This is a genomic window from Aromatoleum aromaticum EbN1, from assembly GCF_000025965.1.
Lineage (GTDB): Bacteria > Pseudomonadota > Gammaproteobacteria > Burkholderiales > Rhodocyclaceae > Aromatoleum > Aromatoleum aromaticum.
Window position 1 is genome coordinate 3,798,269 of sequence record NC_006513.1, and the last position, 113,007, is coordinate 3,911,275.

The following is a 113,007-nucleotide window of genomic DNA, read 5'->3' on the forward strand; positions in this document are numbered from 1 at the left end:
ATGCGCATTGTCGCCGTTTACGTCGATCTTTTCGCTGAGCGGGAAGCTGACGCCGTAGTTCTTCGCGCAGAACGCAGCGATTTCTTCAGCCCCGCCCGGCTCCTGCCCGCCGAACTGGTTGCACGGAAAACCGATCACCGAAAAACCGCGCGGTGCGAACCTGTCGTGCAGTTCCTGCAGTGCCTCGTACTGCGGCGTGAAGCCGCATTCGCTCGCGGTATTGACGAGCAGCAGCACTTTGCCGCGAAATTCCGCGAGCGGCATCGGCGCCCCGTTGAGCCGCCTGGTTTCGAAATCGAACACGTTTGCCGGGACGCTCATTTCAGGCAACCTCGTCTATCCAGGCCTGCTGGATCGCTTCGAGGACGCGCTCGCCACAATGCTTGGGGTCGTCGTCGAATTCCGGGAGCGCCATCGTCCACTTCATCAGGTCCACGAAATTCACTTTAGCCGGATCCGTTTCGGGATGGCGTTCGGAGAGCTGGATCGCGATCTCCTGCACTTCGGTCCACTTCATCAGTGTTTGCCCTCCCGGGCCATGTTGATCGTGTAGCGGGGAATCTCGATCACCAAGGGCGTCTCGCCAACGAGTGCCTGACAGGACAGGCGCGACTGTGGCTCGAGTCCCCATGCCATGTCCAGTAGGTCTTCCTCGGTTTCCTCGGCCTCGGGCAAGCTGTCGAAGCCTTCGCGGACGATGACGTGGCAGGTCGTACAGGCACAGGATTGTTCGCACGCGTGTTCGATCTCGATGCCGTGCTCCAGCAGGCTTGTGCAGATCGATTTGCCGGGCTCGGCCTCGATGACGCTGCCCTCGGGACAGAGTTCGACGTGGGGTAGCACGATGATCTGGGTCATACCTGGATCTCATCAACCTTGTGGCCCGCCAGCGCCGAACGGATGCTGTTGTCCATCCGTCGGGCGGCGAATTCATCGGTGGCACGGGCGAGTGCCTCGATGCCCTTCTTCACAATGCGGGGGTCGTCGCCCGCTGCGAGCTGCTTCAGTTCGGCGATCGCGACCTCGATGGACGCGCGCTCGTCGGCGTTGAGGAGCGCACCGTCCTGCTCCAGCGCGTGGGTGGTCGCCTCGATGACCCGTTCGGCCTCGACCTGCTGTTCGCGCAGGGCTCGAGCATGCATGTCGTCGCCGACGTGCTCGACGCCTTCTTTCAGCATGCTCGCGATCTCGTCGTCGGTCAGTCCGTACGAAGGTTTCACCAGGACGCTCGCCTCGACTCCGGACGACATTTCGCGCGCCGACACCGACAGCAGCCCGTCGGCGTCGACCTGGAACGCGACGCGGATGCGCGCGGCGCCTGCCACCATCGGCGGAATGCCCCGCAGTTCGAAACGTGCCAGCGAACGGCAATCCTTGACCATCTCGCGCTCGCCCTGCACGACATGGAAAGCCATCGCAGTCTGCCCATCCTTGAACGTCGTGAACTCCTGCGCACGGGCAATCGGGAGCGTCGAGTTGCGCGGCACGACTTTTTCGGTCAGCCCGCCCATCGTCTCCAGGCCCAGTGATAGCGGAATCACGTCGAGCAGCAGCCACTCGTCCTCGTCCTTGCGGTTGCCTGCAAGCACGTTCGCCTGGATTGCCGCGCCGAGCGCGACCACCTTGTCCGGATCGAGGTTCGTCAGCGGTTCCTGTCCGAAAAACTCCGCGACCGCGCGCTGCACGTGCGGCATCCGCGTCGCCCCGCCGACCATCACGACGCCCTTCACGTCCTCCGGCCCGAGGCCCGCGTCGCGCAAGACCTTGCGCATCGGCGCCATGGTCTTGGCGATCAGGTGCTGCGTCATCGTCGCGAACTCTTCGCGAGTGACGACCAGATTGACTTCCTCGTCCGACGACAGCCTGGCCCGGATCGGAGCTTCCTCGCTGGCGGTCAGGAGTTCCTTCGCTTCGCGCGCTTTCATCAGCAGACGGCGGGAGTCATCGCTCGTCGGCGGTTCGATCGCGGCCTTGTCGAGAATCCAGCAGAACAGGCGGTGATCGAAGTCGTCGCCGCCGAGCGCGGCGTCGCCGTTGGTCGCCAGCACTTCGAAAATGCCGCGCGACAGCTTCAGGATCGACAGGTCGAACGTGCCGCCGCCCAGGTCGTAAATCGCATAGACGCCCTCGGACGCATTGTCGAGCCCGTACGCGACCGCAGCTGCCGTCGGCTCGTTGAGGAGGCGCAGCACGTTCAGTCCGGCGAGCTTCGCCGCGTCCTTCGTCGCCTGTCGCTGGGCATCGTCGAAATATGCCGGGACGGTGATGACCGCGCCGGTCAGCGGACCGCCCAGGCTCGCTTCGGCGCGGGCGCCGAGCGTCTTCAGGATTTCGGCTGAAATCTCGACCGGCGTCTTCACGCCCTGCACGGTGCGCAACCGCACCATGCCGCCGGCGTCGATGAAGTCGTAGGGCGTCGATTCAACGTGTGAAACGTCTTTCAGGCCGCGCCCCATGAAGCGCTTCACCGACATGATCGTGTTCTTCGGGTCGGTGGTGTGGGCAGCGGCCGCTGTCTGGCCGACTTCGATCCGTCCATCGGCGTGGTAGCGCACGATCGACGGCAGCATCGAGCGGCCCGCCTCATCGGCGAGACACACGGCGATGCCGTTGCGGACAGTCGCAACGAGAGAATTGGTGGTACCCAGGTCTATCCCAACCGCGAGCCGGTGCTTGTGCGGCTCGGCGGACTGGCCGGGTTCAGCGATTTGCAGAAGGGCCATCAGGTCTCCAGCGCCTCGAGGGCGTCGTCGATCTCGTGTTGGATTTTTTCCATGAACATCAGCCGGCGGACGATTTCGGCAGCCGCCGCGAAGTCATGGCGCTCGTCGATGGTGCGTTCGAGTTCGTCGAACACTTCCCGCGCGTGATGCCGCAGCCGGTGATGCAACTGCGTGAGCTCGTGCCCTTCGCCGGCTGCGCGCGCCTCCTCCACCGCTTCGCGCCACTCCATCTGTTCCATCAGAAACGCGGAGGACATAGCGGTGTTGGTGTGCAGCCCGGCGTCTACGCCAGCGAGCTCGAGCATGTATTGCGCGCGTGGAAGCGGCTTGCGCAGTGTCCGAAAACCTTCATTCACCCGTGTCGCCCACTGCATCGACAGGCGTTTCTCCACGTCCGGCAGGTGCGCGAAACGGTCGGGATGGACCTGCCCCTGCAGATCGTGATAAGCCATCTCCAGCGCCGCTTCGTCAACGCGAAAACGCCGCGGCAGGCCGAAAAGGGCGAAGAAATCCTGTTGCAGGTCGATGCTCATGGGCTTTGCTCGGAGTTCAGACGTTGAAGCTTTCGCCGCAACCGCAAGCGTCCTTGACGTTCGGGTTGTTGAACTTGAAGCCCTCGTTCAGCCCTTCGCGGACGAAATCGAGTTCGGTGCCGTCCAGGTAGGCGAGGCTTTGCGGGTCGACGATGACCTTGACGCCATGACTTTCGAAGATCAGGTCCTCGTCATGCATGTCATCGACGAACTCGAGCCGGTAGGCCATGCCCGAACAGCCCGAGGTCTTGACCCCAAGGCGGATGCCGACACCCTTGCCGCGCTTGGCCATGAATTCCGACACGTGCTTGGCCGCGTTGGTGCTCAGTGTGACGCTCATCGTTCAGTCTCCCGAAATCAGCCTTGCTTCTTCTTGTAGTCCGCCACTGCCGCCTTGATCGCATCTTCCGCAAGGATCGAGCAATGGATCTTGACCGGCGGCAGCGCAAGTTCCTCGGCAATCTGGGTGTTCTTGATCTCCAGTGCCTGATCGACGGTCTTGCCCTTGACCCATTCGGTCACCAGCGAGCTCGAGGCGATCGCGGAACCGCAACCGTAAGTCTTGAATTTCGCGTCCTCGATGACCCCGTCCTTGCCGACCTTGATCTGCAGTTTCATGACGTCGCCGCACGCGGGTGCGCCGACCATGCCGGTGCCGACCCCTTCGTCTTCCTTGCCGAAAGCGCCGACGTTGCGAGGATTCTCGTAGTGATCCAACACTTTTTCGCTATATGCCATGTTGTCTTCTCCTGGGGGGATTTCGTTCAGTGTGCAGCCCATTGCACGCTGTCCAGATCGACGCCGTCCTGCACCATTTCCCACAGCGGTGACAGTTCGCGCAGCTTGCCGATCTTCTTGTGCAGCAGGTCGATCGTGTAGTCGACTTCTTCTTCGGTGGTGAAGCGCCCGATCGTAAACCGGATCGAGCTGTGTGCGAGCTCGTCGTTGCGGCCCAGCGCGCGCAGCACATAGGACGGTTCGAGACTCGCTGACGTACAGGCCGAACCGCTCGACACCGCAACGTCCTTGATCGCCATGATCAGCGATTCGCCTTCGACGTACGCGAAAGAGATATTCAGATTGTGCGGCACGCGGTGCTCGACGTCGCCGTTGATGTAGGTCGCGTCGATGTCCTGCAGGCCTTTCATCAGACGGTCGCGCAGCGCGCGGATGCGTTCGTTCTCGACCTTCATTTCCTCGCGCGCGATGCGGAAAGCTTCGCCCATGCCGACGATCTGGTGCGTCGCGAGCGTGCCGGAACGCAGCCCGCGCTCGTGGCCGCCGCCGTGCATCTGCGCTTCGAGACGTGCGCGCGGCTTGCGCCGGACGTACAGCGCGCCGATGCCTTTCGGGCCGTAGGTCTTGTGTGCCGAGAACGACATCAGGTCCACTTTCAGCTTCGACAGGTCGATATCGACCTTGCCCGTCGCTTGCGCCGCATCGACGTGGAAGACGATGCCTTTTTCGCGGCAGATCTCGCCGATTTCGGCAATCGGCTGGACCACGCCGATCTCGTTATTGACGAACATTATCGACACCAGCACGGTATCGGCCCGGATCGCATCTTTCAGAACCGACAGGTCGACGAGGCCGTTCTCCTGCACGTCGAGATAGGTCGCTTCGAAGCCCTGGCGCTCGAGTTCGCGGAACGTGTCGAGCACTGCCTTGTGCTCGGTCTTGAGCGTGATGATGTGCTTGCCCTTGCCCTTGTAGAACTGCGCCGCTCCCTTGATCGCGAGGTTGTTCGACTCGGTTGCGCCCGAAGTCCACACGATTTCCTTGGCATCGGCATTGACCAGCCGGGCCACCTGCTCGCGCGCGTCTTCGACGGCCTTCTCGGCTTCCCATCCATAAGCGTGGGAGCGACTGGCCGGGTTGCCGAAATGCTCGGTAAGCCACGGGATCATTGCCTGTGCCACGCGCGGATCGACCGGCGTCGTGGCGGAGTAGTCCAGGTAAATCGGAAACTTGAGCATCGGGTTCCTCCGTCGATCTGCGTTCAAGATTGGACCGCCATTGCGGTCAGGTTATTCAATTCGTTCGTCAGGCGTTCGAAGGTTGCGAGGAAGCCTTCGACGTCTGTCAGGGTCGTGTCGCGGCCGAGGCTGACGCGCACCGCACCCCGCGCGGCGTCGCGTTCGACGCCCATCGCGAGCAACGTATGCGACGGCTCGGGGTTGGCGCTCGAGCAGGCCGATCCGCTCGCGCACGCGAAACCCGCGCGGTCGAGCTTCGCGACAAGCGTTTCGCCATCGAAACCGTCGGCAGCGAAAAACGTCGTGTTCGGCAGGCGCGGCGCCCCGGCCGAGAAAATTCTCATGCCGTGCGCCACGAGGCCGGCTTCCAGCCGATCTCGCAATCCCGCCAGGCGCCCTGCTTCGCTTTCGAGCCGTGCCGTCGCATGTTCGCATGCGACGCCGAAACCGACGATCGCCGCCACGTTCTCGGTCCCGGAGCGCAGGCCGCGCTCCTGACCGCCTCCGGCGATCTGCGGCGCCAGCTCGAGTCGCTTGTCGATCACCAATGCACCGGCGCCGAGAGGACCCCCGATCTTGTGCGCGGAGAGCGTCATCGCGTGCACACCGAGCGCACGAAAATCGACGGGGATCTTCCCGAGCCCCTGCACCGCATCGCTATGAAACCACGTCCCGGCCGTTCTTGCATCGTGCGCCAAGGCAGCGACATCCTGCAGCACGCCGGTCTCGTTGTTCGCCAGCATCACCGAAACCAGCGACGGCTTCGCATCGAGCACCGCTTTCCAGTCGTCGCCATCGATTCGCCCCGCGGTATCGACGGCGATTTCGCGCAGCGTCCAGCCGCCGCGCCGCAGCTGCCTTGCCGGCTCCCGCACGCAGGGATGCTCGATCGCCCCGACGGCCACGAGTCCCGGCTTCATCAGTGCTGCCGCGCCCTTGATGAAGAGGTTGTTCGCTTCGGAGCCGCAACTCGTGAAAATCACTTCGGTCGGGTGCGCACCGACTGCCGCCGCGACCCGAGCGCGCGCCTCGTCGATCGCCGCCCTCGCCTGCCGCCCGTACTCGTGCCGGCTGGACGCATTGCCGAAACGGGCGTCGAGCCACGGCAGCATTGCCGCGCGCACGACAGGATCGAGCGGCGTGGTGGCGTTCCAGTCGAGGTAGACGGGGGCGAACATGGCTGATGCTTCCGCTTTCGGTTTACGCAGCCGCCACTTCGCGCACCGAGATCATCGCGCGCCGCCGCACGTCCTTCAGCACACTCGTCTCCGATTCGGCCTTGACTTCGCGCATCACCAGCGCAGCGAGCGTGACCGAATCGAGGTACTCGTACATCCGCTTGTTCAGGTTCGCCCACAGGTCGTGGGTCAGGCAACGTTGTTCGTCGTGGCAATTCTGCCTGCCGCCGCACTGGGTGGCGTCGAGCGGCTCATCGACCGCGACGATGACGTCCGCGACGGTGATCCGGCTCATGTCACGCGCAAGCCGGTAACCGCCGCCGGGGCCGCGCACGCTGGACACCAGCTTGTGGCGACGCAGTTTTCCGAACAGCTGTTCGAGGTAGGACAACGAAATCTTCTGACGCTCGGCGATGCCCGCCAGCGTCACCGGGCCTTCGGTCTGGCGCGATGCCAGATCGATCATGGCGGTTACCGCGAATCGTCCCTTGGTGGTGAGTCTCATGTTAGCTCCTCGCATGGCGGAGATTGCCGCCCGGGTAAATACCCGAACGTTTCACTCGACTATACGTAACCCGACAAAATCGGTCAACTACTCCGGGAGCGGATCGCGGCGCGTTCAATCAACCATTTTCGAGAGGCGCTGGGCATCGAATTCGTCGCTCTGCTCGATCGTCGAATCCAGCCTCACACCGGCCTTTTCGAGCTGTTCGACGAGTAGCTGAATACGACGATCGGTTTCGACCGCGTGATCCAGCAGGCCGTGCATCGCCTTCGCGATCGGGTCGTCCATCTGCTTGGTGACGCCATATGCCGAGAAGCCCATCTGCTCGGCCTTCTGCTCGCGCGCCTTGTCACGCGCATCGGTGCGTTCCGGATCGATGACGCGGGCAGGATTGCCGACCGCCGTCCTTCCGGCCGGCACCGGCTTGACGACGACGGCATTGGAGCCGATGCGTGCGCCATCACCGACGGTGAAGCCGCCGAGCACTTTCGCGCCGGCGCCGACGACGACGCCGTTGCCGAGCGTCGGGTGGCGCTTGGTGCCGCGATACAGCGAGGTCCCGCCGAGCGTGACCGCCTGATAGATCGTGCAATCGTCACCGACTTCGGCGGTCTCGCCGATAACCACGCCCATGCCGTGGTCGATGAACACGCGTCGGCCTATCGTCGCCCCGGGATGGATCTCGATGCCGGTCAGGAAGCGCGAGATGTGACTGACGAAACGGCCGATCCAGAACAGCTCGCGGGTCCACGCCGCGTGCGCGAGGCGGTGGAACATGAGCGCATGCACGCCGGGATAACAGGTCAGCACTTCCCAAGTGGAGCGGGCGGCGGGGTCGCGTTCGCGAACGCTGGCCAAGTCTTCGCGCAGGCGGCTGAACATGGGTGATTTACTCCAGGAAACTTCGTTGCAGTAGTGAATTCCCGACTAGTTTAGTCGGGTTTGCGTTCGAGTGCACCCACGATGCCGCGGAGGATATTCACTTCCTCTTTTTCGAGCCGTACGCGCCCGAACAGGCGCCTGAGGCGCTGCAGCAAGCGCTTGGGATTGGCCGGATCGTAGAAGCCGCTGGCGGTCATCGCACGCTCGAGATGACGGTGAAAGCCCTCGATTTCCTCGAAGGTCGCGAGATCGGGCAATGGCTCGGCAGGCGGGGTCGGCGACAGCGCTGCCATTCGCAGTTCGTAGCACAGCAGTTGCACCGCAGCGCCGAGATTCAGCGACGAAAACGCCGGATTCGCCGGGATCGACACCGGCATCGAGCAGCGTTCGACTTCATCATTCGTCAGGCCGCTCATCTCGGTGCCGAACACCAAGGCCACGTCGCCCTTTTCGGCAAACGCGACGAGTTCGGGCGCCGCTTCGCGCGCGCTGCGAACCGGCACCGACCGCTCGCGCCGCCGCGCGGTGATCGCCGCCGACAGGATCGTGCCGTGCAGCGCCTCGTCGAGCGAATCGACGACGCAGGCGCTCTCGAGCACGTCGGTCGCTCCGGAGGCGCGCGCATCGGCGACGGGATCCGGGAACGCAGACGGCGCGACCAGATACAGACGGGAGAGCCCCATCGTCTTCATCGCACGCGCGGCGGCGCCGATATTACCGGGATGGCTCGTGCGTGAAAGCACGATACGGATACGGTCAAGCGCGATGGCGCCGTTCATATTAAAATCTTGTGTTTTTTCGAATTTTCTTAAGCGGAGGCCCCTTCCGGGCAACCTTCGCAAGCGAGACCGACGCGCATGCATCCCACCCTGACCATTGCAGTGAAAGCCGCCCGCCGTGCGGGTACCGTCATCAACCGGGCCTCGATGCAGCTGGACATCCTGACCGTCCAGACCAAGTCGCCGAACGATTTCGTCACCGAAGTGGACCAGGCCGCCGAAGCGGCCATCATCGAAGTGCTGCGTGACGCCTACCCGGAGCACGGCATTCTAGCAGAGGAGTCCGGAGAGTCTGCCGAGTCCGCGAACAGCGAATACCAGTGGATCATCGATCCGCTCGACGGCACGACGAACTTCATCCACGGCTTTCCGCAGTACGCAATCTCGATCGCGCTGGCGAAGAACGGAGTGCTTGAGCAGGCGGTCGTCTATGACCCGACGCGCAACGAGCTTTTCACTGCGACGAAAGGTCGCGGCGCTTTCCTCAACGATCGCCGCATCCGCGTTTCCAAGCGCACGCGGCTGAACGACGCACTCATCGGCACCGGCTTCCCGTATCGCGAATTCGACAACATCGACGCGTACCTGGGAATGTTCAAGGACCTGACGCAGAAGACCGCCGGCATCCGCCGCCCCGGTGCCGCGGCGCTCGATCTCTCTTACGTCGCGTGCGGACGGCTCGACGGTTTCTGGGAAATGGGCCTGCAGCCCTGGGACATGGCGGCCGGCGTGTTGATGATCCAGGAAGCCGGCGGACTCGTCAGCGACCTCGCAGGCGAAGCGGCGTACATGGAAACCGGCAACGTCGTTGCCGGCACGCCCAAAGTGTTCGGCCAGCTGCTGCAGGTGATCCAGCCGCATCGCACGGCGTCTACCCGGGCCTGATCGTTCGCGGTGGACGACAGGCCGGACAGGATCGAACTGTTAATGGGCGCATTGACGAGATGAAGGTAATGAACCCGCTCGCCGATTCTTGAGCCGGTGTACGACGGCGACGCGCCAACCTTGATCCTGCCCCTCCGCTGTGCCAGATTGGGTTTCGGCAATCCGCGCAGCGGAAGGTGCGACATGAAACATCGGAGCAGCTCACGACAAGCCGTTCGCTGCTGGCGGGCGCATGCCAGAGTGGCTGATCGCGCTGGTTGCGGGTGACGTCGTGGTGGCCGATCCGCTTGCCCATGCGGAAGCGCGATTCCGGGCCCTCGAGAGCTACCGCGTCACGCTGTGCTCGTGGGCGGTTGACGGTCACCGCCAAGTGATTCGCTACGCGTGGCATAGACACGGGTGGGTACGGATGGATTTCCTCGAATTGCATCGCATCGCGGTGATGATCTACGACCCCCGGCACGGGCCGTGCGCGGCTGTCAGCCTGATCGAAACTGTTGACATGAACGACGCTGAGCTCGATATCCCGTTCCCCGAGCACTTTTTCACGCCATGAAGCGCAGAGCAGGCACAGCGCAGACATGGCGCCATCACCAAGAGAATGAACCATGGGTCTCGCCAGCGCACGTTTCTTCAGCCTTCTGTTCGCCGCTCTGGCACTGGCTCCGGCCCTTGCGCATTTGCTGGAACTCCCCAACAAGATCGGTCTCACCCGCGATGATTACCTGACGGTGCAGCAAATCTACAGAGGGTGGGCTTTGCTCGGATTCGTCGTCGCCGGAGCGCTGCTGTCGACGCTCATCCTCACAGTCATGGTTCGTAAACGTCGCAAGGAATTCATGCTGGCTCTCGTCGGCTTTGCCTGTATTTTGGCGACGCAAGTCGTGTTCTGGACCTTTACATTTCCGACCAACCAGGCAACAAGCAACTGGACGGTACTACCTGAAGACTGGATGGCGCTTCGAGCGCAGTGGGAATACTCCCATGCGGCAAGCGCCGCGCTCAACCTCGTCGCCCTGATCGCATTGATCGCTTCAGTCCTGGCCAGCGCCGAAGCGCACACAATCCCACCTTGTCGAGCCGGCCGGTAAAACAGCGCACCTGCGCCTCCAAGGCAGGTGCGAAGCGGGCGCAAGCCCTCAGGCTGAGTTGTGGCCCGGGCGTAGGCTTTGATGTCGAAGACGTGCAATTTCAGCAACGAGCAATCCGGCTATACAGCGAGCCATGAGCGCTCCCGTGCAGACCGAGCGTGAGTAAAGTAGAGTTTGCTGCAACAACAGAATGCAATTAACCGTCCGGCAAGACTAATTTCCTTTTGAGGAACCTCAAAGCGTTGCTGTCCTTTCTGGATGGTTAATTGCATTTTGATGATTGCATCAACATGCTTCCATTCGCATAACATCTCCCTGAGCTCCCTGCGAAGCCTTTGCACGACCTAGAATAGGACTTCGGCCCGAGTTGACCCGATTGCCCATGACTGCCCCGAGTGCCTCTCTCTTCGATTCTGACCAAGCGTGGCTGACCACCCCGCAGGAAGCGCTTGTCGCTTGGCTGATGGCCCCGGATTTCGTGATAACGAAGGCAGGGACGCAGCAGCCGCTGCGAGCGTCCTCGGTCGTCGTATATCGGGCGATGGGGAGCAAGTTCGTCCGCGAGGTCCTGCTCGGGGGAGACGGACGCCCGCTGAAAACCTGGCGGGACGTGGAGGCTGAAGACATTCACACTTTCCTCGCCAGGAACGAACTGAAGCGCGGCATCCGCAACCGGTACGTGCGTCTCCTCGAGCGCCTCTTCGACCACTTGATGGCGAAGGGCATTGTTCCCGGCAACCCGGCCAGGGGGTTGGCGATCAAGGAACCCTCGAAGTCCAACCAGTATAACGACAAGACACAATGGCTCACCGAGGCCCAGCAGGAAGCCGTGGTGGCCGCCCTGCCACAACCTGAAGGATGGAAAGGCGCGCGGAACCGGGCACTCGTCGCCACGGTTCTGGGCGGTGGCCTGAAGGTGAGCGAGGTCATCAAACTGACCAACGGCTGCGTCGGCCCCCGTCAGGAGGACGGCAGCCTCTACATTGATGTTTACCCGGCCGGGGCAGGACGCCGACACCGAACCCGGGTCGCGGTCTTTGCCGCGGCCATCCTGATGGAATGGATGACCACCAGGAAGCAGCTGACCATCCCAAGCGAACTGCTGTTCCCGGCCAAGCTGGCAGGTGGAGTACTGCACCCGGCGACAGTGTATCGGCAAGTCGCTGCAGTGCTGGCAGAGGCCAGGATCGACCCGACCCTCATCAAGCGTCGGGGAGCGAGGACCTTGCGGAACACATTCGCCATCAACGAGCTTGAGGAGGGCAAGCAGCCGGAGCTGGTGGGCGAATACCTCGGTCATCGGGCAGCTCGATCGACCAGGTACTACACGGCGCTGGTACGCAAGCCTTCTCCCTTTCGCGAAAAATAGACCTCGACCACAGAAATCGTCGGAAGTTGGACGAAAACTTAAGGGACTGGCGCAACGAACTCGCGATGCCGCAACGCAGCTTCGTCCACTGCTTGCTCGAGGGCCATCCCCTCCTCCATTCCGTCCATGATCATCCGTTGCAGGATGGCGCCGAGCATCTCAACGTTGGCAGCCATGAGCGGTTCGATCTCGCGTAGAAATTCACATGCAGGCGGGTCGTAAGCGTATGGCGCGAGAAACTCCTCAAGTATGCGACCGGTAGCGAGCGCATAGCACATATCGTAGATCAGGTTGAACGTGCGCTGAAACTGCAACCCGTCGCTGCTGCCCACGTTCATGCGGATTTCCTCGCCAAGGTCACGCCGAAAATCCGCCAGCATGTACCTCACCTTCGCCCTGACGACGTCTTCTGCGGTGAATTCCCATTCCATGACGACTCCTCCTCCGTGTCTGGGCTCAGCCAAAGATAGCGGTGAACGCGTCCTCGTCGTCGCGACAGATCGGACAGGTTTCCCGTGTGGTATGCGAAACGAAGTGCCGGTCGCAACGCGAACAGCGCTGCTTCGACCTGGCCAGCAGCACTCGGGCGGGCTGTTCCGGCCGAGCGTCGAAGTTCACATCGGCGTCGAGCACACGCGGCTGACAGACCTCCAGACAAACGGCGCACCCGACGCAGCGGTCGGTGTCGAACTTGAGTTGCCAGTCGGCAGGCGACTCCTCGATCTCGATTGCCCCCGTCGGACAAACCCGAAAACAGGCTTCGCAGGTGGTGCAACCGGGCTGCAGCGACAATGCCATCAGTGGCAGCGCTTCGTGAAGGGGGACCGAAAACGGCTGGTCATCCCGGCGCTCGCACACGATCTGCAACAGTTCGCGGCGCTCGGGCAGTGCGTACGCTCCCGGTCGTATCGCCTTGTCGGGTGTAGGCAGCGAAGATGAGGTGGGTTCAGTCGCCTGAGCCAGCTCGTCCGCCCCGCGACCGACCAGGCGGCGGAACCATTGTCGACGGCTCGCCGCGAAGCTGCTGCCTCTCTCGATGGTCGGCGGCGATGTATTTCCAGACTCCACCTCCGGGGCGACCCAGTCAGCGCGGGCATCCGCTGTTCCAGCCGCTTTTGTCAGAACCTCGCAGGCCTCCAGATTGAGCGCGAGCTGCGCAGCGCCCCGTGCACCGTGCGCGCACTCGCCGCAATGACTCGCGCCGCGCATCGTCACCGGAATTCGGCGTTTCGCCAGATACGCCAGGCTGCCCGCATCCACCGCACCAAGGCAGGGTACGACCGCGTCGGCGTCGGCGACGGCGACGGCGCCGGAAGGCGCGCAGGCGATCGTGAAACGATCCTGTCGAATCGCCTGCCGCAACATGTCCATCGGCTTGAAACCGCCACTTGCCAAAGCATCGGTGGGACAGGCCGTCACGCACAGCGCGCAGTTCTGGCAGCGAACAGAGTCGATGGTGACGCCCTCGTCGGAGAGGATAATCGCCTCGTGAGGACAGGCCGCCGTACAACGTCGGCATTCGCTGTACCGAAAGCGGTAGCGGGTGCAGCGGCTGGCGCGAAACTCAGGGTAGGCGATGCTCACTTGGGCGCCGTCCGTAGTTGCTGCAAGGCCGGCCCCTGCTCGCAGGTGTTCTTCGGTATGACGAACTGGACCGCCCTCCCCCCCGGCGGCTCTGCGCTGATGGCACTGACGACACTCTCCCAGGCATCGACACCCCCCTCGACCGCGAAAACGGTCTTGCCAGGGTGGGCAGCGGCAATTTTTTCGGCCACGCTCAGAGCCCTGGCATCATCATCGGCAACCACCACGACCGCGGCGACCGGATCGATTCGGATGCCTTCGCGATAGACCAACGCTTCCGCGATCGCGCGGGATTGTCGCTGCGCGTCACTGCGCGCATCGATCACGCAACACGGGGGACTGGCACGCAATGCCAGCTTGAGCTGGGTCTCGTTGCGCAGGCTTGCCGCCGCCTGAGCGGGCGCGGTAACGCCGATGAAAGTGGCGACGATCAGGGCATGAATGATGAATTTCGCCCGCATGGTCATGCGTCCTCGACAGCAGGTGAGACGGCGTCGGACGGCGACACGGCCGGCAGCAACTCGGCACGTCGCGCAAAGAGACTTGGCGACAGCGCAATCTGCGCCGCCTTGCCGTATGCCACCCAGTCGGCGAGCGCCGGTTCGGATTGCCGACGCGGCGCAATCCACAGACGTTCGCCCAGATCCTCTACCAGGCCTGCGCACAGGTTGAGATCGGTGTCATCGACGATGTCGACCTGCACGAGCGCGATCGAGACGCCGCGCTTCTTCATCTCGCCGAGCCACCAGTTCGCCCGGATATCCGTTGCACTGTCGTCGGCGCGCAGGATCTCCCAGCCCGCTTCGCACAGCGATGGCGTCACGACGCGAAAATCGGCATTCGATACCATGTCGAATGACCATGCGACCTCCATGCGACGCGCGGGAACGAAAACACCGATCCGCTCGGCGCCAAACCGCGCAACGAGCCTTGGAACAAGTTCCGCGTCGCGCAGCGCGGCCTCTCCGAGCAACACCCGCCGAGCGCCGGCGGCGAGCAGCTCACTTGCCCGCGCCTCGCCTTCAGCGGGCAGGATGATTGCGACGGCCGAGGCGAGCCGAGCGCCAACGGCATCTCCATCGATGACGAACACCTCTGCATCGACATCGGGCGGAGTCTCGGAGGCGCCGACAAGGCATGCGCATCGGATCATGACGGCAGCTCTCCATTGTGCTCGAACTTCGCGTAAACAAAGGGAAACATAGGGTTCTCGCCGGCCGCTGGCAGCGATGCGATCAGCGGGCGTAGTTCCTGGAGCGAGCCGATGATCGGATCGATCTGCACACCCAGAAAGTGCGGCCGGTACTTGCCGAGCACCACGAGCGCATTGTCCAGCAACAGCAGCGCGCCCTCCTGGTTGTGGTTCTGCGTGAAGAACAGCGCAAGCGTGGCAAACGCAAGCCCCTGCAGAAACTCGGCCTCGGGGTCACGCGTGCCCAGCACGCAGTTGCGGATCAATCTCGACCAGCGTTCATTGAGCAGGTCGTGCAGTGCGCAGAGTTCGTTGCCGTTCCACAGCGCAGCGACTTCCGTCCAGTCGATTTCCGACAGCACCTGGCGATCGGGCGCAAGAATGGGTCGGGTTTGAAGATCGAGCAGCATGGTCGGGTCCCTCGCCGTCAACGCAGGTCGTGAAGCGTATGCACGGGGGCCGCACGGCTCGGGCCCGTTGGTGCCCCTTCGCAACTGTTGCAGACGGGCTCGTCGGGGTTGAACTCCACCCGGATCTCGGCCTTCGGCACGACTGCCCGACCGTGGTCGAGATCGTCGATGCGCAACCCCATCGCCGCGATTTCCTCGTCCGCGAACCCACCCAGGAAACGCGCCATCTCGCGATAGAACGAGTGCTCGGCTGCCTGCTCGATCAAGCGCGCATAGCCGCGCACCCAGCGCCCCAGGTGCTGCGTCCAGAAGCGCTTCACCTCGCGTTCCAAACGCCGGTAATCGGCCTCATCGCCGCGCGCGAGGGCCAGGCTGCAGCGCTCCAGCAGCTCGGCAACGAACATGAGCTCGACTCCGAGCTGGTCCGGAAACACCTCGAAGCGGCCCTTGTGCAACGCGAAACCCCACTTCGCGTAGGTCTGCCCGACCTTGAAATGCGGGTCCTGCCTGTAGCGTCCGGTCAGCCGCACCGACTCGACCGGTGGAAAGCCACCGGTCGCCGCGAACAGCGTCGTGTATTCGCACGCCAGACGCTCGACCAGGGACTCGGTGTCCGGCAAGGTGAAATCCACATCGAATCGCACCCCCACGCCGGCAAGGCTTTGCAGCACCTCCGGCCGGCGCATCGCCTGCACGAACGACGGCCCCGGTTCCTCGACGAAAGCGCCCGCCAGCAACCGATACACATCCGCGCGGGCCGCACACTCGGCGCCCAGCTCAGCGGGCAAAAGGCGTGGTCCGGCGAAGTCGGCCGATACGCCGTCGTCTTCGATCGCAAGCAAGGTTTTCAGCATGGTGGCTCCTGTTCAGTGTCCGCCGGACGCCTTGGGCTTCACGCTTTCCGGCCCCGCCCAGGCCGCCATCTCGGGGTGCATCCTGCGATGCAGGTCCCCGGTGTACGCGTAGCGCATGGTTTCCTTGTAGGCCGCGTAATGCTTGTCCCAGTCGCCCTGGATGTCGCCGTACTTGTCGTCCGGTCCTGCCTTGCTGACCTTCACCACGGTGTCGTACCAGCCCTGTGAGCCGCCGATCGGATCCGCGACTACCGGGATGATCGCGTTCGGATGCACGCCGCGGTCGTCCCACCACACGTTGTCGAGGTCGGGATCATCGGTGCCACCGAAGGCCGGCTTGTCCTTCAGCTTCAGCGTCGCCAGCCTTCCATATTCCCAGTGGCCGAAACCGGTCGCGATCGAGATCACCTTCGGGTGGATGCCTTCAGTGACGTAGGCCTTGGTGACGAGATAGCCGACCGAGCTCTCGACCCGCACCAGGTCGCCGGTCCTCACGCCGAGCTTCTTCGCCGTCTCCGGGTTCATCCAGGCCGGGTTGCTGTGCGCGATCTCGGCCAGCCACTTCACCGCCGCCGTGCGGGATTGCTTGTGCACGTTGAGCTTGAAGGTCGACAGGATCATCTCGTCGTCCTTCATGGTTTCGTGCCACGGGATGCGCTTGAAGGTGGGCATCGGATTGAAACCGTACTCGGCCCACTCATCGACGCGCACGTTGATCAGCCGGTTGCCGGTGGGGAAGCCCACGTAGTCGCGGCCGTTCCGGCGGATGCCGATCGCCTTGCCGTTCTTCGTGATCAGTCCGTGCGCGTCCACCATCGCGCCTTCCATGTCGGTGGCCGACAGTTCCTTCTTGTACAGGCTGTACTCGGCCTGGATCTCACGCCCGGTCTTGTCGGTGACCTTGCCGGTCCTGGGGTCGAGCGTGCCGTAGATCGGCCACACGCCGTGCTTCTTCAGAAAGTCGAGCCCGCCCGCCTCCTTCAGCCCGGGCACGTTGTCGAAGTGGTGGCGCATGTAGTCTTCGCCATCCTTGAACTCCCAGAACTGTTTCATGCCGCGAGAGCCGTCCGGGTCGAGCTTCCAGATGATGTCGCGCAGCAGAACACGGTTCTCGCGCGATTCGCCGAGCGACTTGTGCACCGGCTGGCGGATGCCCAGCCACGGCCACAGCGAGTTCGGCATCGACTCGGGCTCCCAGCGCTCGAGGTAGGGGCAGTCGGGCAGGATGATGTCGGCCAGCGCCGTCTCCTCACCCATGTGCGAGCTCATCGAGATGAAGTACGGGATCAGCTTCTCGTCGCGGTACAGCTTGCCCCACACCGCCTGCGCGCCCGGGTTGGTGTAGACCGGGTTGTCCTGGTAGGTGAAGGCGACGTTGATCTTCTGCCGCCCCTCGGCAATCCAGAACGGCACCAGGTGGCTGACCTTGTGCGCGGCGAGCGGATACTCGGGAGGGTGCGCGAGCACTGAATCCTGCGTCGGTCCCGGCGGCTGCGGCATCGGCTGCGGCCAGCCCATGCCGCGCGGCAGACAGTAGCCGCCACGCTTCTCCACGTTGCCGGTGATGATCGGCAGCATCATGCAGGCCTTTTCGTTGTACGAGCCGTACAGGTGCTTGGCCGGGCCACGGTAGGTGAACAGCGTCGCCGGCTTGGTGGTGGCGAACTCGCGCGCGATGCGCTCGATCGTCTGCACCGGCACGCCGGAGATCTTCGATGCCCACTCCGGGGTGTATTGCGCGTAGTGCGCCTTCAGTTCATCGACCGTGACGTTGGTCCAGGTGTCGATGAACTCGCTGTCCTGCAGGTCCTCGCGCAGGATCACGTGGCCGATCGCCAGCGCCACCGCGCCGTCGGTGGCGGGGAACACCGGAATCCACTCGTCCGAGAAACCGGCGGTGTTCGACAGGCGCACATCGAAGGTGACGATCTTCATGTGGTTGTCCACCCGGCCTTCGGTCACGCGCTGGGACAACGGATTGTGGAAGTAGGCCGCCTCGAGGATGTTGGAGCCGAAGTTCAGCACGTACTTGGCGTTGGCGAAGTCGGGCGTTTCGATGTCCGGCCCCCAGGTCGGCTCCTGGCCAACTTTCTTTGACGATTCGCACACCGAGGTGTGATTGAGCACGGTCGCCGAGCCGAGCGTCTTCATGAAACGCTCGAGTGTGCCGCCGGTGCGGTTGCGCCCCCACTTCAGCATGATCGTGTTGGGGTCTTCCTTCAGCGCGGCATCGAGCTTCCCGGCGACCTCGGTGAGCGCTTCGTCCCAGGTGATGCGCTTCCACTTGCCCTCGCCGCGTGCCCCGATCCGCTTGAGCGGATACAGGATGCGATCGGGGTCGTAGCTGTACCACATACCGGAATTGCCCTTGGCGCACAGGCGGCCGCGCGTCGAGACGTGTTCCGGATTGCCTTCGAGTTTCACGACGCGATCGTTTTCGACGTAGGCGATGGCGCCGTCCTGGATGTTGCAGACATGGCAGTTCACCGGGATCGCCTTGCGCTCGGCGGCGTTGGCCGGGTTGAAATCCTTGCCCCCCAGTTCGTTTTCCATTGCGTGCAGCAATCGGGGTGCGGCGGCTGCCGCGGCCGTGGTGCCGGCACTGACCTGCAGGAAGGTGCGGCGGGTGATTTTCGGGAAGTCCATTTCGAGATCTCCTTGCCTGGCCGGTCAGTACAGGGTCTGCAACTGTTGGGGGCCCATCAGCAGCGCGTAACGCAGCGCCGCCCCGCCCGCGAGCACGAGCAGGCCGGCCAGCACCACACCGAACTGCTGGCGGCCGAAAGGCGCGAGCAGCAGCGCGATCGGCGCTGCGGTGCCGGCAACGATGCCGATCCCGACGAAGATCAGTCCCATCGTGCCAGTCGTGAGGATCAGGTAAGTCAGCTCCTGCGCCGAGCCGCCGTAGTGGGTCGTGCCGAGGATGGACACCAGCATCACGCCGACCGCGCCGGTCGACCACAGCAGGTACTGGCGCAGCGTGGCCTGGGTCGCAGCGTTGCTGCCAGCCAGCAGGGACGCCACTGCGGAGCCCGATGCTATTGCCATCGCAACGAACAGCACCGGCATGATCGGGGTGTTCCACACCGGCCGCGACTGATGCACCGTGAGGTCGAAGCCGGTGTAGATCGGCAGGCCGAGCGCCAGCAGCGCCGCGATTGCCGCCAGCCACCTGCCGCCCCCGCCCCGGCGCAGCACGAACAGATAGGCCACCAGCGCGATGCCGAAGGCGACGATGTTCAGCGCCCCCCAGGCCAGCGGCGAGCCGAAGTTGAGATAGAAGGGATTGAGGATGTTGAGAAAGCGCAGCGGCTGGGACAGATCCACGATCAGCAGCACGCCGCCGATCACGAGCAGGGCGAGCGCGCCCCAGGCCGCACTCGCGCGGATCGGCCTGAGCGCTTCGTCGTGCCACGACAGGAAGGACAGGAAAGCCAGGCCGGCGACGATGCCGATGACGAAGAAGTAGATCGCGTAGGTCGCGTGCCACGACACATCGTGGAACCAGACGTAGTCACCCATGGTTGTCTCCTCAGATGTCGAAGTGGCGCTTGAACGCGGTGCGCTCCTGCTCCATCACCTCGGGTTGGCGGTAGGCGTCGCGCGGGAACTCGGTCGCATTGCGATCGGCGCCGATGTAGAAGACGTGCGGCTTGGTTCCTTCCTCGGGGCGCAGCACCTGGGTGGCGTGGGTCGCCACCAGATACGAAACCTCGCTGTTGGGATCGTTGAGGTCGCCGAAGATGCGCGAGCGCCCGATGCAGGTCTGCACGCAGGCCGGCACCAGGTTCTGGGTGACGCGATGGAAGCAGAAGGTGCATTTGTCGACCACCTTGGTGATCGGCGTGTAGGTCCGGTGCGAGGGCAGCATGAAGCGCGCGTTGTAGGGGCAGGCCGCCATGCAGCTACGGCAGCCGATGCAGCGCTCGTAGCGTTGCAGCACGAAGCCGCCGTCGTCCACCTTGAAGGTGGCCTCCACCGGGCAGCTGCGGACGCAGGGCGGATCGTCGCAGTGGTTGCACAGCCGCGGCAGGAAGTGCTTCTTCACGTTGGGGTACTTGCCGACCACCTTGTACGGCACCCAGGTGCGATTGACCCCGAGCGGGGTGTCGTACTCAGCCTTGCACGCCACCTGGCAGGCCATGCAGCCGATGCAGCGACGCGTGTCGACCACCATCGCGAACCGGCGCTTGCCCGGCACCTCCCTGGTCTCGATCGGCGAGACCCTGAGTTCTTCACTCATGCTTTCACCTCCGTTGAATGCCGCCGCGTGCTCCGCGTTCGAGATGGCGATTCACGGCTCGCGATCGCTTGGCCGTGAACGCCTCCCTCCACGCTTGAACATGTGCAATAACCGGACCATGAACAGGGAAATAGGCGAAAGGCCATGGCGTGCAAGGGATTGCGAAAACCACCGCCCCGCCGCCCCGGCTGCCGGCGTTACAGCGCCGTAACATCGCTGTCGATTGCTGCGCTGCAAGCTGTTACCGCTGCGTAACGGCGCCCTCCGCACCTGCTGACAGGACGCAGGATCGGCGCCTATCATCGTCGCCATGGACCGAGACGTTGCCCTTCTCGAAGCCTGCGGCCGGCGCGCATTCCTGCGAGACGTCGGCGCTTTGGCAGCACTGACGGCGCTGCCCGCCCATGCTGCAGACTTCCCGGTGCGCATCGGCCTGACACCGGTCTTTCTCGACGACCAGATGAGTTTCCTGAGCCAGTGGAGACGCTGGCTGGAGGTGAAGCTGGGGCGCACCGTCGTGTTTGTCCAGCGCGGCAGCTATCGCGAAGTCATCGATCTGCTTCGCTCCGGCAAACTCGATTTCGCCTGGGTGTGCGGTTATCCCTATGTGCGCCACCGCCAGGAACTGAAGCTGGTGGCAGTGCCGCTGTGGCGGGGCGAGCCCTGCTACCAGTCCTACCTCATCGTGCCAGCCGACGACGCCCGAACGACGACGCTCGCCGAGCTGCGTGGCAAGGTATTCGCCTACTCCGACCCCGACTCGAATTCAGGCTATCTCTACCCGCGCTACCTGCTCACCACGCAAGGCGAAAATCCCGACAATTTCTTCTCGCGCAGTTTCTTCACGTGGGCGCATCGCAAGGTGGTCGAGGCAGTCGGCATCGCATTGGCCGACGGCGGGGCAGTCGACGGCTATGTCTGGGAGACGCTCGTCGAATTGCACCCGGACCTTACCCGGAGCACGCGCGTGATCGAGCGCTCGCCGCCGCTCGGTTACCCGCCTTTCGTCGCCCGGTCGGACATTCCGGCAGTCGAACTGGCACGCTTTCGCGGCGTCCTGCTGGACATGGCGGTCGATCCCGAAGGCATGGACCTGCTCCATCGCCTGCGCCTCGACGGCTTCATCCCGGGCAAACCGGAGCTGTTCGACGAGATTGCACGCATGGCCGCGCGCGTGAAAAATCCATGAAGACGCTCGGCGACCTGTCACTGCGCTGGAAGATTCCGCTGCGCGTCGTGGCGGCAGTCCTGGGCACGGCGCTCGCAGTCACGGTCGCGCTGGTCGCGCGCGACTATGACATCGTGCGCCAGAACCTCGAAGGCCACGCGCGCAGCATGGGACGGGTGCTGGCGCATACGCTCGTCATGCCGGTGCTGCACGACGACATCTGGCGTGCCTACGAGATCCTGCAGTCGGCTCATGAGCCCAACCCCGCCGCCCCGGAACTGCAGGCGCTGGTCGTACTGGTGACGGATGCGGATTATCGCGTCTTCGTGTCGACCCGGCCGCGCGCGTTTCCCATCGGCACCAGCGCTGCGGCGCCGGGTGGGGCCTACGGCTTGTTGCGCGCCGAAATCTCGCGCGGCAGTCCGGCCGATCAGCGCATCCTCGAGTCTGCCGACAGCCCGCTGTTCTTCATCATGACCCCACTGATCGCGGACGGCGTCGCGCTCGGCCACGTCATCCTCGCCTACGCCCAGCCGGCGCTGCTTCCCCGTTTCCTCGGCCAGGTCGGGCGGGCAGCGTGGGTCACCCTGGTGGTGCTTCTCATCCTCCTCCCGGTGTCCTGGATGTGGGCGCGACGCACCGCGCAGCCCCTGCTGCGCCTGGCGGGAGCGATGAAGCAGATCCCGCTCGAGCTCGAGGCGGCCCGGCTCGCGGACCTTCCGCGCAGCGGCGACGAGATCGGCCAGCTCGGTGAAGCCTTTCGCCGCATGGTGGCGGAGATGCAGGTCAAGCAGGAGATGGAACGGCAGATGCTCAGCTCGGAGCGGCTCGCAGCGATCGGTCGACTGACTGCCGGCATCGCACACGAGATCAACAATCCCCTCACCGGCATGCTCACGGCGATCAATACTTTTCAGCGCCACGGGGCGGATCCGCAGCGCGCCGAGCGCACGCTGTCGCTGCTGCAGCGCGGGCTGACGCAGATCCGCAACACCGTCAGCGCCCTGCTTGTGGAAGCGAAAGTCGAAGACCGCTTCTTCGCTCCCGAGGACATCGACGACCTGGTGATTCTGGTCGAAGCCGAAGCCCATGCGCAGGCCGTGCGCATGGTCGTCGACGGGCGCATTGCCGAACCTGTTCCGCTCCCGGCGACCCTGCTGCGGCAGATCGTGCTCAATCTGCTGCTCAACGCGGTCGCAGCGGCGGGCGAAGGCGGCACGGTGCGCCTCAATGCCTACAGCTCGCCACAGCAGCTGACGCTCGCCGTCTTCAACGACGGCGCGCATATCGAGCAGCGGGAAATGGCCTATCTGTTCGAGCCCTTCGCGACCGGGAGGGAGACCGGACACGGCCTGGGGCTGTGGATCGTGTATCAGATCACCCGACAGCTCAACGGCGAAATAGCGGTTGAAAGCGAACCCGGCGCCACGACGTTCACCATCGAGATTCCCTATGGCAAATCCTAACGAGACGCGGTCGAGGCTCTGTCTGATCGAGGACGACGAGATCATCGGCGAATCCCTCACCGACCGCTTTCGGCTCGAAGGCTTCGATGTCGATTGGTGCCGTACCGGCGTCGAAGCCAGGGCTGCGCTTGCCGCGCACCGCCACGCGGTGGTCATCAGCGATATCCGGCTGCCCGACTGCAACGGTGGCGAGCTGTTCCTCGATCTGCTCGCATCGGTGCCTATGCTGCCACCCTTCCTGTTCATGACCGCCTTCGGCAGCATCGATCGCGCTGTCGAACTGATCAAGGCCGGCGCCGCAGACTACATCACCAAGCCCTTCGACCCGGATGCGCTGATCGCCAAAGTGCATGCGCTGGCCGAGGGCTACGGGGCGAGACAACCCTTGGCGAGTGCAGAAGTCCTGGGCGTGTCACCCGCGATGCGACGGATCGCCGAATCGCTGCCCCGCCTCGCCCGCCACGCCGACAGCCTGCTCATCACCGGGGAGTCGGGCGTCGGCAAGGAACACGTGGCGCGCCTGTTCCACCGCTACGCTGCCGGTCCGCAGGCACCGTTCGTCGCCGTCAATTGCGCCGCCATACCGGACACCCTCCTCGAGGCGGAACTGTTCGGCTACGAGAAGGGTGCGTTCACCGGCGCGACCAAGGCGAGGCGGGGCTATTTCGAGCAGGCAGGCGGAGGCACCGTGTTCCTCGATGAAATCGGCGATATGCCCCTGTCGATGCAGGCCAAGCTGCTGCGCGTGCTGCAGGAACACAGGCTGCAGCGCCTGGGCGGCGAAGCCCCGCTCGCCGTCGAGTTCCACCTGGTCTGTGCGACGCATTGCGATCTCCGGGCAATGGTCGACGAAGGCCGCTTTCGCGACGATCTCTACTACCGCATCCACGTCATTCACCTGCGCATTCCGCCGTTGCGCGAACGCCGGGAAGACATTCCCTGGTTCGTGCATCACTTCGTTGACGCTTTCAATCGCGCCCACCCCGAGGAAAAGCGGCGCATCGACCCGCGCACCGAGGAAGCACTCACCCGCTATGCGTGGCCGGGAAACGTCCGCGAACTGAAGCATGCGGTCGAGCGCGCCTGCATCCTGTCCCCTGGCCCGCTCCTCGGGGCCGACGCGTTCTTCGGCGAAGGACTGGACGCAGGTCCTGACCAACCCCCGCCTTCACGTCCGCTGGCCGACTACCTGATGGATTGCGAACGCGATTACCTGCACATGGTCCTCGAGCAGCACGGCGGCCACATGACCCGCACTGCCGAGGCGCTCGGCATTACGCGCAAGACGCTGTGGGAAAAACTGCGTCGCCTCGGGCTTCAGGCGTGACGCGACCACCTCACTGAGTGAGCGCGGCGCATCATCCTGGGCAAGACCTTTCCTCAGGACTTACGCGGCAGCCCGGATCCACTCGGCAACGCTCGCGGGCGTCGGGATGCGCCCGGACGACACAAGCTTATCGTTGATCACCAGCCCCGGCGTCTTCAGCACGTCGTAGGCGATGATCTGCTGCATGTCGGTGACCTTGGCGATCTCCGCCTCCACACCGGTGGCGGCAACCGCCTCGCGTGCGACTTCCTCGAGCTTGCGGCAGTTGGCGCAGCCGGGGCCGAGAACCTTGATGCTGAGCATGATCAGACTCCTTTCAGTGGGGACGGGGTTGCGTGACGGCGGACCAGTGACAGCAGCACTGCCAGCACGGCGATGAAGCCCGCCAGATACAGGGCGAGCGAAAGCAGCGGCGCACCGTCGATCCAGGCGCCGTAGGTGAGCCCGGCTACCGCGCTGAACAGCGCCACCAGGCCGACGTAGGTGAAGGTTTTCCGGCGACCGATGATGGCCGAGATGATCAGGATGCTCTGCAGCGACAGTTCGGGGTCCGACATCAAGTAGGCGAGCAGCGGCCCGCGGTGCATGCCGAGGTCGAGGAACATTTTCGCAATCGGCACTTCCACCAGGGTGGGAAAGTACATGAACACGCCGAACGCGACGCCGGCGAAGTTGCCGGCGGCGGAGTTGGTGCCCGCCACCATCTCGATCCATTCCGGGCGAATCAGCATGCGGATCATGCCGACGATGAACACGCCAATCACCAGCAGCGGGAAGATCTGCTTCACGAAGCGCCACGACTCCCACAGCCAGTCGCCCAGTTGCTGTTCAGACAGGCGGTGTCGTGCGATCGCATACAGTGCTGCCAGACTGATGGCGACCGCAAAGAACTTGCCAGTCACCCCCACACGCAAGCCCTCGGGCACTGCCTGCACCGACAGCGCGGCCACCAGCAGCGTTACCGCAATCAACACGAGACTGACCCACGTCCAGGCATTGGGTCCGTCCTGGATGTTCTCCAGCCCACGCCAGGCGCTGAAGCCGATCGAGGCCAGCAGCGCGATCAGTACCACGCCCTGCACCGACACGCCCTCCTCGCCCTTCGCCGCGTCGTAGGGGACAAGTCGATCGAGCACGCCCTGCCAGGCCTGCGCATCACCGAGCGGCAGGTCGAGATGAACGTAGGTGCCGGTCAGCACGCCGAGCTTCAACGTGCCCGCGAGCAGCAGCGCAACCCAGACGAACAGGAACACCAGCGCCATGCGCCCCATGCCCTCGCCCTGGGCGGCGAACGGACTGTCCGTGGCCAGATCGTGCGCGGCATCATCGGCGCGAAAGATCAGCGCCATGATCAGCCCGATGCCAATGCCGAAGATCAGCGACAGCACGAAGCGCGCAATCGCCAGGTCCGGTCCGATGATGCCGCCGGTGTAGACCAGCGCCAGAATGTTGGCCGCCGGGGCGAAGAACAGGAAGGTGATCGCCGGCCCGAGGCCCGCACCCTTCTTGTAGATGCCCGCGAACAGCGGAACGATGGTGCAGGAGCACACCGCCAGTAGCGAGCCAGCCGCCGCTGCCGCCGGATAGGATACGGCTTTCGGCGAGTTGCGCCCGAGGAAGCGGGTGACGGTCTCTTTCGGGATCAGCGCCGCCATCGCCCCGGCAATGAAGAAGGCCGGCAGCAGGCACAGCAGCACGTGTGCTGCGAGATAGGCGGCCAGATTGCCCAGCCCGCCGTAGAAAACAGGAAGAACCCAGGAAAGCATGTTGTCCATGACACGAACTCCGGCGAAGGCTTGCCGCCCGGACTGCGATCAACTTCACTTTTGACTGAACGCTACCGAACTCGCCGGTCGACGACAAGGCGGCGAACACAGCGCGAGTTGGACGCCAATGCGCCTTCCAGAATGAAATTGAGGGCGGTTCGACAGACCTGCTTGACGTGGAGCATACCTGCGCCCTGGAGTCCCTTGAGCTTGCCCGTTCTGCTGACAGCTTCCCAAATGCCGTTATTGTACAGGACGGCTTTCTCCTCCGCGTTGGGGACGGCAGAACCTCTGCGGCGCCACCGCAAGAGCGGCGTTGAACTTGCTCGACATGTTCTGGAAGGCGATCAGCGCGGTAAGCTCGATGATCGCGTCGTCGCTGAAGTGCGACTTCAGGCGGATCATCATGGTGTCATCGACCGAGCTGTGCAATTCCTCGCCAGGGGCGGAACACCGGGAGACGGGCGTCGATCACGCGCTCCGTCGCGCACGCAAGAACGTCCTGGTCTGGCCTTCCATCGTGACCTGAAACGCCTTGTCGTATTCATTGCCGCATACATCACATCGCGCCATGTCTCTCTCCCGACGAACTGTCAGCGAATGCGGCGGCGGAACGACCCGCGCCGCAACGAACGGACCCACAGGGCCCGGATAACGAGGGTGCGGAAGAGTCCCGCTCCGCGCGTCCCCCTGCAATCGCCCTTCCCGGCTTCGACCCGACCCGGCGATCCGGCCTCCCGCGCCCGGCACTCACATTCCACTCGGATACGTCTCCATCTGTTCCGGGCTTTCGCTGTGCTTCCACATCGTCGACGGGTCGAGCGGCGTCAGCGCGCGCGTGCGGTCGAAGTGGATCACCGCGTCGAACTGCTTCGCGATGTCCGCGTAGAAATAGTGGCTGACGCGCTCGCTCCCCGGCAGATAGATGACGCCGATCGCGCGCTCGAGCCGACGCTCTCGCCGTAGCGCGGGCACGCGGTCGCTGGCGAGCAAGAAACGCTCGACCCCGATGTCGTGGAAAACGCGCTCGAAGCTCTCCGGGTGCGAATCGCGGACGCGCTTGAGCTCCGCCGGCGAATCCCAGTCGGAGGCCGCCGTGACCGTTCCGGCGTGGGTCGTGAAGCCGATCAGGCGGGCGTGCTCCGCGCCGAAGCGCTGGCGCACGAGCTGGCCGAGGTTGTGCTCCCCGGCCTCGCCCATTTCGGTGCGCCGCGCATCACCCAGATGCGAGTTGTGCGCCCATACCGCGATTTTCGCCGGCCGGCCGCGGCTGCTGTCGAGGTGCCCGAGCAGGTTCTCGAGCGTTTCGGCCATGTGCGAATCGCGCCGGTTCCACGATTCGTGGCGGCCGGCGAACATGCTGCGGTAATACGCCTCGGCGTTCGCCGCGACACGCGCATTCTGCTGCGCGTAGAAAAGCTCGTCGGCGGCCGCGATGCCGTCGTGATGCAGGTAGCGCTCGGGGTCGCCGGTCAGCTCCGCGAGCTGGCGCAGTACCTCGCGCTCGCAGTGCTCGACCAGGCCAAACGTCGTCGCGTAGCCGTAGCGCTGCGGGTCCTCGGCGATGTGGTCGAAGCACGCATAGCGCGCGCGGGCACGCTTCGCGGCCTCCGGGTCGACGGTTTCGAGGTAGCGCACGACCGCGTCCATCGACGCACGCAGGCTGTAAAGGTCGAGGCCGAAGAAGCCGACACGCTCGTCCGCGCCGCGGCTGCTATTCACCTGCCGCAGCCATTCGATGAATGCCGCCACCTCGGTATTGCGCCACATCCAGCGCGGAAACCGTTGGAATCCGCCGAGCGCTGCGTTCGCGTCGGCGTCGTCGCTACCGCCCTGCGCATACCGGCTCGCGCGCAGCGAATCCGGCCAGTCCGCCTCGACTGCGACGGCGTCGAAGCCCTTTTCGGTAATCAGCCGTTGGGTGATTCCGGCACGCGCAGCGTAGAACTCGTGCGTGCCGTGACTGGCCTCGCCGAGCAGCACGAGCCGTGCATCGCCGATCAGCGCGAGCAGTCGGTCCCAGCGACCGGTGCCGTCCTTCAACGGCTCGATCGCGCTCGCGACCGCCCTGGTGATGTCACGTTCCCCCATGGTTTTTTCCTCCTTCCAACCGATAGGACTTCGGCAGGACGAACGACGGGGAGTTCTGCGGCCGGGAATTGCGCAAGTACCCAGTCGGTCCGCAGCCACTCGGGCGCCGGCGCCAACCCGGACGTGGAAAGGTAGCTGCTCCGTCACCAGCTATCTGCCGCATCCGCGCATCGACGGGACTTTTGTAGCGATAGAGCCAGGTCCTTCGCCGGGCGGTGGTGTCCACCCGCAGGCCGGGGAATTCCGGACTGGTAAGATGCTGCCCCGCGGCTAGCAATTTGACCGCGCGCGCATCGAATACCATGGCGTAGGGGCGTAACTTTCCAGGCAAGTCCGAACTGAGCGTCAACCATTCGCGTGAGGACGGCGTAGCTTCCCTCCCACCCAGCGGAAAAGTTACGTCAAGCCAGCGAGTCCAGGGCGAGTTCATCGAGTGTAGATACAGAACGGAGAAGGCACCGAGGGCGGCAGAGTTCTATGGGAATGAGTGAAATAGCGAAAGCAGCACAGAAAGATAAAGCAATCGGCGGAGCCGATAGGGACAGTCACACTCCCATGATGCAGCAGTATCTCCGCATCAAGGCGCAGCATCCTGACACATTGCTGTTCTACCGCATGGGGGACTTCTACGAGCTGTTCTTCGATGACGCGGAGAAAGCCGCGCGGCTGCTCGACATCACGCTGACGACACGCGGGCAGTCGGCCGGCACGCCGATCCGCATGGCCGGAGTGCCTTTCCACGCGGTCGAACAATACTTGGCGCGGCTCGTCAAGCTCGGCGAATCGGTCGTGATCGCCGAGCAGGTCGGCGAGCCGGGAGCGACCAAGGGGCCGATGGAGCGCGCGGTGAGCCGCATCGTGACGCCGGGCACTTTGACCGACGCGGCGCTGCTGGACGATCGCATCGACTCGCTGCTGCTCGCGGCCACCCTGCACCGCGGCGTGCTCGGGCTCGCGTGGCTCAATCTCGCCAATGGCGACCTGCGGGTGATGGAATGCCCGGCCGAGCAGTTGCAGGCGCAGTTCGAACGGCTGCGCCCCGCCGAAGTGCTGGTGCCGGACGGGCTGGCGCTGCCGCTGGTCGAATCGCTGTCGCCGGTGCTGCGCCGGCTTGCCGACTGGCAGTTCGACGCGGGCAACGGTGAACGCCTGCTGACCGCTCATTTCGGCACTCGTGACCTGGCCGGCTTCGACGCCGAAGGCCTGCCGGTTGCACTCGCCGCCGCAGCCGCGCTGTTCGAGTACGCGCGCAGCACGCAGCGCCAGAGCCTCGAGCACGTCACCGGACTGCGCGTCGAGCGCGAAGCCGAATACCTGCGCCTCGATGCGGCGACACGGCGCAACCTGGAACTGACCGAGACTCTGCGCGGAGAAGCGTCGCCGACGCTGTTTTCGCTGCTCGATTCATGCATCACCAGCATGGGCTCGCGCTGGCTGCGGCATGCGCTGCATCACCCGCTGCGCGACCGCGGAGTCGCCGCGCAACGCCACGGGGCGGTCGGGGAACTCGCCGGATCGGACGCCGGCGCCCCCGCGGATATCGGGGACGCGCGAATGCTCGGCGCCGTCCGCGCTGCGCTGCGCGGAGTCGCCGACGTCGATCGCATCACTGCGCGGATTGCGCTGCGCAGTGCGAGGCCGCGCGATCTGGCGGCGCTGAGCGACAGTCTCGCGCGACTGCCGCAACTGCATGCCGCGTTGGGCACCCCGCAGGCTCCGCTGCTTTGCGACCTGCTCGCCGCGATCGCGGTGCCGGACAATGCGCTCGATCTCCTCGTGCGCGCCGTCGCCGCCGAGCCGGCCGCCGCAGTGCGCGACGGCGGCGTGATCGCTCCCGGGTTCGACGCGGAGCTCGACGAGCTGCGCGGCATCCAGTCGAACTGCGGCGAATTCCTGCTGGCCCTCGAAGTGCGCGAACGCGAACGCAGCGGCATCGCGACCCTCAAGGTCGAATTCAACAAGGTGCATGGTTTCTACATCGAGGTGAGCCACGCGAACACTGGCAAAGTGCCCGACGACTACCGCCGCCGCCAGACGCTGAAGAACGCCGAGCGCTACATCACGCCGGAACTGAAGGCGTTCGAGGACAAGGCGCTGTCGGCCCAGGAGCGCGCGCTTGCCCGTGAGAAGCTACTCTATGAAGCGCTGCTCGAAGCGCTCGCCGCGCATATCCCGGCGTTGCAGCGCATCGCCCGCGCGCTCGCGTGCCTCGACGGTCTGGGCGCGTTCGCCGAAGCTGCCGTGCGCCACAGCTACGTCTGCCCGCAGTTTTCCGCGCAGCCGGGCGTCGACATCATCGGCGGCCGCCATCCGGTCGTCGAGCGACAGGTCGAAGACTTCATTTCCAACAATTGCCGCCTCGCACCGACGCGCCGCATGCTGCTGATCACCGGACCGAACATGGGCGGCAAATCGACGTTCATGCGCCAGGTCGCGCTGATCGCCCTGCTCGCTCACGTCGGCGCGTTCGTGCCGGCGCGAAGCGCCCGCCTCGGCCCGCTCGACGCGATCTTCACCCGCATCGGCGCATCCGACGATCTCGCCTCAGGCCGCTCCACGTTCATGGTCGAGATGACTGAGGCGTCGGCGATCCTGCACGGCGCGACCGAACAGAGCCTCGTGCTGATGGACGAGATCGGCCGCGGCACTTCGACTTTCGACGGGCTCGCGCTGGCATTCGCAATCGCCCGTCACCTGCTCGAGAAAAACCGCTGCCTGACGCTGTTCGCGACGCATTACTTCGAGCTCACCCGCCTCAACGGCGACTACCCGGAATGCGCGAACGTGCACCTCGACGCCGTCGAACACGCGCACCGCATCGTGTTCCTGCACGCGGTCGAGGACGGGCCCGCAAGCCAGAGCTACGGCATTGAAGTCGCGGCGCTCGCCGGCATTCCGGGCTCGGTTGTGCGCGAGGCGAAACGGCGCCTGCGCGCACTCGAGAACCGCGAAGTCGGCAATGGGCCGCAGGCGGACCTCTTTGCCGCGCTGCCGGATCGTGAACCCGCGACGCCGTCGCACCCGGCGCTCACCGCGCTGGCCGAACTTGACCCCGACACACTGAGCCCGCGCGAGGCGCTCGAACGCCTGTATGCGCTGAAACGGATGACCGCATGAGCACCCCGATCGACATCAGCGAAGATCGCGGCGTCCGCTATCTTCATTTCGGCTCTGAATGGATCCAGGGCGCGATGCGCATCCGCCGGCCGCATGCGCTCGAACTCGCCTACACGCGCGAGATGATGGCCGGCCTGCTGCTGCGCGACGCCTTCGAATGGCCGCGCAACGCACTCGTGATCGGCCTGGGTGCCGCCTCACTGGTGCGTTTCCTGCATCGCCACTGTCCGCAAACGCGCATCCAGGTCGTCGAGATCGAACCTCAGGTCGTCGCGGCTGCCCGCCAGTTCTTCCGCTTGCCGCCCGAGGACGCACGTTTTTCGATCCACGTCGGCGACGGCGCCCGCTACGTGACGGAAACCGACAACCGCTTCGACCTGATCCTCGTCGATGGCTTCGACCGCCACGCGCGGGCCGGCGTACTCGACACTGCGCCGTTCTACGCCGCGGCGCGCGTGTGCCTGTCGGACGCGGGACTGATGTCGACGAACCTCTTCGGCCGCTCGCGCGGGTTTCGCGCCAGTGTCGAGCGGATCATCGACGCATTCGAGAATCGCGCGATCGCGTTTCCTTCGTGCGACAGCGGCAACGTCGTCGCATTCGGCGCGCAAGGCGAAGAGATCGCCGTGCCGGTAACGGAGTTGCGCGAACGCGCCCGGGCATTGAAAGACCGCGCCGGCCTCGACCTCGGCCCGACCGTCGCCCGGCTCGAACAGGCGGGCAGTCTGCCGGGTGGCCGGCTGATCCTGTAGCCGCGCCTGCGGTCGCTTCAGAGGCCCTCGTCCTGTCAGGCCGCGGCCGCTTCAGGTTCGGGCGCGATCCACAGGCAGGTGCCTTTCGTCCCTTTCGCGATGTCCTGCAGCACCCGCTCATGTTCGGCCAGCTCCTCGCCGCTCGCGCGGAGCACTTTCAGCGGAGGCCGATCGACGAGCACGCCTCCAGCTTCGGCGCTGCCCGGCACAGGCTCTTCGAGCACCATGATCAGGCTCTCCTGGCCGCGCGTCATCGCCAGGTAGACTTCGGCGAGCAGCTCCGCGTCGAGCAGTGCGCCGTGCAGCGTCCGGGACGCGTTGTCGATCTGGTGCCGGTCGCACAGCGCGTCGAGCGACGCCTTCTTGCCCGGGTTCTGCTCCTTCGCCATCTTCAGCGTATCGATGACACCCGCGCAAAGGCTGTCGAGCTTTCCGCGCCCGAGCCGCGACAGCTCGTGGTTCAGGAAGCCGACGTCGAAGCTCGCGTTATGGATGATCAGTTCGGCGTCGCGGATGAAATCCTCGAACTCGGCCGCGATGGCGCTGAACGTCGGCTTGTCGGCAAGGAAATCCTCGGTAATGCCGTGCACCGCGATCGCCTCGGCATCGATGCCGCGCTCCGGGTTGATATAGACGTGGTAATGCCGCCCGGTCAGGTTGCGGTTCAGCAACTCGACGCAGCCGATTTCGATGACGCGGTCGCCGTTGCGCCAGTCGAGTCCGGTGGTTTCCGTGTCGAGGACGATCTGTCTCATGCGTTTTTCCCCAATATTGTTCCAGGCGCCCTGGCTTCACCCTGCGACAGCCGCGCCCTGCCGGCGCACCGCGTCGACGCCGCGGCGCGCGAGTTCGTCCGCGCGCTCGTTCTCGACATGGCCGGCATGCCCCCGGACCCACACCCACTGCACCTGATGACGGCTCGCGGCTTCGTCGAGCGCGCGCCACAGATCCTCGTTTTTCACCGGCGCCTTTGCCGCGGTCTTCCAGCCACGCGCCTTCCAGCCGTGGATCCACTCGGAGATGCCTTTCTGCACGTACTGGCTGTCGGTATGCACGCGCGCGACGACCGGGCGCTTGAGCAGTTCGAGTGCCCGGATCACCGCAAGCAGCTCCATGCGGTTGTTCGTCGTGTGCGGTTCGCCACCCCAGATTTCCTTCTCGTGAGCCCCCGAGCGCAGGATCGCGCCCCAGCCGCCGGGCCCCGGATTGCCGCTGCAGGCGCCGTCGGTGAATATTTCGATTTGATCGGTCATTTAGTCTTCTGTACTCCGCCCGTCACCTGGCGCCCGCGCTGGGCCACCGGCGAGAGCCGTTTCGCTGCGGCGCGACGATCGCGCCAGTTGGGGGTGATCAGGCGCATCCCCTGCACTCGCTTGATTCCCTGAATGATGTAGGTGCCCCCGAATATCGGCCACCAGCGGTCCCCCGCCTTGTCGATGAATCGCCAGCGTTCGAGCCATTTCCCGCTCGTGACCGCGGGCGCGTAGCAGCCGAAACTGCCGGACTGGGTTTCGAATCCGAGCAGCGCGAGCCAATCCTTCGTCCGGCGCACGGACAGGTACTGTCCACGCCACGGGAATGCGCCGTCGTCGCGTGCCAGCAGGCGGCGCACGCCCCACAGGCTGAGCGGGTTGAAGCCGCTGATGATGGCGTGGCCCTCGGGCACCAGCACGCGTTCGACCTCGCGCAGCACCTGATGAGGGTTCGGCGAAAACTCGAGCACGTGCGGCAGCAGCACCAGATCGAGCGTGGCGGTGGCGAACGGCAGCGCTTCCGCGTTGGACATCACTTCGGCCTCGCCCAGCCGCGCGCAACGGAAGCGAAACGGCATGCGGTTGCCGCGCAGGAACTCGTGCTCGGGGAGCCCGATCTGAACTGCGTTGTAGCCGAAAATATCGGCCACCAGGACGTCGAACCTGGCCGATTCCCACTGCAGCAGGTATTGTCCCTGCGGGGTTTCAAGCCAGTCCGACAGACTGAGGATGGACATGAACGATCAGCACTCAAAAATCGGCAGCATCGAAATTATCCCTCTCCCGGCGTTCCGGGATAACTACCTGTGGCTGCTGCGTTGCGGCCAGCTTGCAGCGGTCGTCGACCCCGGTGACGCGGCAGTCGTCGAAGACGGTCTCGCGGCGCAGGGACTCGACCTTTGCGCGATCCTGCTGACCCATCACCACGCGGATCACGTCGGGGGCGTCACCGAACTGATCGCAAGCCGCGACATCCCGGTGTTCGGCCCGGCTGCGGCCGACATCCAAGGCGTGAACAATCCGGTTGCCGAAGGCGACGAAGTCAGTCTCGACCGACTCGGCATCCGCTTTCGCGTGCTCGAAGTGCCCGGCCATACCGCAAGCCACATCGCCTATCTCGCGCCGGGCCTCCTGTTTCCCGGCGACACCCTCTTCAGCGCCGGCTGCGGGCGGCTGCTCGGCGGGACTGCCGCCCAACTTCACGCTTCGCTGCGCCGCCTCGCAGATCTGCCCGGCGACACCGCCGTGTATTGCACCCATGAGTATACGCTCGCCAACCTCGCGTTTGCGCGTGTCGCCGACCCCGGGAATCCCGAGCGGGACGAGTGGCTCGTCGAATGCGAGGCGCGGCGCGATGCGGGGCGCCCGACCCTGCCGACCACGATTGCACGCGAGCGGCGCGTGAACCCCTTCCTGCGCACGGGTGAACCGGCAGTGATGGGCGTGATCGCCGATCGCACCGGCGTGCGTCCACGCGATTCGCTCGAATGCTTCGCGGCCCTGAGGGCCTGGAAGGACGTTTTCTGAGGGCCCCAGGAAACGGCTTTGCCGTTTCCGCCCCCCGAGGGGGACAAGAAAACTTGGGGCGGCCCGGCGTTTTCTGAGGCGAAAAACCGCTGTCCGCGCCCCGTCATCGACACCGGTTTGACGCCCCCTCGCCCCTGCCCTAGAGTCCACCCTCTTTTTCCTCTCCCGGGGCGCCGGCTCGATGGCGATTCGTTTCGCAAGCCTCCTGTTTCTCGTGTTCCTGGGCATCGCTTCGGGGTCTGTCGTGGCATCCACGGATTCGGCGACGCCGACTCTCTCGCCGGAGCCGGGCACAACTACCCTTATGGTCGGCGATGACACCGCTCCGGACGGTCTGAAGATGCCTCGCGGACCAGTCCTCGAACTGACGGACCCTCCGCAGCGCGTGCTCACGCTCGACCTCACCCGTGACGCCAACGACATATGGGACCGCATTCGCCGCGGTTTCGGCATGCCGGACCTCGACAGCGAGCTGGTCGCCGAACAGCAGCTTTTTTACATCAACCGTCCGGGTTTCCTGAAAAAGGTTTTCGAGCGCGGCGGGCGCTATCTCTACCACATCGTCGACGAACTCGAACGCCGCGGCATGCCGACCGAGCTCGCGCTGCTGCCGATGGTCGAAAGCAGTTACAACCCGATGGCTTATTCGCCCTCGCACGCGGCGGGGCTGTGGCAGTTCATCCCCTCGACGGGGCGGAACTACAACCTCACGCAGGACGCGTGGGTCGACGAGCGGCGCGACGTGATCGCTTCCACCGCCGCGGCGCTCGACTACCTGCAAACGATCTATGACATGCATGGCGACTGGCATCTCGCGCTCGCCTCATACAACTGGGGCGAAGGTGCGGTCGGCCGCGCGATCCAGCGTAACCTGGATGACGGGCTTCCAGCCGAATACAGCCATCTGCGCATGCCTGGGGAAACGCGTAACTATGTCCCCAAGCTGCAGGCGCTGAAGAACATCGTCGCCCAGCCCGAGTTGTACCGCTTCGAACTTCCCTACGTGCCGAACAGCCCCCACTTCGTCACTATCGACACTCCCACGACGATCGAACTTGCGACCGCGGCCCGCCTTGCCGGAATGCCGCTCGACGAGTTCCTCGCCCTGAACCCCAGCCACAACCGTCCGGCAGTGACCGAAGGCAGTGCGCTTGTCGTGCCCGTCGATCGCGCCGAACAGTTCCAGCTGCGGCTCGCCGAACATCAGCGCAACGGGACGCAGTGGCGCACGTATGAATTGCAGCGGGGCGAGACGCTCGCCTCCGTGGCGCAGGCTTTCGGCCTGTCGCTGAACCAGCTCTACCAGATCAACCGGCTCGACGCGCGCAGCCGTGTCAGCGCCGGCTACTCGCTACTCGTCCCCGACGGCGTCGAGCCGGGCCATCCGTCCGGCGATGTGCTCGAAGAGGCCGGCTCCCCGGCGCACTCGATCGTCCCGCGGCTGACTGGCGGCAAGACCGTCAGGATGGATGCGAAGGGCACGGACAAGTCGACCGCGACGAAAGGCACGAAACCCGCGGCAAAGAAGGGAGTCAAGCGCCGAGCCGACAAAGGCGCTGGAACTTCTGCGAAGAAAACTCCAAGCGTGCCGGCGGCGAAAAAGATGAGCGGCGGAGCTGCGAAACCGACTTCGGGCAAGAAGCAGCCGCAAAAAAACCAGCGCTGAGAAGAGAGCGCAGAGCGGATAAATCGTTCGCCCACAACAGGGCATCCCGGGCGGAAAAGGCAAATGCCGGGGCCTTGGAAGCCCGAAACCCTCTGCTGCGGTCGCATTCAGCGCGGCCAGTGGCAGCGGACGATCTGGCCCCCGCCGCGGGCGGTCTCACCCGGATACTGTCTCCGGCAGATGTCCGTCGCATGAGGGCAGCGCGGATGGAAATGACAGCCGGCGGGCGGATCGAGCGGCGACGGCAGGTCGTCGCCCGGCGGGGCCGACCGGACGCCAGGCACTTCGTCATCGACGCGCAGTACCGCCGCGAGCAAGGCCCGGGTATACGGATGTGCAGGCGCGGCGAGCACGCGTTCGACCGGGCCACGCTCGACGATTCGGCCGAGGTACATCACCGCCACGTCGTGCGCGAGCCAGCTCACGACTCCCAGGTTATGAGTGATGAAAAGATACGCGAGACCGAACTCGCCCTGCAGCTCGCGCATCAGGTTGAGGATCTGGGCCTGCACCGACACATCCAGCGCGCTCGTCGGCTCGTCGCAGACGAGCAGCCGCGGTGACACCGCGAGCGCACGGGCAATCGCGATGCGCTGGCGCTGGCCGCCGGAAAACTCGTGCGGATAGCGCAGCTTCATCGCTGGCGTGAGTCCGACCCGCTGCAGCAGGTCGTCGATGCGCTGCGCCCGCACCTGTCGGTCAGGCTCGACGCCGAGCGCGAGCATGCCTTCTTCTATGATCTGGCCGACACGCATGCGCGGGTTCAGCGACGCGAATGGATCCTGGAATACCATCTGGAACGAACGGCGCAATGGTCGCAGTGCCGTGCGCGACAGCCCGGTGATCGGCGAGCCGTCGAGAAAAACCTCGCCGGCGCTCGGCGCGACGAGCTGCAGGATCGCCTTGCCGGCCGTCGTCTTGCCGCAGCCGGACTCGCCGACCAGCGCCAGCGTTCGGCCCGCGGCCAGCGTCAGGCTGACCCCGTCGACCGCCTTGATGCTTCCCACTTGGCGTCGCAAAAGGCCTTTTCGCACCGGAAAATGCACTTTCAGATCGCGCACGTCGAGCAGCGGCGCCTGCGCGGTGCGCCGCGCGGTGTCGGAGAACGCCTCGGCTGCCGGCATCGCTGCGTCTGCCGCAAACCGGCCAGCCGAATAAAGATGACAGCGCACCGCCTGCCCGTCCCGCCTCTCCCAGACCGGCGCTTCGCGGCGGCACACGTCGAAAGCCTCGGGACAGCGGTCGGCAAAACGGCAGCCGACGAAGTCGCGGTCGAGCGTCGGGACGTTGCCGCCGAGCGCCGCGAGCGGACGCTGACGCTGCGCGTCGGTCGGCAGCGCCGCGAACAGCTTGCGCGAATACGGGTGCAACGGGCGGCGGAAAAAATCGCTGCGATTTCCCGTTTCGACCAGTTCGCCTGCATACATCACGCCGATTCGCTGCGCCATCCGCGCCACCACGCCCAGGTCATGCGTGATCAACAGCATTCCCATGCCGCGCTCGGCCTGCAGGCGGGCGAGGAGATCGAGCACCTGCGCCTGGATCGTGACGTCGAGCGCCGTGGTCGGCTCGTCGGCGACGAGGAGCTCCGGCTCGCCGGCGAGCGCGATCGCGATCATGACCCGCTGCTTCATACCGCCCGAGAACTGGAAAGGATAGTCGTCGAGGCGCCGTCCCGCGTCCGGGATCCCGACTGATTCAAGCAGCCGGCGCGCTTCGGCGCGCGCGGATGCACCATCGAGGCCGCGATGGTGCGCGAGCACCTCACCGATCTGGCTCATGACCGTCATCACGGGGTTGAGGCTCGTCGAAGGCTCCTGGAAGATCATTGCGATCTGCCCGCCGCGCACTTCGCGCATGCGCGCCTCGGTCAGGCGCAGCAGGTCGCGCCCGGCAAAGCGTACCTCGCCGCTCGCGATGCGCCCGCCGTCGGGTAGCAGGCGCAGCAGCGCCAGCGCCGTCATCGACTTGCCGCAGCCCGATTCACCCAGCAGCGCGAAGGTCTCGCCGCCCGTGATCGAGAACCCCACGCCGTCGACCGGCCGTACCGGATTTTCGTCCGGCCCGATCAGCACGCGCAGCCCGCTCACCTCCAGCAGCGGGCCCTGCAGCTCGCACGGGGGTTCGCCAGCAGGGCAGCCGGTTTTCTCGATCGTTTCGGTCATCGTCACAGGATAACGGAGCAGACAGGAAAAGGGCCGCTTGCGCGGCCCCCTTCGTGCAGGATCGGCCGATCCTCAGTGGTGGTGCCCGCCGGCCCCGTGAACGTGACCGTGAGAGAGTTCTTCGGCGGTTGCCGGGCGCACTCCCGCGACGGTGACATCGAACACGAGAGCCGTGCCGGCGAGCGGGTGATTGCCGTCGACGACGACCTTGCCTTCGGCGATGTCGGTGATGTCGGTGATGCGGTAGATCATCTCCTCTTCGCCGTCGTCGCTGACGCGTTCGAACGACATCCCGACCTCGATGTTGTCGGGGAACTGGCCCACTTCCTCGACCAGCACCAGTTCTTCGTCGTAGTCGCCAAAAGCGTCTTCGGGCTGCAGCTTGATCTTGAGCTGGTCGCCGACCTTCTTGCCGTGCAGCGCTTCTTCCAGCGCCGGGAAGATGCCGTCGTAGCCGCCGTGGAGGTAGACCAGCGGTTGCTGACCGTCGTCGATCATGTTGCCGTCGGGATCGACGACGGTGTAGTTAAGCGTTACCACGCTGTTCTTGACGATTTCCATGTGCATTCTCTGTTTGCAGTTTCCTGACCAGTTCGAAAACCCCCGCCACGTGGCCGCGGGGTGAAACGTCGTGGAGCATGTGGCGAATGACGCCTTCCTTGTCGATGACGAAAGTCGTCCGCACCACCCCCATCTTCTTCACACCGTCGACTTCCCTCGGCTGCCACACGTGGTAGAGCCGGCAGACCTCCCTCTCGACGTCCGAAAGCAGGCGTACCGACAACCCGTGCTGGTCGCGAAACTCGGCGTGGGTCAGGCAATCGTCGGGACTCACACCGACCACGATGCAGTCGTGACGGGCGAAATCTTCTTCGTGATCGCTGAAGTCAGCCGCCTGGCGCGTGCATCCCGGAGTGTTGTCGCGCGGATAAAAATAGAGGACCACATGATGTCTGCCGCGTTCCGCGGCGAGATCGAAAACCTCCATCTCCGCATCCGGCAATGAAAACGCTGGCGCCATCTCACCGATCTGCAGCATGTGATCCCCCTGACGTGCGAAAGATTCTAACGGAGAGCCGAAGCGAACTCTACCGGTAACCGGGGCAGATCGCAGCGTCACGAGAAAGCCTTTTCACCGGGCGCTGCGACGCCAGGTCGCGGGCGGCAGTCCGACCAGGCGCTTGAAGGCACGCGAAAACGCGGCTTCCGATTCGTAGCCGACATCGAGCGCGATCGAGGCAACGGTTCGGCTGGTCTCGCGCAACAGGCGCGAACCCACCTGGATGCGCCAGTTCGCGAGGTAGTGCATCGGCGGTTCGCCGAGGAACTGCACGAACCGCTCGTGCAGCGCCGAGCGGGACAGCCCGACTTGCTGGCCGAGTTCCTCGATCGTCCACGGGCGCTCGGGGTATTCATGCAGGAGAGCAAGCGCGCGGCCGACATAGCGGTCGCGCAGGCCCGCCAACCAGCCGGATCGGCGAACTGTTCCGCGTGATCGGCGCCCACGTACCGCCCCCGGCCGGCCTGCGCTCGCCGTTGCGGTGGGGCGATGAACCGTATCTCGTCGAGTTGTTCGGCCCCCACGCCGCCGACATCCGCTGCGCGCGCCGGTCGTTCAACTTCCGCTTCCGCTCCGCGGCCCACTGGATCGAGGTCTTCCGCACCTACTACGGACCGACGCACAAGGCCTTCGCGGCGCTGGACGGCGACGGGCAGGCGCAGCTTCACGCCGACCTGTTGCAACTGCTCGAATCCCGCAATACGGCGGGGCCGGATTCGCTGGTGATTCCCGGTGAATACCTCGAAGTGGTGGTCACGCGGCAGTAGCGCAGCGGCGTAAAACACACCCGTCCCGTGTTTTTTCCCGGTGCCCGGCGCGACACGCGCCGGCCCTCCGAGCCATGACAAGTGACGGGCCGAGGACCGGGCCGAAGCAGCGAGACGGCAACAAGCGGAAAACGAAACGGAACGGATTCAATGGCTCTTGTGATCGATCCTTTCCCGGCTGCGCAGGAAGTCCACAACCTGCTCGGGGGGCAGCGGGCGGCTGATCAGGTAGCCCTGCAGCTCGTTGCACTTGAACAGGCGCAGGAACTTCGCCTGCTCCTCCTCCTCGACACCTTCGGCGATCACCTTGAGATCCAGCGAATGGGCGAGCGAGATGATCGTTGCCACGATCGTCATGCTCTCGGGCGTCGTCGCCATCGTCTCGATGAACGACTTGTCGATCTTCAGGGCGCCGACCGGCAGCTTCGCCAGGTAGCCCAGCGACGAGTACCCGGTGCCGAAATCGTCGATCGCGATGTCTCCGCCCATGAGCCGGATCTCGCTCAGCTTGGCGATATTTTCCTGCATCTCCGTCATCACCATGCTCTCGGTGATCTCGAGATCGACATGCCGCGCGTCGCCATTGGCTTCCTCGATCGCGCAGCGCACGGATTCGACGAAGTTCTTCTGCTGCAACTGGATCGCGGACACGTTGACGGCAATGCGGGGCGGATCGATCCCCGTTGCCCGCCAATCATGCGCGTCGGCGAGCGCCCGTCGGATCGCCCATAGCCCCACCTGCAGGATCATCCCGGTCTCTTCGAGGATCGGAATGAACTTGTCCGGCTGCACCAGGCCGACCGTCGGGTCGTTCCACCGCATCAGGGCTTCGAGTCCGGTGACGAGGCCGGTTGCCCCGGACACTTTCGGCTGGTAATAGAGCACGAATTCGTCGCGCTCCAGGGCCTGGCGCAGGCGGTTTTCGAGCATCAGCGATTCGGCCACGCGGGCGTTCATTTCCGGCCCGTAGAACAGGTAATTCATCCCCGAGCCCTTGGCCTTGCGCAACGCCGCCTCGGCATTCCTGAGCACGGTATCGGCATCCTGGTCTTCGCCGGTCGAGACCGCGATCCCAGCCGAGGCCGCCACGCGCAATTCGTTCTCGCCGACGACGATCGATCTGTTGAACACATCGGCGGCGAGCTCTTCGATCAGGTGCGCGATTTCGGTGACCTGCCGGTTGTCGCTGAGGATGCCGGCGAAGTGGTCGACAGCGATGCGGGCGACGTCCATTGGATTGGACCAGGCTGCGCTCAGCCGCTGCCCGACCTCGCGCAACACCCCGTCGCCAACCTGTCGGCCAAAGGTTTCATTGATGTTGCGGAAGCGATGAATGTTCCATACCACGACGGCGACGCGCTCGCCCGGGTGCTGCCGAACGCTTTGCAGCGCCTGGGCCAGGTGTTCGAGCAGATGGGCGCGATTCGGCATGCCGGTGAGGAGATCGTGGTACGCGACGAACGCGAGACGATCCTTCTTCGCGATGAATTCGAGCGCGAACGACACGTCGCCGGCAAGCTCACCGAGGAGCTGCAGTTCGTCGCCGGCGAAAAAGCCGGGCTCCGGGGCATAAAGCACCAGCACCGCCGCGACCTTCCCTTCGGAAAAAAGCGGCAGCGCGATTTTCGAGTGGTATCCGTAGCGCTGCGCTTCGGACAATCCTGTCATGCTCGCACCTGATGCCGGTATGTCGTTGATGAACACCGGAACCCCGCTGCGCACCGCCTCTCCGACCGGATCGCGGATTTCTCCCGCAGTGGAGGCGGCGAGTTCCCGGGCCGCCACCGCGTCGTCACCTCCGGCCCACGCCACGAGAGTGACCTGCATCGTCGCCGGGTCGAGTTCGCCGATCCACGCGATGCCGAACTCCCCCGCGTCAACGGCGATGCGGCAAGCCTCGTCGAACAGCGCATCGCGACTGTGTATGCGCACGATCACGGAGTTGATGCCGCTCAGGACGGCATACACGCGCGTGAGGCGGCGAATGCGCTGTTGCTGCTCGCTGCGTTCGAGAAACTGCCCGATCTGGCCGCCCAGCGAAGCCAGCGTATCGGTCAGCCGCGAATCTTCATCCTGATATTCGCGACTGAAGACCTCGAGCACGCCCGCGACCTCCCCGCGCACGACGATTGGAAACGCGCCTCCAGAGTGCAGCCCTGCGTCGAGTGCCTCGAGGGTCCAGGAGCAACCGGGATTCGGTTCGATTCGCGAACGCCACAGTGGCTGGCGCGACGACCAGACGTTGCCGGGAGCCCCCCGGTCCGGTTCGAGCACCATCCGGCATGTCTTCGCCACCCATTCGCCGCACAGTTCCGTCGGCTGGCACCACGCTCCGAGGCAGCGCAGCACCCCTCCGGGCTCATCCACCTGCCACAACGCACCCGATGCGAAATCCAGCTTTGCGCAGATTGCCTGCAATACCTTCAGCGCGACTTCGTCAAAGCTCACCGCTTCCCCGAGGATGCGGGCCACCTCGTATTGCGTGCTCAAATGCCGCTGTGCCCGTTCGCGGGCGACGATCTCCACTTCGAGTTCCAGGGCGTGCCCGCTTACCTGCCGGTACAGGCTGCCGTTTTCATAGATGCGCCCGACCTGCGCCGCGAGGATGCGCAGCAATTTCTCGTCGTCCGCGGTGAAACCGCCCTCCCCCTGTTTGTTGCCGAGGCATAGCCAGCCGTAAACCTTGGTCAGCGACGTGAGCGGTGCGGCGAGGACGGAACGCAGGAGCGGATACCCTGGGGGCAGGCCGGTTTCGACACCCCGCTCGACGGGAAATTCGCAGCGCTCGGCCTGTTGCTCGCGATAGACCCTGCCGAGCAGGCCCTCCTCGAGTTGCACCGCTCCCATCGTCGCGACGACTTCCGGCGCAAGGCCGCAATGAACGGTGTACGCCACCTCTTCGCTGTCCGTACAGCGTGCAACGAGGCTGCCGTAGTCTGCGCCGATGAGCTGACGGGCCCGCCTGCAGACGTGATCGAGCAACTGGGCCAGGTCGCGCTGCGACGCGAGTTGCAGATTGAGCTCGATAAGCGCTTCGAGCTTGGCGCTGGCCGTCTGCAGCTCCGCGACTTTCTCGGCGAGCTTGCCGGTCATCAGCTGCAGGTGCTGACGGTCGAACTCGGGCTCCGGGAGGGTCGCGACCGGCGCACTCGCCGATTGCTCGAGCGCCTTCGTCACGACCCGGATGATCTCTTCGGGATCGGACGGCTTGATCAGGATATCAACGACGCCGCACGCGTTGGCGAGCCGTTGCGCGTCATCCTCGAGATAGTAGGCGGTGTAGAAGATCACCGGCGTCGCGCTGATCGCCGCATCGGCGCGCAGTTGCCGCACGAATTCGTAGCCATCGACCTGCGGCATCAGAATGTCGCAAATCACCAGCGCCGGCTTTTCCTTGCGCACCAGCCGAAGCGCCTCCTCACCGTCCGCTGCCTCGATGACATGATGATTCAGGGCCTTGAGAATCGTCGCCAGCAGCTCCCGGTTGTCAGGCATGTCATCGACGACGGCGATAGTAGCCATGTTCAGGTACCGTCCGCCAATCACCGGCCGCCGTGCTGCTGGCGCAGCGACGGCGGCAGATATTGTTCGATCAATGCGACGAACTCTTCCGGTTCGATCGGTTTCGACAGATAACCGTCGAACCCCGCGGCAAGCACCTGCTCGCGGTCTCCGATCATCGAAAATGCGGTGACTGCGACGACCGGGATCGCCGCCAGCGCGGGCTCGCGCTTGAGCTCCCGCACCACTTCATAGCCGTTCTTCTTCGGCATCTGGAGATCGCAGATGATCAGATCCGGCGGGTGGCGGCGCGCCAGCTCGAGCGCTGCCTCCCCGTCCTCGGCGGAAAGGATGTCGTAGCCGTTTGCCGAGAGAAGGTAGCGCAGCAGTTCCAGGCTGGCAGGATGATCTTCCGCGATCAGTATTCGTGCGGCCACTTTCAGGGCTCCGGCAAAATCAGAGTGAAGACGCTGCCTGTACCCAGCGTGCTCGTACAGCTCAGCTCGCCCCCTAGCAACACAGCGAGCTTGCGACTCAGATGCAGCCCGAGACCGGTGCCTTCCACTCCCTTCATCCGCGACGCATGTCCCTGGACGAAGGCTTCGAACAACGAGGAAAGCTCCTCCTCTCCGATTCCCGGTCCGGTGTCGCTGACCGACAGCGCGAGCCTGCGTTTTTTGCCCGCTTCTTCGAGCACCAGGTCGATCCGGACGCTGCCATGCAGGGTGAACTTTATGGCATTGCCGACGAGGTTGATGATGATCTGACTCAGGGCGCGTCGATCGGTTTCGAAAACGATCGGGTCCGACTGCGTCGCGAGGATCAGTTCGAGCCCCTTCGACAGCGCCTGCGGACGCAACGAGGCAGCGATTTCGCCGACCAATGCGCCGCAGTCGATCGGCTCGAAATTGAGTTCGATCTTGCCGGCCTCGATCTTCGCGAGATTCAACAGGTCGTTGATCAGGGCGAGCAGGTGACGGGCGTTGTTGCGGACGATCTCCAGCTGGCGTGTCTGTTCGGGATTGAGCTCGCCCGGCAGCTTCATCAGCAGCGTGCCGGTGAAGCCGATGACTGCATTGAGCGGCGTGCGCAGCTCATGGCTCATGCTCGCAAGGAAGTGATCTTTTGCGCGGTTGGCGGCGAGCAGTTCGAGATTCTTTTCCTGCAGCGCCTGCTCGAAACCCCGGCGCTCGCTGACGTCCCGGATCGCGCTCATGACGACCGGCGTTTCCTCGGTCTTCAGCGGACTCAGGCTGATCTCGACGGGAAACTCCGTTCCGTCCTTGCGCAAGCCGTACAGCTCCAGCCCGGCACCCATCGCCCGCGTACGGGGAGTCGAGAAATAATGCGAACGGTGACCTTTGTGCGCGCTGCGGAAACGCTGCGGCAGCAGGTCCTCGATCGGGCGCGCACGCAGTTCGTCGCGATCGTAGCCGAACAGCCACTCGGCCTGCCTGTTCGCGATCAGGATGTGACCGGTGGGATTGACGATGACGATGCCGTCGGGCATCGAGTCGAGCAGTTCCCGGAACTTCGATTCGAGCGACTTGCTGTCGCGCTGCACTTTCAGCTGCGTGACGTCCTTTTCCGAAAACAGCAGGTACAGTTCCCCCGCCCCCTGCCCGACCTTGCCTGAAATGACGACGTAAATCAGCGTGCCGTCGTTGCGCCGGCGCAAGGCCTCGAACGTGCCGCGTCCGCATTCAGTCGTTTCGGCGATGAAATGGTCCTGCTCCGCTTCGCTGCCCGGCACTGTCACGAGCTCGTGGATCCTCGCGCCCACGGCCTCGGAGCGCGAGTAACCGAACATCCGCTCGGCCCCGTCGTTCCACTCCAGCACCTTGCCGGCGTGATCGAGCATCATCAGCGCATCGGGGTCATCCGCGATCCATCTGTAATCGACCTGGTCGGGCATTGCTCCCTCCGGAAGGTGGCACGCCGGCCGCGGGGGAACCTCCCTCTGGAAAGCGAACCACGGCCGCGGTGCACAGCTTATTCAATAACCAGTAGAAACGGGATGTCGGACCGTAACAAATCGCCTTCCCGCCGACCGAGACGACGCGCGAAGGATCGTGTCAGCCTTCGAGCTCGCGAGCGCGGTCGATCGCCTCCTCGATGCGATCGACCGCTATCACCTGCATGTCGCCGAGCGCCTGGCGCGGAGCGTTGGCCTTGGGGATGATCGCGGTGGTGAAGCCGAGCTTCGCCGCTTCCCGGAGCCGCTCCTGGCCGCGCGGCGCCGGGCGGATTTCGCCCGCCAGCCCGACTTCGCCGAACACCACCAGCTCGCGTGGCAGCGGGCGGTTGCGCAGCGACGACACGATCGCCAGCAGCACTGCGAGATCCGCGGCAGGCTCGGCGATTTTCACCCCCCCGACGGCATTGACGAACACGTCCTGATCGAAGCACACGACCGCGGCGTGCCGGTGCAGCACGGCCAGGAGCATAGCCAGCCGGTTCTGTTCGAGTCCGACCGACAGCCGTCGCGGATTCGGGCTGTGCGTCCCATCGACGAGCGCCTGGATCTCGACGAGCAGCGGACGCGTGCCTTCCTGCGTGACCAGCACGCAGCTGCCCGACACCTGCTGGCTGTGCTGCGACAGGAAAAGCGCCGACGGATTGCTGACGCCGCGCAACCCGCGCTCGGTCATCGCGAACACGCCGAGTTCATTGACCGCGCCGAAGCGGTTCTTGAACGCGCGCACCAGCCGGAAGCTCGAATGGGTGTCGCCTTCGAAGTACAGCACGGTGTCCACCATGTGCTCGAGCACGCGCGGACCGGCCAGCGTGCCGTCCTTCGTCACATGGCCGACCATGATCATGCAGGTACCGCTCTGCTTCGCGTAGCGGGTCAGCTGCGCGGCACATTCGCGCACCTGCGCGACCGAGCCGGGCGCCGACTGGAGCACTTCGGAATACACTGTCTGGATCGAGTCGATCACCACGATGCGCGGGCGTTCGTCGCGGAGCATCGCCAGGATCCGTTCCAGGTTGATCTCCGCGAGCAGCTGCAGCCCGGCGGGATCGAGCTGCAGGCGCTGCGCCCGCAGCGCCACCTGTTCGCCCGACTCCTCGCCGCTCACGTAGATCGCCTTGTGCCGGCCGGCCAGCACCGACAGTGCCTGCAGCAGCAGCGTCGATTTGCCGATGCCCGGGTCGCCGCCGATCAGCACGACGCCGCCCGCGACCAGCCCGCCACCCAGCACCCGGTCGAACTCGTCGATCCCGGTGGGGGTGCGGGGCTCTTCGCGCGGCTCGAGTTCGGCCAGCGTCTGCAGCTGGGCAGTGCTGCCCGCCAGCGCCGCGAACCGGCTACCACCACCGGCTTCGGCCACCGCTTCGACGAGCGTGTTCCACGCCTTGCACTGCGGGCATTGCCCCTGCCAGCGCGGCGCCTGCGCGCCGCATTCGGTGCAGCTGAAAACCGTCTTCGCTTTCGCCATCACTCGCGTTCCGGCAAGGCTGCGGCCATCACGGAGAGCTCCGCGACGGCGTGTTCCGCAAACGTCGTGATGAGGCTCGAGCGGAACTTGTCCTTCGGGATGATCACTTCGAGCGGGGTGTACTGCTTCGGTTCGAGCGGCACGGAAACCAGCCGCTCTTCCCGGATGTCGCGCTGAATCGCGGCGAACGACGCGATCGCAAAGCCGATGCCTTCGCCAACCAGATATTTGACGGTCGCAAGGCTGCCGAGCTCGGCACAGACATTGACTTCGTCGATGCCGATTCCGGCCGCGGCGAAGAACTGCTCGGCCAGTTCGCGGATCGCGTTGCCCGGATCGCGCGTGATGAAAGCATGGTCGAGCAGATCGTGCGCGGTGAGCCGCGACTTCGACGCGAGCGGATGTCCCGGGCGGCAGATGACGAGCAATTCGTCGCGCGCGGCGGTAAAACGTTCGATCGCCGGCTGTTCCGACACGATCTCGATCAACCCGAGATCGAGCTCCCGCGCCGCGACCCGGTCCTCGGTGAGCTGCGAATTGCCCACCACGACCCGTGGGATCACGCGCGGATATTTATGCTTGAAGCGCTCGAGCAGCTTCGGCAGCCAGTAGGCGGCGATCGTCGTGCTGGTGCCGATGCTCAGCGTTCCGCCCAGTTCGTCAGTCAGCTCCGACACACGCGATTCCAGCTCCTCCGACAGGTCGAGGATCCGGTCGGCATAGGCGAGCACGACTTCGCCGGCCGGCGTAAGGGAGACCTTGCCGTGCCCGCGCTCCAGCAATCGGGTGTTGAAGTGTTCCTCGAGTTGCTTGATCTGGAACGTGACCGCCGGCTGGGTCATGAAAAGATGTTCGGCTGCGCGGGTAAAGGAACCGTGCTTGGCCACCGCGCTGAATACCTGCAGCCTGCGATCTGCCATCCCCGCCTCTCCATAAATCATGTTTATATGCTGTATTAAACCATATGCCGTGGCTACGGTGGCTACTGCCCGGTCTGGGCCGATCTCCGACCGGGGCAAGCCTTGTTTCGAATCAAAACAATTCAGCCCTGTCGTGATATAAACCGCCCTTTACTCACGTGACGGCGCCTCCCTCCGATGCCGCTCGGCTTCTACATCATCATGGCAGCGCAGTTTTTTTCCGCGCTGGCCGACAATGCCTTGCTGATCGTTGCAATCGCGCTTCTCCGTGAAATGGCAGCCCCGGAACAATTCGAGCCGCTGCTGAAACTGTTCTTCACGGTTTCCTATGTCGCCCTCGCCGCGTTCGTCGGCGCCTTCGCGGACTCGATGCCGAAGTGGCGCGTGATGCTGATCAGCAACACGATCAAGATCGGCGGCTGCCTGATGCTGTTCCTGGGTGCGCATCCGCTGCTCGCGTACGCGGTGATCGGTCTCGGCGCGGCGGCCTACTCACCGGCAAAGTACGGCATCCTCACCGAATATCTCCCGCACCGGCTGCTGGTCGTGGCCAACGGCTGGATCGAAGGCCTGACTGTCGGCGCGATCATCCTCGGTACCGTGCTCGGCGGCCTCCTCATTCGCCCCGATACATCAGTGTGGCTCGCGAGCCTGGATCTGCCGCTGGTCGACGGCACGATCGGCGGCACGATCGCCGTGATCAGCCTGTTCTACGTGGCAGGCGGAATCTTCAATTTCTACATTCCCGATACCGGCGTCGACCACAAGCCGCTCAAAAACAACCCGATCTACCTGATCCACGATTTCAACCATTGCCTGAAGCTCCTGTGGCGCGACAAGCTCGGCCAGATCTCGCTCGCGGTCACGACGCTGTTCTGGGGCGCCGGGGCGACGCTCCAGTTCATCGTCATCAAGTGGGCCGAACACAACCTGGGATTCAATCTCTCGCAGGCCTCGATGCTGCAGGGCGTGGTCGCGATCGGTGTGGCGCTGGGGGCGGTGATGGCGGCGAAGATGATCAGCCTGCGTCGTTCCGTCCACGTGATTCCGTTGGGAATCGCGATGGGACTCGTGGTGATGGTGATGGTCGGTGTCACTCACGCGACGCTCGCGATGCTGCTGATGGTGCTTGTCGGCGCCCTCGCCGGATTTTTCGTCGTGCCGATGAATGCGCTGCTGCAGCACCGCGGCCATATCCTGATGGGCGCCGGGCATTCGATCGCGGTGCAGAACTTCAACGAGAACCTGTCGATCCTGGTGATGACCGGCCTTTACGCGCTGCTGATCATGTCGGGCCTGTCGATCCACATCGTCATCGTGATGTTCGGGCTGTTCGTCGCGGGAATGATGCTGATGGTCAAGTGGCACCACGAACGGAACCAGCGCGAATTCGATTCGGTCGCGCTGCTCGACGAACACAAGCACTGAGCAAGGCTGTCGCGCCCGGCTTTCGTCACGCCGGCGTCGCTCTTTCCATCAGTTCCCGGGCAAAGCACAGGTCTTCCCAGACTTTCGCCTTGTCCCGCTGATTGCGCAGCAGGTAGGCCGGGTGGTAGGTCACGACCACCGGCATCCCGCGGCACCTGAAAACCTGTCCGCGCGCGGCCCCGATCGCCACGTCGACCCCGAGCAGCGCGCGCGCTGCCGGACGGCCCAGCGCAACCAGCAGACGCGGCTGCAGCAGTGCGATCTGCCGGGCGAGATAGGGTGCGCAGGCCTCGATCTCGTCATTTCCCGGTGTGCGGTTGTGCGGCGGCCGGCACTTGACTGCATTCGCGATATATACCCCTTCGCCCCGTTTCAGCCCGATCGCCGCCAGCATCGCGTCGAGGAGCTTGCCGGCAGCGCCGACGAACGGTTCGCCGCGCTGGTCTTCTTCCGCCCCGGGCCCCTCGCCGACGAACATCCACGAGGCCTGGCGATCGCCGACCCCCGGCACTGCCTGGCGACGCCGCTCGCACAGGCGGCAGGCCGTGCACGCCCGGATGTCGGCGTCGAGCGCTTCCCAGTCCAAGGTTTCGATCCGCCGGGCGCGCTCGTCCGGCGAGTCAACCGCAGGGGCGGCCGCAACGGGGTCCGGGTGCGGTCGATGCGAAGCCTGCGGTTCTCGTGCGGAGAAGACGACGCCGGATTCCCTCGCGGGCGGGCCCGCGGCAGCCGGTTCTTCCGCCACTGCCTCCGGCTCGTCCGCCTGCAGCGCCTGCGACCTTCCGCGCAACCGCCACAGCGGTGCAAGGCCCATTTCGCGCAGTACCGCATCCCGACGCTGGTTCATAGTTCGAGCCGCATCACGATCGCGTCCTCGCGACCGCCCTCGCGCAGCGCGTAGTAGCCCTTGCGCCGTCCGATCGGCTGAAAGCCGTGCGATCGATACAGCGCGAGCGCCGCGGAATTCGAGGGACGCACTTCGAGAAAGAACTGCGACGCACCACATCGCCGCGCTTCGGCAAAAAGATGTCGCAGGAGCGCTGTGCCGAGCCTCGCGCCCTGGAATTCGCGCGCCACGCTGATGTTGAGCAGATGCGCTTCGTCCAGCACCACCAACATGACAGCATACGCAACCGGAGATCCGCCGACGCGCATCACCCATGCGCCGTGGCCGGCCGCCAGCGAATCTGCGAAGTTTCCCCGGGACCACGGGAAAGCATGCAGTGCGGCTTCGTGGTCGACGACCCAGTCGAGGTCGCGATCGGTCATCGGGGAGAAATCGGATACTGCGGCGTTCAAGCGCGCCCTCCCCGTGCGAGACGTTCCGCCGTCGTCAGCGCTACCTTGTCGCGCACATACAGGGGGACGGCGTATTCGGGCGCCAGCAGCCGCCCTTCGCGGACCTCGCCAGCCGCCAGCCGGGCAATATCCGCAGCGCGGGGAACGGCCGTCGGATTGCGGCCCGACAAGCGGGCAGTGACAGACGCCGGGATGCCGGCTTCATGAACGCGGAACGCCGAGCCGACACCAAACCACCGTTCGCCGGCAGGCAAAGCCAGATGTTGCGGCGGCGAGCAGGCGGGAACCTGCACCTCGATTGCCTGTTCCCCGTCCACGCGGTATGCCGCCGAATACACTTCCCCCATGCGGGCATCGGTCGCGACGAAAACCGTGCTCCCTTCGCCCTGCAACGCCAGCGCCGCGAGGCTGCATATCGGCACCACCCCGATCCCGGCTCCCATCCCGAGACCCTGCGCAACCCCACACGCCAGCCTCAGCCCGGTGAAGGCACCGGGTCCCGCGCCGAATGCGATCGCATCGAGCGTGGCGATCGGTAATCCGGCGTTCCCGAGCAGCGCCCGAAGCGTCGGCAGCAGATACTCTGAATGATTGGCATGCCCTTCGAGGCGATGTTCGACGATGTCGTCGTCGACCAGCAGGGCGACGCTCGCGCGTTCACACGAGGTCTCGATGGCGAGGATTTTCATAGGCCGGCATTTTACCGGCAGCAGCGCCCGACAAGTGAAATGCGCGTGGAACGGAAACGGTGCTTCGATCAGCCGGCGCCGCGCACCCGCGGAAAAACAGCGCCGGGAAGTGTCTAGCGGGCAGCGGCTCTTCGGCTCTCATAGACGCCACGCATCGCCTCGCGCAACTCCCGGTTCAACGCCTCGCGTTCATCCTGGGACATGCGTGGCCGCTTGTGCTCGGTGACGGGAAGGTCTGCGCCGCTGATCAGTGCGCGCCTGAGTTCGGCGTGGCGCAGGTCCTCCGGGCTTTGCAGAGTCGCCAGCGGCTGCTGCGCGAGTACTCCCGGCACCGTTTGCGCGAACACCGGCTCCCCCACTCCGAATGTCATGGCCATGGCGAGGATCGACAGTGCCTGTCCACGCCCCGTTTGCATCCGGACCGAAGCACCCGCTTCGCCGCCCGACGTCGCGGGATCTGATGCCAACCTCGGATGTGTCATGATGATGATCTCCAGCCTCTTCACGGGGCGACTTTTGCATACCCGAAAAATACTAGGAATTACCCGTGCCGTGGGAGATGTCCGTGCGCGTTTCGGACCATGCTGTAACGGGGTGTTGCCTATTCCACACCGCCTTACGAAGCGTTACTCCGGTACCCGGCCTGGGCCGCCGAAGCGCTAGCATGCCAAATGTTCAAAGGATAGGATGCGACTTATGAACGCTAAAATCCGATATAGAGTGTTACTCGTCGACGACGACGCGCGGTTGCGGGATTTGTTGTCGAGATATCTGCAGGAGCAGGGTTTCACGGTCAAGGCGGTGGTCGACGCACCGTCGATGGACCGGGCGCTGCATCGCGAGCATTTCGACCTGATGGTGCTCGACCTGATGCTTCCCGGCGAGGACGGTCTGACGATCTGCCGGCGCCTGCGCGCCGATGAAAACGCCATGCCGATCATCATGCTCACGGCAAAGGGAGACGATGTCGATCGCATCATCGGGCTCGAAATGGGTGCCGACGACTACCTTGCCAAGCCGTTCAACCCGCGCGAACTGGTGGCCCGTATCCACGCGGTGATGCGCCGCCAGCCTCCGAGCCTGCCCGGTGCCCCGACGAGCGAGGATGAAATCGTCAGCTTCGGGCGCGTGCGCGTCAATCTCGGTGTGCGTTCGCTGACGCGTGACGAGGACGAGATTGCACTCACCACGGGCGAATTCTCGCTGCTGAAGGTGCTCCTCCAGCATCCCCGGCAACCCCTGTCGCGCGACAAGCTGATGGAACTCGCGCGCGGGCGGGAGTACGGCGTTTTCGATCGGGCGATCGACGTGCAGGTGAGCCGGCTGCGCAAGCTCGTCGAGGACGATCCGGCGAAACCCCGTTACATCCAGACTGTCTGGGGTTTCGGCTATGTATTCGTTCCCGATGATACAAAAGCTGCAAGCGAGAGCTGACCATCCTCCGCGTCCCGCCGGGTGGACCGGCATCCGTGAGACCCTCAGCGAGGCGGTGAACGATCTTCCGCCGCGCACGCTGCTGTGGCAGACTTTTCTGCTCATTGCCCTCCTGCTGACGCTCGCGCTGGTGGCCTGGTCGCAGATTTTTCGCCATTTCGAGGACCCGGTGCGCGCACGCGATCTTGCGCAGATGGCGACGAGCGTCGTGAACCTGACGCGCACCGCGCTGATCAACGCCGACGTCGAGCGCCGCACCGAATTGCTCATCGACCTGGCAGCGCTCGAGGGGATCCGGATTTACCCGGCCGAACCTTCCGACGAACTCCTTCCGCTGCCGGACAGTCGCGCCATGCGTCTGCTGACCGAAGAGATTCGCCGTCAGCTCGGCGCTCACACGCGCTTTGCCTCGCGCTGGAAAACGCTCGACGGTTTCTGGATCAGCTTCAGGCTCCACCCGGAAGACAAGGAAGATTTCTGGGTCATGCTGCCGTCCGAGCGGCTGCAACAGACCGAGGCGATCGAATGGCTGACGTGGGGAGGCGGTGCGCTCCTCGTCGCGCTGCTCGGCGCCTACCTGATCGTTTCCCGGATCAGCGTGCCGCTGCGCAATCTCGCCCGCTCGGCGCGCGTCGTCGGCAGCGGTCGCACGCCGCCACACCTGCCCGAAACAGGCCCCCAAGAGATTGCCGCAGTGGCGAAAGCCTTCAACCAGATGGCAGGGGATCTCGCCCGCACGGACGCGGATCGCGCCCTGATTCTCGCCGGCGTCTCCCACGATCTGCGTACGCCGCTGGCGCGCCTGCGGCTTGGCGTCGAAATGTCGGGGGCACCGGAAACCGAAGTCGCCGCGATGGTGGCCGACGTCGAGGAGATGGACCGGATCATCGGCCAGTTCCTGGATTTCGGGCGCGGAGAACCGCAGGAGCCGATGGAGGCGCTCGACCTGGCGGGCCTCGTGCGGGACCTCGTGGAACCTTATCGGCTGCGCGGTATCGATATCCGCACGGACTTGCCCGGGAAACTGGTCCTGCCCGCGCGAAGCCTGTCGCTGCGACGAGGGCTCGCCAACCTCATCGATAACGCCATCCGCTATGCGGGCGAGAACCATCCCATAGATATCAAAGTGAATAGCGCCGAAGGCGAGGCGACGATCGAAGTCGCAGACCGCGGGCCAGGCATTCCGGAGAGCGAAATCGAGAGGATGCGCCACCCCTTCACGCGCCTCGAGAACGCGCGCTCGAACACCAAGGGGGCCGGTCTCGGCCTCGCGATCGTCGAACGCATCATCCGCTCGCACAACGGGCGACTGGACCTGGGCCGCCGGCTCGGAGGCGGATTGCTTGCAATCCTGCATCTTCCGCTGGAAAAGCGCCGTCTCGGCACGAGAATGCGCGGGCCGGAGCAGGATGACGCGACCGCATGAGAGCAGGCCCGGCATCCGGTTCTTGCACCGGTACAGGCAGTCTCCGCGGCACTGCCGTCCTGTCCGGCGATGGACGTTGATCCGGCCAGGATTCCATCCCCTCAAAGCTCAGCCGGATACAACGGACAAGTCGCTATAATTCTGCCGCATGAAAATTCTCTTCGATCTGCTCCCGGTCATCCTCTTCTTCGTCGCCTACAAGATCGCTGGCGGAAACCAGGCTTTCGCGCACGAGCTCGCGTCGCGCTGGCTCGGCGACGGCATTGCCGTCACGCAGGCGCCGATCCTGCTGGCAACCGCGGTGGCGATCCTGGCTACGATTGCCCAGATCGGCTGGGTATGGATGCGGCACCGCAAGGTGGACACGATGCTGTGGATCAGCCTTGCCATAATCGCGGTGTTCGGGGGCGCGACGCTGTTTTTCCACAACCCGACGTTCATCAAGTGGAAGCCGACCGCACTGTACTGGCTGTTCGGCGGCACCTTGACCGTATCGGCCGTGATATTCCGCCGCAACCTGATCCGGAAGATGCTCGAAGCCCAGATTCGGCTGCCGGAGCCCGTCTGGAAACGCCTCAACCTTGCATGGGCCGGGTTTTTCATCCTCATGGGTTTTCTCAACCTGTACGTTGCATACAATTTTTCCGAAGAGGCCTGGGTCAATTTCAAACTTTTCGGCGGCATGGGCCTGATGCTGCTGTTCGTTCTTGGCCAGGGCTTCTATCTGTCCCGACATATCCAGGAGGAAACCACCTGATGCTTTACGTACTCCTCGGCGAAGATGCGCCGGGTTCGCTTGAAGCGCGCACGAGCGCCCGTCCGGCCCATCTGGCCCGCCTGGAGGGATTGCGCGATGAAGGACGCCTGCTGATGGCAGGCCCGCTCCCGGCGATAGATTCCCCGGATCCCGGCCCGGCCGGTTTCTTCGGCAGCCTCGTCGTCGCCGAGTTCGCGTCCCAAGGCGAGGCCGAGCGCTGGCTGGCCGACGATCCCTATGTCAAACAGGGCGTGTTCGCGCGGATCACCGTGAAACCCTTCAAGAAGGTGCTGCCTTGACCACGATCGACCAAATCCGCGAACGCCTGGCGGTGCTCGATCCGGTATCGGTCGAGATCGACGACGACAGTGCGTTGCACGCCGGCCACGCGGGAGCCAGAAGTGGCGGCGGCCATTATCGCCTGACCATCGTCGCCGAGTGTTTCCAGGGCAAGAACACTGTCGCCCGTCACCGCCTTGTCTATGACGCGCTCGGCGACCTGATGCGCACGCGCGTGCACGCGCTCGCCGTCCGCGCCCTGACGGCCGATGAAGCATGAATTCAACCCACCCCGAAGGAACCTTGATGAAACGTTTTCCCAGCCGCCTCGCCCTCGGTCTCACGGCCGCCCTGTTGGTCCACGCAGCGGGCGCGGCTACCCCGGTTGCGACCGTAAACGGCGCCCCGATTCCTTCGTCCCGCATGGACGTCATGATCAATGAGCAGCATGCGCAAGGCGCCCCCGACGGCGCCGAGCTGCGCGAGGCCGCTCGCGAGCAGCTCGTCCGCCTCGAAGTGCTGGCGCAGGAAGCGGCAAGGAAAGGGATCGACAAGAAGCCCGAAATCCAGGCCCAGATGGACCTAGCCCGCCAGGGCGTGCTGATCCGCGCGTACATGCAGGACTTCGTCAAGACCAATCCCGCCACCGATGCCGATCTGCGGAAGGAATACGAAAGCATCAAGGGCCAGATGGGTTCGAAGGAATACAAGCCGCGCCACATCCTCGTCGAAACTGAAGAAGAAGCGAAAGCGATCATCGGCAAGCTGCGTGCCGGCGAGAAGTTCGAGGCGCTCGCCACGGCGTCGAAGGATCCCGGCTCGAAAGACAAGGGCGGAGAACTGGGCTGGAGCAACCCCGGGATGTTCGTCAAGCCGTTCTCGGAAGCGATGGTCAAACTCGAGAAGGGTCAATACAGCGCGACGCCGGTCAAGAGCGATTTCGGCTACCACGTGATCCAGCTCGACGACGTCCGCGACCTGAAAGCGCCTGCTTTCGAAGAGGTCAAACCGCAACTCGAACAGCGCCTGCAGCAGAAGAAAATCGAGAAGCACGTCGCCGACCTGAGGGCCAAGGCGAAAGTCGAGTAACTGCGATCCAGCGTGACAAGGGCCGGTTTCTGCGCAGGCAGACCGGCCCTTTCGTTTCAAGGCGGGCGCGGCGGGAGCCGGCGCCGCCATCAAGTCGCGTTCAGAAGTGCGCTTCGTCGAGAGCCAGCGCGCCGGCGGCTCCGTTCACCACTGCGTACGCCAGCGCCGGAGCGAGCGACAGGACGTGGTCGGCGTAAAAACGCGCCGTCACGATCTTCGTCCGATAGAACTCATCGTCGGACCCGGCCGCGATTCGAGCCTGCGAAGCCAGCGCCGCGCGCGCCATTTGCCATCCGCCGCCGACGATACCGAGCAGCTTCAGGAACGGCACCGAACCGACCGAGGCCGCCTTGATGTCGTTGTTGTACGTCGCGAGGATGTAGTCCACCGCCGCTTCAACCGCCGCGATGCCGGCGTCGAGCGATTTGCGGATCGCCGCGAACGCTTCGCCCTGCTGCTCCGCAAGTTGGCCCTGGACGGCCCGCATGTCGCCGATCAGCGCTCTGACCGTCACGCCGTTCTCACGCGCGATCTTCCGCCCGATCAGGTCATTCGCCTGGATGGCCGTCGTGCCTTCGTAGATCGTCGTGATCCGCGCATCGCGCAGATGCTGCGCCGCTCCGGCCTCTTCGATGAAGCCCATGCCGCCGTGCACCTGCACGCCCGTCGACGCGATGTCGATGGAATTCTCGGTGCACCATCCCTTGACGACCGGAATCATCAGGTCGACGAAAGCCTGCTTCTGCGCCCGCACCGCAGCGTCCGGATGCCGATGCGCGAGGTCGGTCGCTGCGCCGACGACGTAGGCAAGCGCCCGCATCGCCTCGGTCTGCGATTTCATCGACATCAGCATGCGGCGCACGTCGGGGTGATGGAGGATCGACACTTTCGGTCCGCCGCGCACCCCGGCTTCAGTGCCCTGCACGCGATCCTTCGCGTAGGCCAAGGCATGCTGGTAGGCGCGCTCGGACAACGCCAGGCCTTCCATGCCGACTGCAAAGCGCGCCTCGTTCATCATGATGAACATGTACTCGAGGCCGCGGTTCGCCTCGCCGACCAGCGTGCCGATCGCACCGCCGCTGTCGCCGAACGCGAGCACGCAGGTCGGGCTCGCGTGGATGCCGAGCTTGTGCTCGATCGAGACACACTGCACGTCGTTGCGCTCGCCGGGCGTGCCGTCGGCATTGAGCAGGAACTTCGGCACGACGAAGAGCGAAATCCCCTTCACGCCTTCGGGAGCGTCCGGAAGGCGTGCAAGCACCAGGTGAACGATGTTGTCGGTCAGGTCGTGCTCACCATAGGTGATGAATATCTTCTGTCCGAAGAGGCGGTAGGTGCCGTCGCCCTGGGGTTCGGCGCGCGTGCGCACCGCCGCCAGATCGGACCCCGCCTGCGGCTCGGTGAGGTTCATCGTGCCGGTCCACTCGCCGCTGATCATCTTCGGCAGGTAAGCGGCCTTCTGCTCGTCGCTGCCGCGCAGCGCGACCGCCTCGATCGCACCGTTGGTCAGCATCGGGCACAGCGAGAAAGCCATGTTCGCCGCCTTCCACATTTCCATGACGGCAGTCGAGAGCAGCTTCGGCAACCCCTGGCCGCCGTATTCGGGATCGCCTGCGACCGCAGTCCAACCGGCCTCGGAAAACTGGCGATAAGCCTCCTTCCAGCCGGGCGCCGTCGTGACCTTGCCATGGTCCCACTTCGCACCCTCCTGGTCCCCGACCCGGTTCAGGGGCGCCAGAATGCCGCTGGCGAACTTGTTCGCTTCGTCCAGGATCGCATCGACCAGGTCGCTCGACACATCTTCGCAGCCAGGAAGCTTTGCGACTTCCTGCAGGCCGGCCAGTTCGTGCATGACGAACTGCATGTCGCGAACGGGTGCAGTGTATTGGCTCATTTTTCTAACCTCTCCAGTAGTACTTTGTTGTAATTTGCGGCTCTTGCTGCCGCGTCGGGTTACTTGTCGATCAGATAGCGGCGGTCATCGAACGCCACCACCCAGTCGGGCCGGTACACCACCATCAGCGTGATCGCCGCCCCGCTCATCCATGCCTCCGCAAAACCGAGCAACAGGAGGTAAGGAAGATAATCGCTGGCCAGAAATGCAAATGAATAAGCACTGCCCGCCACCATCGCCGCGGCGGCAAGAGCGCCCTGCAGCATCGCCGTGACCGCGGAGCCGATGAAGGCCACGACGAAGATGAACACGAACAAATGCGCCGGCAGGCGACGTTCCACCGTGCGCAGCCACAGTTGTGCGGCGAGCACCGGAGCGACGCCCATCAGCAGGAAATTGAGCGGCCAGGCTTGCCACTCGAGTGCCCCGTTCAGCGTGATGCCGGCCAACGCCAGCCCCAGCGCGACGATCGCCAGCCGGGGACCCAGCGCAAGGGTGGCGACCATTGCGCCGAGCAAATGGAGGTTCAGGCCAGGCTTGACGCCGGCCCTCAGGCTCCACAACAGGATCAGGCTTACGACGAAGCCGAGCAGCAGGTTCAGCTGCGCCGGCGCTGCAACGTGCGTCCATCGAACGGTCACTGCAAGGTGATGGAACACGAACAGCGAAAGAATGAGCGAAATCCAGTGCCAGGAGGCGGGAAACAGTGAGACAGGAAGGTCCAATCTCGCTGCTCCCCGTGCCGGTCCGGGTCCGGGTCCGGTTTCGCTCGCGCGGCGTCAGCCTACCGCGTTGGTCAGCTCGGGGACGAGCTCGAACAGATCGCCGACGAGCCCGTAGTCGGCGACCTGGAAGATCGGCGCTTCCGGATCCTTGTTGATCGCGACGATGACCTTCGAGTCCTTCATGCCCGCCAGGTGCTGGATCGCGCCCGAGACGCCGACCGCGATGTAGAGCTGCGGCGCGACGATCTTGCCGGTCTGGCCGACCTGGTAGTCGTTCGGCGCGAAACCGGCATCGACCGCAGCGCGCGAAGCGCCGAGCGCGGCACCGAGCTTGTCGGCGAGCGGCTCGAGCAGCTTGTGGTAGTTCTCGCCGCTGCCCAGACCCCGGCCGCCGGAGACGATGATCTTCGCAGCACCCAGTTCGGGGCGCGCGCTCTTCGTGAGCTCGCGTCCGACGAGCTTCGCCACGCCGAGGTCGGGCCCTGCGGCGAGCGCTTCGACTGCGGCTCCGCCTTCATTGGCGACTGCGGCCGCTTCGAACGCGGTCGTGCGCACCGTCAGCACTTTCACGCCATCGGAGCTCTTGACGGTCGCGAGCGCGTTGCCGGCGTAGATCGGACGCTGGAAAGTGTCGGCCGATTCGATCGCGACGACGTCGGAGATTTGCGCGACGTCGAGGAGTGCCGCCACGCGCGGAGTGACATTCTTGCCGTACGAGGTGCCGGGCGCGACGACGTGCGAGTAGTCGCCGGCCTCATCTGCAACTGATGCGACGACGAGCGCCGCGACGTTCTCGGCGGTCTGCGCGTCGTAGTGCGCGGCATCGGCGACGCGCACCTTGGCCACGCCTGCGAGCTTCGCGGCTTCTGCCGCGGCCGCGGCGCAGTTCGCGCCCGCGACGAGGACATGCACTTCACCTCCGGCCGCCTTGCCGAGCTCGGTGGCCGCAGCCACGGCGTTCAGGGTCGCGGCCTTCAGGCTCGCGTTGTCGTGTTCAGCAATAACCAGAATCGCCATGTTCAGATCACCTTCGCTTCGTTCTTGAGCTTGTCGACGAGCTGCGCAACGTCGGCAACGCGTACGCCGGCGCTGCGCTTCGCGGGTTCGACGACTTTCAGCGTCGCCAGGCGCGGTGCGACATCGACGCCGAGGTCGGCGGGCTTGACCGTCTCGAGCGGCTTTTTCTTCGCTTTCATGATGTTCGGCAGCGTCGCGTAGCGCGGCTCGTTCAGGCGCAGATCGGTCGTGACGACTGCCGGCAGCTTGATTTCGAGGGTTTCGAGGCCGCCGTCGATCTCGCGCGTGACGGTCGCAGCGCCGCCGGCAATGACGAGCTTCGACGCGAAAGTGGCTTGCGGCCAGCTCATCAACGCGGCCAGCATCTGACCGGTCTGGTTCGAATCGTCGTCGATCGCCTGCTTGCCGCAAATCACCACCTGCGGAGCTTCCTTGTCGCACAGCGCTTTCAGGAGCTTCGCGACGGCGAGCGGCTGCAGTTCGACGTCGGTCTCGACGAGGATGCCGCGGTCCGCGCCGATCGCCATCGCCGCGCGCAGCGTCTCCTGGCACGCGGCGACGCCGCAGCTCACCGCCACCACTTCGGTCGCAATACCGGCTTCCTTCAGCCGCACCGCTTCTTCGATTGCAATCTCGTCGAACGGATTCATCGACATCTTCACGTTGGCGATATCCACGCCGGTGCCGTCGCTCTTGACACGCACCTTGACGTTGTAATCGACCACGCGCTTAACGGGTACGAGGATCTTCAATGCCGCGCTCCTTAATCTGTCTGGTCAGTGTTTTTATGGGTCCGAGCATTATGTCACTGCCCGAAATCGAATGACACCTTGACCGCCGCTCCAAAAAATCGTTCCATACGCATCGGTATGGACACGTACGGTAGCGTATGGTCCAGGATTCGTCAATACTATCCCGTATGGAAAACGTCGTGAACAAACCCCGGGTTCAACTCGATCGTGATGCATGGATCGTTGCCGCCACTGACGTGCTCGCCGAGGAAGGCGTCGCCGGTCTGCGCGTCGAAGTGCTGGCCAAGCGCCTGAAAGTCACGAAAGGAAGCTTCTATTGGCACTTCCAGGATCGGCACGACCTGCTGATGGCCGTGTTGCAGACCTGGCGCGACGGGCGGATCCGCGACATCGTCAAGCAGACCCGGGCGGACCCCGGGCGCGAGCTGGAGCAGATCTACCACGTCATCGACATCTACAGCACAAGCCGCAGTCGCCGCGGTGCGATGATCGAACTGGCGGTGCGCGACTGGGCGCGGCGCGACCCGGAAACTGCCGCAATCGTCGCCGAAGTCGACGACATCCGGCTACGCTGCGCGCGCGACCTGTTTCTCGCCTGCGCCGTGCCGATGGAAGAAGCATCGAGCCGCTGCATGCTGCTTTATGCATACGTATTCGGGATTTCGCTGATGATCTATGACAAGTTCGACAGCGACGTGGCGCGCGTCAAGCGCGATATCGCCGACCTCATTGCCCAGTCCGCAAACATGAAGAAAAGGCAGTCGGCCTAAAGTCTTCCGGCAAAAACCGAAACTGCGTTGCGACCCGTCGCCGCGATCACCTCATCGACCGCAGTCCCCCTCAGGTCGGCGAGAATCCGGGCATAGCGCAACAGGTTGCACGGCTCGTTGCGCCGCCCCTGCGCCCATGCGGGGGACATGTCCGGCGCATCCGTCTCGAGAACGAGCGTGTCCAGCGGCAGGGTCGCCGCAAGGGCACGGATGCGCCGCGAGCCGTCGAAACTCATCGCCCCGCCGAAACCCAGCTTGAAGCCCATCGCGATGAACGCGTCGGCCTGCTGCCGGCTGCCGTTGAACGCATGCGCGATGCCGCCCGCCACCTCGATGCGTCGCAAATGCTTGAGGACCGCGTCGACCGCGCGTCGCACATGCAGGATCACCGGCAGATCGAAGCGGCGCGCGAGCTTGAGCTGCGCGATGTAGAACTGCTCCTGACGGTTCCTGTTCCGCTCGCTATCGACGAGGAAATCGAGTCCGATCTCGCCCACGGCAACGGCATCGCCCTTGCTCAGGCGATCCTCGACAACCGCCAGATCGTCAGGTCCCGCCGCGTCGACGTACAGCGGATGGATGCCGTAGGCGTGGCGGATGTCGGGATGCACCGCGGCGAGCGCCGCGACGCGGTCGAAGTTCGCGACCTCGACGCCCGGGACGACGAAACGCGCTATGCCGGCCGATCGGGCCGACGCGAGCACGGCTTCGCGGTCGTGCTCGAATTCGTCGGCATCGAGGTGGATATGGGTGTCGACAAGCATTGGGATGTCGACAGACACGGGCACACCCGCCGTCCGCGCCGACTCAGCACCCGCGCCATTGCGGCTTGCGTTTACCGACGAAGGCGTCGATGCCCTCGGCAGCGTCCTCGGTCATCATGTTGCAGGCCATTGTCTCGGCTGCCATCTGGTAAGCGGCCTCCATTCCCATCTCGAGCTGGCGGTAGAACATCTGCTTGCCCATCCGTACCGCGACCGGCGATTTCGCACAGATCGACGCGGTGAGTTTCGCGACCTCGTCGTCGAGTTGCTCGAGCGGCACGACACGATTGACCAGCCCGCGGCGCTGGGCTTCGGGCGCATCGATGAAATCGCCGGTGACGAGCATCTCGAACGCCTCCTTGCGCCCCATGTTGCGCGACAAACCCACGCTGGGTGTCGCGCAGAACAGGCCGACGTTGATGCCCGACACGGCGAACCGGGCGACGTCGGCCGCGACCGCGAGGTCACACATCGACACCAGCTGGCACCCGGCAGCGGTCGCGATGCCGTGCACCCGCGCGATCACCGGCTGCGGCATCTCGGTCAGCTTGACCATGAACCGGCCGCACAGGCGAAACAGCGCCTGCTGGAACTCGAGCCCAGGGTTGCCGCGCATCTCCTTGAGGTCGTGCCCGGCGCAAAACGCCTTGCCTTCCCCGGACAGGACGACCACGCGCACGCTGGCGTCCGCCGCGATCGCGTCGATCTCCTCGATCAGCGCTTCGAGCATCGCCTGCGACAGCGAATTGAACTGGCCGGGCCGGTTCAGGGCAAGGTGCGCGACGCCGCCTTCATCGCGGCGCAGCAGCAGAGTTTCGGCATCGGATTGCGGCACTGCGCTCATTTCTACTTCTCCCGATCGGTCTATTTATTCGAAGGACTGAGTCGATTTCGCCTGCTCACGCAGCACGAACTTCTGGATCTTGCCGGTCGAAGTCTTCGGCAACGGCCCGAAGATGATTTTCTTCGGCGACTTGAAGCCGGCGAGATGCTCGCGGCAGTGCGCGACCAGCTCTGCTTCGGTCACCGTCGTCCCTTCGCGCAGCTCGACGAAAGCTGCCGGCACTTCGCCCCACTTCGGATCGGGCAGCGCGACGACCGCTGCCGCCATCACGGCCGGGTGCTTGTACAGCGCGTCCTCGACTTCGATCGACGAGATGTTCTCGCCCCCGGAGATGATCACGTCCTTCGAGCGGTCCTTGATCTTGACGTAGCCGTCGGCCTGCATCACCGCCAGGTCGCCAGTGTGGTACCAGCCGCCGCGAAACGACTCCTCGGTCGCGTCGGGGTTCTTCAGATACCCCTTCATCACGAGGTTGCCGCGGAACATGATCTCGCCCATCGTCTGGTTGTCCCAGGGCACCGGCTCCATCGTCTGCGGATCCAGCACCGTGATGCCCTCTTGCGCGTGGTAGCGCACGCCCTGGCGCCCGTTCAGTGCGATCTGCTCGGCGAGCGGGAGATCCTTCCACTCGTCATGTTTCGCGCAGACTGCGGCGGGGCCGTAGGTTTCGGTGAGGCCGTACACGTGAGTCAGGTCGATGCCGATTTTCGCCATCCCTTCGATCACCGCGGCAGGCGGCGGCGCCGCGGCGACAAGGCCATACATCTTGTGATCGATGCCTTCGCGCCAGGATTCGGGCGCGTTCGCGAGCATCGAATGGACGATCGGTGCGCCGCAATAGTGCGTGACGCCATGCTCGCGGATCGCTTCGAAGATCAGGCGCGGATCGACGCGGCGCAGACAGACGTTGGTGCCGGCGTTGGCCGCCATCGTCCACGCGAAGCACCAGCCGTTGCAGTGGAACATCGGCAACGTCCACAGGTACACCGAATGCGGCGGCATGCCCCAGCTGACGATGTTGCTCATCGCATTGAGGTACGCGCCGCGGTGATGATAGACGACGCCTTTCGGATTGCCGGTCGTGCCGGACGTGTAGTTCAGCGAAATCGCGTCCCATTCGTCGGCAGGCTGTTCGAAGGCGAAATCGGGGCTGCCCGTCTCGAGCAGCGCCTCGTATTCGAGCGTGCCGACGCGGTCGCCCGGCCCGCTGTATTCCGGGTCATCGACATCGATGACGATCAGGTCCGGCCGGTTCGCGAGTTCAATTGCCTTCGCCATGACCCGGGCGAACTCGCGGTCCGTGATCAGCACCTTCGCTTCGGCATGGTTGAGCATGAACGCGACGGTTTCGGGCTCGAGGCGCGTGTTGATCGTGTTGAGCACCGCACCCGTCGCCGGGACACCGAAATGGCATTCGAACATTTCCGGAGTGTTGTTGAGGACGACCGCGACAGTATCGTTCTTCCCGACGCCGAGTTGCTTCAGCGCCGATGCCAGACGACGGCTGCGCGTATAGCTTTCCAGCCACGTGTAGCGACGTGCGCCGTGGATGACGGCGATCCGGTCCGGATAAACGTAGGCGCTGCGCTCGATGAACGTCAGCGGCGTGAGCGGGACGTAATTGGCGGCATTCTTCTCCAGACCAATCTCGTAGGGTGACGATTCGCGTTCGGTCATTTCTGCTCCGCAGTCAGGATTATTGCAGTGAGGTGGATGCGGGCCGCTAGCGTTTGCAGCGTCCTGAGGTATTCAATCCCTGGGCCGCTTCAGGGTCAAGGCTCGCCAGCCAGAATGAAACGTCATGCGCCAGCCGCTGCACGGCCCGCCGGAAGGCAAACACGCCGCCGGCTGCATCCGGGGTCGGCGTCGGCTCGCTGACGACGAGCGTGCGATGTGCCAGTTCGGCATCGCTGCGCGGAGCGAGGAGCGCAGCACGGGCGACGATCGTTGCATGGCTGCTCTGTTCACTGTCGAACACCTGTACGAATTCGTCCAGCTCGATACGCAAGCGGCATTCGCCGTCGGCGGTCCGGTTCGCGGTTCGGTTCGCAGTCCCATTCATCGTCAGCGCGCGGTCGAGCGCAACGCGCAGCATTTCGGCCGGCTCCGCGACCCAGCGCGTCTCGGAATACGCTTCCCGCTGCGCCGGCTGTCGATAATCGAGCCGGTATTGCATCGCACCGGTCGACAACCATGACGGCGCCCGCACGTCGACGCGCGTCGGCGGGAATTCCAGCGCCGTCTCGACCGGCTCCACGAGCCCCAGGTCGAAAAAAGTGAAGCGCTCGGCCGGCACCCCGAGGTTGCCGCATCCTCCCAAGGCCGTCGTGAGCGCCAGCATGAGCAGTCCGGATCGTCCTGCCTTCATCGACATCAACATTGCGCAGTTTCCTGTCCGATCATTTCCGGTCCGCTTCGAACCCGTCCTCGCCAGGGCCCGGAGGGCGCTGCGAGCGGCCGCTCAACAACATCTGCGGCGATGCCTGAACCTCTTCGATCAGGCTTCCAAGCCGGCGCGAGGTCCCGGTCAGCTCCTTCAGCAACACGTTGAGCTGGGGCAGCGTGTTGTCGATCAGCCCTTCGCCCGTGGCGGCCATCGCGGCGTCGAGGTTCTCCGCGGTCGTCTGCAGGCGCGACATCAGGGCGCGCATTTCGGCGACCGCCGGCACGGCGTCGCCGCTTGCCTGCTCGAGGTTCGCGAGCGTCGTGGCGAATTTCTTCAGATTGTCCTGGTTCAGCGCGGAGCGGATCGCCTCGAGCGTTGCGGGCGCGTCGGCAAAAGTGCGATCGATCCCGGCCGCGGCCGAATCCAGATGCTGCAAGGTGTTGCGCAGCCTTCCGAGGTTGTCGTCGCTGAGAAATTGCGCGAGCTGGTCGGCGATCATCGTCACCCGTTTCATCGCATCCAGCGTGCTGTCGGTCAGCTGTTCCATCAGGCCCGGCTCCAGCACCAGCCGGGGTGGATCGCCGGTCAACGGCACCGGGTTCTCCTCGCTGTCGTCGAGCTGCACGTACGCGATTCCCGTCACGCCCTGGTAGCCCAGGCGCGCGCGGGTGCTGCGCGTGATCGGCAGGTCTTCGCGGATGCGGATGTCAACGAGAATCTTCGACGGGTCCTGCGGGTCGAGCCGGATATCGGTCACCTTGCCTGCCGACATGCCGCGATAGCGCACCTGCCCTTCGACGTTCAGGCCGGTGACGCTGCCGCGCGATTCCAGAACGTAATCCCGTGTCGGCTGCCGTTCATCCGAGAACCACCACAGTGCGAGGACCAGTGCGGCACCAAGCAGCAGCGCGAACAATCCGGCGGCGAGCGCGTGAGTGCGGTTTTCCATCAGGTTTCCCCCCTGCTCCGTGCGATTGCCCGCCTGCCGAGTTCGCCACGGAAAAAGCTCGCGACGAAAGGATGATCGAGTTCCATGGTTTCTTCCAATGGGGCGTAGCTGATAATCCGCCGTTCCGCGAGGATCGCCACCTTCGACGACAGTGCCGCCAGGGTGTCGATGTCGTGCGTCACCAGCACCACCGTCAGCCCGAGTTGGGCCTGCAGCGAGCGCACGAGTTCGACGAACGCCGCGCTGCGGTCCGGGTCGAGCCCGGCGGTGGGCTCGTCGAGCAGCAGCAACTCGGGTTCCAGCGCCAGCGCGCGGGCGAGCGCGACCCGCTTCACCATGCCGCCCGACAGCTCGGCAGGCATCAACAGCGCGGTCGATGGCTCGAGCTCGACCATCGCCAGCTTCAACGCAACCAGATCGCGGATCTCCATGGGCGTCACGACACGCAATTCGCGCAGCGGAAACCCGATGTTCTCGGCGACGTTCAACGCCGAAAAAAGCGCCCCCTGCTGGAACAGCACGCCGAAGCGCCGCCGCCGTGCCCGCTGCACGGGAAGACTGCCCGAGAACAGCTGCTCGCCGAACAGCGAAACCTCGCCGCGCGCCGGGCGCGTCAGCCCGATCATGTGTCGCAGCAGCGTCGTCTTGCCGCTGCCGGAGCCGCCGACGAGAGCCACGACTTCACCGCGGGCCACTGACAGGTCGATTCCGTCGTGCACGAGATTGCTGCCGAAGCGGGTGACGATGCCGCGCAGCTCGATGACCGGTCCGTCGCTCATCCGGGCACTCCGATCGAACGCGTCGCAATCGCGAACACCGCGTCGATGAGGATCACGACAGTGATCGCCGAGACCACCGACGCAGTCGTGTTGGCCGACAGGCTCTCTGTATTGGGCCGCACGCGCAGGCCGAAATGACAGGCCACGAGCGCGATGGACAAGCCGAAGACCGCGCCCTTCGCCAGCCCGATGTAGAGGTTCGCAACGGGTACGACGCGTGGCAGCGTGTCGAGGAAAAAACCGAATCCGAGATCGAGTTGCACCCATGCGGACACCATGCCGCCGAACAGCGCGACGGCTGAAGTCCACAGCACGAGCAAAGGCATCGCCACCGTCAGCGCGACCACTTTCGGCAAGACCAGGCGCACCGTGCGCGAAATGCCCATCGCCGACAGCGCATCGAGCTCGTCGGTGACGCGCATCACGCCGAGCTGCGCGGTCATCGCCGAACCCGATCGCCCGGCCACCAGCACCGAAACGAGGACCGGTCCGAGCTCCCGGACGATGCCCAGGCCGAGGATGTTGACGATGTAGATGTCCGCGCCGAAAGCCTGCAGCTGCAGCGCAGAAAGATAGGACAATACCACGCCGATGAGGAAGCCGACGAGGGCTGCGACCGGCGTGGCCCTGGCGCCGACCTTGTAGAGATTGGCCGAAATCTCGCGCAGCGGCCAGTCGCGCGGGTGACGCAGCAGATATGCGATGTCCAGGCACAGCTGTCCCGCCAGCTGCACAAAAGCAGCGAGATGATTGGCAAAACCGAGGAGGCCCGCGCCGAGCACGACGATGGCGTCAGTCAGCGTGAAGGCCCGCGCTTCGGGCAAGGGCTCGGCTGCCGTCGCTTCGATACGGCCGATCACCGCCCGCAGTTCGTCGTCCGCGCTCAGGTCCTGCGGCCACTGTTCGCGCCACGCGTGCCACAACAGCGTCGCGCCGAAGCTGTCGAGCCGCGTCACTCCGTCGAGTTTCCAGCTCGCCGCAGGTCCCGCGCGGGCAAGCAGGCGGCGGAATTCGTCGGCGCGCGGGGCGAGCGCGCGCAGCGTCCAGTCACCCTCCAGCCGACATTCGGGCCTCGCACCACTTCCGGCCGACGATCCGCAGCTTGCGGTGGGCGCGCGCACGATCCGGCGTCAGGCGACCAGCGCCCGGCCAGGCGACATGCGCAGCACGAGGCTGCGTCCGACCGACAGCCACTGCCGCTGCTCTTCCTCGAGCGCAGCGGCGGTCAGCGGCAACTTCTGCAGCCAGCCATCGCGAGCGGTGACGACGAAGCCGCGCCCGTCGCGTTCGATATCGATCGGCGGGATGCCCCGTCCGTCGCGGGCGCGATGGACGATCACGGCGAGGCGCAGGCACACGATCAGCAGCCAGTCACGGCTTTCCGGATCGATTGCTGCCACCCGTTCCAGTTTGCCGCGATGCGCCAGCACGATGCGCGCCAGGCGCCCCTGGTCCATGCGCGAGAAGCCCGGCATGTCGGCATTGGCGAGGATGTAGGCGCTGTGCTTGTGGTAGCTCGAGTGCGCGACCGAAACGCCGATTTCATGGAGCATCGCCGCCCAGCGCAGGAAGCGGCGGTCCGGGTGGTCGCTTTCGGCAGCTTCGGGAACCAGGCGCGCCAGCAGGTGGGAAGCGGTGTCGGCAACGCTGGCGCCCTGCTTGCGATCCGTTCGATAACGCGTAACGAACGCGTTGACCGTGGCATCGCGCAAGTCGTGGTGGTGGTAGCGGCCGAGCAGATCGTAGAGCACCCCGAGACGCAACGCTCCTTCCGAAAACACCATGTGCTCGAGGTCGAACTCCTTGAATACCGCCGACATGATCGAGAGCCCCCCGAGCAGCACCGGCAGGCGATCGCCCTTGAGGCCCGCCAGATCGACGCGATCGATGCTGCCCGCCCGCAGCATCGCCGCTTTCAGCCGTTCCAGCCCATCCCGCGTGATGCCGCTTTCCGAGAATCCGTTCTGCACGAGAATCTCGACAAGCGCCTTGGCCGATCCGCTCGACCCGACCGCCACTTCCCATCCGGTTTCGCGGTACGAATGGGCGATCGCCTGAAGCTCGTGCTGGGCCGCCAGTTCGGCTTCCCGCAAGCCGCGCTTGTCGATCCGCCCGCGGGGAAAGTACTGCAGGCTGAAGCTCACGCAGCCCATGTAGAGGGACTCGAGACGGATCGGCTCGAAGCTCTTGCCGATGATGAATTCGGTCGAGCCGCCGCCGATATCGACGACGAGCTGCTGGCGATGCGGATCGGGCAGCGTATGCGCGACCCCGACATAGATCAGGCGTGCTTCTTCACGCCCCGCGATCACCTCGATCGGCACCCCGAGCGCCGCTTCGGCACGAACGAGGAACGCAGGGGAATTCTTCGCCACTCGCAGCGTGTTGGTCGCCACCGCCCGTACCGCATCGGGCGGAAAACCGCGCAGACGTTCGTTGAAGCGTTGCAGTGCGATCAGCCCGCGCTGCTGGGCCGCGACATCGAGCAGCTTGTCGGCCGATAGGCCGGCGGCAAGGCGGACCGCTTCCTTGAGTCCGTCGAGCGGATAGATCTGATCATTGACGATCCGGCCCACCTGCAGCCGGAAACTGTTGGAACCGAGGTCGATCGCTGCGATCAGTTCTTGCATCATCGTGTAGGCACGCAATCGCGCAGGTCGAAGTGGCCGACATTCTACCACCCGGCCCCGTGGCACAAGCTGCGCCCGATCAGGGCAGGATTCCGCGCCGATTCGCGCTTGTCATGCCCACCAGCGCACGTTCACGCATTTGCAACACATTTGTCACATAATCCCGGCAGGCACACTCCAGCCATAATGAGACCCATGCACAGGCCCCCGCTAAGCCAGGTTTTCCCCCCCGAGCATTTCATCAACCGGGAGCTGTCTCTTCTCCAGTTCCAGCGCCGGGTGCTGGCCCAGGCGGCCGATCACAGCGTTCCGCTGCTCGAGCGCTTGCGCTTCCTGTGCATCGTATCGAGCAATCTCGACGAATTCTTCGAAATCCGGGTATCCGGCATCAAGGAACAGATCCGCCTCGGCAGCCGTACCGCGGGCAATGACGGCCTGCTGCCGACCGAGTTGCTCGACCGCGTCAGTCTCGAGGTCCACAGCATCATCGCTCAGCAGTACGAACTGCTCAACGACGACATCCTGCCGGCGCTCGCAGCCGAAAGCATCGTGTTTCCGCGCCGGCCCCTGTGGACCGACGCCCAGCGTGCATGGGTGCGCGACTATTTCCTGCGCGAAGTGATCCCGGTCCTCACTCCGATCGGCCTCGATCCGGCGCATCCGTTTCCGCGCGTGCTCAACAAGAGCCTGAATTTCGCCGTCGAACTCGAAGGGCTCGACGCCTTCGGCCGCGATTCGGGCGCCGCGATCGTCCAGGCGCCACGCGCGTTGCCACGCGTGATCCGGCTGCCGCGCGAAATCTGCGAGCACGAATACAGCTTCGTCTTTCTGTCGTCGGTGCTGCACGCACACGTTGGCGAGCTGTTCTCCGGGATGCGCGTGCTGGGCTGCTACCAGTTCCGCGTCACGCGCAACTCGGACCTGTTCGTCGACGAAGAAGAAGTCAAGGACTTGCGCGTATCGCTGAAAGGCGAACTGCAGCAGCGCCACTTCGGCGACGCGGTGCGACTGGAAATTGCGGACAACTGCTCGGAAAAGATGGCGGCGTTCCTGCTGCAGCACTTCCGGCTCGGCCCCAAGGATCTCTACAGCATGCCGGGCATCGTCAACCTGGTGCGCCTGATGCAGGTGACGGACTGGGTGAACCGTCCCGACCTGAATTACCCGCCTTTCCTGCCGGGCCTGCCGAAAGCACTCGAAAAAGGCCGCGAGATCTTCGACGCGATCCGCAAGCAGGACGTGCTGCTGCACCATCCGTTCCAGAGCTTCACGCCGGTCATCGACCTGCTGCGGGCAGCAGCCGACGACCCGCAGGTGCTGGCGATCAAGATGACGGTGTATCGCACCGGGACCGATTCCGTGTTGATGGAACATCTCGTGCGCGCCGCGCAGAAAGGCAAGGAAGTCACAGTCGTGCTCGAACTGATGGCACGCTTCGACGAGGAGGCGAACATCAACTGGGCGAACCGGCTCGAGGAAGTCGGCGCGCATGTCGTCTATGGCGTGTTCGGCTACAAGACCCACGCGAAACTGCTGATGCTGGTGCGGCGGGAAGAAAACGGGTTGCGCCGCTATGTGCACATGGGCACCGGCAATTACCATCCGCGCACGACGCGCTTCTACACCGACTTCGGCCTGCTCACATGCAACGAGGAGATCGGCCAGGATGTCGCCGAAGTCTTCAAGCAGCTTACCGGGCTGGGCAAGGCGAGCACGCTGAAGCACCTGTGGCAGGCGCCGTTCGTGCTGCAGTCGAACGTCGTCGCGGCGATCAACGCCGAGGCCGAACTCGCGCGTGCGGGTCGCCGCGCCCACATCATGGTGAAGATGAATGCGCTGCTGGAACCGGAAACGATCGAGGCGCTCTATGCCGCCTCGCAGGCCGGCGTCGACATCGACCTGATCGTGCGTGGGCCGTGCGCGCTGCGCCCGGGCGTCGCCGGGCTGTCGGAGAACATCCACGTGCGCTCGGTCATCGGCCGCTTCCTCGAACACCATCGGATCTTCTATTTCCGCGCCGATGGCGAAGACCGGGTTTACCTGTCGAGCGCCGACTGGATGGACCGCAATTTCTTCGGTCGCATCGAGATCGCGTTTCCGGTGCTCGACCAGCGCCTGAAACGGCGCGTGATCAAGGAAGGCCTGCGCGCCTACCTCGGCGACAACTGCCAGGCCTGGGAGATGCTCGAAGACGGGCGCTATCGCCGCAAGACGCCGCGCAGCGTGCGCCGGGCGGCGCAGATGGTCCTGCTCACGGAACTGTCGGCGAGCCGCTGAAAGGCCGGCGGCAGCCCGGCGGCGCTCGAAAGTCCTGCCGGCCTTCGGCGGGCAAGCCCGGGCCTACTTGCGCTGCGCATCGATGACGTCGGGCACTTCGCGGATCAGCGTGATGGCGCGCTGCACCTGCGCGACGCCGCCGACCTCCATCGTGAAGCGCATGTACGCAGTCCCCTTCTTCGTCAGCGTATTGACCGCGATGACGTTGAGCTTTTCGCGCGACAGCACTTCGGAGATGTCGCGCAGCAAACCCTGGCGGTCGGCCGCCTGCACCGCGATGTCGACGGGAAACACCGACTGGCGGTTGTTGTACGCCTGCTCGCCCCAGTCCGCCTTGATCACCCGCTCCGGATGGCTGCCTGCGAGGCGCTGGAAATCGCGACAGTCAACGCGATGGATCGAGATGCCACGCCCGCGCGTGACGAACCCTTCGATCGCGTCCGGCGGCGCCGGCTTGCAGCAGCGTCCGAGCGAAGTCAGGAGTTTGCCGACGCCGACGATCAGGATCTTGTCGCTCGAATCGCCGGCGCGGCTCTGGCCGATCACCATTCCGGAATCGGCCGCCTCCGGCGCAGGTTCCCCGGTGTCGCGCAGCGCGAGATGGACCGCGCGCGGCCCGACTTCGCCACGACCGGCAGCGACGAACATCGACTCCGCATTCTTGAAGCCGAGCTTGCCGGCGATCTCGTCGATGTTGGCCTGGGATTGCCCTTCGCGCTGCATCTCCTTCGTCACGACGGCGCGCCCGCGCGCGAGCAACTCGTTCTCTTCGAGCTGATTGAAGTACTGCTTGATCTTGGTACGCGCGCGGCCCGTCGCCACATAGCCCTGCACGGGGTTGAGCCAGTCGCGCGACGGACCGCCCTCCTTCGCCGCGGTGATCTCGACTGTCTGACCGTTCTCGAGATGCGTGTTGAGCGGCACCAGGTGCCCGTCGACCTTGGCGCCGCGACAACGGTGGCCGAGATCGGTGTGCAGGCGGTACGCAAAATCGATCGGCGTCGCACCGCGCGGCAGATCGACGACTTTGCCCTGCGGCGTCAACACGTAGATCGCGTCGTCGAGCGAGGCACGCTTGAACTTCTCGACCCAGTCGGCGGAATCCGCGATCTCGTCGCGCCATGAGAGCAGGCTGCGCAGCAGCGCGATCTTCTCGTCGTAATCGCCGCCGTGCCCTTGGCCTTCCTTGTAGCGCCAGTGTGCCGCGACCCCGAGTTCAGCGTGCTTGTGCATGTCGTGCGTGCGGATCTGGACTTCCACCGCGCGACCATCACCGGCGAGCACCGCGGTGTGCAGCGACTGGTAGTTGTTGCCCTTCGGCTTCGTGATGTAGTCGTCGAACTCCTGGCCAATCGGCTGCCAGATCTGGTTCACGATGCCCAGGACCGTGTAACAGTCGCGCACGTTGCCGACCAGCACCCGCAACGCGCGGATGTCGTACACCTGCGAAAAATCGAGCCGCTTCGCGCGCATCTTGTTGTAAATGCTGTAGATGTGCTTCGGCCGCCCATACACCTCGGCCTTGATGCCGACCGCCGCGATCTCGCGCTTGAGCCGTTCGATCGCTTCCTGGATGAAGCTCTCACGCTCGACGCGGCGCTCGTCGAGCATCTTCGCGATCCGTTTGTACGTCTCCGGCTCAAGGAAGCGGAACGACAGGTCTTCGAGTTCCCACTTCAGCTGCCACACGCCGAGCCGGTTCGCCAGCGGAGCGTAGATGTCGAGGCTCTCGCGCGCAACGTCGGTGCGGATTTCACCTTTCTGTTCGGTGAAATAACGCAGCGTCTGCGTGCGAGATGCGAGCCGCAGCAAAACGACGCGGATGTCCTCGACCATCGCCAGCAGCATCTTGCGCAGCACTTCGGTCTGCGCGCGGATCTCGGGCGCGGTCGCGGTCGCCGTCATGCGTGTGAGCAGGCGCAGGCCGTTGAGCTTGCGCAAGCCCTCGACGAGGCGCGCGACCCCGTCGCCGAAGCGCGCCGTTACGGTCTCGATCGGGTCCTCGCCGTAGTCACCGACGGCGAACAGCAACGCGGCCACGCGCGTTTCGACGTCGAGTCGCAGCGACGCGGCGATCAGCGCCATCCCCATCGCATGGGTCCACACCGACTCGCCGGTGCCGAGCACGTGATTTTCGTAGGCGCCCCGGGCCAGTTCGAGGGCTTTTTCGATCAGTGCGCGATCGTCGGCGCCCAGACCGTCGGCGAGCAGCTCGACCGGCGGAACGGCGTCGTTCTGTGAAATGGCATGCGTGACGGAGACCATGGGCGGATTATCCCATACCCGGGCTGTCATCTCCGCCCGCTGCGGACGATTCCGCGCTGTGCCATCATCACCGGCCTGCCACGGAAAACAGGACCAATGAAAAAACGCTTCGCCAACCCCTACCTGCTGTTGACGCTGGCCTCGCTGTTCTGGGCGGGCAACATGGTGATCGGGCGCGGCCTGCGCGAAGCCGTTCCGCCAATGACCCTCGCATTCTGGCGCTGGACGATCGCATTCGCGCTGACGCTGCCGTTCGCGCTGCCCCATTTGCGCGCGCAATGGCCCCGCATGAAGACGCACTGGCGCGCCATCGTCGTGCTCGGCTTCATCGGCGTCGGCTGCTACAACACCTTCGCGTACATCGCGCTGCAATACACGACTGCAACCAGCGCGACGCTGCTCAATTCCTTCACCCCGGTAGCGACGATCGCGCTGGCGTTCCTGCTCCTCGGCAAGCGGCTGACACGCCTGGAAGCGGCCGGCGTCGTCGTGTCGCTCGTCGGCGTGATGATCATCGTCGCGCGCGGCAGCCTGGCGACACTGCTCGGTTTCAGCCTCAACACCGGCGACCTGTGGATGCTGCTCGCGGTGCTGACCTGGGGCATCTACACAGTCGGCCTGCAATGGCGGCCGGCCGGCATCGAGCCGATGCTGCTGCTCGCCGCCTTCACCGCCGTCGGCGTCGCAGGGCTCGCGCCACTGTACGCGTGGGAGATTGCCAGTGGGACGCTCATCGATCCGTCCCCGGCGACGTTCGCAGGCATTCTCTACATCGGCATCTTCCCCGGCTTTCTCGGCTACGTGTTCTTCAACGCCGGCGTTGCGGCGGTCGGGCCGAGCCGCGCATCCCTGTTCATCCACCTGATGCCTGTGTTCACTGCCCTGCTCGCGGCGATCTTTCTCGGCGAACGCCCGCAGCCGTTCCACTTTGCCGGTATCGCGCTGGTTTTCGCCGGCATTTTCCTGACGACGCGCAAACCCGCCGGCTGAACGCGATGCTGAATTTCCTGCGCAAATGGCGGAAGGCACGCCGCCTGGCTGCGATACGGGTGCCGGACGCGTTATGGACCAGCGTCGAGACGAAGCTGCCGTTTCTCGACTATCTCGAATCGACCGACCGCGAGCGCCTGCGGCAACTCGCACGCGAGTTCCTCGCGGAAAAGCAGTTCCACGGCGCGCACGGCATGGCGCTCACCGACCAGATGATGCTCACGATCGCCCTCCAGGCCTGCCTGCCGATCCTTTGCGTTGGCCTGGATGCGTACCGCGGCTGGGTCGGGGTCATCGTCTACCCTGGCGATTTCGTGATTCCGCGACATGAAACGGACGACGCCGGCGTCGTGCACGAATACGACGACGAAGTCCTCGGAGAAGCGTGGGAAGGGGGCCCGGTGCTGGTATCGTGGCATCGCGAAGGCGAAGGGCCGGAAGGGGTAAACGTCGTCATCCACGAGTTCGCCCACAAACTGGACATGCAGAACGGCGATGTCGACGGCTTGCCATTGTTGCCGCAGGGCATGAGCAGAGCGGCCTGGGCCAAGGTGTTCACCGACGCCTACCAGCGTTTTTGCGAACAGGTCGACGCCGGCGAGGAAACGCTGCTCGACCCGTACGGCGCCGACAGTCCAGGCGAGTTTTTCGCCGTGGCTTCCGAGGCATTCTTCGAGACACCCTGCCTTTTCGAACAGGAACTTCCCCGCGTATACGAGCAGCTGTCGCGCTTCTACAGGCTGGACCTCGCCGCCGGCGAACGCCGCGTCCGCGACAAAAGGCGGTGCCATGACGGCCGCCCACTACGCACCTTTGGATCATGAACGCCGCCAAGCGTCGGCTCATCGTCTACCGCGCCCAAGCGAGCGACCGGTGTGGCGATGGAGCATTCCGACCCGCGAGTTGCAGAAGCAACCTGATGCCAAATAAATAAATCCTGGGGAATAGAGCTCTTCCGGAGCAGGCGTCATTGGCAGGCCCGGAGTGGTCGGTTGACGTTCACGGCAAAATGAGTTTGCCACGTATCTGGCGTCCGTCTAAGCTGCAAGAGCCACAATCGGCAGACCACCCGATCTATCTCTCGGAGGACGATTCATGGTTATAACCTGGATACTGGTTGCCAATGCCAGCCTGGCGAAGCTCTATGCAAACCTCGGTCCGAACAAGGGACTCACACTGGTGAAGGAACTGATCCATCCGGAAAGCAGACGGAAAAATTCCGAACTTGTAACCGACCGTCCCGGCACCATGGCGTCGGTCGGCAACGGGCAAGGTTCAGCGCAGCCTCAGACTCTCCCCAAAACCCACGAAGCAAAGCTGTTCGCGCAACAGATTGCGCAGGAACTGTACCTCGGGCGAGCCAAGAACGAGTTCAGCCGCGCAATCGTGTTCGCACCGCCTGCCTTCATGGGCATGCTCAACGCGGTGCTGGACACACCGACAGCGCAGCTGATCACCGATCGTTTTGAAAAGGATTACACGAAGGAATCCGAGCCCGTACTGCGTGAGCGGCTGGGGGCATGCCTGTTCCTTTGAATTCCTGACTTTTCGAAAGCCTGATTCTTCGAACGTCTCTGTCCAGGAGACGATGAGGTCGCAGCATGCGTGACCTCGAAGAGCTGCGGGGCGCCAGGCGCCCCGCATTCATTCGGCTCGAACGCAGGCGCTCAATGCCGCCAGTAATGTTCGCCGAACCGGATGTGTTTCGCCTCTTCCATCATCGTCATGAAATCCTCGCAGCTCATCTGGATCAGCTTCTCGTGATCGCCGCCCTCGAAGTAGATCTCCGGCTGTTCGGCCAAGGCGTCGTCGACGACCATCCGCATGCCATACGCGATGCCGGCGGGCGGGACCGCGCCGGGTTCGCAGTCGGCGAACAGGGCGGACAACTCGTCCTCGGACGCCAGGCGCAAGTTGCTCTGCATCGCCTTGCTGAGCCAGCCGAGTTGCACGTGCTGGGTGGACGGCAACACCGCCATCAGGAAGCCGTCGTCGTCTTCGAGCACGACCGATTTCGCCAGGCAGTTACCCGGCACCCGCGCCAGTTGCGCGGTCTCCATGCTGTTGTGGGAATGCGGATGCGTCAGGACGTCGTACCGCAAGCCGTGTTCGCTCATGTATTCCTGGAGTTTTGATGCGATTGCCATGACGATCCTCCTGGATCGGGATTCGGGCGGCTGGTCCGCCCGCCTCCTCGACCTTTCATTCCGACACTTCATTTTAGGACGCAACACGGCATCCTGCACTGCGGGCAGGCCGCCCGCGCGGTTACCGGGCGGAGTCGCGCCGCAGGATCGGGATTCGCAAGACGTTTGCAGGTTTCCAAAGCGTGGGAGGTTCGCAATGGCTCTTTGTTTCTACTACGGCGCCGGTTCGCCTTATGCTTGGCGCGTCTGGCTGGCACTCGAACACAAGCATCTGCGGTACGAACTCAAGGCGTTGTCGTTCGATGCCGGAGACCTGAAAAAACCCGAATACACGGCGATCAACCCGCGGCAGAAAGTGCCGGCAATCGTCGATGACGGGCTCGCTCTCTATGAATCGGCAGCGATCCTCGAATACCTCGACGAACGCTACGACGAAACGCCGCTGCTGTTTCCGGGCGATATCCGGCAACGCGCGCTGATCCGCCGCATGGTCCGTGAGGCCGACCAGTATCTGGCGAATCCCTTGGAAGAGCTCGTCGCGAACGTGCTCTACACGCCGAAAGCGGAATGGCAGCAGGAAACGATCGCGCGCTCGCGCGACGCCTTCACACGCGAACTCGGCCTGTGGGAAACGATGATCGCGGGCGACACGCTGGCAGGCGAGCTCTCCGCGGCGGACTTCACGCTCTACCCGTTGATCGCGCTGGCGCTGCGAATCGAGAAGAGGAAGCCGGACGTGGAAATTGGCGCGCGCATCGGCCCCCGGCTTGCAGCGTGGATGAAGCGGGTCGAAGCGCTGTCCTACTTCGCTCGCACCTGGCCGGCTCACTGGACCTGAAGCGGTCGCAGGAGCAGCGTCAGCCGCTTTTCCCGGCGCCCCGGCTGTCTGCACCTTCGCCCCCGCCCTTCCCCGCTCGCCATTCCCTGAGCGTCCGATAATGCGCGCCGGTGCTGGTCTGCACGGACTCGACGAGCACGAAGCCGTCGACAGGCCAGTCGATCGGGTCCACGCAGCGTGTCGAAACCTGCGTATGCGCCTTGCGCAGCAGCGTCACGTGCGGCGCGAACGGGCGCCGCTCGACGGCAAAATCGGCCGCTTCGAGCGCGCCGTTGAGTCGCTCGACGAGTCCGGCCAGCGGCGCGGGACAGCTCTGCGCGCCGGCCCAGACGATGCGGTTGTGGCGCCAGCTCCCGAGGAGGTCCAGGCGCAGCGTGAACGAGGTCGCCTCGCGGTCGTTCCGTACCTCGTTCCCGACCGCGATCAACTCGGCGAGGCGCTGCGGCGACACGTCGCCGATGAACGCGAGCGTCAGGTGCAGCGTCTCGCATCGCGTCCGGCGCCCGCCGCATTCCGCGTGCGCTTCGGCGCCCAGTTCATCCAGGCGCTTCGCGACGCGGGCGTCCGGCCACAGCGCGAAGAACACGCGCGAAGGTTTTCCCGGCGCCGCGGGATCAGGTTTCATCGCCATGTCGCATCAGCAGCGCGACGACCTGGGCCGCGATGCCTTCGCCGCGGCCAGTGAAACCGAGCTTTTCGGTCGTCTTGCCCTTGATATTGACTGCCGCCGCGTCGATGCCCAAGTCGGCGGCGATGTTCGCGACCATCGCCGGCGCATGAGGAAGAATGCGGGGCGCGCGACAGATCACCGTCGCATCGACGTTCACGACGCCGAAGCCCGCCGCTCGCACGGCCGCAAATGCTTCGCGCAGCAGTACGCGGCTGTCGGCGCCCGCGTGGGCTGCGTCGGTGTCGGGAAAGAGTCGCCCGATGTCGCCGAGGCCGGCGGCGCCGAGCAGCGCGTCGGTCAGCGCGTGCAGCAGGACGTCGGCGTCCGAATGCCCGAGCAGGCCGCGCTCGAACGGAATGTGTACGCCGCCGACGATCAGCGCGCGCCCCGGCACCAGCGCGTGCACGTCGAACCCCTGGCCGATACGGAATGGAGCTTTCACTTCAGCTTCCCCGATTTGTGAGGATCCACTCGGCCAAGTGCAGATCGAGCGGATAAGTGACTTTCAGGTTCGTCGCGTCGCTCTCGACGAGTCTCGGATGCAAGCCTGCAGCCTCGATCGCGCTGGCCTCGTCCGTGGCATTTGTCGCCGCTTCCAGTGCGCGGCGCAGCATCACATGGCGGAACATCTGCGGCGTCTGCGCCTGCCACAGGTTTTCACGCGGCACGGTGGCGAGGACCTGACGGTGCTCGTCAGCGCGCTTCAGTGTATCGGCGACCGGCACGGCGAGCAGGCCGCCGACCTCGTCGCGCGCGAGCTCCCGGGCCAGCTTCTCGATGTGCCACGGCGCAAGGCACGGGCGCGCGGCGTCGTGCACCAGCACCCAGTCCGATGGCTCGATCTCGTCGGCCACCGCGCGCAGCCCTGCAAGCACGCTGTCGGCCCGCGTCCCGCCGCCGCAAAAAAGCGGCACCAGCTTCGGGCCGAGCACGGACCAGTCGTGACGGCGCCACTCGGCGTCCTCGACCGAAAGCACGACGAACACCTTGTCGACGTCCGGCGCCGCGCACAGCACGGCGAGCGAATGGAAGATCAGCGGCTTGCCGAGCAGCGGAAGATACTGCTTCGGCCGGGACGTTGCCATGCGGCTGCCGCTGCCGGCCGCCGGGACGATTGCGAAATGACGGGGCTGAAAGTTCTGCATGGCGCGGATTCTACCCGCGCGATGCCGGCTCCCGCCAAGACGACCTGTCGCGCGGTGCCGGCGCCGCCGTCATTTCTGCGACAGCCGCTTCACGCCGGCGACGAAGCGCGACAACGTGTCCGAAAGCACGCCACGCGGGATGATCGCCTCGATCAACTGGAAACGCCCCCGCGTTGCCAGCGCATGGTCGAGCGCCGCCTTCAGTTCCGCGCGCGTGCCGACCCGCGCCCCGTCGCCGCCGAGCCCGTCTGCCATCGCCGCGAAACGCCAGTCGTCGAGGTTGTTGAAGGCCGATTCCGGCTGGAAAGTGCGCAGCATCTCCCAAGAGGAATTGTTGAACACGATCACGATCGGATCCCAGCCGTAGCGGCGGCAGTTGCCGAGTTCCCAGCCGGTCATCTGGAACGCGCCGTCGCCGACGAGGATCAGCGGCCGGACCCCGGAGGCCGCCTGCAGCCCGAGGCCGGCGGGGACGCCAAATCCCATCGTTGCGTAATAGCCCGGCGCGACGAGCGCAGTCGGCTCGATGTCCATCGCAGTGAACAGGCAGTCCCCGACGTCGGCCGCGATCGGCATCCGGCCGTGGGTGTCCATCAGGTCGTTGATCGCCAGCGCGATGTCGTTCGGCGTGATCGACGCGTCGTCGGCCTGCAGCCCGCGCGGATAGTGCGGCGGATCAAAACGCATCGCGGGCGCAATCTTCTTGTCGAGGCGTTCGAGCAGCGCGTCGACGAGCGCCGCGAGCGGCACTTCCGGATAGGTGTGGTATCCGAGGGTGACTCGACGGTCGAGCGCCTGGATCGTCTTGCGCAGGTCGATCTGCTTCGACGACACACCGAAATTCGTGTCCGAGATGATGACCCCGAGCAGCAACAGCGCATCCGACTGCTCCACGAGATCGGTCACTTGCTGCTGTCCGGCGACGCCGAGGTAGGTGCCGACGAGCGGCGCATCCGTGCCGGCGAGCAGCCCGCGGCCGAGGATGCTGGTCACGACCGGCACTCCGAGCCGTCGTGCGAGCTCCGCCGCCTTGGCTTCGAGGCCGAAGCGGCGCACTTCGACCCCTACCATCAGCACCGGCGACGCGGCGCTGCGCAGGCGAACGAGAATCTCGTCCACGCATGCCGACAGCACTTCACGATCCGACGCGGGAGGCACGAGCGGGATCACCGGTTCGCACGGCACGCCGACCATGTCGCGCGGCAGCTCGATGTAGACCGGCCGCGACTCACGCAGGCAGCTCGCCAGCACACGTGCGATTTCGCGCGGAGCGCTGCGCGCATCGGTCAGGCGCGCTTGGTCGCAGGTGATCTCGCGGTAGATCTCGAACTGCGAATCCAGCGTCTTGGCCTGATGATGAAGCAGCAGCCCGGAATGCGACTCGCCCGCGCCGGGTGCGCCGGAAATGACGACGACAGGCGATTTTTCCGCATACGCGCCGGCGACCGGGTTCACCATGTTCAGCGCCCCCGCACCGTAGGTCACCGCGGCGACGCCGAGGCAGCAGCGATAGCGGGCCGTCGCATCCGCCGCGAATCCAACGCCCGGCTCGTGGCTGAGCGTGTGCAGCGGCAGGATTCCCGACTCTTCGATGATCTTGAAGAAAGGCAGCGCGAAGTCGCCGGGAATGCCGAATATCTCGCGTGCGCCATGATCGCGCAGCGCGGTGAGCAGGGCCTGTGACAGGTTCATGGCAGTCATCCGTATCGGGTGGGAGACGCCAGAATACGCGCGCTTGCCGAGCATGAAATTTCGTTTTTCGTGGCTTTCGCGCAACTTCGTGTCGCGCCGCCACGCGACGCCTCTCAGCGGAACCGCTTGCTCCAGTAGTTCGCGACGTCCAGCATCCGGTTCGCGTAGCCCCATTCGTTGTCGAACCACAGCAGCAGATTCGCGAAGCGCGGGCCGTTGATGCGCGTCTGGCTGCCATCGACGATGACCGAGTGCGGATTGTGGCTGAAGTCGATCGACGCGTGCGGATCGACGGAATAGGCGATAAGGCCCGGCTGCGCCGCTGCGGCTTCCGAGAGAAGCAGGTTGATTTCCCGCGCGGTCGCGTCGCAGCCGAGTTCGACGACGACGTCGATCGCCGAGACGTTGAGGATCGGCACACGGATCGCCTTGGCCTGTACCCGTCCTGCCAGTTGCGGCAGGAAGCGCTCGACGCCCTGGGCGAGTCCCGTTCCGACCGGGATCATCGACTGCATCGCCGAACGCGTGCGCCGCAGATCCGAATGGTGATAACCGTCGATGAGCGGCTGGTCGTTCATCACCGAATGCAGCGTCGTCAGGAAAACATGGCCGATACCGAACGCGCGGTGCAACTGGTCGAGGACGGGGACGACCGCGTTCGTCGTGCAGGAGGCGTTGGACACGATACGCTGATCTCTGCCGAGCTCGCCGTGGTTGATGCCATAAACCACCGTGAGATCGACGTCCTGCGCGCTGCGTCCGGGCTGCGAGATCAGCAGCCGTTCGCATCCGGCTTCGACGAAGCGATCGAAATCCTGGCGTTGCGTGTAGCAACCCGAGCATTCGATCAGCAGGTCGACGCCTATCCCCTTCCAGTCGACCTCCTCGGGCACACAGGCATGCGTGACGCCGATTTTGCGTCCATCGACGATCAGGCAATCGGCTCCGATTTCGATTTTTCCCGGGAAAACGCCGTGCGTGGAATCAAAGCGCGACAGGTAGGCAATGGTCGCGAGGTCGGCCGGCTCGTTGATCGACACGATCTGCAGCGTGTTCTTCAGCGGCGACTCGTACAGCGCGCGCAGGAAACAACGGCCGATGCGGCCATACCCGTTGATCGCGATACGCAGCGAACTGCTCATTTCGCGTCTCTCGCCTGCCAAAAAAATGAATCCACCCCTGCTCCGTTATGTCTGCTGAATTACTGCGAACCGGCGAGGCCGGCGCCCAAACCGGCAGAATACACGGAACGATTCAGCCACGACATGTCGCCGACCCTGCCGCACGGCCCGCCGTTTGACCGTCCGCGCGAATCGAATAGAGTAACGAACCAGTCGGCATGCACTATCACGAAGACCTTCAAGAACAACCGGGAGTGACGGCATGCCTTTCTCGAAGCCTTTCGACGCGGCACAGATTCAGGCTTTCCTGATCGCGATCGGGATCGGGCTGCTGATCGGCCTGGAGCGCGAGCGTGTCGCTTCGGCCCGCGCCGGGCTGCGCACGTTCGGACTGGTCGGCCTGCTCGGCGCGCTGATCGGCATGCTCGGCGAGCATTTCGACAGCGTTGCGCCATTCGTGTTCGGCCTTGCGATCCTCGGGGTCATGATCATTGCCGCCTATCTTCGCCATCCCGACGCGACCGACCCGGGCACCACGTCGGTCGCGGCCCTGCTGCTGTGCTACTGCCTCGGTACGGCAGTGTGGCTCGGCCATGCGACGGTTGCGGTGATGCTCGCAGTGGCGACGACGATCCTGCTGTATTTCAAGACCGAGCTGCGCGGCATGGCCACCCGGCTCGAATCGAAGGACTGGATCTCGATCATCCAGTTCAGCGTGCTCTCGCTCGTGATCCTGCCGATCCTCCCGGACCGCCCCATCGATCCCCAGGGCGCAGTCAGCCCTCGCCAGGTCTGGTGGATGGTGGTGCTGATATCAGGTCTGAGTTTCGCCGGCTACGCGATCCTCCGGCTTGTCGGCGCGCGCTACGGAGCGGCGCTGGTCGGCATCGCCGGAGGCCTCGCGTCGAGCACCGCCACGACGCTGATCCATGCCCGCGACAGTCGCGTCACGCCGTCCTCGACTCCAGTGGCAGCGCTGGTGATCATCCTCGCGAACATCGTCATGATGATCCGGATCGCGCTGATCGCTGCAGTCGTCGCACCCGGGCTCCTCGCCAAGCTCGCGATCGTGATCCTGCCGGCGCTGGTGCTCGGCCTGGGAACGCTGATCTGGTATTGGCGGATTCCGGCCGGCAGCGAGGCCGTGCTCCCGCAAACGCGCAACCCCACCGAGTTGCGCGCGGCGCTCGGCTTCGGGGCGCTGTACGGAGTCATTCTGTTCGTTTCGGCGTGGCTGTCCGACATCGTCGGCGCCCAGGGCCTGTACGCGCTCGCCGCCGTGTCGGGCCTCGCCGACATGGACGCGATCGCGTTGTCGAGCATGCGTCTGTTTTTCCTCGAGAGACTCTCCGCCGACGCGGCCGTGATCGCGATCGGCGTGGCGATGATGGCCAATCTCGGCTTCAAGACAGTGCTCGCCGTCGTCCTCGGCGGACGCGAGCTGGGCAAGAGGATTTTCCGCGGCATGAGTGCAATCGGGCTCGGCCTCGCCGCCGGCACGGCCTGGCACGCGCTATCCGGCAGCGGCCTATAATTGCAGCACCTTCCCGTGCTCGCACTCCAACGAGGAATTCCATGGCCACTGCTTCGATTCGGCCGGCCGCGGTTGCCGGCTACTTTTATCCGGACGATCCCTACGCATTGCGCGCCCAGATCGGAGAAATGCTGGCGGCTGCGGTGCCGCTCGAAACGGTGTCCGCACCGAAAGCCCTCATCGTGCCGCACGCGGGCTACGTCTATTCGGGCCCCGTCGCAGCATCGGCATACGCAAATCTGGCCGGGTTGCGCGACGTGGTGCGGCGCGTCGTGCTCCTGGGTCCTGCGCATCGCATGGCGGTCAGGGGGTTCGCCCTGCCGGCGGCGCAATTCTTCTCCACGCCGCTCGGGCAGGTCCCGATGAGTCGCGGCGGCTGGGAGACGCTCCAGGCGCGGCCGGATGTCGTCGTCGACGATCGCCCGCACGCCGCCGAACACAGTCTCGAAGTCCAGCTGCCTTTCCTGCAGATGGCGCTCGACACCTTCGAACTGGTTCCGCTGCTCGTCGGGAACGCCAGCGCCGAAGCGGTAGCGGAGATCCTCGAAACGCTGTGGGGCGGCCCCGAGACGCTGATCGTCATCAGCTCCGACCTCTCGCATTACCACTCGTACGGCCAGGCACAAAGCTGCGACCGCGCCACGGTCGGCCAGATCCTGACGCTTCGCACCGGAATCGAACACGATCAGGCCTGCGGGGCGACGCCGGTCAACGGATTGCTGCGTGCCGCGGCACAACACGGCCTGGAGCCGCACCTGCTCGACCTGCGCAACTCGGGCGATACCGCAGGCGACCGTTCCCGCGTCGTCGGCTACGCCAGCATTGCATTCTCGGAGTCTCGCACCGATGCCCGCGCTGCCCGACACTGAGCTTGGCCTGACGCTGCTCGCCCATGCGCGCCGCGCGCTCGAACGTCACCTCAGGCTCACCGACGACCCGTTCGTGGATGACGAGCGCCTCGCGCAGCGCGCCGCCACTTTCGTGACCCTCAAGCTCCACGACGAATTACGCGGCTGCATCGGCAGCCTGCGCCCGCAACGTGCTCTCGGCGAAGACGTCGCCCTCAACGCCGTGGCCGCAGCGACACGCGACACGCGCTTCCTCCCGGTCGCCGCGGACGAATTGAACGCCATCCGGATCGAAGTGTCTCTGCTATCGGAACCGCAGTTCCTCGAGTTCGCCGACGAAGTCGATCTGCTGCGCCAGTTGCGCCCCGGCATCGACGGGCTGATTCTTTCCGGCAGTTGCCGCAGCGCGACTTTCCTGCCGCAAGTGTGGGAACAGCTGTCGGAACCGCGCGAGTTCGTCGCAGCGCTCAAACGCAAAGCCGGACTGAGGCCGGATCACCCCATCGGCACCCTTCTGGCCGCAACCTACACCGTATGCAAGTGGCGTGAGTGATCCGATCGGCCCGGTCGCGACTCGAGGTTCGGCGGCAGACTTTCACCTCTTGATGTCGCGGCTGGCCGCCCCGGTCGGTCGCGGCGGTGAGGACACCGATGAACCATCCAGGACGCCATTGGCACAAGATCGACGACGACCGCATCCAGTGCGACGTATGCCCACGCTATTGCAAGCTCCATGAAGGCCAGCGCGGCGCGTGCTTCGTGCGCATGCGCGAGTCCGACGCGATCGTATTGACCACCTACGGTCGCAGCTCCGGTTTCTGCATCGACCCGATCGAGAAGAAGCCGCTCAATCACTTCTATCCCGGCACCAGCGTGTTTTCGTTCGGCACCGCCGGCTGCAACCTCGCGTGCAAGTTCTGCCAGAACTGGGACATCTCGAAGTCGCGCGACATGGACCGACTGATGGACCAGGCTTCTCCCGACGAGATCGCGCGGACTGCGGCCGAGTGGAGTTGCCGCAGCATCGCCTTCACGTACAACGACCCGGTGATCTTCACCGAATACGCGGTGGACGTCGCCGATGCGGCGCACGCGCTCGGCCTCAAGAGCGTCGCCGTCACGGCCGGTTACGTCACCGAAGTCGCGCGTGGCGACCTTTTCTCGCACATGGATGCGGCCAACGTCGATCTCAAGGGTTTCACCGACGAGTTCTACGTCAAGCTGTGCGGCGCGCACCTGCAGCCGGTGCTCGACACGTTGAAATGGCTCGTCCATGAAACCGACGTGTGGGTCGAGATCACGACGCTGCTGATCCCCGGCGAGAACGACTCGGACGCCGAGTTGCAGGCGCTCTCGAGCTGGGTGGCGAAGGAACTCGGAACTGAAGTGCCGCTGCATTTCACCGCCTTCCACCCGGATTTCAAGCTCACCGACACGCCGCCGACCCCGCCGGCGACGCTGACACGCGCGCGCCGCATTGCGCGCGCACAGGGCCTGCGGCACGTCTATACCGGCAACGTGCATGACGTCGAGGGCGGCACGACGCGCTGCACCGGATGCGGAAAGGCAGTCATCGAGCGCGACTGGTACGAGATTCTCGGCTATGCGCTCGACGACAGCGGCGCATGCCTGGCGTGCGGAACGCCCCTGGCCGGCCGCTTCGCGCGTTTCGAGCAACCGTTCGGCGCGCGCCGGATTCCGGTCCCGATTCACCGCGTGGCCTGATACCGATGTTGCCGCGATACCTGCACCGTGGCGCGCGACTGGAAACTCGTCGACGGGCCGGCGAAGATTTTACCGAACCGGGCGCGCTCGACCTCTTCGCGCTGCTCGCGGCGCAGTGGCTGCGCGCGAAGTTGCCGCCCGTTGCCGACGGGGTCGAGCGATCCGGCCAGCCGGACAGGCCCGCGCCGTCCCATCCCCTATAATTCCGTCCCCACCCCTCCTTTCCGCGGTCTCGCCGCGCCCGTTCCGATGTCCCGACCGCTCGACCCCCTGCTGCCCCAGCTCACGGCGCTTTCCCTTCCGAAACCCGGCATGCGGCTCGATTTTCCCGCGCTCGCCGGTTCTTCCGACGCGCTGGCGATCGCCCAACTCGCGACGCGCGGCCCGTGCCTGCTGCTGGTGACCGCGAACCCGCTCGACGCCCAGCGCCTGCAGGACGAGATCGCGTGGTTCGCGCCCGCGCTGCGCACGCACCTGCTGCCCGACTGGGAAACGTTGCCCTACGACAGCTTTTCGCCACACCAGGACCTGATCTCGGAACGCCTGTCGACGCTCTACGCGGTGAGCCGCGGCGAGGCCGACGTCGTGCTCGTGCCCGCTTCGACCGCGCTGTACCGCATGGCCCCCCCGGCCTTTCTCGCCGCCTATACCTTCTTCCTGAAGCAGGGCGCAAAGCTCGACGTCGACGGCCTGCGCAACCAGATGGCGATCGCCGGGTACACACACGTGACGCAGGTCGTGAGCCCCGGCGAGTTCTCGGTGCGCGGTGGCCTGATCGACCTGTTCCCGATGGGCGCGGCGCTGCCGTTTCGCATCGATCTCTTCGACGACGAAGTCGAGAGCATCAAGACTTTCGACCCGGACACGCAGCGCACCGTCTACCCGGTGCCCGAGATCCGCATGCTGCCGGCACGCGAGTTCCCGATGGACGACGCCGGGCGCACGCGCTTTCGCAGCCGCTTTCGCGAAACGTTCGAAGGCGATCCGTCGCGAGTGTCGCTGTACAAGGACGTGTCGAACGGCATCGCGCCGGCCGGCATCGAGTACTACCTGCCCCTGTTCTTCGACCAGACGGCGACGCTGTTCGACTACCTGCCGCCCGACACCGCAGTCGTACTGCACCGCGACGTGCCGGCAGCGATCGACGAATTCTGGCGGGACACCCGCTCGCGCCACGATTTCCTCAAAGGCGACCGCAGCCGCCCGGTGCTGCCGCCCGAAGCGTTGTTCCTCGGCCAGGAAAGCTTCTTCGCCGCCCTGAAGGACCGCCCGCGGATCCAGGTTTCAGCCGGCGAAGCCGCGGGCGAGGCGCCGCCGCCCGCCACTCCCCTGCCCGACGTTTCAGTCGAACGCAAGGCGACCGACCCGCTGCATCGCCTGAAGGAGCTCCTCGCGGGCGACTGGGCGCGCAGCGGCGGACGCGTCCTCGTGCTCGCAGACGCCCCCGGGCGGCGCGAGACGATCTCCGAGTTCTTCGGCGAATACGGGCTCAAACCGGCCCCCAGCGCGGACTTCGCCGGCTTCCTCGTATCCGGCGAGCCGCTCGCGCTCGGCGTCGGGCCGCTCGCGAACGGCTTCCTGCTGCCGGGCGCGCAGATCGCGATCGTTACCGAGTCCGAGCTTTATGCGACCACCGCCCGCACCCGCGTGCGACACGACGCGCGCAAGGCCGCGACGATGGAAGGCTGGCTGCGCGACCTGTCCGAACTCAAGCCGGGCGACCCGGTCGTGCACGTGTCGCACGGCATCGGCCGCTACCTCGGCCTGATCCACATGGATCTGGGCGAAGGCCGAGGTTCGCAAATGAGCGAGTTCCTGCATCTCGAATACGCCAACGGCGACAAGCTCTACGTGCCGGTGTCGCAGCTGCACGTCATCACCCGCTACGCCGGCGCCGACCCGGATGCCGTCGACCTGCACCGCCTCGGCTCCGGCCAGTGGGAAAAGGCGAAAAAGAAAGCGGCGCTGCAGGTGCGCGACACCGCCGCCGAGCTCCTCGCGCTGTACGCGCAGCGCGCCGCCCGCCCCGGCCACCGCTTCGACTTCAAGCAGCATGACCTCGACGCCTTCGCCGAAGGCTTTGGTTTCGAGACCACGCCCGACCAGCAGGCGGCGATCGACGCCGTCGTCACGGACATGAAATCCGGCCAGCCGATGGACCGGCTGGTATGCGGCGACGTCGGCTTCGGCAAGACCGAAGTCGCTCTGCGCGCCGCGTTCGTCGCCGTCGCCGACGGCAAGCAGGTCGTCGTGCTGACGCCGACGACGCTGCTCGCCGAACAGCACTACCAGACTTTCTCCGACCGCTTCGCCGACTTTGCGATCCGTATCGCCGAGCTATCGCGCTTCAAGAGCGCGAAGGAGCAGACCGACTCCCTGAAACAGCTCGCCGAAGGCAAGGTCGACATCATCATCGGCACGCACCGCCTGCTGCAGAAGGACGTCAAGTTCAAGCGCCTCGGGCTGGTCATCATCGACGAGGAACACCGTTTCGGCGTGCGCCAGAAAGAAATGCTGAAAACATTGCGCAGCGAGATCGACATCCTGACGCTCACCGCGACGCCGATCCCCCGCACGCTCGGCCTCGCGCTCGAAGGCCTGCGCGAGTTCTCGGTGATCGCCACCGCGCCTTCGAGGCGGCTCGCGATCAAGACGTTCGTCCACCGTCACAGCAAGGGCATCATCCGTGAAGCGGTGCTGCGCGAATTCAAGCGCGGCGGGCAAGTGTATTTCCTGCACAACGAGGTCGACACGATCGACAACGTGCGCGACGAACTCGCCGAACTGCTGCCCGAAGCGCGCATCGTCATCGGCCACGGCCAGCTGCCGGAGCGCGAGCTCGAACGCGTGATGCGCACCTTCACGCAGCAGCGCGCGAACCTGCTGCTATGCACGACGATCATCGAAACCGGCATCGACATCCCGACCGCCAACACGATCATCATCAACCGCGCCGACCGCTTCGGCCTCGCCCAGCTGCACCAGCTGCGCGGGCGCGTCGGTCGGAGCCACCACCAGGCCTACGCCTATCTGCTGACCGACGCCCACGCGAAGCCGAGCGCGCTCGCGCAGAAGCGCCTCGAAGCGATCACGATGATGGAAGACCTCGGCTCCGGCTTCTATCTCGCGATGCACGATCTCGAGATCCGCGGCGCGGGCGAAGTGCTCGGCGAAAACCAGTCCGGCGAAATCCAGCAGGTCGGCTTCAGCCTGTACACCGAGATGCTAAAGCGCGCCGTGCGCGACCTGCAGGCCGGCAAGGAGCCGGACCTGACGCAGCCGCTCGACGTCGTCTCCGAGATCAACCTCCACACGCCGGCACTGCTGCCGAACGACTACTGCCCTGACGTGCAGGAACGCCTGACGCTATACAAGCGCCTCGCGAACTGCGAATCCGACGACGACCTGCGCAATCTTCAGGAAGAACTCATCGACCGCTTCGGCGAGCTGCCGCCGCAGACCCAGGCGCTGATCGAGACCCACCGCCTGCGCCTGCTCGTCAAGCCGTTCGGCGTCGCGAAGCTCGACGCGTCTGAGGCGCAGATCAGCGTCCAGTTCGGCTCCGACGCGCCGATCGACCCGGCAAAAGTCATCTTCCTGATCCAGAAAGACCGCAACACCAAGATGTCCGGCCCGGATCGCCTGATCCGCAAGGCGAGCCTGCCGAATTTGAAGCAGCGCGTGCAGGGGGTGAAGGAATTGCTGGAGGCGGTGAAGGCCTGATCGCAGAACCTGCCCGGTATTCGCGGTTATTCGCCTGCCCTTCTGCCTGATCGAGCGGACTGACGCCCCGCGGGGCGCGGCTCCCCGCGTGAGCACCACCGAGCGGACACCGATCAGCTGCCGACTTGACGCCACCGAGCTTTCCTGAGATTTTCGGCTGTCATCGACGAGTAGGGACGGACGGATGGACATCGACCCATTCATGCAGGGCTACAAGACCGCGTGGGAGCAGCGTGACGAAGCGAAGTTCTGTGCGCTCTTCGCTCCCGACGGCGAATATCACAACACGCCCTTCGCGGTGTCGCGCTGAGTCAGAATAGATGCCGGCTTGACGGAATCTGAAAGCAAGAATGCGACTCTGGTCATTGCATCCAAGGTATCTCGACCCGCAAGGCCTCGTCGCGCTGTGGCGGGAAGCGCTTCTCGCTCGTGCCGTGCTGCGGGGCGAGACGAAGGGCTACCGCAATCATCCACAGCTCGATCGCTTCCGCAGCCATGTGGCTCCCGTCTCTGCGATCAACACGTATCTCGTCGGGGTGTATGGGGAGGCTGTCGCTCGCGGCTACTCGTTCGATAGCGGGAAGATCGACAGCGTGCAAACGTGCCCGCAGCTGCCCGTCACGGATGGGCAGATCTCGTACGAGTGGCGGCACCTGCTGCAGAAGCTGTCCAGCCGCAGTCCCGCACTCCACGAACACTGGCGCAGTTGCGATAAGCCGGAATGTCACCCTATCTTTGTCGTTCGCCAGGGGCAGATCGAACCCTGGGAGCGGCAGTCCGACTCCGCGGGGACGAACGCTTGAGCGAGCTGCGCTGCTCGCCTGCCGCTCGCCTCCGTCGTTGTGCCCGTTCAGGAGATCACCATGGCCTGGCTCATCACCAAGTACCTGCTCACCGCGACCGTCGTGGTCATCGTTTCGGAGGCGGCGAAGCGCAGTGACAAGCTCGGAGGGTTCATCGCCGCCCTTCCCTTGGTCACGTTCCTTGCGCTCATCTGGCTCTACGTCGAGAAGCAGCCTCAGGCCAAGATCTCCAACCACGCCTGGTACACGTTCTGGTACGTGCTGCCCACGTTGCCGATGTTCCTCGCGTTCCCATTGCTGTTGCCCCGCCTCGGGTTCTGGCTGAGCATGTTGGCGAGTATCGGCATCACGGTGGTGTGCTTCGGTTTGTTCGCGGTGGTGCTCCGTCCGTTCGGCATTCAATTGCTGCCGTGAACGGGTTTCGGCCTTTCGTTGCGGCCGGCCCTCTTCCCAGTGACTGAATTATTCCGCCCGGAAGGAAATCGAGGAAACGAGGGCAGAAAAAACTGGCCGCTGCTCGCAAACGGGACGACGGTGCGGAAGCCTCACAGAGAAGGTGCCGAGGACGCAAGCTTCAGGCCCAGCGCCACCATTACCGCTCCCGCCACCCGATCGATCGACGACTTGAAGCGCAGGTACGTGCGGCGAGGCTTTTCGGCCGAAAGGGTCACCGCAACCAGGGCGTACCAGGCAGTCTCGATGATGAACACCAGTCCTGCGATCACGCTGCCTACGGCGAGCCCCGCGCCGTTCGGCAGGAAGGCCGCAAAGATGCTTGCGTACACGATGGCCGCTTTCGGGTTGCTGAGCTGGGTACCGAGGCCGAAAACGAGCGATCGGGTCACGGTGTCACTGCTTTCCCCCGGTGCCACGGCCTGCACTGGTAGCGCCTGTCGCGACGCGCGCCAGATCCTGACGCCGAGGTACGCCAGGTAGATTCCCCCGGCAAGCTTGAAGACAAGATACAGAGCGGGCACGGAGAGCAGCAAAGCCTGCAGCCCGACGAGGGCGGCGACCGTGAAAAGGACGCCGCCGATGCCCATGCCGACCGCAGCGGCCAGCCCGTTGCCCCGGCCGGAAGAAACCGCCGTCCGCGCGACCATGACGAAGCTCGGCCCGGGACTTACGGTTCCAACGATCAGGACGCCGACGATGCCGGCAAGTGAGAGGATTTCATTCATGAATTTTCTCCGTGCTGCGCGGAGGATACCGCAGGAGCCGTTCCTGCAAGCCGCAACCGTGCGAGCGTCGGCGAGCGCCAAAACGAACCGTGCGGCGGCAGCGTCAGCGGCGCAGTTCGAAGACCAGTGCGCGGATCATGCGTTCGGCTTGGCCAAGGTAGGAGCGGCCAAAGAGGTTGAGGTGGTTCAGGACGTGATACAGGTTGTAGAGGGCCTTTCTTTGCTCGTAGCCTTCATCCAGCGGCCACGCAGTGCGGTAGGCAGCGTAAAAGGCCGTCGGAAACCCGCCGAAAAGCTCGCTCATCGCGAGATCCGCCTCACGGTCGCCGCGATATACCGCAGGATCGAAGATCACCGGCGTGCCGTCGGCATCGATTGCGGCATTGCCGCTCCACAGGTCGCCATGAAGCAGGCTCGGCCGCGGGCGGTAATCGAGGAACAACGCGGGCACGCGCTCGAGCAGCTGGTCGGCTTCGCGCCCCAAGGCGCCGCCATGGCCCCTGGAGCGCGCCAGCTGCAGTTGCGGGGTCAGGCGGCAGCGCACGAAGAATCGCGCCCATCCGTCGTGTTGCACATTGGTCTGGGGATTGGCGCCGATGAAGTTGTCGCGTGCCCAGCCAAAGCGCTCGCCGGTATCGTGGTGCAGCTTCGCCAGTGCTTCGGCGAAGCGCTGCCCGTCTTCTGCGCTCGCGAGCGGGCGCAGCTGCAGCCATTCCAGGAGCAGGAAGGCTTCGTCGGCGGTCGCGCCACTTGCCAGGACGCGCGGGACCCGGAAAGCGTTGCAGGCGGCCAGCGCGGCCAGACCGTCGACTTCCGCCTCGAACATCGGCAGCGCGGCAGCATCGTTCAGCTTGAGAAAATAACGTTGTTCGCCGGCACGGATTTCGAGCGCACGACTGATGGAGCCGCTGCTCGTTGTCCATACTTCGGCGCGGGAAAAGCTGATGCCGGCGGCAGCAGTGAGGGCACACTCAAGTTCGACGCTCAGGTTTTGAGGGGCTTCCACCGCAGGACTCCCGGTTTGTGGACGCAAGGCTCTCTGAAATCGGCAAGCACAATGAATCCCCTATGCAACAGTGAAACTGGACCGACCAGCATAATAATCCGCTCGTACGGATGGAACAGGCAAGATAGCCATCGCAGGATGGAGCGATTGTTGCGGTTGTTGCATGGAGGGGCGAGGCAGACCGGCCGCGGCCGGCCGCCTTGCAGCGGCAAGCAGATCGAGCGCCTGCCCGATCGCGTCTTCGGGAGGGATGTCCGCGACGAAGGACGCCGTATGTTCGCAGCGCTGCTCGATCGTGTTGGCGCCGCACTCCGGGCATGCGAGGCGCCAGGAGAGCAAGGGGCGGTGTCGGGTGCGGCTGGTGGGGCCGCCGTTTATGAGATTGCCGCACCAATAGATGCCGACAGATGCCGTCCCGACCGCACGGGCGAGATGCAGGGGACCGGAATCGTTCGCAACAATAAGGGCCGCTTGGGCGAGAACCCCGGTGAGGAGGGAGAGCGTTGAGTCGGGGCCCAGGTCGATGAAAGGGTGACGCATTTTTTCGGCCAACTCGCCCAGTTGCGGCCGCTCGTCACCCGTGGCATTCACGACGACCACCGCACCGGCGTCCCCCAACGCATCGCCGACCGCGGCGAAGCTGGCGGCTGGCCAGCGACGTCGCGGGTCGGAAGCTCCGAGATGAAGCACGGCAATAGTCTTGCCCGGGGGCAGGACGGCGCAGGCAGCAGTCAGATCCTCCTCCGTGACGCTCATCCGCGGCTCCCTGCCGGCCGCACGCCCGCCGGCCAACGCCACGACCTCGAGATAGCGGAAAACCTCGGGCTGGTAATAGATATACGGGACTGAAAATTCGAGCGGCTCGGCGTCGGCGGCGCACAAACCAAAAGTGTGTCGCGCCCCCAGTCGCTTGACGAAAGGGTTGGACCATCGCCCCCCCGCCGTGCAACTGGAACGCCAGATCGAAGCGTTCTGCGCGCATCGCGTGGAAGAACAAACCGAGTTCCGCCGCATCTTCCCGGGCGTCTTCCGGAGCGCCGACTCCCCGGGCGGCGGGCAACTCGACAACTCGGTCAATTGCCCCTGGGCGCCCGCTCAGATAGGCCCGGTGCCAGGCTTTTCCCAGCAGTACGATTTCGGCGTCGGGAAAGGTCGCGCGAAGCGCCTCGAGGGCCGGAAGACAGAAGATGTAGTCGCCGATGCCGTTGGCACGAAGCACGGCGATCTTGCGAACCTCACCGAAATTCGCCATGGCTTCATCCCTCTTTCAATGTATTGTCGATTTTTCTTCTGCTGGCGTCACGATGGCGGAGTCCGCACCGTTTCGGGCTCGATCGCCGCCCGGAGTCGGTCCGGGCCGGAGAACGATGCTGCAGACTTATGCGCCACTTGAACAAACGCCGGGCCGCATGTTTCGCAACGGTGGAAAAATTCGCTTCCGCGGGCGCCCGGCGCGCGCTCCTTGCGATTCCGCAAGCGCCGAGTAGTATTCCAATTGCACTTGCTGGAATACGCATCACTGGGAGAGCCGCGCGCTCGATGATCCGAACAACATAAGGAGTGGAGAACCATGAACCTGATGCAGTATCCGATGATGCTCTTTTCGACACACGGCGGCTGGGACGACGTGCAGCGCAGGCACCCGAGCCAGAGGAAGCTGTTCCTGATGCTCGTGTTGCCGTTGTCGATCCTTCCGCCGGTGATGATTTTACAGGCGGCGTCAGGAGTGGGCGCTCAGGTTTTTCCGGGTGCGCCGTTCAGCGCCTGGATACTGGGCGCGCTGCTGTTTTTCATCGCCGAGCAGATCAGCGTTCCGCTGATGGCCGGAGTGATCCGCAGGGGGTGCGTCGCCAAGGGGGCAAGCGGGGATCTGGCCGGGGCGTACGCGGTCGCGGGGATCGCACCGGTGCCGCTGTGGCTTTCATCGCTCGCGCTGCTCGCCGGTCAAATCTGGGTTGTCGTGCTGATCGCGTTCGCCGCGCTTCTCGCGTCAGGTGTCCTGATCCACCACGGTGTCGAACGGCTGCTCGGGGTCGAGGAGGAAGTGAATGCAAGCGACGTCGCGGTCCAGGTCATCAGCCTCGGCGTGCTCGCGTGGGGCGCGCTGGTGCTGGTCGCGGCCGCGCCGCTGCTGCTGTCGTAGGGGAAACCGCCGGGACGGTGCCGATCGAGCCGTCGCGTCAGGGCCGACCGCAAATCCGGCGGCACGCGGGAAAACACGGGCGAGGAGTTTCCCCTCTCAGGCGCGGGAGCTCCTCTCGAACCCGGAGCAACTCATTCCAACTCGATCGTCAGCCAGGACCCATAAACCCTTCAAAATCCATAAGTTACCGATTATAGGATCTCTTGATACCGCCAATGATACCGTCAGGCAATCGTGCCTTTGGAGCAGTTACCCCCGTTTCCCAAACAGTCTCCGCAATCAGAACCTCGGCCGGGATGCCGAGGCCTTGGTGCAATCTACGGATCATGCCAAGTGTCAAGGGGCGCTTGCGGTTCAGGATTTCGTAGACACGGTTGCTCCTGCCGATGAACGGCTCCAGATCCTTCACCGACAGGCCGCTTTGCTCCATCCGGAATTTGATCGCTTCGACCGGATCCGGCGCCCCGATGGGGAAATGCTTGGCTTCATAGGCTTTCACCAAGGTGGTCAGAATATCCAGACGGTCTCCCTCCGGGGTGCCCGGATCGGGGTCGAACTCCATCAAGGCCGAAATTTCCTTCAGCGTCGCCTTGTAATCGATTTCGGTGTGAATAGGGCGGATATTCATGTGGTCCTCCATGGTCACCCAGACCATTTCAACGGTTTCTGCGTCCACTTCATCGTATTCCTTGTGGGTGCCGACGAATTTCACGTAGACGACCTGCAGCCTGCAGGCCATGGCCACGATCAACCGGTAGTCGTTGCCTTTGATGTTGAAAACGACGCGCCGGTTCTTGAGGATGCTGGCGCTGCGGTACTGCGCCCTGATGTCTGATGGTTGGGTCCACGACGCTTTGGCCGCTTCCTCAAACCAAGCCTTCAAAGGCTGCTCGGCGTCCGGATGAAGTCTCCAGAAGTCTCGAAGGGTGGAGACGGCTATCACTCGCATCAGCAGCACTTCAGTCCCAACTTGGGACTATCGCAAGTAGCTTCCAGGCTTTAGTCCGGTAGCGCAAACGCATATACTCGACAACCGCTCGCATTGTTGCCAACATCGGACGAAGAAAACCCCCAGAATCCAACCCATGCCATTTACGGACACATCGGCCGACCTGTTCCGACACGTCAGCGCGGACAAGGCCGGCATCTACCGCAGCATCATGGCGAGCTTCGCCGCGGCAAAGCGCCAGTTCAGACTCCACATGCGTCCCGACGAGGTGCTGGCCGAAGCCCGGTGGACCGATGGCGTGCCGAAACTCGAGGAGGTCCAGGCCGCGCTCGCCCAACTGGCCGAGTGGGGCAACCTCGAGGCGCAACCCGACACCGCACGCGTCGCCAGCATCAGCGACTTCTACCGCGCTCGCTTCCTCTACCGGCTTTCGCATGGCGGCGAGGCGGTCGAGACGGCGCTCGCCGCCTTCGCCGCGGCGCTCGGCCGGCGGGCGGAACTGCAGACGGTCGCGCTCGAAGACATCGCCAACCGGCTCAAGACCCTGCTCGCGCTGGCCGACGCACCCACGCCGGACGCGGCGAAGGTGCACGAAACCCTGCGCGATCTGGTGCGCGTGTTCGAAAGCCTCGCCGACAACGCCCAGGCCTTCATGGCCGGTATGGCGCGCAGCATCGAGCTGCAGCAGGCCGATGCCACGGCGGTGCTGGCCTACAAGCAACGGCTGATCGACTACCTCGAACGCTTCATCGGCGACCTCGTCGGACGCTCCGGCGCGATCGCGCAGCACATCGCCTCGCTGCATCCGCGCATCGATCCACTGCTGTGGGCGGCCGCGCAGCGCGAAGCACGCGACGCCGCGCCGGGCGATGACCAAGCGCAGGCCGACGCGCTCGCGCAGCGCCAGCAGGCTTGGCGTGAACGCTGGGGAGGCCTGCGCGGCTGGTTCGTCAGCACCCATCATGAACCGCCGCAGGCCGAGGTGCTGCGCTCGAAGGCACGGGCGGCGATTCCGCAGCTGCTGGCCGCGGTCGCGGCGCTCAATGAGCGGCGCAGCGGGCGCAGCGATCGCTCGGCCGACTTCCGCGTGCTCGCCGGCTGGTTCGCGACCTGCGCAAGCGACGACGACGCGCACCGCCTGGGGCGAGCCGCCTTCGCCCTCAATCCGGCCCGCCATTTCTCGCTGAACCCAGGCGCCGGCCATGAGCTGCCGGCCACCACGCCGTGGGCCGAGGCACCGCCCCTGCGCATCCATCCGCGCCTGCGCGAGTACGGCGAAGCCGCCCCGCGGGGGCCGCTGCCGAAGGTGCGAGAGCGCAACGAGGAGCGCGCCCTGCTCGCGCGCCAGTTGCGTGAAGAACATCTGCAGGTCGAAGCCGCGCGGGCGCGCCTGGCCACCGGCCGGACGACGCGCCTGTCGGAGATCGGCCACCTCGATCCACACGCCTTCGCGTTGTTCCTGTCACTGCTCGGCGAGGCGCTGACCGCACAATCGTCCCCCGAAGACGTGGTTGAACGTCAGACCGGCGACGGCCTGCTGCGCATTCGCCTCGAGCCGCTGGAAACGCACACGCGGGCCGAAGTCGTCACTGACGCCGGTATCTTTGCCGGCCGCGACCACCTCATCACGATCACCGACACGCAAGCACCCTGATGACAACCGACAGCACCGCGATCGGCCAGCAGCAGGCCCTCCATCAACGCGAGGAGTTAACCGCCGCGCTGCGCGCCCTGTTGATGACCCCGCTGATGACGCCGGCACACACGGAGTTCGCCGCGGTGCGCCGCCACGCCGATGCGTTGCGCGAATGGTTCATCCGCGAGACCGGCTGGCCGCTGCATATCGAGCGCGATGCGGCGCGCCTGTACAAGCGTCCGGCCGATGTGAACGACGCGACGCGCGGGCTGCCCGGCTACGAGCGCCGCCGCTACGTGTTGCTGTGCCTGGCCTGCGCGGTGCTCGAGCGCGCCGACCCGCAGATCACGCTGCGCGTGCTCGGCGACCGGCTGCTCGCCCTCGCCGCGGACCCGGCGCTGGCGGCCCTCGGTTTCAGCTTCACGCTCCAGGCGCAGCACGAGCGGCGCGAGCTGGTCGCGGTGTGCCGCACGCTGCTCGAACTCGGTGTCCTGCAGCGCGTGGCCGGTGATGAGGCAGGCTTCATACACGGCGGCAACGAAGGCCCGGACAGCCTCCATGATGCGCTCTACGACGTGCAGCGGCGGATCCTCGCCGGAGTGCTCGCAGCATCGCGGGGCCCGTCGACGTGGCCTGCGGACGAAGCCCCGGTCACGCTCGAGGCGCGGCTCACCGCGCTGGTGGCGGAGCCCGTGCCGGACAGCGACGAGGGCCGGCGCACGACGCTGCGCCATCACTTGGCGCGCCGCCTGCTCGACGATCCGGTGATCTACCTCGACCGCCTCGACGCCGATCAGCGCGCCTACTTCATGAACCAGCGCGGCACGATGGCCACCCGGCTGTGCGACGCCACCGGGCTGGTCGCCGAACAGCGCGCCGAGGGTCTGGCGCTGGCCGACGAGGACGGCGAGCTGACCGACGTGGCGATGCCGGCCGAAGGCACCGAAGCGCATGTCACCCTGCTCGTGACCGAGTTCCTCACAAGTCGATCGCCGGGCCGTCCCAAGATCGACTTGGCCCCCGTGGGGGGCGGCTCGGGCGATCTTTCCGAGCCGGGGGCACTGCTCACTGCACGCGCGAACAGCCGCACAAACACCGACGAAGTCGCCGCATTCATCGCCAGCGCACGCGGGCGCTTCGGCAAATTCTGGCGTAAGTCGGCACGTGAAGCAGGCTCGGAGCACGAGCTGGCGGCGACCGCGCTCGACCGCTTGCAGCGACTTCAACTGCTCGAACACGATGGCACCGGCGTGCGACCCTTGCCGGCGCTGGCGCGTTTCGCCGTCGGCGAGGCCGAGCTCAGGCCCGCGGCGCCCGTTGCCACCGGCACCCTATTTTGAGCCCCCTGTCCCATGGATACGCTGGATACCTTGCTCGACGCCCCATCCGATCTCCCGACGACCGACGCTCGCCCTGCACTGCCGCGCCCGACGCTGGTCCGCTGGCAACCCTTGCGCCTCGGCCTTGTCGAGCTGTTCCACTACGACAGCGAGGAATTCTGGTTCCGTGACGGCCACCTGCTGCTGCGCGGCAACAACGGCACGGGCAAGTCCAAGGTGCTGTCGCTGACCCTGCCCTTCCTGTTCGATGCCCAGCTCAAGCCCTCGCGTATCGAACCCGATGGCGACGCCGGCAAGAAGATGGCGTGGAACCTGCTGCTCGGCAAGCTCGACCGCCGTATCGGCTATGCCTGGATCGAGTTCGGCCGCATCGCCGACGATGGCGAAGCCCACTATCTGACTCTCGGCTGCGGCCTCTCGGCGGCAGCGGCAAGGGCACAGGTCGATGCGTGGTTCTTCGTCCTCGAAAAGCGACGCATCGGCGAAGACCTGTGGCTCACCAGCCCGGCGCGCAACGTGCTCACGCGCGAGCGGCTGAAAGAAGCATTGCACGAGCACGGCCAGATGTTCGATACCGCCACCGCATACCGCCGCGCGGTCGACGAGCGCCTGTTCCAGCTCGGCGCCGTCCGTTATGCGGCCCTGATGGACACCCTGGTCCAGTTGCGCCAGCCGCAACTGTCCAAGAAACCCGACGAAGGCAACCTATCCGACGCGCTGACCGAGGCGCTGCCACCGCTGTCGGCCGAACTGCTGACCGACGTCGCCGACGCCCTCAACCAGCTCGAGGAATACCGCTGCGAGCTGCAGGATTACGAAGCGCTCGCGAAGGCCGTCGGCCAGTTCAACCAGCGCTACCAGCGTTACGCCGCGATCAACGCGCGGCGCCAGGCCCGCGGCCTGCGCAGCGCGCAGAGCGGCTATGACACCGCCAGCCGCAGCCTCAACGAGGCGCGCACCGACTTGCAGGCCGCGCAGCACGCCGAGGCGCAGGCGCAGAGCCGCCTCGATGCCGCGGAGGCCGCACTGCTCGCCGGCCGCACCCGCCTCGACCAGCTGCAGTCCGACCCGGCGATGAAGGACGCGAATCGCCTGAACCAGGCCGAGCGCGACGCCGTGGCGCGAACCGCCGACCTCGCCGATGCGACGCGCATGAGCGCCGAGGCAACGGCCCGCCTCGAGCGCGAACAGCGGGCGCTCGACGAACGCGGCGCGCGCCGGACACAGGCCGAAGAGTCCCTCGCCACGGCACGCGAGGGCGTCGCCGCGGCGGCGCTGGCCAGTGGCATAGGCGAGCCGTGGCGAGTGAATCCGCTGGCGGCGCTACCGGCGGCCGAACTGGCGACGCTCGGCGACCTCCCCCTCGACACCGCGCGCCAGGATCTGCGCCAGGTAACACAGGTTCGACGCGAACAGCTCGCCTTGGTACAGCGCCGCGTCAGCGAAGTGGCGCAGGCCGAGGCCACCCACGCAGGCCGGCAGCAGGCCCGTGACGAACGCCTGGACGAAGCCGAAGCGGCCGCCGCCCGCCGGAGCGCCGCCGACGCCGCGATCGAGACCGAAGGCAGCCGCGTCGTCGATGCCTGGCAGGCGCACTTCGCGAACCTGCAGGTGCTGCAGGTGGCTGAGCCGCCGCTGCCCGCCCTGGCCTCATGGGTCGCCGGCCTGCAAGGCGACAACCCGGCCCGTGTCGCCTTGTCGTCCGCCCAGCAGCGCGCCGCCGACCATCTGGCCCAGCAGCGCGCCGGGCACCTCGTCGCGCAGAAAATCCTGCACGACGAGCAAGCGGCGCTGCACACCGAGCACGAGCGGCTCGCCCAGGGCGAAGACGCCGCTCCGCCGCCGCCGTATACCCGCACCGCCGAGGCGCGAAAGCAACGTGCGGGCGCGCCGCTATGGCAGCTGGTCGATTTTCGCGAGCACGTCGACGCCGCCCAGCGCGCCGGCCTCGAAGCTGCGCTCGAAGCGGCAGGACTCCTCGACGCCTGGGTCACCGCTGATGGACGACTGCAGGCAGCCGAGGGTGCGCCGCCCCTGCACGACACCCAGTGGACGGAACGACCGCACCAGGGCGCCTCGCTCGCCGCGTGGCTCGCCCCGTCCGCCGTTGCCGCAGTGCCCGTCGTCGACGCCGCGCTGCTGACGCGGCTGCTCGAAGGCATTGCCTGCTCCGCGCACGACGACGGCCGGGCCGAAGGCTGGCTTGCCCCCGACGGCCGCTTTCGCCTCGGCGCCTTGGCGGGGGCGTGGGCCAAACCGCAGGCCACCTACATCGGCTACGCTGCCCGCACCGCCGCACGTGCGCGACGGCTCGCCGAGATCGATCTTCGCCTGGGCGAGATCGCCGACGCATCGCGCCGGACCGACGACGCGCTGGCCGAGCTCGCCCGGCAGCAGGAGCGGGCGGCCGCCGAATGGCAGGGTGCACCGTCCGACGAGAGCCTGCGCGCCGCCCACGCCGACGCCGCAGCCCGCGAGCGCGAGTTCCAGACTGCGAAGAACCGGCTCGACGAAGCCGATCGCCAGCTGCGCGCAGCCAGCGACGCCTTGCAAAGCCGCCGCGATGCGCTGGCAGCCGACGCGGCCGACCTGCGCCTGCCCACCGACGCCGCGGCACTGGAAGCCGTCGGCGCCGCACTGCTGCATTTCGGCGAGACCCTGCACGGGCTATTCCAGGCCGTGCAGGAATTGCGCCTGGCGGCAACCGAACTGGCCCGCCAGCAAGAGCGGACACGCGAAACCGAAGCCGACGCCCTCCGGCGCGCCGAGCACCTCACCGAGCGCCGCCGGCAGGCCGACGAGGCTCAGGTGCGGCTGGCCACCTTGCGCGAATCGATCGGCGCGCAGGTCGATGAATTGCAGAAGCGGCTGCGCGAGGCACGCGCCGCAGTGAGCGACGGCGATCGCCATGTGAAGGCCGCAGGCGAATCCCTGCGCACCGCCGGCGAGGCACGCGCCCGCGGCGAACAGAAGGTGCTCGACGCCGACGCCACCCTGCAGGAACGCGCCGACGCCCGCCAACGTGCCATCACACAGCTGCAGAGCTTTGCTGCCACCGGCTTGCTGTCTGCGGCGCTGCCCGAGGTCGAACTGCCCGACCTGCGTGCGCCATGGACGATCGAGCCGGCGCTCACGCTGGCCCGCCGCACCGAGCAGGCCCTGGCGCAAGTGGCGGACGACGACGAGGCCTGGACGCGCATCCAGAACCAGATCTCCCACGACTACGGCGAACTCGGGCGCACCCTCACTGCGCTCGGCCAGCAGGCCCAGGCCGACACCAGTGACTACGGCATGGTTGTCAGCGTCATTTACCAGAACCGTCCCGAGCGCCCCGACCAGCTCACCGCCCGGCTCGATACCGAGATCGCCCAGCGCCGCGAGCTGTTGACGGCGCGCGAGCGCACTCTGCTCGAAAACCACCTCCAGGCGGAGATCGCCGCCGAAGTGCAGCGGCTCCTGCAGGCGGCCGAGCGGCAGGTCGATGCGATCAACAAGGAGCTCTCCAAGCGCCCGACATCCACGGGAGTCAAGTTCCGCCTCTTGTGGCAGCCGCTGCCCGAAGGCGGCGAAGGCGCACCCGTCGGTCTGGAGGCCGCGCGCAAACGCCTGCTCAACACCAGCACCGACCTGTGGTCGGCCGAGGACCGGCGGGTGGTCGGCGAGATGCTGCACCAGCGCATCGCCGCCGAGCGCCTGAAGGCCGACGCGGTCGGCGGCAGCCTGCTCGACCAACTCGCCCAGGCGCTCGACTACCGGCGCTGGCATCGCTTTCGCGTCCAGCGCTGGCAGGACGGGCAGTGGCGTCCGCTCTCCGGCCCGGCCTCGAGCGGCGAACGCGCGCTCGGCCTGACGGTGCCGCTCTTCGCCGCCGTGTCGAGCTTCTACAGCCAGGCGAGCTACGTCTTTGCGCCCCGCCTGGTGCTGCTCGACGAAGCCTTTGCCGGCATCGACGATGCCGCCCGCGCGCATTGCATGGGTCTGATCCGCGAATTCGACCTCGACTTCGTCATCACCAGCGAGCGGGAATGGGCCTGCTACGCCGAGCTGCCCGGCGTGGCGATCTGCCAGCTGCAGCGGCGCGAGGGCATCGACGCGGTCCATGTGTCGCGTTGGACCTGGGATGGCCGGGCGCGCCGGCGTGAAGACGATCCGGATCGACGTTTTCCGACTGAGAGTGAACTGCCCCCACGCTCACTTCGTTCGCTGCCCCCCGAGGGGGCGTCGACCTCCCTTGGGGCGGCCCGGCGAGAGGTCTAATGGATTCCCGCCTTCAACGACTGCTGGGCGGCCACGCCCTCGCGGGTCTGCGCAAGCGGCTGCGCCAACGCTATGAGCGCGGCGCATCGACGGGTGTTCTGCGTCTCGGTGCACTGAACGAAGCCGAACACGCGGCGCTCGCCGCACTCGCCGGCCGCCCCGCGCGCCACGTGCGATCGATGCAGATCAATGTGGCGGAAATCGACACGGCGCTCGCGCGTGCCGGTCTCGCCGCCTCCTTGCGCGATGCGCTCGAGCAACTCGACGGGCCGATCATCGACTTGGCGGCCCAACGCCTGCAACTACGCTCGCAATGGCAACGGCTGGTCGAAGACTGCGAACACCCCGGCCTGCGTTCCGCCCTGCTGACTCCCGTCGGACTCGGGCTGCTGAAGCGGGTGTGTGGCAGCCGGCCCGAGGCCGGTACCCGCCTCATCCACGACACGGATCGGGTGCTGCGGCGGCTGCCCGCAGCGGGCATCCCGCGCGCGCAACTGGCCGTTGCCGCGCTCGGCGATGCCCATGCGCTCGATGCCGGCAGCCCGGTCGCTACCCTGGTTCTCACGGCGCTGCGTCATGGCGCCGCAGCCGAGCTCGAAGGCGAACGCACGCGCGAGCTGTGGGCCGCAGCCGGCGTGCTGGTCAACGAACTCGCACGGCCGGCCCTGGCCCTCAACCTCCCCGGGCCGACGGGCGCCGAACCGGGCGAACCGGCCTATCTCTCCCTGCGCCGCCTGCTGCGTTCGCCACCAGACTGGGCCGTCACGGGCCGCCCGGTCTTCGTCTGCGAGAACCCGAACCTGCTCGCGATCGCCGCCGACCAGTTGGGGCCGGACTGCGCGCCGTTGGTGTGCACCGACGGCATGCCGGCCGCCGCCCAGCGCGTCCTGCTCACCCAACTGCGTGCCGCCGGAGCGATGCTGCATTACCACGGCGACTTCGACTGGCCGGGCCTGCGCATCGGCAACCAGATGATCCGCGAGCACGACGCCCGGCCGTGGCGCTTTTCGACCGCCGACTATCGCGCCGCCGTCGTCGGCGCGCCACGCCCCGGTCGCCCCCTGGACGACGACGCCGTCAGCGCGCTGTGGGATGACACACTCGCCGGCGCGATGCTCACCGAACGGCTGGCGATCGACGAGGAAGGGCTCGCCGACGTGCTGCTTGATGACCTGCGACACTGATTTGTGCTCAAAGGCCCTCCCCCGGTCACCTCTTGCCCCGCAACGCGTCCGCCAGCACCGAGAACGCATCGGCAAGGCGTCTTGCCGTTTCGCGTGGCAGCGGCACCTTGAGGTTGCGCAGCTTGGTATCCACTCCTTGCTGGTGCTTTGCGGTGCATGGCAATACCGGACGCAAATAACAAAAAAGCCCGCAGTGACGCGGGCTTACGTGGTTTATTGCCGTCTAGTGCGAGACAGTACGAGACTCAAATCACTCCCACTCGATTATTTCCGAGGACCGGAAACCCGCATAAAACCTAGCTTTGTGTTTGCCCATAAGAGCGTCTACCGTCATGTTTACCGTCAGAGAACGAGCGCTCTTGTGAGGTGGTTGCTCCAGTCATCAATGCGATCAGGGCCGAGGGCTGCAGGGTCGGTTGAAGCCCCGGAACGCGCCGAACACCCTGATAATTTTGATGATATAGGAGATTGCCGCTCATGGCGACGAGCAAGAGTCCGTGCGGGATGTCAGAAACTGATGTATGCTTCTTACAGACGAAGCATCATGAACACGCTGCCCGAAACCATCCTGCTCCACGCCCGATCCCTGCCAGAGGGAGGTTTGCTGTCGCCCAAGGAGTTTCTACACATGGGTACGCGGGCTGCGGTCGATCAGGCGCTCTCCAGGCTGACTAAAGAGGGCAAGCTGTTGCGGGTCGCGCGCGGCGCATATGTCGCGCCAGTCTCCAGCCGCTTCGGCACGCGCGCGCCGGCACCAGAGAAAGTGATCGAAGCGCTGGCAGCCCAAAGCGGTGAAGTGGTCGCCCCCCACGGCGCCATCGCGGCGAATACTCTGGGTCTCACCCAGCAGGTGCCGGTTCGTGAGGTCTACCTGACCTCCGGGCGAACTCGAAAGCTCAAGCTCGGCCGCTCCGAGATCGTGGTGAAGCATGTGCCTCGCTGGATGCTGGCTTTGGGCGCCGGTCCGGCCGGCGCGGCGGTGCGCGCCCTGGCTTGGCTGGGCCCGACGCATGCCAGCAAGTCACTGGCAACGCTGCACCGTTCACTTCCGTCGGCGGAATGGCAGATCCTTGAATCCTCCCGTGCGGCGCTACCGTCGTGGATGGCGCGTGCGATTGGCGAGGAAGCAGCGCGTTGGTGACGCCTTCCTGCGGCTCTGCCAAGACGACCAGCGCGAGGTTCTGGAGATCATCCGCGAAAAGACGCAGCGGCCAACGCTTCTCCTTGAAAAGGACGTGTGGGTCGTCTGGACGCTTGGTGCCCTCTTCGACTCGGTGCTCGCCGCCGACCTGACGTTCAAGGGCGGCACCTCGCTGTCCAAGGCGTACCAAGTCATCGACCGCTTCTCCGAGGACATCGACCTCACCTGCGACATCCGCAAGCTCATTCCGGACCTGGTGGGCAGCGAAGGTTTCTTGCCGTCGAGCCGCAGCCAGGCCGGCAAATGGACCCGCGCCGTGCGGGAGCGCTTGCCGGAATGGATCGCCACGAACGTGCGCCCCGTCCTCGAGGCCGCCCTGGCACGTGACCAGTTGCAGGCACGGCTGGAAGTGGGTGGCGAGGAAAACGACAAACTGCTGCTGCACTACCCCGCGCTCAAGCCCAGCAGCGGCTATGTTCAAACGGTCGTGACGCTGGAATTCGGCGGCCGCGCTACCGGCGAGCCGCATCAGGCGCTGCCCGTTGTCTGCGACATGGAGGGGCATGTCGAAGATGTTTCGTTCCCGACCGCCCGTCCCGTGGTGATGAGCGTGGCGCGCACCTTCTGGGAAAAGGCAACCGCGGCGCACGTCTTCTGTTCGCAGGGACGGATACGCGGCGAACGGTACGCGCGTCATTGGCACGACCTGGCGGCCATCGCGCGCAGTCGATACTGCGATGAGGTCATCACCGACCGCGCTGTAGCGGCGGCAGTCGCCGACCACAAGGCATTCTTCTTTCTTGAGAAGGATACCGACGGCCTCGTCATCAACTACAAATCGGCGGTGACCGGCAATCTGCGCATCGTTCCTGAAGGCGCGGTGCGCGATGCATTACAAGAAGACTATGCGGCCATGATCGGAGACGGCATGATGCTTGGCGAATCTCTCGCCTTCGATCAACTCATGCAGGTCTGCAGCGACATTCAAGAGCAGGTGAATCAGGCGGCTAAACCATAACACCAGACACAAAGGGGAGACCATGCGCGTGTCGCGACTGTCCATCGAGAACTTCCGCGGCATTGCCAATGCCGTGCTGCACTTCTCTGGGCATACCCTCCTGATCGGTGGCAACAATGTTGGCAAGAGCACGATCTGCGAGGCGCTTGACCTTGTGCTCGGACCGGATCGGCTGAACCGTACGCCTCCCGTCGAGGAGTTCGATTTTCGCAATGCCAACTACCTCGCTGATGACGGCGAGACGATCGTTCCATTGCGCATCGAAGCTATCCTCGTCGACCTCACCGATGACATCAAGACTCTATGCGCGGCAAATCTGGAGTTCTGGCACACAAGCGAAAAGCGTCTGCTGACTGAAGGTGAGATCGCTGCGGCCGACGACCCCCAGGTCGAGCTCTGTCTGCGCCTAGTCACCGTCGGACGCTACGACATCGACGAAGACCAGTTCGTCGCCCGAACGATCTATGGTCGCACCAATGAAGAGCCCGACGAAGAACCTAAGTCCATCCCGACTCGCGTGAAGCGAGCCATTGGCTTCCTCTACCTACGCACCATCCGCACAGGGTCACGAGCCCTGAGTCTCGAACGCGGCACCTTGCTCGACAACATCCTCCGAATGAAGGAAGCCCGTAAGGGCATGTGGGAGAGCATCCGCAAACGCCTGGCTGTGCTTAACCCGCCGATCGACGCCGATGCAACCGAGTTGGGTCCCGTTCTGGACGAAATCGAAGCGCGTCTAGCCGAATATATCGCGCCGAGCGGTGAAGGCCGTTCGACGCGCCTGTTTGTTTCCCAACTCACACGCGAACATCTACGTAAAACCATCGCCTTTTTCTTGACGATGGGCCAAGGCGAAGCTGCCGTGCCGTTTCAGCAGTCCGGCACGGGAACGCTAAACACCTTGGTGCTAGCACTGTTGACTTTCATCGCCGACCTCAAGAAGGACAACGTGATTTTCGCGATGGAAGAGCCCGAGATCGCGTTGCCTCCGCACACGCAGCGCCGCATTGCCAACTATCTACTCGAAGAGACCTCCCAGTGCTTCGTCACGTCGCATTCACCATATGTCATCGAGCGCTTCGAGCCCGAAGGCATCGTTAAACTCGATCGCAATGATCAAGGCGAACTGTCCGGTGTCGTGATCAAGCTGCCGGCGGGCATGAAAGCGAAGAACTATCGCCAGAACTTCCGCCGCGCGATTGCCGAAGCCATGCTCGGCCGCGGCGTGATCGTCGGTGAAGGCATCACGGAACAGGATGCGCTGCTGCTCGTTGCGCACAAGCTGGAGGAGCACAACCTCGACCTCTTCCCTCTTGATGTCGCGGGGATTAGCGTGATCAATGCGGATGGCGATGGCAACCTGGAGAAGCTGGGCGCCTTCTTCAAAGAGATCGGCATCCCCGCCTTCGCGTTCTTTGATCGGAAGAAGCGCACGGACCAGGAAATCATCGCCCTGCAAGGCACCTACGCAATTACCAAGGAGATCACGCAGAAAGGCGCTGAGATGTTGATGGCCGAGGAAACGCCACTGGATCGCCAATGGCAGTTTCTGGAGCTACTGCGCAACGAAGACAGCGAAGGTCGCTTTGGCATACCCGTTGTACGGCCCATCGATGATGCCGTGCGCGCCCTTGCCGTCAAGGCGCTCAAGGGGTTGAAGGGCGAAGGTGGCGCCGCGCGGCTACTCGAACTGTGCGCCGTGGGTGAACTTCCGCCCACCATCACGGGCTTTCTCGGCGAAATCTACCAGCGCTACCCCAAGCCGAAACGAAGACTGACCGCCGTCGCCGAAGCGCCCGCCGATCCTGCGATCGAACAGGAAGACACTGCCGTCGCTGCGGGAGATTGACCCTTGGCGCTTGTGATCTGTCCGCAGCGGCAGAGTGTGCTAGACGCGATAGGGCCAGTCCTCGTCACCGGCGGCCCTGGCAGCGGCAAGACAACGATAGCCCTGGCGAAGGCCCAGCGCCTCATCGCAGTGGGTCTGCCGCCGGGCCAGACAGTGCTGTTCCTCAGCTTTTCTCGGGCGGCGGTGGCCCGCGTCGTCGAAGCCAGCAAGGCTCAGTTGCCCAAGGCCTCGCAAAGCAAACTCTCGATCCAGACTTTCCATTCGTTCTTCTGGGAGATTCTCAAAGCCTATGGTTACCTGCTGGGTGCGCCCAGGCGGCTTCGCCTGCTGCTCCCCCACGACGAGACTGCCATGCGTCATCAGTTTGAGAGCGAGGGAGGCAACTGGGCGACGGAGCGCGAGCGCCTGTTCCGCAAGGAAGGCTTGGTGGCGTTCGATTTGTTCTCGACCAAGGCCCATGCATTACTGGCCGCGAGCGCGCGCCTACGTTCGCTCTTCTCCTGCCGTCATCCGATGATCGTGGTCGATGAAGCGCAGGATACGGCCGACGATCAATGGCAGTGTGTGCGGTTGCTGTCCGAAAACACACAGTTGGTCTGTCTCGCCGATCTGGATCAACAAATCTACGACTTCCGACCTGGGGTGAGTTCGGAACGAATCACGCATATCATGGAGGCGCTTCAACCATTGCGGGTGGATTTGCAGGGCCAAAACCATCGCAGTCCCAACTCCGAAATCGTTACCTTTGCCAATGACATGCTGCTCGGAACGCCACGCGGCGCCGCATACCAAGGCGTCTCGCGTATGAACTTCCGGGCGAACGCCGACAGACGGGATGCAGCGATCCGTTCGGCCGTCGGCATTGCGATCCAAAAGGCCAAGGCAGCGGCCACGCCAAACGATGTCGAAAACTTGGCGCTGCTGGCGACCTGGGGCCGCGGTGTCAACATCATTTCGCGCGCCCTAAATGGCGACGGCACCAACAAGAGTATCCCGCACCGCGTAATGATAGATGAAGCGTCGGTTCTGCTGTCGAGCCGGATGGTCGCCTTCCTGCTTGAGCCGCGCCCAGCGGAGTCAGCGGAACTAACCGATCTCGCCGATGCACTGGACCTGGCGGCGGCGGTATTCCGCGCGCGTGGCGGTAATGGAAACTTGTCGCAAGCGCAACGCCTAGCGATAAGCGCCACGCAAAGCCGCGCGGGGACAGCGCCGCGCGCCAATGGTGTTGCTGCGAAGTTGCTGGACGCATTGCGCACCCTACGTGTCCATAATTTCTCGGGCGAGCCCAAACGGGACTGGATCGAGGCGCGACGCATTTTGCGCGAGGCTGGCGCCAACCCGCTCGAAAGCATCGCCAATGACGCAGAACAATTGGTCGCGTTCCAGCGTGGTCGACGCATCGCCAGCAGTCTTACTGACTTGTGGCAGTCGCAGGGGAATTATTGCAATGCTCGGACCGCCTTGGATGCCGCGCTGGCGGAAGACCAACTGCTGTCGGGCGGCAATGATCTGCACGGCATCCAGGTGATGACAGTGCACAAGTCCAAGGGCAAGGAGTTCGACGCGGTGATCATCTTCGATGACCCAAACAGCAGCCCGTTGATTTTTTGTCCTGAGGACGCGCCGCATCCGCGCTGCCGGCGGCTGCTGCGCGTCGGTATCACTCGAGCTCGACACCATGTCTTGATGTTGACTGACATGTACCGACCATCCGAGTTGATGACGGGACATCGTCTATAGCAACTGAACTCTTGACTCGCGCGACACGGCCGCGCCAATGATCGAGCACTCATTCCAAATACACGCGCCCAGGATGTCCCGATGAACTCATCGATTAGCGACGGTCGCGACCCTGGTGATCCTGGCCTGAGGCTTGATGTAGCTAGTCGGAAGTTCTTCTGGACACGTGACGGCGACGCAACTATCTCCGGAGTGCAATTCGACCATGGATGAAGCAGTCGTCGTCTTTTCCCGAAAGGGGCTCTTTCAGATGCGCGTTACCGCACGCGAGGTCCGCAGCCGCGAGCACGCCCGCAAACTGTGGCCGCTTGTTGCACCGGGCGCTATTCAGCAGATGGTAACCTGGGTAAGCCCCTCCTTTGAAAACGGCAAGCTACGCCGGCGCTCGCACTTTCGCCAACTGCCCACCGAGAAGACCTACGACCTCAAGGCACAAAGAGCGGGCCCCGGAAATTCGGACAGCCGGATAGGTGGTAGCCTTGCCCCAGCGATGGCCGCGTGAGCGGCCCTGAAATGGAGCAAGAGCATGACGAGAAGGAAACGGCGAAACCACTCGCCGGCGTTCAAGGCGCAAGTGGCGGTGGCCGCGCTCAAAGGAGACAAGACGCTGGCCGAGCTGGCGCAGCAGTTCGACGTCCATCCGAACCAGATCGCCGACTGGAAGAGCCAGTTGATGGAGCGCGCCGCGCACGTGTTCGGTGACGCCTCGGCGACCGCGACCGCCGCACCGGATCTGACGAAGCTGCACGCCAAGATCGGGCAGCTGACGCTGGAGAATGATTTTTTAGAAAGCGCGCTCACCAAGGCGGGCCTGCTGAGCGCAAGAAAATGATCGACCGCACCCATGAACTGCCGCTGACGCAGCAATGCCGGATTCTGCGTCTGGCGCGCTCGTCGATGTACTACACGCCGCGAGAAGTGTCGGCGCACGATCTGGCGCTGATGCGCCGGATGGACGAACTGCATCTCGAGCACCCGTTTGCCGGAGCGCGGATGCTGCGGGATTTGCTGCGCGCCGAGGGGCATGCGATCGGGCGCAAGCACGTCGGCACGCTGATGCGCCGCATGGGCATCGAGGCGCTCTATCGCAAGCCCAACACGTCCCGGCGCCGCCGCGGTGACGAGATCTATCCGTACCTGCTGCGGGATCTGAAGATCGAACGCCCCAACCAGGCGTGGGCCGCCGACATCACCTACATCCCGATGCGCAAGGGTTTCGTGTATCTGTTCGCCATCATCGATTGGTCCTCGCGCCGAGTGCTGGCGTGGCGGCTGTCGAACACGCTGACCACCGACTTCTGCCTCGATGCGGTGCGCGAAGCGCTGCATCGCTACGGCCGCCCGGAGATCTTCAACACCGATCAGGGATGCCAGTTCACCAGCACCGATTTCACCGACCTGCTCAAAGACAACGGCATCCAGATCAGCATGGACGGCAAGGGCTGCTGGCGCGACAACGTCTTCGTCGAGCGGCTGTGGAAGAGCGTGAAATACGAAGAGGTGTACCTCAAGGCCTATGACAGCGTCGCCGAGGCCAAGGCCCACCTGGGCGCCTACCTGCGCTTCTACAACGAACGCCGGCCGCACCGCGCTCACGACGGGCGCACCCCCGACCAGGCGTACTTCGGCGCGCTCCGCGATGAGACGCCGCTGGCGGCATGACGGCACAAAGGCTGGC

110 protein-coding genes (1 of these 110 running past the window's edge) are annotated in these 113,007 nt (G+C 65.0%); 45 read left to right on the forward strand and 65 right to left on the reverse strand.

Annotated elements, in window-relative coordinates; all coding sequences use genetic code 11:
• The 12 genes from EBN1_RS18130 to EBN1_RS18185 form a co-directional block, all read right to left on the reverse strand.
• Positions 1–321 carry the 5' portion of a glutathione peroxidase gene (locus EBN1_RS18130; RefSeq protein ID WP_011239433.1) on the reverse strand. Its footprint begins 168 nt before the window's first position, so only the first 321 of its 489 coding nucleotides appear in the window; its start codon is at positions 319–321; the stop codon falls past the left edge of the window.
• Between the two features lies 1 nt (position 322).
• Positions 323–517 (reverse strand): Fe-S cluster assembly protein IscX, encoded by a 195-nt coding sequence (gene iscX / locus EBN1_RS18135; RefSeq protein WP_011239434.1) that lies wholly within the window; start codon positions 515–517, stop codon positions 323–325.
• A complete protein-coding gene (gene fdx / locus EBN1_RS18140) occupies positions 517–858 on the reverse strand; it encodes an ISC system 2Fe-2S type ferredoxin (protein WP_011239435.1) in 342 nt (113 codons plus the stop codon). Before fdx ends, iscX begins: the two co-directional genes overlap by 1 nt.
• Positions 855–2,723, reverse strand: a complete 1,869-nt coding sequence (hscA, locus tag EBN1_RS18145) for a Fe-S protein assembly chaperone HscA (protein ID WP_011239436.1) — start codon at positions 2,721–2,723, stop codon at positions 855–857. Before hscA ends, fdx begins: the two co-directional genes overlap by 4 nt.
• Complete coding sequence (gene hscB, locus EBN1_RS18150) at positions 2,723–3,256, reverse strand: Fe-S protein assembly co-chaperone HscB (protein WP_011239437.1); 534 nt, start codon at positions 3,254–3,256, stop codon at positions 2,723–2,725. The genes hscA and hscB overlap by 1 nt, the downstream gene beginning before the upstream one ends.
• 16 nt (positions 3,257–3,272) lie before the next feature.
• Entirely contained in the window at positions 3,273–3,596 is a 324-nt protein-coding gene (gene iscA / locus EBN1_RS18155; RefSeq protein ID WP_011239438.1) for an iron-sulfur cluster assembly protein IscA, read from the reverse strand.
• Positions 3,597–3,613: 17 nt separating this feature from the next.
• Entirely contained in the window at positions 3,614–3,994 is a 381-nt protein-coding gene (gene iscU, locus EBN1_RS18160; protein WP_011239439.1) for a Fe-S cluster assembly scaffold IscU, read from the reverse strand.
• 26 nt (positions 3,995–4,020) lie between these two features.
• A complete protein-coding gene (locus EBN1_RS18165; RefSeq protein ID WP_011239440.1) occupies positions 4,021–5,232 on the reverse strand; it encodes an IscS subfamily cysteine desulfurase in 1,212 nt (403 codons plus the stop codon).
• 23 nt (positions 5,233–5,255) lie between these two features.
• Positions 5,256–6,410 (reverse strand): cysteine desulfurase family protein, encoded by a 1,155-nt coding sequence (locus EBN1_RS18170; protein ID WP_011239441.1) that lies wholly within the window; start codon positions 6,408–6,410, stop codon positions 5,256–5,258.
• Positions 6,411–6,432: 22 nt separating this feature from the next.
• A complete protein-coding gene (iscR, locus tag EBN1_RS18175; RefSeq protein WP_011239442.1) occupies positions 6,433–6,915 on the reverse strand; it encodes a Fe-S cluster assembly transcriptional regulator IscR in 483 nt (160 codons plus the stop codon).
• A 114-nt stretch (positions 6,916–7,029) separates the two neighbouring features.
• Positions 7,030–7,797, reverse strand: a complete 768-nt coding sequence (gene cysE, locus EBN1_RS18180) for a serine O-acetyltransferase (protein WP_011239443.1) — start codon at positions 7,795–7,797, stop codon at positions 7,030–7,032.
• Between the two features lie 50 nt (positions 7,798–7,847).
• Positions 7,848–8,576, reverse strand: a complete 729-nt coding sequence (locus tag EBN1_RS18185; RefSeq protein WP_011239444.1) for an RNA methyltransferase — start codon at positions 8,574–8,576, stop codon at positions 7,848–7,850.
• Positions 8,577–8,654: 78 nt separating this feature from the next.
• Here EBN1_RS18185 and EBN1_RS18190 point away from each other — a divergent pair, with 78 nt between their 5' ends.
• The 4 genes from EBN1_RS18190 to EBN1_RS18205 all read left to right on the forward strand — a co-directional run bounded on the left by EBN1_RS18190 (position 8,655) and on the right by EBN1_RS18205 (position 11,921).
• Positions 8,655–9,461 (forward strand): inositol monophosphatase family protein, encoded by an 807-nt coding sequence (locus EBN1_RS18190; protein WP_011239445.1) that lies wholly within the window; start codon positions 8,655–8,657, stop codon positions 9,459–9,461.
• Between the two features lie 232 nt (positions 9,462–9,693).
• Positions 9,694–10,017 carry a hypothetical protein gene (locus EBN1_RS18195; RefSeq protein WP_049780313.1) on the forward strand — a complete coding sequence of 108 codons (324 nt, stop codon included), beginning with the start codon at positions 9,694–9,696 and terminating at the stop codon, positions 10,015–10,017.
• A gap of 52 nt (positions 10,018–10,069) precedes the next feature.
• The gene (locus tag EBN1_RS18200) at positions 10,070–10,552 is read left to right on the forward strand and encodes a membrane protein (protein ID WP_041646575.1); all 483 of its coding nucleotides are present in this window, start codon (positions 10,070–10,072) and stop codon (positions 10,550–10,552) included.
• A 382-nt stretch (positions 10,553–10,934) separates the two neighbouring features.
• The gene (locus tag EBN1_RS18205; protein WP_041646576.1) at positions 10,935–11,921 is read left to right on the forward strand and encodes a tyrosine-type recombinase/integrase; all 987 of its coding nucleotides are present in this window, start codon (positions 10,935–10,937) and stop codon (positions 11,919–11,921) included.
• A gap of 38 nt (positions 11,922–11,959) precedes the next feature.
• On the opposite strand, the gene EBN1_RS18210 is transcribed toward EBN1_RS18205, so the two are convergent.
• Genes EBN1_RS18210 through EBN1_RS18250 form a run of 9 tightly spaced genes read right to left on the reverse strand, consistent with a single transcriptional unit; the run spans position 11,960 to position 20,204 of the window.
• Positions 11,960–12,352: a hypothetical protein gene (locus EBN1_RS18210; protein ID WP_011239449.1), complete on the reverse strand. Its 393-nt coding sequence runs from the start codon at positions 12,350–12,352 to the stop codon at positions 11,960–11,962.
• Between the two features lie 25 nt (positions 12,353–12,377).
• Positions 12,378–13,505: an NADH-quinone oxidoreductase subunit I gene (locus tag EBN1_RS18215; protein WP_011239450.1), complete on the reverse strand. Its 1,128-nt coding sequence runs from the start codon at positions 13,503–13,505 to the stop codon at positions 12,378–12,380.
• Entirely contained in the window at positions 13,502–13,972 is a 471-nt protein-coding gene (locus EBN1_RS18220) for a hypothetical protein (RefSeq protein ID WP_041646577.1), read from the reverse strand. Before EBN1_RS18220 ends, EBN1_RS18215 begins: the two co-directional genes overlap by 4 nt.
• Positions 13,969–14,658, reverse strand: coding sequence for a HisA/HisF-related TIM barrel protein (locus tag EBN1_RS18225; RefSeq protein WP_011239452.1), 690 nt, complete (start codon positions 14,656–14,658; stop codon positions 13,969–13,971). The genes EBN1_RS18220 and EBN1_RS18225 overlap by 4 nt, the downstream gene beginning before the upstream one ends.
• Positions 14,655–15,107 carry a DUF309 domain-containing protein gene (locus EBN1_RS18230; RefSeq protein WP_011239453.1) on the reverse strand — a complete coding sequence of 151 codons (453 nt, stop codon included), beginning with the start codon at positions 15,105–15,107 and terminating at the stop codon, positions 14,655–14,657. Before EBN1_RS18230 ends, EBN1_RS18225 begins: the two co-directional genes overlap by 4 nt.
• A 17-nt stretch (positions 15,108–15,124) precedes the next feature.
• Positions 15,125–15,961: a TorD/DmsD family molecular chaperone gene (locus EBN1_RS18235; protein WP_011239454.1), complete on the reverse strand. Its 837-nt coding sequence runs from the start codon at positions 15,959–15,961 to the stop codon at positions 15,125–15,127.
• A gap of 12 nt (positions 15,962–15,973) precedes the next feature.
• On the reverse strand, positions 15,974–18,607 hold the full coding sequence (locus EBN1_RS18240; RefSeq protein ID WP_011239455.1) for a molybdopterin-dependent oxidoreductase: 2,634 nt from the start codon (positions 18,605–18,607) through the stop codon (positions 15,974–15,976).
• 24 nt (positions 18,608–18,631) lie between these two features.
• Positions 18,632–19,483, reverse strand: coding sequence for an NrfD/PsrC family molybdoenzyme membrane anchor subunit (gene nrfD / locus EBN1_RS18245; RefSeq protein ID WP_011239456.1), 852 nt, complete (start codon positions 19,481–19,483; stop codon positions 18,632–18,634).
• Between the two features lie 10 nt (positions 19,484–19,493).
• Entirely contained in the window at positions 19,494–20,204 is a 711-nt protein-coding gene (locus tag EBN1_RS18250) for a 4Fe-4S dicluster domain-containing protein (protein WP_011239457.1), read from the reverse strand.
• 310 nt (positions 20,205–20,514) lie between these two features.
• Between EBN1_RS18250 and EBN1_RS18255 the strand changes: the two genes are divergently transcribed.
• Genes EBN1_RS18255 through EBN1_RS18265 form a run of 3 tightly spaced genes read left to right on the forward strand, consistent with a single transcriptional unit; the run spans position 20,515 to position 24,165 of the window.
• The gene (locus EBN1_RS18255; RefSeq protein WP_041646578.1) at positions 20,515–21,393 is read left to right on the forward strand and encodes a substrate-binding domain-containing protein; all 879 of its coding nucleotides are present in this window, start codon (positions 20,515–20,517) and stop codon (positions 21,391–21,393) included.
• Entirely contained in the window at positions 21,390–22,838 is a 1,449-nt protein-coding gene (locus EBN1_RS18260; protein WP_011239460.1) for a sensor histidine kinase, read from the forward strand. Before EBN1_RS18255 ends, EBN1_RS18260 begins: the two co-directional genes overlap by 4 nt.
• Entirely contained in the window at positions 22,825–24,165 is a 1,341-nt protein-coding gene (locus EBN1_RS18265) for a sigma-54-dependent transcriptional regulator (protein ID WP_011239461.1), read from the forward strand. Before EBN1_RS18260 ends, EBN1_RS18265 begins: the two co-directional genes overlap by 14 nt.
• 60 nt (positions 24,166–24,225) lie before the next feature.
• Here the strand turns inward: EBN1_RS18265 and EBN1_RS18270 are convergent, their stop codons facing one another.
• The 4 genes from EBN1_RS18270 to EBN1_RS18285 form a co-directional block, all read right to left on the reverse strand.
• Positions 24,226–24,468, reverse strand: a complete 243-nt coding sequence (locus tag EBN1_RS18270) for a thioredoxin family protein (RefSeq protein ID WP_011239462.1) — start codon at positions 24,466–24,468, stop codon at positions 24,226–24,228.
• A 2-nt stretch (positions 24,469–24,470) separates the two neighbouring features.
• Positions 24,471–25,940, reverse strand: a complete 1,470-nt coding sequence (locus EBN1_RS18275; RefSeq protein ID WP_011239463.1) for a permease — start codon at positions 25,938–25,940, stop codon at positions 24,471–24,473.
• Between the two features lie 234 nt (positions 25,941–26,174).
• A complete protein-coding gene (locus tag EBN1_RS18280; protein WP_197531829.1) occupies positions 26,175–26,339 on the reverse strand; it encodes a carboxymuconolactone decarboxylase family protein in 165 nt (54 codons plus the stop codon).
• Positions 26,340–26,681: 342 nt separating this feature from the next.
• Complete coding sequence (locus EBN1_RS18285; protein WP_041646580.1) at positions 26,682–28,022, reverse strand: erythromycin esterase family protein; 1,341 nt, start codon at positions 28,020–28,022, stop codon at positions 26,682–26,684.
• A 477-nt stretch (positions 28,023–28,499) separates the two neighbouring features.
• On the opposite strand from EBN1_RS18285, the gene mutS reads away from it, so the two are divergent.
• Together mutS and EBN1_RS18295 are read left to right on the forward strand one after the other, a co-directional pair.
• Complete coding sequence (gene mutS / locus EBN1_RS18290) at positions 28,500–31,139, forward strand: DNA mismatch repair protein MutS (RefSeq protein ID WP_011239468.1); 2,640 nt, start codon at positions 28,500–28,502, stop codon at positions 31,137–31,139.
• The gene (locus EBN1_RS18295) at positions 31,136–31,891 is read left to right on the forward strand and encodes a fused MFS/spermidine synthase (RefSeq protein WP_011239469.1); all 756 of its coding nucleotides are present in this window, start codon (positions 31,136–31,138) and stop codon (positions 31,889–31,891) included. The genes mutS and EBN1_RS18295 overlap by 4 nt, the downstream gene beginning before the upstream one ends.
• Before the next feature lie 35 nt (positions 31,892–31,926).
• On the opposite strand, the gene dnaQ is transcribed toward EBN1_RS18295, so the two are convergent.
• From dnaQ to EBN1_RS18310, 3 genes are read right to left on the reverse strand one after another with little or no spacing between them, the layout of a single operon-like run.
• Positions 31,927–32,646, reverse strand: a complete 720-nt coding sequence (gene dnaQ / locus EBN1_RS18300) for a DNA polymerase III subunit epsilon (RefSeq protein ID WP_011239470.1) — start codon at positions 32,644–32,646, stop codon at positions 31,927–31,929.
• A gap of 36 nt (positions 32,647–32,682) precedes the next feature.
• Positions 32,683–33,144, reverse strand: a complete 462-nt coding sequence (gene rnhA, locus EBN1_RS18305) for a ribonuclease HI (protein ID WP_011239471.1) — start codon at positions 33,142–33,144, stop codon at positions 32,683–32,685.
• Positions 33,141–33,881 carry a class I SAM-dependent methyltransferase gene (locus tag EBN1_RS18310; RefSeq protein ID WP_011239472.1) on the reverse strand — a complete coding sequence of 247 codons (741 nt, stop codon included), beginning with the start codon at positions 33,879–33,881 and terminating at the stop codon, positions 33,141–33,143. The genes rnhA and EBN1_RS18310 overlap by 4 nt, the downstream gene beginning before the upstream one ends.
• Here EBN1_RS18310 and gloB point away from each other — a divergent pair.
• A complete protein-coding gene (gloB, locus tag EBN1_RS18315) occupies positions 33,880–34,671 on the forward strand; it encodes a hydroxyacylglutathione hydrolase (protein WP_011239473.1) in 792 nt (263 codons plus the stop codon). The two genes, EBN1_RS18310 and gloB, sit on opposite strands and share 2 nt — an antisense overlap.
• Before the next feature lie 181 nt (positions 34,672–34,852).
• Positions 34,853–36,337, forward strand: coding sequence for a transglycosylase SLT domain-containing protein (locus tag EBN1_RS18320; RefSeq protein ID WP_011239474.1), 1,485 nt, complete (start codon positions 34,853–34,855; stop codon positions 36,335–36,337).
• Positions 36,338–36,444: 107 nt separating this feature from the next.
• Here EBN1_RS18320 and EBN1_RS18325 read toward each other — a convergent pair whose 3' ends face one another.
• The 4 genes from EBN1_RS18325 to EBN1_RS18340 form a co-directional block, all read right to left on the reverse strand.
• The gene (locus tag EBN1_RS18325; RefSeq protein WP_041647640.1) at positions 36,445–38,502 is read right to left on the reverse strand and encodes an ABC transporter ATP-binding protein; all 2,058 of its coding nucleotides are present in this window, start codon (positions 38,500–38,502) and stop codon (positions 36,445–36,447) included.
• A gap of 72 nt (positions 38,503–38,574) precedes the next feature.
• Entirely contained in the window at positions 38,575–39,069 is a 495-nt protein-coding gene (locus tag EBN1_RS18330) for an FKBP-type peptidyl-prolyl cis-trans isomerase (protein WP_083782995.1), read from the reverse strand.
• Complete coding sequence (locus tag EBN1_RS18335) at positions 39,029–39,541, reverse strand: peroxiredoxin (RefSeq protein WP_011239477.1); 513 nt, start codon at positions 39,539–39,541, stop codon at positions 39,029–39,031. The genes EBN1_RS18330 and EBN1_RS18335 overlap by 41 nt, the downstream gene beginning before the upstream one ends.
• A gap of 93 nt (positions 39,542–39,634) precedes the next feature.
• A complete protein-coding gene (locus EBN1_RS18340) occupies positions 39,635–39,967 on the reverse strand; it encodes a helix-turn-helix transcriptional regulator (RefSeq protein ID WP_041646581.1) in 333 nt (110 codons plus the stop codon).
• Between the two features lie 26 nt (positions 39,968–39,993).
• Between EBN1_RS18340 and EBN1_RS18345 the strand changes: the two genes are divergently transcribed.
• A complete protein-coding gene (locus EBN1_RS18345; RefSeq protein ID WP_241762765.1) occupies positions 39,994–40,329 on the forward strand; it encodes a hypothetical protein in 336 nt (111 codons plus the stop codon).
• A 147-nt stretch (positions 40,330–40,476) separates the two neighbouring features.
• On the opposite strand, the gene EBN1_RS18350 is transcribed toward EBN1_RS18345, so the two are convergent.
• The 5 genes from EBN1_RS18350 to EBN1_RS18370 form a co-directional block, all read right to left on the reverse strand.
• On the reverse strand, positions 40,477–43,875 hold the full coding sequence (locus tag EBN1_RS18350) for an EAL domain-containing protein (RefSeq protein WP_241762766.1): 3,399 nt from the start codon (positions 43,873–43,875) through the stop codon (positions 40,477–40,479).
• Positions 43,872–44,267, reverse strand: coding sequence for a response regulator (locus EBN1_RS18355; RefSeq protein WP_011239480.1), 396 nt, complete (start codon positions 44,265–44,267; stop codon positions 43,872–43,874). The genes EBN1_RS18350 and EBN1_RS18355 overlap by 4 nt, the downstream gene beginning before the upstream one ends.
• A 2-nt stretch (positions 44,268–44,269) precedes the next feature.
• On the reverse strand, positions 44,270–45,745 hold the full coding sequence (locus EBN1_RS18360) for a PAS domain-containing sensor histidine kinase (RefSeq protein WP_011239481.1): 1,476 nt from the start codon (positions 45,743–45,745) through the stop codon (positions 44,270–44,272).
• Between the two features lie 160 nt (positions 45,746–45,905).
• Positions 45,906–47,273 (reverse strand): DNA repair protein RadA, encoded by a 1,368-nt coding sequence (radA, locus tag EBN1_RS18365; protein WP_011239482.1) that lies wholly within the window; start codon positions 47,271–47,273, stop codon positions 45,906–45,908.
• Complete coding sequence (locus tag EBN1_RS18370; protein WP_011239483.1) at positions 47,273–48,193, reverse strand: LysR family transcriptional regulator; 921 nt, start codon at positions 48,191–48,193, stop codon at positions 47,273–47,275. Before EBN1_RS18370 ends, radA begins: the two co-directional genes overlap by 1 nt.
• 177 nt (positions 48,194–48,370) lie before the next feature.
• Here EBN1_RS18370 and lplT point away from each other — a divergent pair, with 177 nt between their 5' ends.
• Entirely contained in the window at positions 48,371–49,621 is a 1,251-nt protein-coding gene (gene lplT, locus EBN1_RS18375) for a lysophospholipid transporter LplT (RefSeq protein ID WP_011239484.1), read from the forward strand.
• A 25-nt stretch (positions 49,622–49,646) separates the two neighbouring features.
• Here the strand turns inward: lplT and EBN1_RS18380 are convergent, their stop codons facing one another.
• The 4 genes from EBN1_RS18380 to EBN1_RS18395 all read right to left on the reverse strand — a co-directional run bounded on the left by EBN1_RS18380 (position 49,647) and on the right by EBN1_RS18395 (position 52,091).
• Positions 49,647–50,468, reverse strand: coding sequence for a uracil-DNA glycosylase (locus tag EBN1_RS18380; RefSeq protein ID WP_011239485.1), 822 nt, complete (start codon positions 50,466–50,468; stop codon positions 49,647–49,649).
• A complete protein-coding gene (rimI, locus tag EBN1_RS18385) occupies positions 50,465–50,920 on the reverse strand; it encodes a ribosomal protein S18-alanine N-acetyltransferase (RefSeq protein ID WP_011239486.1) in 456 nt (151 codons plus the stop codon). Before rimI ends, EBN1_RS18380 begins: the two co-directional genes overlap by 4 nt.
• Positions 50,917–51,609 carry a tRNA (adenosine(37)-N6)-threonylcarbamoyltransferase complex dimerization subunit type 1 TsaB gene (gene tsaB / locus EBN1_RS18390; RefSeq protein WP_011239487.1) on the reverse strand — a complete coding sequence of 231 codons (693 nt, stop codon included), beginning with the start codon at positions 51,607–51,609 and terminating at the stop codon, positions 50,917–50,919. Before tsaB ends, rimI begins: the two co-directional genes overlap by 4 nt.
• A 113-nt stretch (positions 51,610–51,722) precedes the next feature.
• Positions 51,723–52,091, reverse strand: coding sequence for a hypothetical protein (locus tag EBN1_RS18395; protein WP_041646583.1), 369 nt, complete (start codon positions 52,089–52,091; stop codon positions 51,723–51,725).
• Between the two features lie 214 nt (positions 52,092–52,305).
• Between EBN1_RS18395 and ompR the strand changes: the two genes are divergently transcribed.
• The 6 genes from ompR to EBN1_RS18425 all read left to right on the forward strand — a co-directional run bounded on the left by ompR (position 52,306) and on the right by EBN1_RS18425 (position 56,594).
• Positions 52,306–53,043 carry an osmolarity response regulator transcription factor OmpR gene (ompR, locus tag EBN1_RS18400; protein ID WP_041646584.1) on the forward strand — a complete coding sequence of 246 codons (738 nt, stop codon included), beginning with the start codon at positions 52,306–52,308 and terminating at the stop codon, positions 53,041–53,043.
• Positions 53,000–54,469 carry an ATP-binding protein gene (locus EBN1_RS18405; protein WP_011239490.1) on the forward strand — a complete coding sequence of 490 codons (1,470 nt, stop codon included), beginning with the start codon at positions 53,000–53,002 and terminating at the stop codon, positions 54,467–54,469. Before ompR ends, EBN1_RS18405 begins: the two co-directional genes overlap by 44 nt.
• Positions 54,470–54,617: 148 nt before the next feature.
• On the forward strand, positions 54,618–55,226 hold the full coding sequence (locus EBN1_RS18410) for a septation protein A (protein ID WP_011239491.1): 609 nt from the start codon (positions 54,618–54,620) through the stop codon (positions 55,224–55,226).
• Positions 55,226–55,525, forward strand: coding sequence for a YciI family protein (locus tag EBN1_RS18415; protein WP_011239492.1), 300 nt, complete (start codon positions 55,226–55,228; stop codon positions 55,523–55,525). The genes EBN1_RS18410 and EBN1_RS18415 overlap by 1 nt, the downstream gene beginning before the upstream one ends.
• Complete coding sequence (locus tag EBN1_RS18420; RefSeq protein ID WP_011239493.1) at positions 55,522–55,785, forward strand: BolA family protein; 264 nt, start codon at positions 55,522–55,524, stop codon at positions 55,783–55,785. Before EBN1_RS18415 ends, EBN1_RS18420 begins: the two co-directional genes overlap by 4 nt.
• A 26-nt stretch (positions 55,786–55,811) precedes the next feature.
• Positions 55,812–56,594, forward strand: a complete 783-nt coding sequence (locus tag EBN1_RS18425; protein ID WP_011239494.1) for a peptidylprolyl isomerase — start codon at positions 55,812–55,814, stop codon at positions 56,592–56,594.
• Between the two features lie 100 nt (positions 56,595–56,694).
• On the opposite strand, the gene EBN1_RS18430 is transcribed toward EBN1_RS18425, so the two are convergent.
• From EBN1_RS18430 to EBN1_RS18445, 4 genes are read right to left on the reverse strand one after another with little or no spacing between them, the layout of a single operon-like run.
• Positions 56,695–58,488, reverse strand: coding sequence for an acyl-CoA dehydrogenase (locus EBN1_RS18430; protein WP_011239495.1), 1,794 nt, complete (start codon positions 58,486–58,488; stop codon positions 56,695–56,697).
• 59 nt (positions 58,489–58,547) lie between these two features.
• Positions 58,548–59,213 (reverse strand): energy-coupling factor ABC transporter permease, encoded by a 666-nt coding sequence (locus EBN1_RS18435; protein WP_011239496.1) that lies wholly within the window; start codon positions 59,211–59,213, stop codon positions 58,548–58,550.
• A 54-nt stretch (positions 59,214–59,267) separates the two neighbouring features.
• Complete coding sequence (locus tag EBN1_RS18440; RefSeq protein ID WP_011239497.1) at positions 59,268–60,230, reverse strand: electron transfer flavoprotein subunit alpha/FixB family protein; 963 nt, start codon at positions 60,228–60,230, stop codon at positions 59,268–59,270.
• 2 nt (positions 60,231–60,232) lie between these two features.
• Positions 60,233–60,982, reverse strand: a complete 750-nt coding sequence (locus EBN1_RS18445; RefSeq protein ID WP_011239498.1) for an electron transfer flavoprotein subunit beta/FixA family protein — start codon at positions 60,980–60,982, stop codon at positions 60,233–60,235.
• 167 nt (positions 60,983–61,149) lie between these two features.
• Here EBN1_RS18445 and EBN1_RS18450 point away from each other — a divergent pair, with 167 nt between their 5' ends.
• The gene (locus EBN1_RS18450) at positions 61,150–61,752 is read left to right on the forward strand and encodes a TetR/AcrR family transcriptional regulator (RefSeq protein ID WP_041646585.1); all 603 of its coding nucleotides are present in this window, start codon (positions 61,150–61,152) and stop codon (positions 61,750–61,752) included.
• On the opposite strand, the gene EBN1_RS18455 is transcribed toward EBN1_RS18450, so the two are convergent.
• Genes EBN1_RS18455 through ppx form a run of 8 tightly spaced genes read right to left on the reverse strand, consistent with a single transcriptional unit; the run spans position 61,749 to position 70,107 of the window.
• Positions 61,749–62,516, reverse strand: coding sequence for a TatD family hydrolase (locus tag EBN1_RS18455; protein WP_041646586.1), 768 nt, complete (start codon positions 62,514–62,516; stop codon positions 61,749–61,751). The genes EBN1_RS18450 and EBN1_RS18455 overlap by 4 nt on opposite strands.
• Before the next feature lie 43 nt (positions 62,517–62,559).
• Positions 62,560–63,360 carry an enoyl-CoA hydratase gene (locus tag EBN1_RS18460; RefSeq protein WP_011239501.1) on the reverse strand — a complete coding sequence of 267 codons (801 nt, stop codon included), beginning with the start codon at positions 63,358–63,360 and terminating at the stop codon, positions 62,560–62,562.
• A gap of 24 nt (positions 63,361–63,384) precedes the next feature.
• Entirely contained in the window at positions 63,385–65,037 is a 1,653-nt protein-coding gene (locus EBN1_RS18465; RefSeq protein WP_011239502.1) for an acyl-CoA synthetase, read from the reverse strand.
• Between the two features lie 46 nt (positions 65,038–65,083).
• Positions 65,084–65,740: an ABC-type transport auxiliary lipoprotein family protein gene (locus tag EBN1_RS18470; protein ID WP_011239503.1), complete on the reverse strand. Its 657-nt coding sequence runs from the start codon at positions 65,738–65,740 to the stop codon at positions 65,084–65,086.
• A 19-nt stretch (positions 65,741–65,759) separates the two neighbouring features.
• The gene (locus EBN1_RS18475; RefSeq protein ID WP_011239504.1) at positions 65,760–66,695 is read right to left on the reverse strand and encodes an MlaD family protein; all 936 of its coding nucleotides are present in this window, start codon (positions 66,693–66,695) and stop codon (positions 65,760–65,762) included.
• Complete coding sequence (locus tag EBN1_RS18480) at positions 66,695–67,474, reverse strand: ABC transporter ATP-binding protein (RefSeq protein WP_011239505.1); 780 nt, start codon at positions 67,472–67,474, stop codon at positions 66,695–66,697. The genes EBN1_RS18475 and EBN1_RS18480 overlap by 1 nt, the downstream gene beginning before the upstream one ends.
• On the reverse strand, positions 67,471–68,595 hold the full coding sequence (locus EBN1_RS18485) for an MlaE family ABC transporter permease (protein ID WP_011239506.1): 1,125 nt from the start codon (positions 68,593–68,595) through the stop codon (positions 67,471–67,473). The genes EBN1_RS18480 and EBN1_RS18485 overlap by 4 nt, the downstream gene beginning before the upstream one ends.
• 9 nt (positions 68,596–68,604) lie before the next feature.
• The gene (ppx, locus tag EBN1_RS18490; protein WP_041646587.1) at positions 68,605–70,107 is read right to left on the reverse strand and encodes an exopolyphosphatase; all 1,503 of its coding nucleotides are present in this window, start codon (positions 70,105–70,107) and stop codon (positions 68,605–68,607) included.
• Between the two features lie 192 nt (positions 70,108–70,299).
• On the opposite strand from ppx, the gene ppk1 reads away from it, so the two are divergent.
• Positions 70,300–72,381, forward strand: coding sequence for a polyphosphate kinase 1 (gene ppk1 / locus EBN1_RS18495; RefSeq protein WP_041646588.1), 2,082 nt, complete (start codon positions 70,300–70,302; stop codon positions 72,379–72,381).
• A 63-nt stretch (positions 72,382–72,444) separates the two neighbouring features.
• Here the strand turns inward: ppk1 and EBN1_RS18500 are convergent, their stop codons facing one another.
• Positions 72,445–74,646: a RelA/SpoT family protein gene (locus EBN1_RS18500; protein ID WP_011239509.1), complete on the reverse strand. Its 2,202-nt coding sequence runs from the start codon at positions 74,644–74,646 to the stop codon at positions 72,445–72,447.
• Positions 74,647–74,742: 96 nt separating this feature from the next.
• Here EBN1_RS18500 and EBN1_RS18505 point away from each other — a divergent pair, with 96 nt between their 5' ends.
• The 3 genes from EBN1_RS18505 to EBN1_RS18515 all read left to right on the forward strand — a co-directional run bounded on the left by EBN1_RS18505 (position 74,743) and on the right by EBN1_RS18515 (position 77,172).
• Entirely contained in the window at positions 74,743–75,636 is an 894-nt protein-coding gene (locus EBN1_RS18505; protein WP_011239510.1) for a DMT family transporter, read from the forward strand.
• A gap of 5 nt (positions 75,637–75,641) precedes the next feature.
• Entirely contained in the window at positions 75,642–76,460 is an 819-nt protein-coding gene (locus EBN1_RS18510) for a M90 family metallopeptidase (RefSeq protein ID WP_011239511.1), read from the forward strand.
• A 271-nt stretch (positions 76,461–76,731) separates the two neighbouring features.
• Positions 76,732–77,172, forward strand: coding sequence for a host attachment protein (locus tag EBN1_RS18515; RefSeq protein ID WP_011239513.1), 441 nt, complete (start codon positions 76,732–76,734; stop codon positions 77,170–77,172).
• Positions 77,173–77,303: 131 nt separating this feature from the next.
• Here EBN1_RS18515 and EBN1_RS18520 read toward each other — a convergent pair whose 3' ends face one another.
• Positions 77,304–77,783 (reverse strand): aminoacyl-tRNA deacylase, encoded by a 480-nt coding sequence (locus tag EBN1_RS18520; protein WP_011239514.1) that lies wholly within the window; start codon positions 77,781–77,783, stop codon positions 77,304–77,306.
• Positions 77,784–77,979: 196 nt separating this feature from the next.
• On the opposite strand from EBN1_RS18520, the gene EBN1_RS18525 reads away from it, so the two are divergent.
• On the forward strand, positions 77,980–78,621 hold the full coding sequence (locus EBN1_RS18525) for a glutathione S-transferase family protein (RefSeq protein WP_011239515.1): 642 nt from the start codon (positions 77,980–77,982) through the stop codon (positions 78,619–78,621).
• A gap of 19 nt (positions 78,622–78,640) precedes the next feature.
• Here EBN1_RS18525 and thpR read toward each other — a convergent pair whose 3' ends face one another.
• The 5 genes from thpR to EBN1_RS18550 all read right to left on the reverse strand — a co-directional run bounded on the left by thpR (position 78,641) and on the right by EBN1_RS18550 (position 83,270).
• Positions 78,641–79,246: an RNA 2',3'-cyclic phosphodiesterase gene (thpR, locus tag EBN1_RS18530; protein WP_011239516.1), complete on the reverse strand. Its 606-nt coding sequence runs from the start codon at positions 79,244–79,246 to the stop codon at positions 78,641–78,643.
• On the reverse strand, positions 79,236–79,733 hold the full coding sequence (gene ispF / locus EBN1_RS18535; RefSeq protein ID WP_011239517.1) for a 2-C-methyl-D-erythritol 2,4-cyclodiphosphate synthase: 498 nt from the start codon (positions 79,731–79,733) through the stop codon (positions 79,236–79,238). The genes thpR and ispF overlap by 11 nt, the downstream gene beginning before the upstream one ends.
• Before the next feature lies 1 nt (position 79,734).
• Complete coding sequence (ispD, locus tag EBN1_RS18540) at positions 79,735–80,436, reverse strand: 2-C-methyl-D-erythritol 4-phosphate cytidylyltransferase (protein ID WP_011239518.1); 702 nt, start codon at positions 80,434–80,436, stop codon at positions 79,735–79,737.
• A 69-nt stretch (positions 80,437–80,505) separates the two neighbouring features.
• Entirely contained in the window at positions 80,506–82,128 is a 1,623-nt protein-coding gene (ipdC, locus tag EBN1_RS18545) for an indolepyruvate/phenylpyruvate decarboxylase (RefSeq protein WP_011239519.1), read from the reverse strand.
• Between the two features lie 113 nt (positions 82,129–82,241).
• On the reverse strand, positions 82,242–83,270 hold the full coding sequence (locus EBN1_RS18550) for a type I glyceraldehyde-3-phosphate dehydrogenase (RefSeq protein ID WP_011239520.1): 1,029 nt from the start codon (positions 83,268–83,270) through the stop codon (positions 82,242–82,244).
• 241 nt (positions 83,271–83,511) lie between these two features.
• Here EBN1_RS18550 and EBN1_RS18555 point away from each other — a divergent pair, with 241 nt between their 5' ends.
• The 4 genes from EBN1_RS18555 (at position 83,512) to amrS (ending at position 87,356) form a co-directional block, all read left to right on the forward strand.
• Complete coding sequence (locus tag EBN1_RS18555) at positions 83,512–84,783, forward strand: MgtC/SapB family protein (protein ID WP_011239521.1); 1,272 nt, start codon at positions 83,512–83,514, stop codon at positions 84,781–84,783.
• Positions 84,784–84,824: 41 nt separating this feature from the next.
• Entirely contained in the window at positions 84,825–85,652 is an 828-nt protein-coding gene (amrB, locus tag EBN1_RS18560; RefSeq protein ID WP_011239522.1) for an AmmeMemoRadiSam system protein B, read from the forward strand.
• Positions 85,630–86,184, forward strand: coding sequence for an AmmeMemoRadiSam system protein A (amrA, locus tag EBN1_RS18565; protein ID WP_011239523.1), 555 nt, complete (start codon positions 85,630–85,632; stop codon positions 86,182–86,184). The genes amrB and amrA overlap by 23 nt, the downstream gene beginning before the upstream one ends.
• A gap of 98 nt (positions 86,185–86,282) precedes the next feature.
• On the forward strand, positions 86,283–87,356 hold the full coding sequence (gene amrS, locus EBN1_RS18570; RefSeq protein WP_011239524.1) for an AmmeMemoRadiSam system radical SAM enzyme: 1,074 nt from the start codon (positions 86,283–86,285) through the stop codon (positions 87,354–87,356).
• On the opposite strand, the gene EBN1_RS18575 is transcribed toward amrS, so the two are convergent.
• Positions 87,341–87,550 (reverse strand): hypothetical protein, encoded by a 210-nt coding sequence (locus EBN1_RS18575; protein ID WP_041646591.1) that lies wholly within the window; start codon positions 87,548–87,550, stop codon positions 87,341–87,343. The genes amrS and EBN1_RS18575 overlap by 16 nt on opposite strands.
• Before the next feature lie 55 nt (positions 87,551–87,605).
• Here EBN1_RS18575 and mfd point away from each other — a divergent pair, with 55 nt between their 5' ends.
• The 4 genes from mfd to EBN1_RS18595 all read left to right on the forward strand — a co-directional run bounded on the left by mfd (position 87,606) and on the right by EBN1_RS18595 (position 92,296).
• Positions 87,606–91,079 (forward strand): transcription-repair coupling factor, encoded by a 3,474-nt coding sequence (gene mfd, locus EBN1_RS18580; RefSeq protein WP_011239525.1) that lies wholly within the window; start codon positions 87,606–87,608, stop codon positions 91,077–91,079.
• Between the two features lie 184 nt (positions 91,080–91,263).
• Positions 91,264–91,389 (forward strand): hypothetical protein, encoded by a 126-nt coding sequence (locus EBN1_RS18585; protein WP_277813116.1) that lies wholly within the window; start codon positions 91,264–91,266, stop codon positions 91,387–91,389.
• Between the two features lie 40 nt (positions 91,390–91,429).
• Complete coding sequence (locus EBN1_RS18590; protein WP_011239526.1) at positions 91,430–91,882, forward strand: pyrimidine dimer DNA glycosylase/endonuclease V; 453 nt, start codon at positions 91,430–91,432, stop codon at positions 91,880–91,882.
• Between the two features lie 60 nt (positions 91,883–91,942).
• Positions 91,943–92,296 carry a DUF3147 family protein gene (locus tag EBN1_RS18595; RefSeq protein WP_011239527.1) on the forward strand — a complete coding sequence of 118 codons (354 nt, stop codon included), beginning with the start codon at positions 91,943–91,945 and terminating at the stop codon, positions 92,294–92,296.
• A 131-nt stretch (positions 92,297–92,427) separates the two neighbouring features.
• Here EBN1_RS18595 and EBN1_RS18600 read toward each other — a convergent pair whose 3' ends face one another.
• The 3 genes from EBN1_RS18600 to EBN1_RS18610 all read right to left on the reverse strand — a co-directional run bounded on the left by EBN1_RS18600 (position 92,428) and on the right by EBN1_RS18610 (position 95,083).
• Positions 92,428–93,063 (reverse strand): LysE family translocator, encoded by a 636-nt coding sequence (locus tag EBN1_RS18600; RefSeq protein ID WP_011239528.1) that lies wholly within the window; start codon positions 93,061–93,063, stop codon positions 92,428–92,430.
• A 103-nt stretch (positions 93,064–93,166) separates the two neighbouring features.
• Positions 93,167–94,069, reverse strand: a complete 903-nt coding sequence (locus tag EBN1_RS18605; RefSeq protein WP_011239529.1) for a fructosamine kinase family protein — start codon at positions 94,067–94,069, stop codon at positions 93,167–93,169.
• Between the two features lie 60 nt (positions 94,070–94,129).
• Positions 94,130–95,083: a glycosyltransferase family 9 protein gene (locus EBN1_RS18610; RefSeq protein ID WP_241762768.1), complete on the reverse strand. Its 954-nt coding sequence runs from the start codon at positions 95,081–95,083 to the stop codon at positions 94,130–94,132.
• Here EBN1_RS18610 and EBN1_RS18615 point away from each other — a divergent pair.
• Together EBN1_RS18615 and EBN1_RS18620 are read left to right on the forward strand one after the other, a co-directional pair.
• Positions 94,992–95,462 carry a hypothetical protein gene (locus EBN1_RS18615; protein WP_068881138.1) on the forward strand — a complete coding sequence of 157 codons (471 nt, stop codon included), beginning with the start codon at positions 94,992–94,994 and terminating at the stop codon, positions 95,460–95,462. The two genes, EBN1_RS18610 and EBN1_RS18615, sit on opposite strands and share 92 nt — an antisense overlap.
• A gap of 177 nt (positions 95,463–95,639) precedes the next feature.
• The gene (locus tag EBN1_RS18620) at positions 95,640–96,212 is read left to right on the forward strand and encodes a YIP1 family protein (RefSeq protein ID WP_011239532.1); all 573 of its coding nucleotides are present in this window, start codon (positions 95,640–95,642) and stop codon (positions 96,210–96,212) included.
• A 184-nt stretch (positions 96,213–96,396) separates the two neighbouring features.
• Here EBN1_RS18620 and EBN1_RS23045 read toward each other — a convergent pair whose 3' ends face one another.
• Positions 96,397–97,161, reverse strand: coding sequence for a type II toxin-antitoxin system HigB family toxin (locus tag EBN1_RS23045; protein WP_241762879.1), 765 nt, complete (start codon positions 97,159–97,161; stop codon positions 96,397–96,399).
• A 136-nt stretch (positions 97,162–97,297) separates the two neighbouring features.
• Here EBN1_RS23045 and EBN1_RS18630 point away from each other — a divergent pair, with 136 nt between their 5' ends.
• From EBN1_RS18630 to EBN1_RS18675, 10 genes are all read left to right on the forward strand, one after another.
• Positions 97,298–98,815: a TIGR02677 family protein gene (locus EBN1_RS18630; RefSeq protein ID WP_011239535.1), complete on the forward strand. Its 1,518-nt coding sequence runs from the start codon at positions 97,298–97,300 to the stop codon at positions 98,813–98,815.
• Complete coding sequence (locus tag EBN1_RS18635; RefSeq protein WP_011239536.1) at positions 98,815–100,137, forward strand: TIGR02678 family protein; 1,323 nt, start codon at positions 98,815–98,817, stop codon at positions 100,135–100,137. The genes EBN1_RS18630 and EBN1_RS18635 overlap by 1 nt, the downstream gene beginning before the upstream one ends.
• 12 nt (positions 100,138–100,149) lie before the next feature.
• Positions 100,150–104,394: a TIGR02680 family protein gene (locus EBN1_RS18640; protein ID WP_049780314.1), complete on the forward strand. Its 4,245-nt coding sequence runs from the start codon at positions 100,150–100,152 to the stop codon at positions 104,392–104,394.
• Positions 104,394–105,578 carry a TIGR02679 family protein gene (locus tag EBN1_RS18645; RefSeq protein ID WP_011239538.1) on the forward strand — a complete coding sequence of 395 codons (1,185 nt, stop codon included), beginning with the start codon at positions 104,394–104,396 and terminating at the stop codon, positions 105,576–105,578. Before EBN1_RS18640 ends, EBN1_RS18645 begins: the two co-directional genes overlap by 1 nt.
• Positions 105,579–106,122: 544 nt before the next feature.
• Entirely contained in the window at positions 106,123–106,719 is a 597-nt protein-coding gene (locus tag EBN1_RS18650) for a DUF6088 family protein (RefSeq protein ID WP_041646592.1), read from the forward strand.
• Positions 106,688–107,737: a nucleotidyl transferase AbiEii/AbiGii toxin family protein gene (locus EBN1_RS18655; RefSeq protein ID WP_011239540.1), complete on the forward strand. Its 1,050-nt coding sequence runs from the start codon at positions 106,688–106,690 to the stop codon at positions 107,735–107,737. Before EBN1_RS18650 ends, EBN1_RS18655 begins: the two co-directional genes overlap by 32 nt.
• 22 nt (positions 107,738–107,759) lie before the next feature.
• Positions 107,760–109,586: an ATP-dependent nuclease gene (locus tag EBN1_RS18660; protein WP_011239541.1), complete on the forward strand. Its 1,827-nt coding sequence runs from the start codon at positions 107,760–107,762 to the stop codon at positions 109,584–109,586.
• A gap of 12 nt (positions 109,587–109,598) precedes the next feature.
• The gene (locus tag EBN1_RS18665; protein WP_041647651.1) at positions 109,599–111,329 is read left to right on the forward strand and encodes a UvrD-helicase domain-containing protein; all 1,731 of its coding nucleotides are present in this window, start codon (positions 109,599–109,601) and stop codon (positions 111,327–111,329) included.
• A gap of 205 nt (positions 111,330–111,534) precedes the next feature.
• Complete coding sequence (locus EBN1_RS18670) at positions 111,535–111,831, forward strand: hypothetical protein (RefSeq protein WP_011239543.1); 297 nt, start codon at positions 111,535–111,537, stop codon at positions 111,829–111,831.
• Positions 111,832–111,855: 24 nt separating this feature from the next.
• Positions 111,856–112,991, forward strand: a protein-coding gene (locus EBN1_RS18675) for an IS3-like element ISAzo18 family transposase (RefSeq protein WP_085938645.1) whose coding sequence is annotated in 2 segments (ribosomal slippage) — positions 111,856–112,108 and positions 112,108–112,991 — 1,137 coding nt in all. Because the reading frame shifts where the segments join, the coding sequence is not laid out codon by codon here.
• Positions 112,992–113,007 lie beyond the last annotated feature (16 nt).

Coding starts and splice junctions, on each gene's coding strand:
- EBN1_RS18510 (WP_011239511.1), top strand. CDS start 75,642: ATGCTGAATTTCCTGCGCAAATGGCGGAAGGCACGCCGCCTGGCTGCG.
- EBN1_RS18425 (WP_011239494.1), top strand. CDS start 55,812: ATGAAACGTTTTCCCAGCCGCCTCGCCCTCGGTCTCACGGCCGCCCTG.
- rnhA (WP_011239471.1), bottom strand. CDS start 33,144: ATGACCGATCAAATCGAAATATTCACCGACGGCGCCTGCAGCGGCAAT.
- EBN1_RS18575 (WP_041646591.1), bottom strand. CDS start 87,550: ATGGGACGGCGCGGGCCTGTCCGGCTGGCCGGATCGCTCGACCCCGTC.
- hscB (WP_011239437.1), bottom strand. CDS start 3,256: ATGAGCATCGACCTGCAACAGGATTTCTTCGCCCTTTTCGGCCTGCCG.
- iscU (WP_011239439.1), bottom strand. CDS start 3,994: ATGGCATATAGCGAAAAAGTGTTGGATCACTACGAGAATCCTCGCAAC.
- EBN1_RS18185 (WP_011239444.1), bottom strand. CDS start 8,576: ATGAACGGCGCCATCGCGCTTGACCGTATCCGTATCGTGCTTTCACGC.
- EBN1_RS18620 (WP_011239532.1), top strand. CDS start 95,640: ATGAACCTGATGCAGTATCCGATGATGCTCTTTTCGACACACGGCGGC.
- EBN1_RS18165 (WP_011239440.1), bottom strand. CDS start 5,232: ATGCTCAAGTTTCCGATTTACCTGGACTACTCCGCCACGACGCCGGTC.
- ppk1 (WP_041646588.1), top strand. CDS start 70,300: ATGCACAGGCCCCCGCTAAGCCAGGTTTTCCCCCCCGAGCATTTCATC.
- EBN1_RS18330 (WP_083782995.1), bottom strand. CDS start 39,069: ATGCACATGGAAATCGTCAAGAACAGCGTGGTAACGCTTAACTACACC.
- dnaQ (WP_011239470.1), bottom strand. CDS start 32,646: ATGAGACAGATCGTCCTCGACACGGAAACCACCGGACTCGACTGGCGC.
- EBN1_RS18460 (WP_011239501.1), bottom strand. CDS start 63,360: ATGAGCGCAGTGCCGCAATCCGATGCCGAAACTCTGCTGCTGCGCCGC.
- EBN1_RS18600 (WP_011239528.1), bottom strand. CDS start 93,063: ATGAATGAAATCCTCTCACTTGCCGGCATCGTCGGCGTCCTGATCGTT.
- EBN1_RS18280 (WP_197531829.1), bottom strand. CDS start 26,339: ATGATGATCCGCCTGAAGTCGCACTTCAGCGACGACGCGATCATCGAG.
- EBN1_RS18395 (WP_041646583.1), bottom strand. CDS start 52,091: ATGACACATCCGAGGTTGGCATCAGATCCCGCGACGTCGGGCGGCGAA.
- EBN1_RS18235 (WP_011239454.1), bottom strand. CDS start 15,961: ATGCTGAAAACCTTGCTTGCGATCGAAGACGACGGCGTATCGGCCGAC.
- EBN1_RS18650 (WP_041646592.1), top strand. CDS start 106,123: ATGAACACGCTGCCCGAAACCATCCTGCTCCACGCCCGATCCCTGCCA.
- EBN1_RS18250 (WP_011239457.1), bottom strand. CDS start 20,204: ATGAGTGAAGAACTCAGGGTCTCGCCGATCGAGACCAGGGAGGTGCCG.
- mfd (WP_011239525.1), top strand. CDS start 87,606: ATGTCCCGACCGCTCGACCCCCTGCTGCCCCAGCTCACGGCGCTTTCC.
- ipdC (WP_011239519.1), bottom strand. CDS start 82,128: ATGAACCTGTCACAGGCCCTGCTCACCGCGCTGCGCGATCATGGCGCA.
- EBN1_RS18230 (WP_011239453.1), bottom strand. CDS start 15,107: ATGCTGCTCGATCTTCAAACCCGACCCATTCTTGCGCCCGATCGCCAG.
- nrfD (WP_011239456.1), bottom strand. CDS start 19,483: ATGGGTGACTACGTCTGGTTCCACGATGTGTCGTGGCACGCGACCTAC.
- EBN1_RS18220 (WP_041646577.1), bottom strand. CDS start 13,972: ATGACCATGCGGGCGAAATTCATCATTCATGCCCTGATCGTCGCCACT.
- EBN1_RS18595 (WP_011239527.1), top strand. CDS start 91,943: ATGGCCTGGCTCATCACCAAGTACCTGCTCACCGCGACCGTCGTGGTC.
- iscR (WP_011239442.1), bottom strand. CDS start 6,915: ATGAGACTCACCACCAAGGGACGATTCGCGGTAACCGCCATGATCGAT.
- mutS (WP_011239468.1), top strand. CDS start 28,500: ATGGGAATGAGTGAAATAGCGAAAGCAGCACAGAAAGATAAAGCAATC.
- gloB (WP_011239473.1), top strand. CDS start 33,880: ATGAACGATCAGCACTCAAAAATCGGCAGCATCGAAATTATCCCTCTC.
- EBN1_RS18335 (WP_011239477.1), bottom strand. CDS start 39,541: ATGCTGCAGATCGGTGAGATGGCGCCAGCGTTTTCATTGCCGGATGCG.
- cysE (WP_011239443.1), bottom strand. CDS start 7,797: ATGTTCAGCCGCCTGCGCGAAGACTTGGCCAGCGTTCGCGAACGCGAC.
- EBN1_RS18480 (WP_011239505.1), bottom strand. CDS start 67,474: ATGAGCGACGGACCGGTCATCGAGCTGCGCGGCATCGTCACCCGCTTC.
- EBN1_RS18550 (WP_011239520.1), bottom strand. CDS start 83,270: ATGAGCAGTTCGCTGCGTATCGCGATCAACGGGTATGGCCGCATCGGC.
- iscA (WP_011239438.1), bottom strand. CDS start 3,596: ATGAGCGTCACACTGAGCACCAACGCGGCCAAGCACGTGTCGGAATTC.
- EBN1_RS18500 (WP_011239509.1), bottom strand. CDS start 74,646: ATGGTCTCCGTCACGCATGCCATTTCACAGAACGACGCCGTTCCGCCG.
- EBN1_RS23045 (WP_241762879.1), bottom strand. CDS start 97,161: ATGCGAGTGATAGCCGTCTCCACCCTTCGAGACTTCTGGAGACTTCAT.
- EBN1_RS18505 (WP_011239510.1), top strand. CDS start 74,743: ATGAAAAAACGCTTCGCCAACCCCTACCTGCTGTTGACGCTGGCCTCG.
- EBN1_RS18380 (WP_011239485.1), bottom strand. CDS start 50,468: ATGAACCAGCGTCGGGATGCGGTACTGCGCGAAATGGGCCTTGCACCG.
- EBN1_RS18205 (WP_041646576.1), top strand. CDS start 10,935: ATGACTGCCCCGAGTGCCTCTCTCTTCGATTCTGACCAAGCGTGGCTG.
- EBN1_RS18450 (WP_041646585.1), top strand. CDS start 61,150: ATGGAAAACGTCGTGAACAAACCCCGGGTTCAACTCGATCGTGATGCA.
- EBN1_RS18195 (WP_049780313.1), top strand. CDS start 9,694: ATGCCAGAGTGGCTGATCGCGCTGGTTGCGGGTGACGTCGTGGTGGCC.
- EBN1_RS18610 (WP_241762768.1), bottom strand. CDS start 95,083: ATGCGGCGGAACTCGGTTTGTTCTTCCACGCGATGCGCGCAGAACGCT.
- EBN1_RS18555 (WP_011239521.1), top strand. CDS start 83,512: ATGCCTTTCTCGAAGCCTTTCGACGCGGCACAGATTCAGGCTTTCCTG.
- EBN1_RS18255 (WP_041646578.1), top strand. CDS start 20,515: ATGGACCGAGACGTTGCCCTTCTCGAAGCCTGCGGCCGGCGCGCATTC.
- EBN1_RS18410 (WP_011239491.1), top strand. CDS start 54,618: ATGAAAATTCTCTTCGATCTGCTCCCGGTCATCCTCTTCTTCGTCGCC.
- lplT (WP_011239484.1), top strand. CDS start 48,371: ATGCCGCTCGGCTTCTACATCATCATGGCAGCGCAGTTTTTTTCCGCG.
- amrS (WP_011239524.1), top strand. CDS start 86,283: ATGAACCATCCAGGACGCCATTGGCACAAGATCGACGACGACCGCATC.
- EBN1_RS18470 (WP_011239503.1), bottom strand. CDS start 65,740: ATGTTGATGTCGATGAAGGCAGGACGATCCGGACTGCTCATGCTGGCG.
- EBN1_RS18640 (WP_049780314.1), top strand. CDS start 100,150: ATGGATACGCTGGATACCTTGCTCGACGCCCCATCCGATCTCCCGACG.
- EBN1_RS18285 (WP_041646580.1), bottom strand. CDS start 28,022: ATGGGGGAACGTGACATCACCAGGGCGGTCGCGAGCGCGATCGAGCCG.
- EBN1_RS18370 (WP_011239483.1), bottom strand. CDS start 48,193: ATGGCAGATCGCAGGCTGCAGGTATTCAGCGCGGTGGCCAAGCACGGT.
- radA (WP_011239482.1), bottom strand. CDS start 47,273: ATGGCGAAAGCGAAGACGGTTTTCAGCTGCACCGAATGCGGCGCGCAG.
- hscA (WP_011239436.1), bottom strand. CDS start 2,723: ATGGCCCTTCTGCAAATCGCTGAACCCGGCCAGTCCGCCGAGCCGCAC.
- EBN1_RS18405 (WP_011239490.1), top strand. CDS start 53,000: ATGTATTCGTTCCCGATGATACAAAAGCTGCAAGCGAGAGCTGACCAT.
- EBN1_RS18590 (WP_011239526.1), top strand. CDS start 91,430: ATGCGACTCTGGTCATTGCATCCAAGGTATCTCGACCCGCAAGGCCTC.
- EBN1_RS18225 (WP_011239452.1), bottom strand. CDS start 14,658: ATGATCCGATGCGCATGCCTTGTCGGCGCCTCCGAGACTCCGCCCGAT.
- EBN1_RS18265 (WP_011239461.1), top strand. CDS start 22,825: ATGGCAAATCCTAACGAGACGCGGTCGAGGCTCTGTCTGATCGAGGAC.
- EBN1_RS18585 (WP_277813116.1), top strand. CDS start 91,264: ATGGACATCGACCCATTCATGCAGGGCTACAAGACCGCGTGGGAGCAG.
- EBN1_RS18275 (WP_011239463.1), bottom strand. CDS start 25,940: ATGGACAACATGCTTTCCTGGGTTCTTCCTGTTTTCTACGGCGGGCTG.
- amrB (WP_011239522.1), top strand. CDS start 84,825: ATGGCCACTGCTTCGATTCGGCCGGCCGCGGTTGCCGGCTACTTTTAT.
- EBN1_RS18310 (WP_011239472.1), bottom strand. CDS start 33,881: ATGTCCATCCTCAGTCTGTCGGACTGGCTTGAAACCCCGCAGGGACAA.
- EBN1_RS18525 (WP_011239515.1), top strand. CDS start 77,980: ATGGCTCTTTGTTTCTACTACGGCGCCGGTTCGCCTTATGCTTGGCGC.
- ompR (WP_041646584.1), top strand. CDS start 52,306: ATGAACGCTAAAATCCGATATAGAGTGTTACTCGTCGACGACGACGCG.
- EBN1_RS18320 (WP_011239474.1), top strand. CDS start 34,853: ATGGCGATTCGTTTCGCAAGCCTCCTGTTTCTCGTGTTCCTGGGCATC.
- EBN1_RS18170 (WP_011239441.1), bottom strand. CDS start 6,410: ATGTTCGCCCCCGTCTACCTCGACTGGAACGCCACCACGCCGCTCGAT.
- EBN1_RS18520 (WP_011239514.1), bottom strand. CDS start 77,783: ATGGCAATCGCATCAAAACTCCAGGAATACATGAGCGAACACGGCTTG.
- EBN1_RS18670 (WP_011239543.1), top strand. CDS start 111,535: ATGGATGAAGCAGTCGTCGTCTTTTCCCGAAAGGGGCTCTTTCAGATG.
- EBN1_RS18240 (WP_011239455.1), bottom strand. CDS start 18,607: ATGGACTTCCCGAAAATCACCCGCCGCACCTTCCTGCAGGTCAGTGCC.
- tsaB (WP_011239487.1), bottom strand. CDS start 51,609: ATGAAAATCCTCGCCATCGAGACCTCGTGTGAACGCGCGAGCGTCGCC.
- EBN1_RS18660 (WP_011239541.1), top strand. CDS start 107,760: ATGCGCGTGTCGCGACTGTCCATCGAGAACTTCCGCGGCATTGCCAAT.
- amrA (WP_011239523.1), top strand. CDS start 85,630: ATGCCCGCGCTGCCCGACACTGAGCTTGGCCTGACGCTGCTCGCCCAT.
- EBN1_RS18430 (WP_011239495.1), bottom strand. CDS start 58,488: ATGAGCCAATACACTGCACCCGTTCGCGACATGCAGTTCGTCATGCAC.
- EBN1_RS18415 (WP_011239492.1), top strand. CDS start 55,226: ATGCTTTACGTACTCCTCGGCGAAGATGCGCCGGGTTCGCTTGAAGCG.
- EBN1_RS18635 (WP_011239536.1), top strand. CDS start 98,815: ATGACAACCGACAGCACCGCGATCGGCCAGCAGCAGGCCCTCCATCAA.
- EBN1_RS18360 (WP_011239481.1), bottom strand. CDS start 45,745: ATGCCCGACCAGGTCGATTACAGATGGATCGCGGATGACCCCGATGCG.
- ispD (WP_011239518.1), bottom strand. CDS start 80,436: ATGCAGAACTTTCAGCCCCGTCATTTCGCAATCGTCCCGGCGGCCGGC.
- EBN1_RS18260 (WP_011239460.1), top strand. CDS start 21,390: ATGAAGACGCTCGGCGACCTGTCACTGCGCTGGAAGATTCCGCTGCGC.
- EBN1_RS18515 (WP_011239513.1), top strand. CDS start 76,732: ATGGTTATAACCTGGATACTGGTTGCCAATGCCAGCCTGGCGAAGCTC.
- fdx (WP_011239435.1), bottom strand. CDS start 858: ATGACCCAGATCATCGTGCTACCCCACGTCGAACTCTGTCCCGAGGGC.
- EBN1_RS18190 (WP_011239445.1), top strand. CDS start 8,655: ATGCATCCCACCCTGACCATTGCAGTGAAAGCCGCCCGCCGTGCGGGT.
- iscX (WP_011239434.1), bottom strand. CDS start 517: ATGAAGTGGACCGAAGTGCAGGAGATCGCGATCCAGCTCTCCGAACGC.
- EBN1_RS18325 (WP_041647640.1), bottom strand. CDS start 38,502: ATGACCGAAACGATCGAGAAAACCGGCTGCCCTGCTGGCGAACCCCCG.
- EBN1_RS18200 (WP_041646575.1), top strand. CDS start 10,070: ATGGGTCTCGCCAGCGCACGTTTCTTCAGCCTTCTGTTCGCCGCTCTG.
- EBN1_RS18630 (WP_011239535.1), top strand. CDS start 97,298: ATGCCATTTACGGACACATCGGCCGACCTGTTCCGACACGTCAGCGCG.
- ppx (WP_041646587.1), bottom strand. CDS start 70,107: ATGATGCAAGAACTGATCGCAGCGATCGACCTCGGTTCCAACAGTTTC.
- thpR (WP_011239516.1), bottom strand. CDS start 79,246: ATGAAACCTGATCCCGCGGCGCCGGGAAAACCTTCGCGCGTGTTCTTC.
- EBN1_RS18210 (WP_011239449.1), bottom strand. CDS start 12,352: ATGGAATGGGAATTCACCGCAGAAGACGTCGTCAGGGCGAAGGTGAGG.
- EBN1_RS18440 (WP_011239497.1), bottom strand. CDS start 60,230: ATGGCGATTCTGGTTATTGCTGAACACGACAACGCGAGCCTGAAGGCC.
- EBN1_RS18295 (WP_011239469.1), top strand. CDS start 31,136: ATGAGCACCCCGATCGACATCAGCGAAGATCGCGGCGTCCGCTATCTT.
- EBN1_RS18270 (WP_011239462.1), bottom strand. CDS start 24,468: ATGCTCAGCATCAAGGTTCTCGGCCCCGGCTGCGCCAACTGCCGCAAG.
- EBN1_RS18645 (WP_011239538.1), top strand. CDS start 104,394: ATGGATTCCCGCCTTCAACGACTGCTGGGCGGCCACGCCCTCGCGGGT.
- EBN1_RS18455 (WP_041646586.1), bottom strand. CDS start 62,516: ATGCTTGTCGACACCCATATCCACCTCGATGCCGACGAATTCGAGCAC.
- EBN1_RS18465 (WP_011239502.1), bottom strand. CDS start 65,037: ATGACCGAACGCGAATCGTCACCCTACGAGATTGGTCTGGAGAAGAAT.
- EBN1_RS18475 (WP_011239504.1), bottom strand. CDS start 66,695: ATGGAAAACCGCACTCACGCGCTCGCCGCCGGATTGTTCGCGCTGCTG.